At 71.1% G+C, this 114,937-nt stretch carries 96 protein-coding genes and 6 tRNA genes; 49 read left to right on the forward strand and 53 right to left on the reverse strand.

What is annotated here, in order from left to right:
* Positions 1-25 precede the first annotated feature (25 nt).
* The gene (locus JMF97_RS00005; RefSeq protein ID WP_203219664.1) at positions 26-1,081 is read right to left on the reverse strand and encodes an IS110 family RNA-guided transposase; all 1,056 of its coding nucleotides are present in this window, start codon (positions 1,079-1,081) and stop codon (positions 26-28) included.
* A gap of 1,280 nt (positions 1,082-2,361) precedes the next feature.
* On the opposite strand from JMF97_RS00005, the gene JMF97_RS00010 reads away from it, so the two are divergent.
* From JMF97_RS00010 to JMF97_RS00020, 3 genes are read left to right on the forward strand one after another with little or no spacing between them, the layout of a single operon-like run.
* Complete coding sequence (locus tag JMF97_RS00010) at positions 2,362-3,906, forward strand: replication initiator (RefSeq protein ID WP_307816710.1); 1,545 nt, start codon at positions 2,362-2,364, stop codon at positions 3,904-3,906.
* On the forward strand, positions 3,903-4,100 hold the full coding sequence (locus JMF97_RS00015) for an excisionase family DNA-binding protein (protein ID WP_203219665.1): 198 nt from the start codon (positions 3,903-3,905) through the stop codon (positions 4,098-4,100). Before JMF97_RS00010 ends, JMF97_RS00015 begins: the two co-directional genes overlap by 4 nt.
* Positions 4,100-5,326 carry a tyrosine-type recombinase/integrase gene (locus tag JMF97_RS00020; protein WP_203219666.1) on the forward strand — a complete coding sequence of 409 codons (1,227 nt, stop codon included), beginning with the start codon at positions 4,100-4,102 and terminating at the stop codon, positions 5,324-5,326. Before JMF97_RS00015 ends, JMF97_RS00020 begins: the two co-directional genes overlap by 1 nt.
* Before the next feature lie 75 nt (positions 5,327-5,401).
* Here the strand turns inward: JMF97_RS00020 and JMF97_RS00025 are convergent.
* Together JMF97_RS00025 and JMF97_RS32285 are read right to left on the reverse strand one after the other, a co-directional pair.
* A tRNA-Val gene (locus tag JMF97_RS00025) sits at positions 5,402-5,473 on the reverse strand.
* Between the two features lie 50 nt (positions 5,474-5,523).
* On the reverse strand, positions 5,524-6,198 hold the full coding sequence (locus tag JMF97_RS32285; protein WP_438803739.1) for a TIGR02611 family protein: 675 nt from the start codon (positions 6,196-6,198) through the stop codon (positions 5,524-5,526).
* Positions 6,199-6,498: 300 nt separating this feature from the next.
* On the opposite strand from JMF97_RS32285, the gene JMF97_RS00035 reads away from it, so the two are divergent.
* On the forward strand, positions 6,499-6,930 hold the full coding sequence (locus JMF97_RS00035; RefSeq protein ID WP_007457244.1) for an SsgA family sporulation/cell division regulator: 432 nt from the start codon (positions 6,499-6,501) through the stop codon (positions 6,928-6,930).
* A 123-nt stretch (positions 6,931-7,053) separates the two neighbouring features.
* Here JMF97_RS00035 and JMF97_RS00040 read toward each other — a convergent pair whose 3' ends face one another.
* Positions 7,054-7,830 carry a glucose 1-dehydrogenase gene (locus JMF97_RS00040; protein WP_203219668.1) on the reverse strand — a complete coding sequence of 259 codons (777 nt, stop codon included), beginning with the start codon at positions 7,828-7,830 and terminating at the stop codon, positions 7,054-7,056.
* Between the two features lie 190 nt (positions 7,831-8,020).
* On the opposite strand from JMF97_RS00040, the gene JMF97_RS00045 reads away from it, so the two are divergent.
* Both JMF97_RS00045 and JMF97_RS00050 read left to right on the forward strand, forming a co-directional pair.
* Entirely contained in the window at positions 8,021-8,911 is an 891-nt protein-coding gene (locus tag JMF97_RS00045; RefSeq protein WP_013732432.1) for a helix-turn-helix domain-containing protein, read from the forward strand.
* 61 nt (positions 8,912-8,972) lie between these two features.
* Positions 8,973-9,428, forward strand: a complete 456-nt coding sequence (locus tag JMF97_RS00050; protein WP_013732431.1) for an RrF2 family transcriptional regulator — start codon at positions 8,973-8,975, stop codon at positions 9,426-9,428.
* Between the two features lie 12 nt (positions 9,429-9,440).
* Here JMF97_RS00050 and JMF97_RS00055 read toward each other — a convergent pair whose 3' ends face one another.
* Positions 9,441-10,067, reverse strand: coding sequence for a flavin reductase family protein (locus JMF97_RS00055; RefSeq protein WP_203219669.1), 627 nt, complete (start codon positions 10,065-10,067; stop codon positions 9,441-9,443).
* A gap of 245 nt (positions 10,068-10,312) precedes the next feature.
* Between JMF97_RS00055 and JMF97_RS00060 the strand changes: the two genes are divergently transcribed.
* On the forward strand, positions 10,313-10,492 hold the full coding sequence (locus JMF97_RS00060; protein ID WP_013732429.1) for a DUF4236 domain-containing protein: 180 nt from the start codon (positions 10,313-10,315) through the stop codon (positions 10,490-10,492).
* Positions 10,493-10,613: 121 nt separating this feature from the next.
* Complete coding sequence (locus JMF97_RS00065) at positions 10,614-11,117, forward strand: potassium channel family protein (protein ID WP_203219670.1); 504 nt, start codon at positions 10,614-10,616, stop codon at positions 11,115-11,117.
* Here JMF97_RS00065 and JMF97_RS00070 read toward each other — a convergent pair.
* The gene (locus JMF97_RS00070; RefSeq protein WP_203219671.1) at positions 11,092-11,952 is read right to left on the reverse strand and encodes a hypothetical protein; all 861 of its coding nucleotides are present in this window, start codon (positions 11,950-11,952) and stop codon (positions 11,092-11,094) included. The two genes, JMF97_RS00065 and JMF97_RS00070, sit on opposite strands and share 26 nt — an antisense overlap.
* A gap of 64 nt (positions 11,953-12,016) precedes the next feature.
* Positions 12,017-12,538 carry a VOC family protein gene (locus tag JMF97_RS00075; protein WP_203219672.1) on the reverse strand — a complete coding sequence of 174 codons (522 nt, stop codon included), beginning with the start codon at positions 12,536-12,538 and terminating at the stop codon, positions 12,017-12,019.
* 49 nt (positions 12,539-12,587) lie between these two features.
* Here JMF97_RS00075 and JMF97_RS00080 point away from each other — a divergent pair, with 49 nt between their 5' ends.
* The 3 genes from JMF97_RS00080 to JMF97_RS00090 all read left to right on the forward strand — a co-directional run bounded on the left by JMF97_RS00080 (position 12,588) and on the right by JMF97_RS00090 (position 17,541).
* Positions 12,588-13,049 (forward strand): MarR family winged helix-turn-helix transcriptional regulator, encoded by a 462-nt coding sequence (locus tag JMF97_RS00080; RefSeq protein WP_043723507.1) that lies wholly within the window; start codon positions 12,588-12,590, stop codon positions 13,047-13,049.
* A gap of 68 nt (positions 13,050-13,117) precedes the next feature.
* Positions 13,118-15,097, forward strand: coding sequence for a tetratricopeptide repeat protein (locus JMF97_RS00085; RefSeq protein ID WP_203219673.1), 1,980 nt, complete (start codon positions 13,118-13,120; stop codon positions 15,095-15,097).
* 155 nt (positions 15,098-15,252) lie between these two features.
* Complete coding sequence (locus tag JMF97_RS00090; protein WP_498043303.1) at positions 15,253-17,541, forward strand: HelD family protein; 2,289 nt, start codon at positions 15,253-15,255, stop codon at positions 17,539-17,541.
* A gap of 125 nt (positions 17,542-17,666) precedes the next feature.
* Here JMF97_RS00090 and JMF97_RS00095 read toward each other — a convergent pair whose 3' ends face one another.
* The gene (locus tag JMF97_RS00095; protein ID WP_203219674.1) at positions 17,667-18,068 is read right to left on the reverse strand and encodes a hypothetical protein; all 402 of its coding nucleotides are present in this window, start codon (positions 18,066-18,068) and stop codon (positions 17,667-17,669) included.
* 670 nt (positions 18,069-18,738) lie between these two features.
* Here JMF97_RS00095 and JMF97_RS00100 point away from each other — a divergent pair.
* Positions 18,739-19,113 (forward strand): hypothetical protein, encoded by a 375-nt coding sequence (locus JMF97_RS00100; RefSeq protein ID WP_203219675.1) that lies wholly within the window; start codon positions 18,739-18,741, stop codon positions 19,111-19,113.
* A gap of 183 nt (positions 19,114-19,296) precedes the next feature.
* Here JMF97_RS00100 and JMF97_RS00105 read toward each other — a convergent pair whose 3' ends face one another.
* The 3 genes from JMF97_RS00105 to JMF97_RS00115 form a co-directional block, all read right to left on the reverse strand.
* Positions 19,297-20,523 carry a sporulation protein gene (locus tag JMF97_RS00105; protein WP_203219676.1) on the reverse strand — a complete coding sequence of 409 codons (1,227 nt, stop codon included), beginning with the start codon at positions 20,521-20,523 and terminating at the stop codon, positions 19,297-19,299.
* 126 nt (positions 20,524-20,649) lie between these two features.
* A complete protein-coding gene (locus JMF97_RS00110; protein ID WP_203219677.1) occupies positions 20,650-21,207 on the reverse strand; it encodes a P-loop nucleotide/nucleoside kinase family protein in 558 nt (185 codons plus the stop codon).
* Positions 21,208-21,314: 107 nt separating this feature from the next.
* Positions 21,315-22,688 carry a cellulase family glycosylhydrolase gene (locus JMF97_RS00115; protein WP_203219678.1) on the reverse strand — a complete coding sequence of 458 codons (1,374 nt, stop codon included), beginning with the start codon at positions 22,686-22,688 and terminating at the stop codon, positions 21,315-21,317.
* A gap of 359 nt (positions 22,689-23,047) precedes the next feature.
* Here JMF97_RS00115 and JMF97_RS00120 point away from each other — a divergent pair, with 359 nt between their 5' ends.
* Positions 23,048-24,010: a TIGR03557 family F420-dependent LLM class oxidoreductase gene (locus JMF97_RS00120; RefSeq protein ID WP_203219679.1), complete on the forward strand. Its 963-nt coding sequence runs from the start codon at positions 23,048-23,050 to the stop codon at positions 24,008-24,010.
* A complete protein-coding gene (locus JMF97_RS00125) occupies positions 24,007-24,864 on the forward strand; it encodes an alpha/beta fold hydrolase (protein WP_203219680.1) in 858 nt (285 codons plus the stop codon). The genes JMF97_RS00120 and JMF97_RS00125 overlap by 4 nt, the downstream gene beginning before the upstream one ends.
* 132 nt (positions 24,865-24,996) lie before the next feature.
* Here the strand turns inward: JMF97_RS00125 and JMF97_RS00130 are convergent, their stop codons facing one another.
* The 7 genes from JMF97_RS00130 to JMF97_RS00160 all read right to left on the reverse strand — a co-directional run bounded on the left by JMF97_RS00130 (position 24,997) and on the right by JMF97_RS00160 (position 31,292).
* Positions 24,997-25,761 (reverse strand): hypothetical protein, encoded by a 765-nt coding sequence (locus tag JMF97_RS00130; RefSeq protein ID WP_203219681.1) that lies wholly within the window; start codon positions 25,759-25,761, stop codon positions 24,997-24,999.
* A 141-nt stretch (positions 25,762-25,902) separates the two neighbouring features.
* Positions 25,903-26,691 (reverse strand): endonuclease/exonuclease/phosphatase family protein, encoded by a 789-nt coding sequence (locus JMF97_RS00135; protein ID WP_203219682.1) that lies wholly within the window; start codon positions 26,689-26,691, stop codon positions 25,903-25,905.
* Between the two features lie 6 nt (positions 26,692-26,697).
* Positions 26,698-28,188 (reverse strand): phosphatase PAP2 family protein, encoded by a 1,491-nt coding sequence (locus JMF97_RS00140; protein ID WP_203219683.1) that lies wholly within the window; start codon positions 28,186-28,188, stop codon positions 26,698-26,700.
* An 86-nt stretch (positions 28,189-28,274) separates the two neighbouring features.
* Positions 28,275-29,291 carry a YihY/virulence factor BrkB family protein gene (locus JMF97_RS00145; RefSeq protein ID WP_203219684.1) on the reverse strand — a complete coding sequence of 339 codons (1,017 nt, stop codon included), beginning with the start codon at positions 29,289-29,291 and terminating at the stop codon, positions 28,275-28,277.
* 95 nt (positions 29,292-29,386) lie between these two features.
* A complete protein-coding gene (locus JMF97_RS00150) occupies positions 29,387-30,403 on the reverse strand; it encodes a diacylglycerol/lipid kinase family protein (protein WP_203220262.1) in 1,017 nt (338 codons plus the stop codon).
* A gap of 74 nt (positions 30,404-30,477) precedes the next feature.
* Positions 30,478-31,056 (reverse strand): Clp protease N-terminal domain-containing protein, encoded by a 579-nt coding sequence (locus tag JMF97_RS31675; RefSeq protein WP_203219685.1) that lies wholly within the window; start codon positions 31,054-31,056, stop codon positions 30,478-30,480.
* Positions 31,056-31,292 carry an HTH domain-containing protein gene (locus JMF97_RS00160; protein WP_013732409.1) on the reverse strand — a complete coding sequence of 79 codons (237 nt, stop codon included), beginning with the start codon at positions 31,290-31,292 and terminating at the stop codon, positions 31,056-31,058. Before JMF97_RS00160 ends, JMF97_RS31675 begins: the two co-directional genes overlap by 1 nt.
* A gap of 130 nt (positions 31,293-31,422) precedes the next feature.
* On the opposite strand from JMF97_RS00160, the gene JMF97_RS00165 reads away from it, so the two are divergent.
* The 3 genes from JMF97_RS00165 to JMF97_RS00175 all read left to right on the forward strand — a co-directional run bounded on the left by JMF97_RS00165 (position 31,423) and on the right by JMF97_RS00175 (position 35,679).
* Positions 31,423-32,280 (forward strand): universal stress protein, encoded by an 858-nt coding sequence (locus JMF97_RS00165; RefSeq protein WP_203219686.1) that lies wholly within the window; start codon positions 31,423-31,425, stop codon positions 32,278-32,280.
* Between the two features lie 117 nt (positions 32,281-32,397).
* The gene (locus tag JMF97_RS00170; RefSeq protein WP_203219687.1) at positions 32,398-34,791 is read left to right on the forward strand and encodes a phosphoketolase family protein; all 2,394 of its coding nucleotides are present in this window, start codon (positions 32,398-32,400) and stop codon (positions 34,789-34,791) included.
* 12 nt (positions 34,792-34,803) lie between these two features.
* Entirely contained in the window at positions 34,804-35,679 is an 876-nt protein-coding gene (locus tag JMF97_RS00175; RefSeq protein WP_203219688.1) for a universal stress protein, read from the forward strand.
* A gap of 106 nt (positions 35,680-35,785) precedes the next feature.
* Here JMF97_RS00175 and JMF97_RS00180 read toward each other — a convergent pair whose 3' ends face one another.
* The gene (locus JMF97_RS00180) at positions 35,786-37,708 is read right to left on the reverse strand and encodes a heavy metal translocating P-type ATPase (protein ID WP_203219689.1); all 1,923 of its coding nucleotides are present in this window, start codon (positions 37,706-37,708) and stop codon (positions 35,786-35,788) included.
* Between the two features lie 232 nt (positions 37,709-37,940).
* Here JMF97_RS00180 and JMF97_RS00185 point away from each other — a divergent pair, with 232 nt between their 5' ends.
* Positions 37,941-38,939, forward strand: a complete 999-nt coding sequence (locus JMF97_RS00185; protein ID WP_203219690.1) for an Acg family FMN-binding oxidoreductase — start codon at positions 37,941-37,943, stop codon at positions 38,937-38,939.
* A gap of 142 nt (positions 38,940-39,081) precedes the next feature.
* Positions 39,082-40,710 (forward strand): sensor histidine kinase, encoded by a 1,629-nt coding sequence (locus JMF97_RS00190; protein WP_238358538.1) that lies wholly within the window; start codon positions 39,082-39,084, stop codon positions 40,708-40,710.
* Positions 40,711-40,792: 82 nt separating this feature from the next.
* On the opposite strand, the gene JMF97_RS00195 is transcribed toward JMF97_RS00190, so the two are convergent.
* Entirely contained in the window at positions 40,793-41,431 is a 639-nt protein-coding gene (locus tag JMF97_RS00195) for a response regulator (protein ID WP_013732401.1), read from the reverse strand.
* 256 nt (positions 41,432-41,687) lie between these two features.
* Between JMF97_RS00195 and JMF97_RS00200 the strand changes: the two genes are divergently transcribed.
* Positions 41,688-42,662, forward strand: coding sequence for an Acg family FMN-binding oxidoreductase (locus JMF97_RS00200; RefSeq protein ID WP_203219692.1), 975 nt, complete (start codon positions 41,688-41,690; stop codon positions 42,660-42,662).
* Positions 42,663-42,668: 6 nt separating this feature from the next.
* On the opposite strand, the gene JMF97_RS00205 is transcribed toward JMF97_RS00200, so the two are convergent.
* From JMF97_RS00205 to JMF97_RS00220, 4 genes are all read right to left on the reverse strand, one after another.
* The gene (locus JMF97_RS00205) at positions 42,669-43,682 is read right to left on the reverse strand and encodes an NAD-dependent epimerase/dehydratase family protein (RefSeq protein ID WP_203219693.1); all 1,014 of its coding nucleotides are present in this window, start codon (positions 43,680-43,682) and stop codon (positions 42,669-42,671) included.
* A gap of 252 nt (positions 43,683-43,934) precedes the next feature.
* Complete coding sequence (locus tag JMF97_RS00210; RefSeq protein ID WP_203219694.1) at positions 43,935-44,951, reverse strand: LacI family DNA-binding transcriptional regulator; 1,017 nt, start codon at positions 44,949-44,951, stop codon at positions 43,935-43,937.
* Between the two features lie 188 nt (positions 44,952-45,139).
* Entirely contained in the window at positions 45,140-46,159 is a 1,020-nt protein-coding gene (locus JMF97_RS00215) for a LacI family DNA-binding transcriptional regulator (protein ID WP_126712248.1), read from the reverse strand.
* 55 nt (positions 46,160-46,214) lie between these two features.
* Positions 46,215-47,507 carry an extracellular solute-binding protein gene (locus JMF97_RS00220; protein ID WP_203219695.1) on the reverse strand — a complete coding sequence of 431 codons (1,293 nt, stop codon included), beginning with the start codon at positions 47,505-47,507 and terminating at the stop codon, positions 46,215-46,217.
* 251 nt (positions 47,508-47,758) lie between these two features.
* Between JMF97_RS00220 and JMF97_RS00225 the strand changes: the two genes are divergently transcribed.
* Together JMF97_RS00225 and JMF97_RS00230 are read left to right on the forward strand one after the other, a co-directional pair.
* Complete coding sequence (locus JMF97_RS00225) at positions 47,759-49,384, forward strand: glycoside hydrolase family 43 protein (protein ID WP_203219696.1); 1,626 nt, start codon at positions 47,759-47,761, stop codon at positions 49,382-49,384.
* A gap of 3 nt (positions 49,385-49,387) precedes the next feature.
* Entirely contained in the window at positions 49,388-50,059 is a 672-nt protein-coding gene (locus tag JMF97_RS00230) for a polysaccharide deacetylase family protein (protein ID WP_238358474.1), read from the forward strand.
* A gap of 53 nt (positions 50,060-50,112) precedes the next feature.
* Here JMF97_RS00230 and JMF97_RS00235 read toward each other — a convergent pair whose 3' ends face one another.
* The gene (locus JMF97_RS00235) at positions 50,113-53,463 is read right to left on the reverse strand and encodes a helicase HerA domain-containing protein (protein ID WP_203219697.1); all 3,351 of its coding nucleotides are present in this window, start codon (positions 53,461-53,463) and stop codon (positions 50,113-50,115) included.
* Positions 53,460-54,119: a hypothetical protein gene (locus tag JMF97_RS00240; protein WP_203219698.1), complete on the reverse strand. Its 660-nt coding sequence runs from the start codon at positions 54,117-54,119 to the stop codon at positions 53,460-53,462. The genes JMF97_RS00235 and JMF97_RS00240 overlap by 4 nt, the downstream gene beginning before the upstream one ends.
* A 365-nt stretch (positions 54,120-54,484) precedes the next feature.
* On the opposite strand from JMF97_RS00240, the gene JMF97_RS00245 reads away from it, so the two are divergent.
* Positions 54,485-54,814, forward strand: a complete 330-nt coding sequence (locus JMF97_RS00245) for a CU044_2847 family protein (protein WP_203219699.1) — start codon at positions 54,485-54,487, stop codon at positions 54,812-54,814.
* A 15-nt stretch (positions 54,815-54,829) separates the two neighbouring features.
* Positions 54,830-58,897 carry a WD40 repeat domain-containing protein gene (locus JMF97_RS00250; RefSeq protein ID WP_203219700.1) on the forward strand — a complete coding sequence of 1,356 codons (4,068 nt, stop codon included), beginning with the start codon at positions 54,830-54,832 and terminating at the stop codon, positions 58,895-58,897.
* 18 nt (positions 58,898-58,915) lie between these two features.
* On the opposite strand, the gene JMF97_RS00255 is transcribed toward JMF97_RS00250, so the two are convergent.
* The 3 genes from JMF97_RS00255 to JMF97_RS00265 form a co-directional block, all read right to left on the reverse strand.
* The gene (locus JMF97_RS00255) at positions 58,916-60,223 is read right to left on the reverse strand and encodes an MFS transporter (protein ID WP_203219701.1); all 1,308 of its coding nucleotides are present in this window, start codon (positions 60,221-60,223) and stop codon (positions 58,916-58,918) included.
* Between the two features lie 87 nt (positions 60,224-60,310).
* A tRNA-Val gene (locus tag JMF97_RS00260) sits at positions 60,311-60,385 on the reverse strand.
* 40 nt (positions 60,386-60,425) lie between these two features.
* Positions 60,426-60,498: transfer RNA gene (locus tag JMF97_RS00265), tRNA-Gly, on the reverse strand.
* Positions 60,499-60,647: 149 nt separating this feature from the next.
* Between JMF97_RS00265 and JMF97_RS00270 the strand changes: the two genes are divergently transcribed.
* On the forward strand, positions 60,648-60,890 hold the full coding sequence (locus JMF97_RS00270) for a DUF6458 family protein (protein WP_013732390.1): 243 nt from the start codon (positions 60,648-60,650) through the stop codon (positions 60,888-60,890).
* 116 nt (positions 60,891-61,006) lie between these two features.
* Here the strand turns inward: JMF97_RS00270 and JMF97_RS00275 are convergent, their stop codons facing one another.
* The 5 genes from JMF97_RS00275 to JMF97_RS00295 all read right to left on the reverse strand — a co-directional run bounded on the left by JMF97_RS00275 (position 61,007) and on the right by JMF97_RS00295 (position 63,221).
* Positions 61,007-62,221, reverse strand: a complete 1,215-nt coding sequence (locus JMF97_RS00275) for an FAD-dependent monooxygenase (RefSeq protein ID WP_203219702.1) — start codon at positions 62,219-62,221, stop codon at positions 61,007-61,009.
* Complete coding sequence (locus JMF97_RS00280; protein WP_203219703.1) at positions 62,218-62,814, reverse strand: PadR family transcriptional regulator; 597 nt, start codon at positions 62,812-62,814, stop codon at positions 62,218-62,220. The genes JMF97_RS00275 and JMF97_RS00280 overlap by 4 nt, the downstream gene beginning before the upstream one ends.
* A 141-nt stretch (positions 62,815-62,955) precedes the next feature.
* A tRNA-Val gene (locus JMF97_RS00285) sits at positions 62,956-63,030 on the reverse strand.
* 13 nt (positions 63,031-63,043) lie between these two features.
* Positions 63,044-63,114 (reverse strand) — tRNA-Cys (locus JMF97_RS00290).
* 34 nt (positions 63,115-63,148) lie between these two features.
* Positions 63,149-63,221 (reverse strand) — tRNA-Gly (locus JMF97_RS00295).
* Between the two features lie 293 nt (positions 63,222-63,514).
* Here JMF97_RS00295 and JMF97_RS00300 point away from each other — a divergent pair.
* Positions 63,515-64,117, forward strand: coding sequence for a TetR/AcrR family transcriptional regulator (locus JMF97_RS00300; protein WP_043723486.1), 603 nt, complete (start codon positions 63,515-63,517; stop codon positions 64,115-64,117).
* Between the two features lie 48 nt (positions 64,118-64,165).
* Entirely contained in the window at positions 64,166-64,741 is a 576-nt protein-coding gene (locus JMF97_RS00305; protein WP_203219704.1) for a TIGR03086 family metal-binding protein, read from the forward strand.
* A 36-nt stretch (positions 64,742-64,777) separates the two neighbouring features.
* On the opposite strand, the gene JMF97_RS00310 is transcribed toward JMF97_RS00305, so the two are convergent.
* Positions 64,778-65,698 carry a hypothetical protein gene (locus JMF97_RS00310; RefSeq protein ID WP_203219705.1) on the reverse strand — a complete coding sequence of 307 codons (921 nt, stop codon included), beginning with the start codon at positions 65,696-65,698 and terminating at the stop codon, positions 64,778-64,780.
* A 176-nt stretch (positions 65,699-65,874) separates the two neighbouring features.
* Here JMF97_RS00310 and JMF97_RS00315 point away from each other — a divergent pair, with 176 nt between their 5' ends.
* Together JMF97_RS00315 and JMF97_RS00320 are read left to right on the forward strand one after the other, a co-directional pair.
* The gene (locus tag JMF97_RS00315) at positions 65,875-66,543 is read left to right on the forward strand and encodes a class I SAM-dependent methyltransferase (protein ID WP_203219706.1); all 669 of its coding nucleotides are present in this window, start codon (positions 65,875-65,877) and stop codon (positions 66,541-66,543) included.
* A 1-nt stretch (position 66,544) separates the two neighbouring features.
* Positions 66,545-67,729: a cytochrome P450 gene (locus JMF97_RS00320; protein ID WP_412101300.1), complete on the forward strand. Its 1,185-nt coding sequence runs from the start codon at positions 66,545-66,547 to the stop codon at positions 67,727-67,729.
* A gap of 12 nt (positions 67,730-67,741) precedes the next feature.
* Here the strand turns inward: JMF97_RS00320 and bioD are convergent, their stop codons facing one another.
* A complete protein-coding gene (gene bioD, locus JMF97_RS00325) occupies positions 67,742-68,479 on the reverse strand; it encodes a dethiobiotin synthase (protein ID WP_203219707.1) in 738 nt (245 codons plus the stop codon).
* Positions 68,467-69,603 carry an 8-amino-7-oxononanoate synthase gene (locus tag JMF97_RS00330; protein WP_203219708.1) on the reverse strand — a complete coding sequence of 379 codons (1,137 nt, stop codon included), beginning with the start codon at positions 69,601-69,603 and terminating at the stop codon, positions 68,467-68,469. Before JMF97_RS00330 ends, bioD begins: the two co-directional genes overlap by 13 nt.
* 161 nt (positions 69,604-69,764) lie before the next feature.
* Between JMF97_RS00330 and bioB the strand changes: the two genes are divergently transcribed.
* Genes bioB through JMF97_RS00345 form a run of 3 tightly spaced genes read left to right on the forward strand, consistent with a single transcriptional unit; the run spans position 69,765 to position 71,466 of the window.
* A complete protein-coding gene (gene bioB / locus JMF97_RS00335; protein WP_203219709.1) occupies positions 69,765-70,760 on the forward strand; it encodes a biotin synthase BioB in 996 nt (331 codons plus the stop codon).
* A gap of 5 nt (positions 70,761-70,765) precedes the next feature.
* Positions 70,766-70,954, forward strand: coding sequence for a biotin synthase auxiliary protein BsaP (bsaP, locus tag JMF97_RS00340; RefSeq protein ID WP_203219710.1), 189 nt, complete (start codon positions 70,766-70,768; stop codon positions 70,952-70,954).
* A 2-nt stretch (positions 70,955-70,956) separates the two neighbouring features.
* A complete protein-coding gene (locus tag JMF97_RS00345) occupies positions 70,957-71,466 on the forward strand; it encodes a GNAT family N-acetyltransferase (protein ID WP_438803734.1) in 510 nt (169 codons plus the stop codon).
* Between the two features lie 213 nt (positions 71,467-71,679).
* Here the strand turns inward: JMF97_RS00345 and JMF97_RS00350 are convergent, their stop codons facing one another.
* The 4 genes from JMF97_RS00350 to JMF97_RS00365 all read right to left on the reverse strand — a co-directional run bounded on the left by JMF97_RS00350 (position 71,680) and on the right by JMF97_RS00365 (position 77,877).
* Complete coding sequence (locus JMF97_RS00350; protein ID WP_203219711.1) at positions 71,680-72,495, reverse strand: inositol monophosphatase family protein; 816 nt, start codon at positions 72,493-72,495, stop codon at positions 71,680-71,682.
* 96 nt (positions 72,496-72,591) lie between these two features.
* Positions 72,592-75,510, reverse strand: a complete 2,919-nt coding sequence (locus tag JMF97_RS00355; RefSeq protein WP_203219712.1) for a glycoside hydrolase family 9 protein — start codon at positions 75,508-75,510, stop codon at positions 72,592-72,594.
* Positions 75,511-76,008: 498 nt separating this feature from the next.
* Positions 76,009-77,064, reverse strand: a complete 1,056-nt coding sequence (locus JMF97_RS00360; RefSeq protein ID WP_203219713.1) for a GNAT family N-acetyltransferase — start codon at positions 77,062-77,064, stop codon at positions 76,009-76,011.
* A gap of 111 nt (positions 77,065-77,175) precedes the next feature.
* On the reverse strand, positions 77,176-77,877 hold the full coding sequence (locus JMF97_RS00365) for an ACT domain-containing protein (RefSeq protein WP_126712349.1): 702 nt from the start codon (positions 77,875-77,877) through the stop codon (positions 77,176-77,178).
* A gap of 149 nt (positions 77,878-78,026) precedes the next feature.
* Here JMF97_RS00365 and JMF97_RS00370 point away from each other — a divergent pair, with 149 nt between their 5' ends.
* A complete protein-coding gene (locus JMF97_RS00370; protein WP_203219714.1) occupies positions 78,027-79,118 on the forward strand; it encodes a phosphotransferase family protein in 1,092 nt (363 codons plus the stop codon).
* The gene (locus JMF97_RS00375; RefSeq protein ID WP_203219715.1) at positions 79,118-80,332 is read left to right on the forward strand and encodes an acyl-CoA dehydrogenase family protein; all 1,215 of its coding nucleotides are present in this window, start codon (positions 79,118-79,120) and stop codon (positions 80,330-80,332) included. Before JMF97_RS00370 ends, JMF97_RS00375 begins: the two co-directional genes overlap by 1 nt.
* 151 nt (positions 80,333-80,483) lie before the next feature.
* Here JMF97_RS00375 and JMF97_RS00380 read toward each other — a convergent pair whose 3' ends face one another.
* From JMF97_RS00380 to JMF97_RS00405, 6 genes are all read right to left on the reverse strand, one after another.
* A complete protein-coding gene (locus JMF97_RS00380) occupies positions 80,484-81,530 on the reverse strand; it encodes a LacI family DNA-binding transcriptional regulator (protein WP_203219716.1) in 1,047 nt (348 codons plus the stop codon).
* An 82-nt stretch (positions 81,531-81,612) separates the two neighbouring features.
* Positions 81,613-83,046 carry a GH1 family beta-glucosidase gene (locus tag JMF97_RS00385; protein WP_013732370.1) on the reverse strand — a complete coding sequence of 478 codons (1,434 nt, stop codon included), beginning with the start codon at positions 83,044-83,046 and terminating at the stop codon, positions 81,613-81,615.
* The gene (locus JMF97_RS00390; RefSeq protein ID WP_050814713.1) at positions 83,043-83,825 is read right to left on the reverse strand and encodes a carbohydrate ABC transporter permease; all 783 of its coding nucleotides are present in this window, start codon (positions 83,823-83,825) and stop codon (positions 83,043-83,045) included. Before JMF97_RS00390 ends, JMF97_RS00385 begins: the two co-directional genes overlap by 4 nt.
* Positions 83,826-83,892: 67 nt before the next feature.
* Complete coding sequence (locus tag JMF97_RS00395) at positions 83,893-84,861, reverse strand: carbohydrate ABC transporter permease (protein WP_203219717.1); 969 nt, start codon at positions 84,859-84,861, stop codon at positions 83,893-83,895.
* A gap of 112 nt (positions 84,862-84,973) precedes the next feature.
* Positions 84,974-86,263 carry an ABC transporter substrate-binding protein gene (locus JMF97_RS00400; RefSeq protein ID WP_013732367.1) on the reverse strand — a complete coding sequence of 430 codons (1,290 nt, stop codon included), beginning with the start codon at positions 86,261-86,263 and terminating at the stop codon, positions 84,974-84,976.
* Positions 86,264-86,535: 272 nt separating this feature from the next.
* Complete coding sequence (locus JMF97_RS00405) at positions 86,536-87,099, reverse strand: plasmid pRiA4b ORF-3 family protein (RefSeq protein ID WP_203219718.1); 564 nt, start codon at positions 87,097-87,099, stop codon at positions 86,536-86,538.
* Positions 87,100-87,250: 151 nt separating this feature from the next.
* Between JMF97_RS00405 and JMF97_RS00410 the strand changes: the two genes are divergently transcribed.
* The 10 genes from JMF97_RS00410 (at position 87,251) to JMF97_RS00455 (ending at position 100,262) form a co-directional block, all read left to right on the forward strand.
* The gene (locus JMF97_RS00410) at positions 87,251-87,997 is read left to right on the forward strand and encodes a pyrimidine reductase family protein (RefSeq protein ID WP_203219719.1); all 747 of its coding nucleotides are present in this window, start codon (positions 87,251-87,253) and stop codon (positions 87,995-87,997) included.
* A gap of 101 nt (positions 87,998-88,098) precedes the next feature.
* On the forward strand, positions 88,099-90,402 hold the full coding sequence (locus JMF97_RS00415; RefSeq protein WP_203219720.1) for a hypothetical protein: 2,304 nt from the start codon (positions 88,099-88,101) through the stop codon (positions 90,400-90,402).
* A 202-nt stretch (positions 90,403-90,604) separates the two neighbouring features.
* Entirely contained in the window at positions 90,605-92,371 is a 1,767-nt protein-coding gene (locus JMF97_RS00420; RefSeq protein ID WP_203219721.1) for an ATP-binding protein, read from the forward strand.
* 15 nt (positions 92,372-92,386) lie between these two features.
* Positions 92,387-93,535 (forward strand): exonuclease SbcCD subunit D, encoded by a 1,149-nt coding sequence (locus JMF97_RS00425; RefSeq protein WP_203219722.1) that lies wholly within the window; start codon positions 92,387-92,389, stop codon positions 93,533-93,535.
* Entirely contained in the window at positions 93,535-96,009 is a 2,475-nt protein-coding gene (locus JMF97_RS00430) for an AAA family ATPase (protein ID WP_203219723.1), read from the forward strand. Before JMF97_RS00425 ends, JMF97_RS00430 begins: the two co-directional genes overlap by 1 nt.
* 7 nt (positions 96,010-96,016) lie before the next feature.
* On the forward strand, positions 96,017-96,970 hold the full coding sequence (locus JMF97_RS00435) for a hypothetical protein (RefSeq protein WP_203219724.1): 954 nt from the start codon (positions 96,017-96,019) through the stop codon (positions 96,968-96,970).
* The gene (locus tag JMF97_RS00440) at positions 96,970-97,827 is read left to right on the forward strand and encodes a spermidine synthase (RefSeq protein WP_203219725.1); all 858 of its coding nucleotides are present in this window, start codon (positions 96,970-96,972) and stop codon (positions 97,825-97,827) included. Before JMF97_RS00435 ends, JMF97_RS00440 begins: the two co-directional genes overlap by 1 nt.
* A gap of 83 nt (positions 97,828-97,910) precedes the next feature.
* Complete coding sequence (locus JMF97_RS00445) at positions 97,911-98,603, forward strand: sigma-70 family RNA polymerase sigma factor (RefSeq protein WP_013732358.1); 693 nt, start codon at positions 97,911-97,913, stop codon at positions 98,601-98,603.
* Positions 98,600-99,376, forward strand: a complete 777-nt coding sequence (locus JMF97_RS00450; protein WP_102658011.1) for an anti-sigma factor — start codon at positions 98,600-98,602, stop codon at positions 99,374-99,376. Before JMF97_RS00445 ends, JMF97_RS00450 begins: the two co-directional genes overlap by 4 nt.
* Before the next feature lie 199 nt (positions 99,377-99,575).
* Positions 99,576-100,262, forward strand: coding sequence for a COG4315 family predicted lipoprotein (locus tag JMF97_RS00455; protein WP_203219726.1), 687 nt, complete (start codon positions 99,576-99,578; stop codon positions 100,260-100,262).
* A gap of 61 nt (positions 100,263-100,323) precedes the next feature.
* Here JMF97_RS00455 and JMF97_RS00460 read toward each other — a convergent pair whose 3' ends face one another.
* From JMF97_RS00460 to JMF97_RS00470, 3 genes are all read right to left on the reverse strand, one after another.
* Entirely contained in the window at positions 100,324-102,090 is a 1,767-nt protein-coding gene (locus tag JMF97_RS00460; RefSeq protein WP_203219727.1) for a stealth family protein, read from the reverse strand.
* Positions 102,091-102,151: 61 nt separating this feature from the next.
* Positions 102,152-104,893 (reverse strand): bifunctional glycosyltransferase/CDP-glycerol:glycerophosphate glycerophosphotransferase, encoded by a 2,742-nt coding sequence (locus tag JMF97_RS31900; RefSeq protein WP_203219728.1) that lies wholly within the window; start codon positions 104,891-104,893, stop codon positions 102,152-102,154.
* Between the two features lie 51 nt (positions 104,894-104,944).
* Positions 104,945-106,762: a stealth family protein gene (locus JMF97_RS00470; protein ID WP_203219729.1), complete on the reverse strand. Its 1,818-nt coding sequence runs from the start codon at positions 106,760-106,762 to the stop codon at positions 104,945-104,947.
* 460 nt (positions 106,763-107,222) lie between these two features.
* On the opposite strand from JMF97_RS00470, the gene JMF97_RS00475 reads away from it, so the two are divergent.
* Positions 107,223-108,140: a DNA-3-methyladenine glycosylase family protein gene (locus JMF97_RS00475; protein WP_203219730.1), complete on the forward strand. Its 918-nt coding sequence runs from the start codon at positions 107,223-107,225 to the stop codon at positions 108,138-108,140.
* Between the two features lie 52 nt (positions 108,141-108,192).
* On the opposite strand, the gene JMF97_RS00480 is transcribed toward JMF97_RS00475, so the two are convergent.
* Positions 108,193-108,405 (reverse strand): hypothetical protein, encoded by a 213-nt coding sequence (locus tag JMF97_RS00480; protein WP_013732349.1) that lies wholly within the window; start codon positions 108,403-108,405, stop codon positions 108,193-108,195.
* Positions 108,406-108,540: 135 nt separating this feature from the next.
* Here JMF97_RS00480 and JMF97_RS00485 point away from each other — a divergent pair, with 135 nt between their 5' ends.
* A complete protein-coding gene (locus JMF97_RS00485; protein ID WP_203219731.1) occupies positions 108,541-109,653 on the forward strand; it encodes an ATP-dependent DNA ligase in 1,113 nt (370 codons plus the stop codon).
* A gap of 54 nt (positions 109,654-109,707) precedes the next feature.
* On the forward strand, positions 109,708-111,273 hold the full coding sequence (locus tag JMF97_RS00490; RefSeq protein ID WP_203220266.1) for an alpha/beta hydrolase: 1,566 nt from the start codon (positions 109,708-109,710) through the stop codon (positions 111,271-111,273).
* 132 nt (positions 111,274-111,405) lie between these two features.
* On the opposite strand, the gene JMF97_RS00495 is transcribed toward JMF97_RS00490, so the two are convergent.
* Entirely contained in the window at positions 111,406-112,113 is a 708-nt protein-coding gene (locus tag JMF97_RS00495; RefSeq protein WP_203219732.1) for a DUF899 family protein, read from the reverse strand.
* 136 nt (positions 112,114-112,249) lie between these two features.
* Here JMF97_RS00495 and JMF97_RS00500 point away from each other — a divergent pair, with 136 nt between their 5' ends.
* Positions 112,250-113,170, forward strand: a complete 921-nt coding sequence (locus JMF97_RS00500; protein ID WP_203219733.1) for an RNA polymerase subunit sigma-70 — start codon at positions 112,250-112,252, stop codon at positions 113,168-113,170.
* 69 nt (positions 113,171-113,239) lie between these two features.
* Here the strand turns inward: JMF97_RS00500 and JMF97_RS00505 are convergent, their stop codons facing one another.
* Positions 113,240-114,016: a winged helix-turn-helix transcriptional regulator gene (locus JMF97_RS00505; RefSeq protein WP_203219734.1), complete on the reverse strand. Its 777-nt coding sequence runs from the start codon at positions 114,014-114,016 to the stop codon at positions 113,240-113,242.
* 30 nt (positions 114,017-114,046) lie between these two features.
* Between JMF97_RS00505 and JMF97_RS00510 the strand changes: the two genes are divergently transcribed.
* A complete protein-coding gene (locus JMF97_RS00510) occupies positions 114,047-114,772 on the forward strand; it encodes a DUF899 family protein (RefSeq protein ID WP_203219735.1) in 726 nt (241 codons plus the stop codon).
* Positions 114,773-114,937: the final 165 nt, after the last annotated feature.

Below are 114,937 nucleotides of genomic sequence, written 5' to 3' on the forward strand. Positions count from 1 at the left end.
AGCCATCCCGATGCTCCTATGGAGGTCAAGGGGTGAGGGCGGCGAAGTCGGCCCGGAGGGCTGTGTAGACGTCGCGGACGATGTAGCGCTTGAGGCAGCGGAGGATCTCCTGCTTGCTGAGGCCTTGGGTGATGCGTCGTTGCTGGTAGGCGCGGGTGCGTGGGTCGTAGCGCAGGCGGCAGAGGGCGATGGTGTGTAGGGCGTGGTTGGCGCCGCGGTCGCCTCCTCGGTGGAGGCGGTGGCGGCGTACTCGTCCGGAGCTGGCGGGGATGGGTGCGGCTCCGCAGAGGTGGGCGAGTGCTGCTTCTGATCGGAGGCGGTCGGGGTTGTCGCCGGCGGTGGTGAGTAGTTGGGCGGCGACGTCGGTGCCGACGCCGAACAGGGCGCTGGTGTGGGGTGCGGCTTGGCGGACCAGTGGTGTCAGTTGCCGGTCGAGGGTGGTGATCTCATCGGCCAGGGCGGTGACCCGCCGGGCGAGTCCGGCGAGTGCGGCAGCGGTGGCCTGTTCAGGGTCGGCCAGCCGGGTCGGGTCGATGGTGAGCGCGGCGCATCGGTTGATCAGGACGGCGGTGCTGAGTTTGGTCAACTGTGCCCGCAGAGCTTCGGGGGCGGCGGCGACCAGGCCGCGCATCTGGTTGATCGCCGCCGTGCGGGCCTTGACTGCACCTTGGCGGGCCACTCGCAGGGCACGGATGGCCTCGACAGGTCCGGTGCGGGTCTTCGGCGTACCCATGGCGGTACCGGCGAGGGTCGCCCGGGCGGCGGCGACAGCGTCGATGGGGTCTGACTTGCCCTTGGATCGGCGGGTCCTGCGATCCGGGCGGTCGACCTCGACCACGGTGACCTTCTGGCCGGTCAGGTGGCGGGCCAGGCCAGCGCCGTAGCTGCCGGTTCCTTCGACGCCGATGGCCGTCAGGCGGCCGAACGAGCGCATCCAGGCCAGCAGGTCTGCATAGCCGGCGGCGGTTGCCGGGAATTCGGCGTCGTCCAGGAGGCCGCCGGTGTTGTCGATGATCGCTGCGTGGTGGGTGTCGCGGTGGGTGTCGACACCGCCGATGACCGATCTCTTCTTCGCTGCCATGCTGGTGAGGTCCGCCCTTTCTCGGTCTGCGTCGAGAATCTCGTGGACACGTCACCGGTCAGGCGATGCGGACAACACAGTGGTGGGTGCCTCTCGCACAGGCTCCTATCAAGTCACGACGCCTGACCGGTGACATGCAGTTGGCGGGGCCACCGAGCCGGCCGACGGATCGGGATGAGGACAGCAAGCGTCGGTCTGCCGGTGAGTCAGACCAACCCGGCGACCCACCCCACCATCCTCACTGTCTGCCGTCGACCCGCCCTCCTGGGGAGCGGGCCGCCGCCCGGCCCGCCACGTCAAGCGGACCTTGACGGCTCGTACGGGCGCTGGCGGGTCGGGCGGTGGTCTGCTCGGCTTGCCCGGGTCGATGGCAGGCGGGATGGCCTACCGCCACCGCCCACGGACCGTGACCCGCTGACGGAGCCCCGGCCATCCTGGAGCCGGAGCGCCCCCGCCGGAGGCGCAGTAACCGCAACCCCTCGACCGCCGCCAGCTCGCCAACGCGGCCGGCGTCCGCTTCCCTGCGCCGCGCGGACTCGTGGCCGCGCGGCCCGGCCGGCTGCCGGCCCACCCCTCACCGGTCAACGCCCCTGTCGTTCTGCGGCGGCCCACCGGGCTACCCGCCCTCCGCGCCAGCCGCCGGGCGTGTTGCGTGGCCGGAGTCGGAGCGCCAGCGGAGCGACGGACGCGCGCCCAGGCGGCGGCGCGTGCGGCCCGTTCAGGGCCGCCTTGATAGACGTACAGAAAGTCCTCCCACACCGGCCGGCAGCCGGCCGTCCCTCCTCGGGCCAGCGCGATTCACGACGGGTTGACGCGTCGGTACCCGGTGCTACTCTGGCGGTCGTCGAGCACGCCAGTGCGGCCTTCCTGCCGGATCGCTGGGCTCGACCACGGAGATGCTGAGCGGCCTTCCTGCCGCTGATGCGGGCCACGTCCCGCCGGTTCTCGATCACGCTGGCCGCGATGTCGGCCCGGAATCCGCTGAGTGGCCCAGCACGGCCTTCCCGCCGTCACGATGGCCCGGATTCGCTCTTCGACGGGTGGGGCTCGCCTGCGGCAACCCGCCGGATGCCGACCTTCAGGCACCCCACCCGTCCCGGCATGAACCAGCACGGCAACCGGACCGCGCCTCAACGGCGGTCGGCCACACCCGCCCTCCGGCGTCAGCCGCCCTCCACGGCGGTGCCAGGAGACACCACGAACACCACCGACGTACAGCGTTCCGACGACCGGTGGCGATTCGTCGCCCGTCCCTGCCACCCGCTCTGAGGAGAGAGACCGTGTCCACCCTGCACCGTCCCGGCGTCGCCGCCGGGCGTGACGCCCAGGCCCTGCACCGGGCCACCACCCCCGACTACTTCGGCTGGTTGGAGCACACCCGGACCGCCGGGGGCTGTGCCCGTCCGATCCGGCTGACTGGCACCATGACCGCCGTCGACCGGGGTACCGGCCGGGTCCTGGCCGAGCAGCACACCGACGAGCTGCCCGATCGGGTGCTCTACAAGGCGTGCGGCAATCGGCGTGCCGCCCAGTGCCCGGACTGCTCCTGGGTCTACGCCGGTGACGCCTTCCAGGTCGTCCGCTGCGGTCTGACCGGCGGCAAAACGGTCCCCGTCTCGGTGGCCCGGCACCCGGTCGTCTTCGCCACCTTCACCGCGCCGTCGTTCGGCCCGGTCCACCACCGGCACGTACCCCGGCACACCTGCGCCGACCGACGGCGCTGCGACTGCCGACCATCCCCCTGCCACGCCCGCCGTGATGCTGTCACCTGCCCGCACGGGCGGCCTGGGGTCTGCTTCGCCCGTCACGACTCGGCCGATCCGCAGCTCGGTCGGCCGCTCTGCCTGGACTGCTACGACCACGATCACCAGGTCGTCTGGAACGTCTTCGCCGGTGAGCTGTGGCGACGCACCAAGCAGGCCGTCGAACGCCAGCTTGCCGCCCTCTGCCGCCGACGCGGTATCCCGAGGGTGGAGGTCGTCACCGACTCCGGCCGGGTTCGGCGGGTGCCGCCGGTGCGGGTGTCGCATGGGAAGGTTGCCGAGATGCAGCGCCGGGGCGCGGTGCACTTCCACGTCCTGCTGCGCCTCGACGGGGTCGATCCCGGTGACCGGCACGCCCTGGTCCCGCCACCGGCCGGGATCACTGTGGACGATCTCGACGCCGCCGTGCACGCCGCTGCTGGGCAGATCACCTTCGCTACCCCGCCGCATCCCGACCGGCCGCAGGGTTGGTCGATCGCCTGGGGCGAGCAGGTCGACGTGCGCCGCATCGGCACCGGCGACGGGGACGTGACCGACGCCAGGGTGGCCGCCTACCTGGCCAAGTACGCCACCAAGGCCACCGAGGTCACGGGCCACTGCTCCACCCGGCTCACCCCGGACACCGTCGACGCCTACGCCGATCCGGAGGGCGACCACCTGGCCCGGCTCATCGACGCCTGCTGGCGACTCGGCCGTCCCACCCGGCACCGCACCAGCGACACCGCCGCCCAAGCCGAAAACCGTCAAGGCGACCTTGACACCACATCCCGTGCCTACGCCGGGCTGCGTCGGTGGGCGCACATGCTCGGCTACGGCGGTCACTTCCTCACCAAGGCCCGCCGGTACTCGGTCACCTTCGGGCTGCTCCGCGACACCCGCGCCACCTACCGCCGCGCCGATGACAGCTCCGTCACCGTCGGCACCCTGGCCTTCGTCGGCTCCGGGTGGCTGACCGACGGGGACGCCCTGCTCGCCAACACCGCCGCCGCCCAGCACCGGGAACGCAGCCGCGTCGGCCGGGAGGAACTCGCCCACGAGCTGTGGTCGGGGGTGGCGGCGTGACCCGATCCCTCACCCCGCGCTGGTACTCCCCCGCCGAGGTCGCCGTCCTGCTCGGCTTCGGCATCTCCAAGGTCAAGATGAAGATCGCCACCGGTGAACTGCGCTCCATCAAGGACGGCAAGTACCGCCGCATCCTCCCCGAATGGGTCGACGACTACATCCGCGACCAGATCGAACGGCAGGAGGCCGCCTGATGCCCGCCCGTGCCCGTGCCCGCGCCAACGGGGAAGGCTCGATCTTCCCGTACCGCAACGGCTTCGCCGCGTACGTCTGGGTCACCAAGCCGGACGGCAAGCGGACCCGCAAGTACGTCTATGGCAAGACCCGGGACGCCGTGCACGACAAGTGGATCAAACTGCACCAGCAGGCCAAGGCGGGACCGGTGGCGACAAGTGTGCCGACTGTGGGCAGCTTCCTCGCCTACTGGCTGACCGAGATCATCGAGCCGAACCGGGCGCCGCTGACCTTCGCCACCTACGAGACGTTCGTCCGTCGCTACCTCGTCCCCGGCCTCGGGGCCAAGCGGCTCGACCGGCTCCAGGCACGCGATGTGCAGACCTGGCTGAACCAGGTGGCCCGTACCTGCCAGTGCTGCGCCCAGGGCAAGGACGCCGCCCGCCGTAAGGACAAGCGGCGCTGCTGCGCGGTCGGCCGGTGCTGCCAGGCGGTCCCGTCGACGCGCACGGTCAGCGACATCCGCGCCGCACTTCGGGCCGCCCTCACCCACGCCCAGGCCGAAGACCTCATCACCAGGAATCCAGCCGTGCCGGTCACCCTGGCCACCGTCCGCCGTCGCCGCGGTAAGTCCTGGTCCAGCGACGAGGCACGCCGCTTCCTCGAATCGGCTCGCGCCGACGCCGATCCGCTCTATGCCGCGTACGCCCTGGTCCTCGTCACCGGCCTGCGCAAAGGCGAAGCCCTCGGTCTCACCTGGGCCGACGTCGACCTCGACGCCGGAGAGCTGACCATCGGCCGCCAGCTCCAACGCGTACGCGGGCAACTCCTGCACCGCGACACCAAGACCCAGGCGTCCGACGCCACCCTGCCCCTGCCGGACATCTGCCTGACCGCCCTCCGGCTGCGCAAGCACCAACGCGACGAGGCCCAAGCGACGGCCGGTAAGGCGTGGCACGAGAACGACCTCGTATTTACCACCCGCTACGGCACGCCCATCGAGCCGCGCAACTTCCAGCGCTCCTGGCGGACCCGATGCGACAAGGCGGCAGTCAAGCCGATCACCGTCCACGACGCGCGGCGGACCTGCGCCACCCTCCTGGCCGACCTCGACGTCCACCCGCGAGTCGCCATGCAGATCCTCCGGCACGCCCGCTTCTCGGTAACGATGGAGATCTACACGCAGGTGTCGTCGCAGGCGACCCGGGACGCGCTCAAGCGGCTCGGTGAGTCCCTGACGCGGTGACGAACTGCTGTACTTCGCTGCTGTACTGGCAGCAGAAAGGCCACCTCCCGGAGCCGGGAAGTGGCCTGAGCTGCGTGGGCGATACTGGGATCGAACCAGTGACCTCTTCGGTGTGAACGAAGCGCTCTCCCGCTGAGCTAATCGCCCTCAGCGCGGATGACTCTACCCGATCGTGCGACCGGATCGCGAACCCGGGGTCAGTGCGTCGCGAAGTAGCGCAGGACCTGGGCGATCACGTCGATGTCGAGGCTGAGTTTGATCGAGATCAGGGCCACCGCGCCGACGAAGACGATGCCGACCGCGCCGAGCACGAAGCGTACGGCCAGTGATTGTCGCTTCACCCAGTTGGCCCAGCCGTGGACGTGGCGGCGGGTGAAGGTGAGCAGTCGTTTGGCCCAGTGGAACTCGACGGCCCAGATGCCGAGGCCGGCGATCACGATCAGCCAGCCGGGGCCGGGTAGCGGGATGAGCAGGATGCCGACGGCGACGACGAGGGCGCCGAGCACCCCGATGATGACCCGCAGGGCGAGCCGGCCGGTGGGGTTGGATCGGATCAGTGCGAGGGTGGTGGACACCCGACGACGCCAGCGGGGTCGGTCACGTCGTTCCGGCATGGTGACACCCCTCCTCTCGCGCCGTGTGGCCTGGCCCGCCTGCACTCGCTCATCCTGCATGAGGGGGTGGTTACCCCGTCGGGCGGGAGCTTGCCCGTTGGCAGGGCGGCGTGAATTGCGGCGGTTGCGGTCGCCGCCTGTCGGTCGGCGTTCGGCTGTTGACCGGCCGCGCTGGCCCTCCTGCTTTTTCGGCACCCCGTACCCCCGCTGTTCGTCTCGCGGACCGCGACGATCGACGGATCCGCCATGCCGTGGGATCCACTCAGGATCACTCAGCGGCCATTTCACCACCTAGTGTGGCGCGGGCCCGTCACTGTAACGGCCGACTGGACGTTACCGGAGTAAGTCGACGACTGAACCACCCGATGCCGGGCGGGATCTACGCACTGGGCAGAACCGGAAATCCTAGATGAATTTTCACATTCTCGTGGCCTTTCCGACCCCCTTCCCACCACTGGGTGAAGTCAGCGTATGGCGGAGCGTAGCCAGGAGTAGCGGCTGAGTATGGGAAAAGCGGGACACGCGCGTTCCGCACGCGGTGCCGGGGGGAGAACGTCCATGAGTGTCATCCGACCGACGACCGTTGAGGTCGAGACGTCGCTAAGGCTAGTCGCGCCTGACGCCACCGCCTTGCCGGTGCGTGCCAGCCTGCGCTACGACCCTGCTGACCCGTATGCGGTCCATGTCCTGTTCCATGCCGAATCGGCCGGCGGCGAGGCGGTGAGTTGGTCGTTCGCCCGCGAGCTGTTGGTCACCGGGCTCGACGAACCGGCCGGCATCGGCGACGTCCGGGTCTGGCCATGGGCCACTCCGCGCGGCGACTTCGTCGCGCTGGCGCTGTCGTCGCCGGACGGCAACGCCCTGTTCGAGGTGCCGCGCAGCGTGCTGGTGCGGTTCCTGCGGCGCACCTACGTCGTCGTCCCGCGCGGTCGCGAGGCCGAGCACCTGGACGTCGACACGGCGGTCAACCGGCTGCTCGCCGGGCGCTGACCACGACCCGAGCCAGGGCCGCGCAGACCTTCGGGGTCCGCGCGGCCCCAGCATGTCCGACGGTACGCGGGCAGCCTCCCGCCATCGGCCACGCGACCCGGATCCCCCCGCCCGGTCGCCGGCTCAGCCGTGCGTGGTGATGCCTCCGTCGACCGGGATCACCGCACCGGTCAGGTAGGCGCCGGCCCGGGACGCCAGGTATATCGCGGTGCCCGCCATGTCCTCGGGTCGACCGATTCGTCCCAGTGGCACCTGCGACTCGATGGCGGCCCGCGACCCCGGGTCGTCAAGCGCGAACGCCATCATCCTGCTCTCGAACGGGCCGGGCGCGATCGCGTTGACGGTGATCCGCTCGCCGGCCAACTGGTGGGCCAGGCTGCGGGTCAGCATGTGCACCGCCGCCTTGGTCGCCGAGTAGGCGTACACCTCCATCGAGGGCACCCGTAGGCCGTCGACCGAGCCGATGTTGATCACGCGGGCCGGGTCGTCGTCGGTGGCGGCGGCCCGCAGCGCCGGCAGCAGCGCGGTGGTCAGCCGGAAGACGGCCTTGACGTTGATCGCCCAGAGCTTGTCGAACGCGCTCTCCGGGTACTCCTCCAGCGGTGCGCCCCAGGTCGCGCCGGCGTTGTTGACCAGCACGTCGAGGGTGTCGACCCGCTCGCGTACCGCCTCGGCGAGCGCCTGCGCGGCCTCGTCGCTGCTCAGGTCGGCGGGGATCGCCTCGCACCTGCCGTACGCGGACAGTTCCTCGGCCACCGCCGCGCAGGCCTCCGCCTTGCGGGACGAAATGATCACGTGTGCGCCGGCCTCGACGAAGCCTCGGGCGATCATCAGCCCGATCCCCCGCGTCCCGCCGGTGACCAGGACCGTCTTGCCGTGGACCGAGAACAGATCGGTCATGCCCATCCTCTCGCAGGCCGGCCTGCCGGCCGGGATCGGCGACCCGTGCCCGCGCGAGCAGCACCGCGGCCGGGGCGCTATCGATCGGAACCTAGTCGTCGTGTCCGGCCACGACAAGCCGGCACGGAGACGCGGACGCGCGGGCCGGAGAAGATGCATACCGCTGACTGTCGGGCTAACGTCGCTGGTGATGGTCGCTTCCGGTCACCTCTCCCCCGCCCGGCTCGATCCCACCGGCGAGATCGAAACGGTCACGCTCTGCAGCCTCGCGCCCGACCCACGGTGGCGCCGGCCGATGCTGCTCGACCGGGAGCTGATCGTGCTGGCCACCAGCGGTCACGGGTACGCCGAGGTCGATTTCCGCCCACTGCCGTGTCGGCCCGGCACGCTGTTGCGGGTACGGCCCGGCCAGGTGCTGCGCTGTGCCCTGCCCGACCTGGACGCCACGGTCATCCGCTGGCACCCGGAGGCGCTGCACGGGTTGGACGTCGCCGCCGACGACGGGCCGGCCTGGTTCCAGCTCGCCGGGGAGGACGAGGACGCGGTCATCAACGAGGTGAGCCAGTTGACCGTGGACGCCCGCCGGCACCGGGACACTCCGGCCGGTCGGAGCCTGCTGCGCCATCAGCTGAGCGTGCTGCTGCTGCGGTTGAGCATGCTGCCGAACGCCGACTGGCGGCCCTCGCGGCCGGAGGAGGTCACCTACCACCGCTTCCGGCGTGAGGTCGAGATCGGGTTCTCGCACAGCCGTCGGGTCGAGGATTACGCCGACCGGCTGGGCTGCTCGGTGCGTACGCTCACCCGGGCCTGCCTGGCGGTGACCGGGCGCAGCGCGAAACAGGTGCTCGACGAGCGGGTGGCGCTCCAGGCCGGTCGGCTGCTCGCCGCCACCGACGAGCCGATCGCGCAGATCGGTCGACAGCTCGGCTTCACCGAGCCGACCAACTTCGGTCGGTTCTTCACCCGTGAGGTCGGGGTCAGTCCGGGCTCGTTCCGCGCCGCCCGCGACCAACGCGGGCCGGGTCCGATGGTCCGTCCGCGTACCCCGGTCGACGCCCGGACCGACAGTCACCAGGGGTGACGAACGAATTCGACCGGGCCCGGCGGCGCTGCCGGCGGGACGGATTGGGCATGATGGCAGGGTGCAGATCTCCGCGCGTGGCGACTATGCGGTACGGGCGGCGCTGAGCCTGGCGGCCGCGTACCCGGCACTGCTGTCCACCCAGACCATCTCCGCGGAGCAGGACATGCCGCGCAAGTTCCTGGAGGCGGTGCTGGCCGACCTGCGTCGGGCCGGTGTCGTTCGCGCCCAGCGCGGGGCGGAGGGCGGCTACGCCCTGGCCCGGCCGCCCCGGGAGGTGACCGTCGGTGCGGTGCTGCGGGCGGTGGAGGGGCCACTGGCCGGCGTACGGGGTCTGCGTCCCGAGGAGACCAGCTACGAGGGTGTGGCGCAGCACCTGCCCGGCTTCTGGGTGGCGGTCCGCGCCTCGCTGCGGCGGGTGGTCGACGAGGTGAGCCTGGCCGACGTGCTCAGTGGGCGGTTGCCCGCCCACGTGCGACGGCTGACCACCCAACCCGATGCCTGGGAGCCTCGCTGATCCGCACCACTGTCACCTGACAGCCGGCGTCGCCGTGGCGTAGCCGCCGGGCTGATGCAGCAGCGGTTCTCCGTCGACGCCGACGGAGAGCGCCAGCGGCTCGGCGACGACGAGCGTGTGGTCGCCGACGGGAATCCGGTGCACCACCCGGCAGAGCAGTCGGCCCAGCACGCCGGTCAGCAGCGGCAGCCCGAACGGACCGGCCTCCCAGTAGGGGTATGCGGCGAACGGGTCGACGCCGGGGGTGGCGAAGACGGTCGCCGCTTCGGTCTGGTTGGCGGCGAGCAGATGTACGGCGACGTGCTCGGCCCGGTCCAGCACCGGCGCGGTGGACGCGGCGGTGTCGTGGCTGAACGACACCCGTGGCGGGTCCAGCGACACGGTGGTGAAGCTGGTCGTGGTGAAGCCGGCTCGTGGTGTCGCGCCGAGGCCGCCCAGGCAGGCGGACCGGTTGTTCCGGGCCACCGCGGTGACCACGGTGACCGTGCCGACCTGCTGCTGCCGCAGCCGGTCGAACAGGTCCCGGTCCACCGGTCGCAACTGGTCGACGCGGTCCCGCCCGGCGGTGGTCACGCCGGTGTCGGTGTCGCGGCGCGGCAGGATGGTGTTGCTGGCGCGCAGAGGTGCGGGGTGTTGCATGACGGGTCCTCTCCGGTGCGCGAGATCGAGCGAGCTCCCGGCACCATCACAACGTGAGACAGATGCCGCCAGCTCCCCACAACATCGATCCAAGCAGCATCTACTGCTCGGCAAAACCCATCTGATAAATGGGATATTCGGGTTGTGGTGAGGCGACGGCCTCCACTGGAGACCAGCGGAGTTTGCGGCGTGGGCGTTACGGGCATCTTCGAGCGCGCAGGGGACACGACGAAGGGAGGCCCGCAATGGGTCTGATGTTCCGCAAGCGCAAGAAGTTCGGGCCGCTGATCCTGAACTTCACCCAGAACGGCTTCTCGTCCTGGAGCATCAAGCTCGGACGATGGTCCTGGAACTCGCGGGCCAAGGCGCACAGGGTTGACCTACCCGGCCCGCTGTCCTGGAAACAGGACAAGTCCCAGGCGTGAGGTTCCGAGGTCGAGCGGGGCACCGGTCCGGTGCCCCGCTCTCCTGTGGGGACTCCGTGTCCCGGCAGGGGAAATGACCGATCGACCCGATGCCCGACAGGCCAAACCAGACAATGGAGAAATGAGGCAGAAACCGGACCATCCGCAGGAGTTTCGGCGTGCCGGGCTGGCCTGTGCCCTGCTGCTGGTGACCTACTTCGTCATACCGGTGGAGCCCGACCCCAACACCGCGCGGATCGGCGTACGCCTCGGCCTCACCCTGTCGATGGTGGGCGCGGTGGCCTGGCTGGTGACCAGCCAGGTACGTCGTCAACTCGTCGCCGGACCGGCCCGCGAGGCCCGGTCGCTGGCGCACCTGGCGATAGCCCTGGTCGCCGGGCTGCTCGCCTTCGCCCTCGCCGACTTCGTGGTGGCCCGGGCCGCCCCGGCACAGTTCGTCGACCTGGAGACCCGGATCGACGCGCTCTACTTCGCGCTGACCACGTTGACCACCGTCGGCTACGGCGACGTGCACGCCCAGGGTCAACTGGCCCGAGGGCTGGTCATCGTGCAGATGCTGTTCAGCATCGGGGTGATCGCCACCGGGGTGTCCCTGGTGGTCAGGCAGTTGACCGGACGGCCGTGACCAGCACGTCGCCACCGAGGCGGCCCTGCTCCGGATCGCGGCTCACCTGCCCCGCGTCGAGCAGTCCGGTCAACGCCCGCACCGCGTCCGTCGCCCGGTAGGCGGTGTCGGTGACGGTGTGCCGGCGCAGTTCGGTGACCGTACGCGGGCCGTGCCGGACCAGTTCGGCCAGCAGCACACCGGCCAGCGGCGCGACGTCCACCGGCAGGTCGGCCCGCAGCGGCAGACCGTCCGGGTCACGCAGCGCCGCCCCGGTCGCCCACACCGCCTCCTTGAGCGCCTCCAGGTTGCGGTCCGAGCCGGTGCCGAACCCGATCCGCCCCGCGGGGTCGGCCAACTCCACCTCGGTCACCAGCGGGAACCCGGCGTCGGCCAGGGCCGGCCGCAGCGACGTGCCCGCGCCGGAGAGCACCAGCACCTCGGCGGGCCGGCCGGTCGCGGCGGCGGAGAGCGTCGCCGGGTCCAGCGCCCCCTCGGTGCCCAGGTAGGACAGGACCGGGGCGCCGGCGGCACCGGCCGCCCGCAGCGCCACCGACAGTCGACCGGGAGCACCGGGCGCGCCCGGCATCAGGTGCACCGCCACCTGCGGCGGCAGTTGGGCCTCGACGGCACCGAGGCGGGCCGGCAGGTCTTCGGTGCCGTCGGCCAGCACCAGCACGGAGAGCCGGCAGCCGCCTAGCCGGTCGCCGTGCTCGCCGATCACCCGCAGCGCGATCTCGGCCGGGCGGGCGTCGTCACCGGCGTACACGATGGCGAGGGTGGCTCGCCGGGCCCGCTGGCACGCCCCGGTCAACCACCCACCCAGATACCGCTCCCAGACCCACAGACCCGCCACCCTCCCGTTCTACCCCACCGGCCCCGGCCGCGGCGGGTCAGGGCCACTGACGGGGTCGACGCGGTCAGACCGGGACCGAGATGCCGACGCCGCCGCGGGTGGCGCCGCCGTAGCGGGCGATCTCGGCGGGCAGGTCGAGCCGGCCGATGCGGGTGCGGGCGGCGAGCGCGGCGTCGTCGAGCCGGTCGGCCGGCACCAGCCAGACCACCTCGAACTCCAGCCCGTCGGGGTCGCGGCCGTAGAGGCTCTTGGTGGTGCCGTGGTCGGAGGCGCCGACGAGGGCGTCCGCTGCGGTCAACCGGCGGGCGGTCTCGGCCAGTTCGTCGAGGGTGTCCACCTCCCAGGCCAGGTGGTACAGCCCGACGGTGGTGCGGCCGGCGGTCGAGGGGCGGGCCTGCGCGCCGAGGGCGAACAGGCCGAGGTCGTGGTCGTTGGTGGAGCCGGGCGCCTGGAGGAAGGCGGCGCCGCGGAAGCCCTTCGGGGTCATCGGGACCAGTCGGAAGCCCAGCACGTCGCGGTAGAACGCGACGCTACGGTCAAGATCGCTCACGTAGAGCACGGCGTGGTTGAGGCGGTGAATTCCCATGTCACGACATTAGCGCGATTTGGTTGAGCGCTCAACTACCTTGACTATGATGGCGGTCATGACCCGCTGGCTTGATCCGGACGAGCAGCGCACCTGGCGAGCGTTCCTGGCCGCCTCCCGCGCGTTGATGGACACCCTCGACCGTGAGCTGCAACGCGACGCCGGGATGCCGCACGCCTACTACGAGATCCTGGTCCGGCTCTCCGAAGCGCCCGAGCGTCGGCTGCGGATGAGCGAACTGGCCGACGCCACCGGCTCCTCCCGCAGCCGGCTGTCCCACGCGGTGACCCGGCTCGAAGCGGCCGGCTGGGTGCGCCGCGAGGACTGCCCGACCGACCGACGGGGGCAGATCGCCCGGCTCACCGACGACGGTTTCGCCACCCTGGCCGCCGCCGCGCCCGGCCACGTCGAAGGCGTACGCCGACACCTGTTCGACGCACTCAGCCCAGCTCAGGTGGACCAACTGCGGCGCATCAGCGAGGCGCTGACCGATCACCTGAACCAGCCATGACCGGATCCTGACCGAACCGCTACGGCGCGGGACTTGTACATAACGTCGTCGGATGAGCACGATGGGGCGTGCCTTCCGGCTTCGGTGAACTGACTGATCAGGCTCACGACCTGGTCTCCGCCGGCGACCTCGCCGGCGCCCAACGGCTGCTCGCCGACGCGTTGACCGGCGCTGACCCGCGCCCGGCCCACGCGACACCCGAGCTGGCCGAAGCGGCGAGCCTGCATGCCCGCGTCCTGGTCGCGCTCGGCGAACCGCACTCGGCCCGAGGCTGGGCCGCCTTCGCGTACGCCGCCACCACCGGTCTGCACGGCCGCTCCGACCCGCGTACGGTCGCCGCCGCCGCGACCCTCGCCGCGGTGCTGCACCGGGTCGGCAGCTGGTCCCGGGCCGCCCGGCTCTACCAGGAAGTCATCATCGAGCTCACCGCCACCGACGGCCCCGAATCGCTGCGGGTACTGGCCGCACACGCCGACCTGGCCACCGTGGAGTACGCCCGCGGCCAGTGCCAGGTCGCCCGCGACCGCCTCCAGGACGCCTGGGAACTGCACCGCGAGGTGTACGGCGACGGCCACCCGAGCGGGATCAAGATGCTGGCCCGGCTCGGCTCCATGCAACGCGACTGCGGGCAGTTCAGCGAGGCACACGACAACCTCGCCCTCGCTCGCGAACTCAGCCGCCAGTACCTGGCCCCGGACGACCCGCTGACCGCGCAGGTGGCGGCCCTGGCCCGCGCCGCGGCCAACCCGGATCACGTCTGCGCCGACAATCCGCCGGTCAGCAGCGAGGACCCGGTCGTGCCGGCCGCCCGTACCCCACCGCCGGGCGACACCCCACCGGCACCACAGTGGCCGGTCGACCCACCGGAGACCCCCACCGCCTCACCCACTACCGCCTCACCCTCCACCGCCCCGCCCACCACCGTCTCGACTGCCGACGGCCCGGCCGCCAACGTCTCGCCCGCTGACGGTCCGGCCTGGTCCGCTGACGGTCCGGCCTGGCCCAGCGACGAGTCGGGGTGGCCGGCGGAGCCGGATCCGGCGACGGCGCACCCTTCCGCCGAGGAACAGCACCCGGTCGAGGGCTACCACCCCAGCCACGGCTACCACGGGAGCCCACCACCTGCCGGCGCGGCCTCGCCGGTCCCCACCCCACGCCAGCCCGCCGAAGGCCGGGCCGGGCCACCGGACGACTGGTGGACGCCACCGGCCACCGATCAGCACCCCGACCGGGACCGATACCCGGACGCCGACCGGGACACGTACGCCGATGCGTACGCGGACACCGACCGGGATCGGTACAGCGACCCGGATCCGTACAGCGACCGGGATCCCTATGCCGCGCCGGACCCGTACAGCACCGGCCGGGACGCGTATGGTGCGCCGGATCCGTATGGCGACGAGAGCGGGCGGACGGGGCCGGTCGACCCGTACGCCGATCGGAGCACCTCGGTCCCGCCGAGCGTGGTGGGTCTGACCGGGCCCGCGCCGCAGGCGCCCGGGGTCTACCGACTGCGTCGGGTCGACGAGCCGCCGCAGTCCGGGCCGCCGTCGCGGCTGCTCCCGGTGCCGGTACGCCGCGCCGCCCCGACCCCACGCCGGCCCAACCGGATGGTGCCGATCGTGGCCGCCGGGGTGGCCGTGGTGCTGCTCGGTACCGCCGCGGTCATCGCCGGCATGTCCCGGCTCGACAGCGGCGCCGACCCGGGTGCCCCCGCCACGAGCGGCGCCCCGGGCAGCGCGCCGGTCACCACGGCACCGCAGGCATCCGTCTCCCCCGGCGCCCCGCCCACCGGGCTCGCGTTGCGCGACAACCGGGACAGCGTGACGTTGAGCTGGGAGTACCCGGCCGGCAGTGAGGGACCGGTGATCGTCTCCGGTGGCCGGGCGGGGCAGCCACCCAGCCCGTTCGCCGATCTGCCCGCCGGCACCGACAGCTTCGTGGTGTACGGGTTGAACCGCAGCCTCGACTACTGCTTCACGGTGGCGGTCGCCTGGTCCACCGACGTGGTGGCCCGCTCGGAGCAGGTCTGCACCGACCGTAGCTGACGGTCACCGCCGTGGCCGCGCACGCGTTGATGTGACGGCCACCTGCCGACTGGTTTCATGGGTGCCCGGCGCGGTATCTTTATCCGTTCAGGCAACAAAAAAGAACGGCGATAAAAGCCGTTCCTATCTCGGAGACTAGCCAATTGGGAGACGGATTGTCAAGGCACTCCGACGGTTCGCCGTCCGACGACGAGATCGGCCGCGAGCAGGAGTACGTCTCGATGCTCTACCAGCGCCTGGACGGCCTGCGGGAGCAGGCGTCGCAGCGGCTGACCGAGGAACTGCGGGTGACCGGTGGCACATTGCAGGCCCGTTCCCAACGCGACAGCGCGGTACGGATGTACGCCGACCAGGTCGAGCAGTTCTCGGCGGTGGAGAACGGTCTGTGTTTCGGCCGGCTGGACACCGACGACGGCGCGCGCCACTACATCGGCCGGATCGGCATTTTCGACACCGACGGTGACTACGATCCGCTGCTGATGGACTGGCGCGCCCCGGCCGCCCGCGCCTTCTACCTCGCCACCGCCGCCAACCCGCAGGGCATCCGGCGGCGTCGACACCTGCGGACCCGGCAACGCAAGGTGATCGGCCTCAACGACGAGGTGCTCGACCTGAACACCGCCTCCCCCACCGCCCACGAGGAGTTGACCGGCGAGGCGTCGCTGCTGGCCGCGTTGAACGCGGGCCGTACCGGGCGGATGCGCGACATCGTCGAGACCATCCAGGCCGAGCAGGACCGCATCATCCGCGCCGACCTGCCGGGGGTGCTGGTGGTGCAGGGTGGCCCCGGCACCGGCAAGACGGCGGTGGCGCTGCACCGGGCGGCGTACCTGCTCTACACGTACCGGCGGGAGCTGTCGACCCGGGGCGTGCTGCTGGTCGGCCCGAACCTCACCTTCCTGCACTACATCTCGCAGGTGCTGCCCGCGCTGGCCGAGACGGGTGTGCTGCTGCGTACCCAGGCCGATCTGTTCCCCGGGGTGAACGCGCGGCGCGCGGAGCCGGCCACCACCGCGGCGGTGAAGGGTCGGCCGGTGATGGTCGAGGTCCTGACCAACGCGGTACGCGACCGGCAGCGGGTCCCCGACGAACCGCTGGAGATCGAACTGCCGCAGCGGGAGATCCTCGTGCTCGATCCGGCGACCGTGCAGGCGGCCCGCGACCAGGCCCGCCGCAGCGGTCGGCCGCACAACCTGGCCCGCGCCGTGTTCGACATCGAGATCATCCACGCGCTGGCCGACCAGGTCGCCGAACGCATCGGCGCCGACCCGCTCGGCGGGGCGAACCTGCTCGAGGAAGCAGACCTCGCCGAGATCCGCCGGGAACTGCGCGAAGAGCCCGAGGTACGCGCCACCCTCGACGAACTGTGGCCGGTGCTCACCCCGCAACGCCTGCTCGCCGACCTGTACGCCGACCCCGACCGGATCGCCACCGCCGCGCCGATGCTCACCGCCGACGAGCGGGCCGCGCTGCACCGCGAACCGGGCGGCTGGACCCCGGCCGACGTGCCGCTGCTGGACGAGGCGGCAGAGCTGCTCGGCGAGGACGACCGGGCCGCCGCCGCCCGCCGGGAACGCCTGCGCGCCCTGCAACGCGAGTACGCCGAGGGTGTGCTGGAGATCGCCCGGGGCTCGCGGTCGATCGACGTGGAGGACGAGGCCGACGGCGGCGAGATCCTCGGCGTGACCGACCTGCTCGACGCCGACCAGCTGCTCGAACGTCAGGAGGAGGCCGACCGGTTGACCACCGCGCAGCGGGCGGCGGCCGACCGGTCCTGGGCGTTCGGCCATGTAATCATCGACGAGGCGCAGGAGCTGAGCCCGATGGCCTGGCGGCTGCTGATGCGCCGCTGCCCGAGCCGGTCGATGACAATCGTCGGTGACGTGGCGCAGACCGGCGCGTTGGCCGGCACCCCGTCGTGGGCGCAGGCGTTGGCGCCCTATGTGGCCGACCGGTGGCGGCTGACGGAGTTGACCGTCAGCTACCGCACGCCCGCCGAGATCATGGCGGTCGCGGCGGAGGTGCTGGCCGAGATCGACCCGACCCTGCAACCACCCCGCGCCGTACGCTCCAGCGGCCGTACGCCTGTCGCTCGCCGCGCCCCGGCCGACCGGCTGGGGGCGGAGTTGGTCGAGATCGTTACGGCGGAGACCGCCGCACTCACCGACGGACGCCTCGGCGTGATCGTGCCGGCCGCCCGTGTCGACGACCTCGGCGCGACGGTGACCACGGCACTCCCCGAGGCCACCGTCGGCGAACAACCCGACCTGGAGAGCCGGGTGGTCATCCTGACCGTCGCCGAAGCCAAGGGCCTCGAATTCGACTCGGTCATCGTGGTCGACCCCGACCAGATCGTCGCCGAATCCCCCCGAGGCCGCAGCGACCTCTACGTAGCCCTAACCCGAGCCACCCAACACCTAACCACCCTCACCCCCACCCCCTAACCCACCACCCACCCCCACCTCGGTTGATCATGAGGTTGGCGGCAGTGGTCGATCTCCATGGCGCCGCCAACCTCATGATCAACGCTGTCGTGCAGGGTGGGTCGGTGGGTGGGTGGGTGGGTGGGTCAGTCGAAGTTGCCGATGTGGGTGGCGGGGGTGGACTGGTCGCTGGTGGAGCCGCCACGTGGGGTGCTCAGGCCGCCGGTGGTGGCGTCACCCGTGGTGGTCGGGGCCACCTTGCCTCGGTGACGCTCCGGCTGGCGGGCCACCCGACGTACGCTCGCCGGACCGGCCGTACCTCCGGTGGTGGTGATCGCGCCCTGTCCGCGGGTGGGACCGCCGTCACGCAGCACGTTGGGGTCGATCGGCACCTTCGCCGGATCGTCCGGGTCGTCGCGCTGGATGGCACTGTTCACATCGGTAGGCGGCACCGTCACCTCGTCCAGGGCACCCTCGCCGTACACGCCGGCGGTGAGCCGCTCCTCGGCCCGACGGGCAGCGTCCTGTCGCAGGTCGTCCTCACGCATGATCCATCACCTCGCTCACGTGTCGATCCCTGAAGCGTGCCCGGTGACCGCCCGAACAAACCCGGACCCGCTGACCAGCCAGCGTCCCGCCCATCCTTGGGCAGGTGATCGCGCTCGATCCGGGATTGAGTGGTGTCCCGGCAGCGAGGAAGCCACTCAATCCGGGATTGAGCCGTGTCCCGTGACGACGAAGCCACATGATCCGGGATTGAGTGGCTATGGGCGGCGGCGAGGCCCCCCGCTCTGAGCTTGAGTGGCTTCCCGGCGGCGGCGAAGGCACTCGATCTGGGATCTTGTGGTGTCCAGGCGGAGACGAAGCCACTCGATCCCACATCGGGGCCACTCGGGAAGAGGCACGTCGTCGGGCGGACACGGGCACGCTGCGCGGACAGGGAGAGGCGCGTCGTCGGGCGGGCGGAGGGTGCGCTGGGCGGGGGTGAATCGGACGGTGGGGACAGGGGACGCGAGGTGGGAACGGACATTCGGCGGAGCCGGCGCGGTGTGGGTTATAGGTGGACGCGGGACGGGTCTGGCCGGCGGATCCGGGGTTACTGCTGTCGGGGCACCGGGTAGACCCGTCGTGCCCCCGCCAGTACGCGAACCGTGCCGTGGCCGACACGCGGTAGCGGGGCGAGGGATCGCAGGACTCATCGCATCCTGAGGAGGACAGATGAGCACGCAGGCTGCATCCACCAGGCCGATGAACCGTCCCGCGCAGGACGTACAGCATCGTCAGGCCATGCAGGACATGCCCACCCGGCAGATGCCGGCGTACGACGGCCATCGGGAGCCGGCGCAGGCACCCGGTACGGAGACCAAGCAGTCGTTCCTGACGACGGAATTCTGGATCTACGCGGCGGCCGTGGCTGCTGTCGTGATCGCAGCGTTCTGGCGAGGCACGACCACGAACGGTCTGAACCTGAACAACCCGGGCCAGGCGTGGTTCTTCATCACCCTGCTGACCCTGGGTTACCTGGGTAGCCGTGGCCTGGCCAAGGCCGGCAGCCCCAAGCGTTCGGCCGAGGAGCGTCGACGGGGGCGTTGACCCGCGCGCATGACGCACGGTGGCCCTCCGGGATCCGTTCCCGGAGGGCCACCGTCTGTTCTGGTCCGACCGCCGCCTCAGGCTGCCCCGAGAGCACCGACCCTCGGCTGCTTGAGAGCACCGGCCCTCGGCTGTCCCGAGGGCGTCGGCCACGGGTCGCCCCGAAGGACGCCGGTTCCGGCTCTAGAACTCCTCGAAGCCGCCGAAGTCGCCGCCGAAGTCCTCGCCACCGAAGTCACCGGCGGCCTCGGCGATCTGCTCCTCGCCACCTTCCAGGGCGTTGCCGATCATGTGACCGGCGACCATGCCGCCCATGGCGCCGAGCGCCGCGCCCGCGACGATCCCGCCCATGCCGGGGCCGCTGCGGTGGTGCTGCTGCTGCTGCGGGTGGCCGTACTTGTTGGGCGGGCCGTATCCGGGCGGAGCACCGTAACCCTGCGGCGCGCCGTACCCCTGCTGCGGGTAGCCCTGGGCGGCGTGCGGCGCCGGGTAGCCCTGCGGCGGGTACCCCTGCGGTGGCACACCCTGCGGCGGGTAGCCCGGCGGGACGGCCTGCGGCGGGTAGCCGGGCGCGCCGCCGTAACCCTGCGGCGCGCCGTACCCGGGCGCAGCGAAGTGCTGGCCGCGCATGCTGCCGTACCGTCCGACCGTCTCACCCAGCCAGCCGTCGACGACCTGCACCCAGTCCGGACGGTCGGCCTCGGCGTGCGAGACCTGGTACCGGCCGAAGACGTCGTGACCCGGATTGAGGAAGCCGCCGCGCTTGTCGCACTCCAACACCACGTCCACGCCGTGCGGGTTGGTGACGAAGGTCAGCTCCAGCTCGTTGATGGTCTGCGCGTACTGCGGCGCGGCGAAGAACTCGATCTCCTGGTAGAACGGCAGCGTCTGCTGTACGCCGTGGATGCGTCCACGCTCCAGGTCGGCCGCCTTGAACCGGAAGCCGAGCTGGAGGAACGCCTCCAGGATGCGCTCGTGCACCGGCAGCGGGTGCACGCTGACCTGGTCGAGGTCGCCCTTGTCGACCGCACGCGCGATGGACAGCTCGGTGCGCAGCCCCATCGTCATGCCGCGCAGACGCTGGCCGTACACGTCGGTGATGGGGGTTTCCCAGGGCACCACCAGCTGGAACGGGATGGAGAGCTGCTGCTTGGGGGCGAGCTGGAACGCGCCGCTGATCGGGTGCCGGTGGAACTCCATGACCCCGGCGTACTCGCTGTCGCCGCTCTCGATCTCGACCCGGGTGACCAGCCCGACGGCGAGGTGCTCGATGTTCGCCGGGGCGTCTCCGCCGATCAGGTTGACCTGGCCGTCGAGGGTCTGCCCTGGCCGGGTATGCGGATTGGCCAGGACGGTGTCCACACTGGGACCGCCCACCCCGAGCGCGCTCAACATCTTCTTGAAGACCATCGGTACTCCCGCTGGGGTCTGGTGCCCGGTCTCCCTTGAGGAGCGGACGCTGACGCTGGCACCCTATCGACTGCCGCTGTGAGGTCGCTGAAAACCGACACGACCCACAGCAAAAGCGGTCGGTATTCAGCGTCCGGCGTCGACGAAGGCGACGATCTCATCGAGCCCGGGACGGTAGCCGTCGCCGGTTTCCACCTCGATCTGGGGTATGTCGAGCCGGACGGGCTGGAAGCCGTGGTGGCCGACGGCATGGGTCGCCTGGTCGTGGCCGAGGGACGCGTCGGCGTGGGCGCGTCGGATCGGATTCTCGTCCTGGCGTCGCCGGACACGGTCGAAGGCGGTCTGCGCGGCGACCCGGCAGTGCACCACCCGGACGTCGGCGATCCGCATCAACGGCTGCAGGTGAGGGCGCCAGAGACGGTCCTGGAAGGCTGCCTCGGCGACCGTGGTGACACCCGCGGTCAGCAGCACCTCAAGCACCGTGAAGAAGGTGGGCAGGGTCCGCAGGCTCAGCTCGTCGACCGGTGCCGCCGTGACATCGCCGGTGGCGTGGACCATGCCTTCCTTGATCTCGTCCCGGCAGATCGCGGGGCAGCCGATGCGCTGGGCGAGCAGGTGAGCCAGTGTCGTCTTACCGGCCCCAGGCGGTCCGCTGACGACGACGAGGGTCGGAGTTGTACCCATCATGTCGTTATAGCCCCACCGGCTGTGGCAGTCGGCCTGTTGTGGTGCGGTCTCGGAGAGCAACCCCTCCGGTGGCCGGGTCCGGGTGGACCCGGCCACCAGGGGCGTCAGCTCGCGGTGCAGGTCACCGTGGGTACGGAGTTGGTACCGGCCCAGCCTCCGATGAAGCCGAAGCTGGTGCTGGCACCGGCACCGAGCCGGCCGTTGTAGTCGACGTTACGGGCGGTCACCGTCGAGCCACTGGTGCTGACCGTGGCGTTCCACGACTGGGTCACCGACTGGCCGTTGGCGTACGTCCACCGCACCGTCCAGCCGTTGATGGCGCTGGTACCGGCGGTCACCCGTACGTCGCCCTGGAAGCCGCCCTGCCACTGGTTGGTGATCGCGTACGTGGCGGTGCAGCCGGAGCCCGGCGACGGCGGCGGCGTGGTCGGCGGGGGCGAGGTGGGCGGCGGCGGAGTGGTCGTGGGCGGGGGCGAGGTCGGCGGCGGGAGCGAGTCGTAGACGCTTGCCTGCCGCGAGGTCTGCCGGATGCCGTTGGTGCCGTTGAACAACCGCTGTCCCCAGCTGGTCAGCTGGTTCGGGTTGAAGTTCGTGGCCATGTCGAGGTATTCGACGCCACCACCGTTGCCGCTCCACGACCAGCCCAGCCAACCGATCCCGTTGGCCTGGGTGTACGACAGGATGGCGTCCTCGTCGGGGTCGCCGTCGGAGTGGTAGTGGCCGAATTCGCCGACCACGATCGGCAGCTGTCGACTGCGGAACCGCCCCAGGTAGTCGCTGATCTCGGCGGCGGTGTCGAAGACGCCGTACATGTGGATGGAGAAGACGATGTTGCGGGCCGGGTCGGCGTCGAACACCGCCGGCGCGTTGTCGCGCATGGTGAACGACCAGTCCTGACCCCAGTTCGGGCCGTCCACCATGATGGTGTGGGTCAGGCCCGCGTTGCGCAGCCGTCGGATCGCGTTGCTCGTGTCGGTGGCCCAGGACGAGTAGTTCTGGTTGCCGTACGGCTCGTTGCCGATGTTGACGATGACGAACCGTTCCTGGCCGTTGAGCGCGCTGGCGATGCTGAGCCAGTAGTCGACCGCGCGATCGAGGCTGACCGCGCCGCTCTGCTCGCCGTACCCGGTGGTGTCGTGCACCTCCAGCACGCAGATCAGCCGGTTTTCCTTGCACAGCCCGATCACGGTGCTCACGTCGTCGGCGCTGTTGCGGGTCCACCGGTCGCCGCTGGAGAGCACGACTCGTACGGTGTTCGCGCCGAGCGCCTTGATGTTGGCGAAGGAACTGGTCTGGTGGGTGTACCAGGTGTGCGCGTGGTTGACCCCGCGCATGATGAACTCGTTGCCGTTGGCGTCGTAGAGTTTGCCGCCGCTGACCGTGAAGCCGGAGGCCGCCTGCGCCGACGGGCCGAAGGCGAACACTGCGGCGACGGTCGCCAACAGGATGGCGCCGACGCCCGCGAATAGCTTTCTCATGGTCTTCCTCGCATGAGGTTTCTCCCCCGTGCCCAGGGGGTGATGAGTGACGGGTGGCGGCTGCAGCCCGACAGCCGCGGAAGCAAGGCCCGGCGAGGCAGACATCAGCGTAGGCCGATGGATCGGTGGAAAGCAACCGGTTCAGTACGCCTAGCGAACCGCGCCGCCCCCGTGACTGCGTACAGGACCGAGCTGTCACGGGGGCGGCCATCCCCACCACAGGGCACGCGGCAGGTCAGCACCTGAACCGGTTCAGGTCAACGGTAGGCAGGGGGCGGGTGGGCGTCAAGCATCGGCGAGGGTTGACACGTGTGGACCGGGGTATCCGGAACGGGCCACCCGGCCCGGAAGGAGACACCATGGTCAACATCGGCTACACCCTGATGTGTGAACAGGCAGGCCCGAAGGAACTGGTCGACTACGCGGTACGGGCCGAGGCGGCCGGTTTCGACCACATCATCACCTCCGACCACTACTACCCCTGGTTGGAGTCACAGGGCCACTCCCCGTACGCCTGGTCGGTGCTCGGCGCGGTCGCGCACGCCACCTCCCGCGCGGAACTGATGTCCTTCGTGACCTGCCCGATCCGCCGCTACCACCCGGCTGTCGTGGCGCAGAAGGCCGCCACCATCGGGGTGCTCTCCGACGGGCGGTTCACCCTCGGTCTGGGCGCCGGGGAAAACCTCAACGAGCACATCGTCGGCGCCTGGCCGCACGTGCAGCAGCGGCACGAGATGTTCGAGGAGGCGTTGCAGATCATCCGGCCGTTGCTCAACGGCGAGACGTTGACCTTCTCCGGCAACCACTACGACGTGCCGGACGCGTACATCTGGGACCGGCCCGACGCTCCGGTGCCGATGGCGGTGGCCGCCTCCGGCCGGCAGTCGGCCACCCTCGCCGCCGAGTACGGCGACGCCATGGTCGCCACCGACCCCGAGGCGCGCCTGGTCGAGGTGTACGAGCAGGCCGGAGGTGCCGGACGGCCCCGCTACGGGCAGGTGGCCATCTGCTACGGCCCGGACGAGGCGGAGTGCCGCAAGATCGCCCACGACCAGTTCCGCTGGTTCGGGCTGGGCTGGAAGGTCAACACCGACCTGCCCGACAACGACGCCTTCGAGGCGGCCACCCGCAGCGTCCGCGAGGAGGACGTGGCGGCCGGCATCTCCTGCGGGCCGGACGTGGACAAGCACGTCGAGGCGTTCAAGAAGTTCGTCGACGCCGGGTTCACGCACGTGGCGCTGGTCCAGGTCGGCGGCGACAGTCAGCCGATGTTCCTCGACTGGGCGCAGGAGCAGCTGCTGCCCCGCCTGCGCGACCTGTGAGCACCGGGTCAGCGGGTCGGGGCACGGCGAGCCGAGCCCTGCTGCGCCTCGCGCTCGCCGCACCGGCCGACGCGGCCGGGCTGACCAGTCAGTGGCGACACGTCGACGGGCTCCGTACCCACGTCCGGCGCAGCGTCGACGCACCGCCCGGCACGCCGGTCCTGCTGGTGCACGGGTTGGCGGTGTCGCACCGCTACCTGACCCCGCTGGCCGTGGCGCTGGCCGACCACCACCCGGTGTACGCGCCGGACCTGCCCGGCTTCGGGCTCAGCGCCCACCCCGCCGAGGCGTACGACGTACCTCGGCACGCCGACCACCTGGCCGCGCTGCTGGCCGCGTACCGGCTGCCACCGGTGTGCGTGTTCGGGCACTCGTTCGGCGCGGAGGTCGCCGCCGCCCTCGCCGTACGCCATCGGCACGCGGTACGCGCCCTGGTGCTCGCCGGACCGACAAGCGATCCGCGGGCCCGGTCCCGGACCGGCCAGCTCCGCCGCCTGCTGCTCGACCTGCCCCGGGAGTCGCTGTGGCAGGCCCCGGTCCTGGTACGTGACATCGCCGATGCCCGCCCATGGCGGGTGTGGGCCACCCTCTCGCACTCGGTCCGCAACCGGATCGAGGACGACCTGACCCGACTCACCGTCCCCACCCTGCTGCTGACCGGTGCCCGGGATCCGATCGCACCGCCGGCCTGGCGGGACCGGGCAGCTGCCCTGGTGCCCCAGGTCCGTACCGTCTCGGTGCCGGGCGCGGCACACAACGTCGCCAGCACCGCCCCCCGCCAGGTCGCCGACGCCGTCCGGGCTCTGCTCGACGACCGCGTCCTCGACCGACTCGACACGCTGACGAACAGGTGAACCCCATGCGTATCGGCAACACGGAGATCCGACCCGCCGGTGGCGGCCTCGGCTGCCTCCTGATGATCCTCGTTTCGATCGTCGCCTCGATCGTGCTGACCGTCCTGCTCAACCTGGTCCTCTGACCGTCGCTCAGCGGAGCAGGCCGAGGGCGTACAGCGTCTCGCGGATCTCCCGCCCGACCGGCTCCAGGACGCTGGTCCGCAGCCAGCGGGCCGGCGCTACGACGGTGAATCGCCAGACGGCGCGGATCGCCCGGCCCACCGGCACCACCATGTTCCGCCACAGCCAGCGGGTGGCCAGCCAGAGTGGACGCAGGGTCAGCGCCCAGCACCACCACAGGATCCGGCCGGACGCCCACCAGGCCCAGGACAGCGCCGCGCCCAGGTGCTCGCCCAGGACCACCAGCCACCGGCCCACCTGCTGCAAGACCGGGGTGAGCACCCGTACCAGCCAGGTCACCGGCACCCAGACCAGGTAGTACAACGGCACCCACACCAGGGTGTGGAACAGCCAGGCCAACCCAAGCCCGCACCAGCGCAGCGGCGGCCACAGGACGTGGTGCCACAACCAGACCAGGCCCTGCCACAGCCAGGTCAGCGGCAACCAGACCAGGGTCTGCCACAGCCACACCGCGGCGCGGCCCAGCCAGAGCAGCGGAATCCAGATCAGATGCTGCAGCAACCACCCGAGTGGACGCAGCAGCCACCGGTCCAGGAACCGGCCCGTCGGAGCCAGTACCCAGCGGTACAGTCCTCTGCCGACGGCCGCCAGCACCTCCCAGGCCAGCCGAAACGGCAGCACCACCACCAGCACCACGCCGCGCGCGAGGACCCCCACCACCGACGGGCCACTGTCGCCGTTGTCGCTACGCCGCACCGGCGACGATGAATCCATCACAGCCGGCCACCCTAACCCCCACCCACCACCCCCACCGACCCCTCACAAGCCCAGGTTGATCAAGAGGTTTTGGTCGCGACAGGTCGGTCAGGAGACCAAAACCTCTTGATCAACAAGGGCAGGGGGCGCGGGGTGGGGTCAGGTGGGGGTGGGGTCAGGTGGGGTTAGGGAGAGGGTGGTTTGGAGGGGGTGGTGGTCGGAGGCTTGGTGGGTGTGGGGGGTGCGGAGGACTTCGACCGTCAGCAGGCGGGTGGCCAGGGCGGGGGTGGCGAGGAGGTAGTCCAGGCGCATGTCGGAGAACTCGGCGCCGGCGTAGCCGGTGGGCACGGTGGGACCGGCGGTCGCGCCCAGGTCGACCAGGCCGGTGGCGAGCAGTCGGGCCACCGCCCGGGTGTCCGGGGTACGACCGTCGCGGCGCAGGTGACGGCGACGGTACGTCTCGGGCAGCCGGGCGATCTGTTCGGTGTGTTCGGCGTACGGGTCGAGGGTGTTCAGGTCACCGGCGAGCAGCGCCAGGCCGTCGCGGGCCCGGCGCAGCGCGGCGGCCGCCCAGCCGGCTTCGATCAGGCGGCGTCGACCGGAGTACGGGTAGAAGTGGGTGCTCAGCACGGTCAACGGGCCGGCGTCGGTGCCGATCGTCACCCGTTGGGCGCCATGGTGGAACGGGCGGCGGACCGGCGCGGCGGCCAGCACCGGCCAGGTGGGCCGGACCAGCACCGCGACCGGCTGCCCGAACCAGCTGCCCGCCACGTGGGGCCGCAGACCCAGCCGAGCCGCGAAGGCGGTCACGTCCAGCCCCCGCAGCTCCTGCAGGGCGAGCACGTCGGGGCGGGCCTGCGCGATCACCCGCAGCAGCGCGTCGCGTCGATCCGGGCCACCGGAGTCCCGGCCGCCGTTGCGGACGTTCCAGGTGAGCACCCGCAGCACGGCGGCTCAGTCCGCCCGACCGGCCTTGGCCAACTCGTCGTCGAGGGTGTCGACGTCCTCCGACTCGATGGTCGGCTGGTTGCCTTCGTGGACGTCCTCGTTGGGCCGCAGCACCCAGTAGAGCAGCCCGATCCACAGGCCGGTGAGCATGATGGCGCCCATGAAGTCGGTCGGGTGGTGCATGCCCCGGTACATCCGGGAGACCGCCACGCCGACCGGCATCACCACCGCCGACACCACGAACAGCCACCGCCACCACCGGTCGGTACGCGGGAAGACGATGACCGCGATGGCGACCCACAGGCACAGGGTGGCCGCTATGTGGCCGGACGGGAAGGACGAGGTCGGCATCGGCCCGTCCAGGTTCTCCACCGGTGGACGCGGGCGGTCCACCGCGGCGGCGGAGGCGAGGAAGAGGGTCAGCTCGCCGAACATGGTCAGTGCCACGAACAGCACCGGTCGCCAGCGCCGCCAGATGGCCAGCACCAGCGGGCAGAAGATCATCGAGACGAGCAGGATGGCGTGGGTGTCCCCGAACTTGCTCCACCACCAGCTCAGGTCGTTCAGCGCCGGGGTCTGCCGCGCAGCGAACCAGGTCGGCACCACCTCGTCCCAGGTGGCGAGGAAGGTGCCCTTGGCGTGGTAGCTGACGAACGTGCCGAAGGCGTACAGCGCGCCGAAGACCAGCACCCAACCGACGATGATCTCGGCGATGCCGGCGCGGGCGTGCGGCAGCAGCTTCTCCTCGTCCGGCGCGGGCGCCACCTCGTGTGCCGCCTCCGGTTCCAGCCCCTCGGTCAGCGGTGCGGCCGGGCGTCCCCGCTCCAACCGCCACAGCCGGAAGGCGTACGCGGTGACGCCGAGCCAGGCCGCGCCGAGCAGCCAGGCGCCGATCACGTCGGAGAGGAAGTGCACGCCGAGCGCGACCCGGGTGAAGCCGATCAGGAAGACCATCACACCGACCGCGACCATCGCCGGCTTCCGCCAGCGCGGCGCCATCGCCGGCAGGAAGACCAGCAGCAACGCACCGTAGGCCACCATCGACCCGAGCGCGTGGCCGCTGGGAAAGCTCTGACCGGCGTACGAGCCGATCGGCGTGGTCACCTCGGGCCGCAACCGGTCCACCAGGGTCTTCAGGGCCGGGTCGAGAATCAGCGCACCGGCACCGGTGACGATCACGAAGACGGCGAGCCGGCCCTGCCGCCGGATCAGCAACCCCACCACGGCGACGGTGACCAGCCAGACGATGACCGCTCGACCACCCAGGTCGGTGATCGCGTTGAGCACCGTGACCAGCGGGCCGATCGGCGAGACCCGATCGTTGAGCCACTGCGCCACACCGTGGTCGATGTCGTACAGCGGCGACCACTGCACGCGGACCAGCACCAGCACCAACCCGAAACCGACCCCGGCACCGAGTACGAGCGCCAGGCCGGCGAGCGTACGTTCGGTGAAGTGTCCCAGGGGTCGACGCAGTACGTCCTTGACCGCGCCCACGGCAGCCTCCTTCGCCTCTGGCGTGCCGCTGTACCCGGTCGATGTGTCGCGTACACCCGTCGCGTCGGCGGGTCGGCCCGTTCGGGCTACAGGGCAGTCATCTCGCCGGTGTCGAGCAGGTCGTCGCGTTGTGCCTCGGGCTGCCACAGGTCCGGCTGGGCGGGTTCCGGTACGCCGATACGTACCGCCTCCAACTGGGCCGCGAAAGCGAGACCACCGAACAGCGCCATGCCGGTGAGGTTGGCCCAGAGCAGCAGCGCCATGATCCCGGTGAGCGCACCGTAGGTCTGCCCGAAGTCCGCACTGAACCGGACGTACCCGGCGAGCAGCAGGCTGGCCAGCCACCACAGCACGGTGGCGATGCCGGCGCCGAAGAACAGCCAGGACAGGCCGGGTTGGTGGCGTCGGGGCGCGTGCCGGAACAACACCGCGACGGCGAGCACGGTCAGCCCGAGGCTCAGCGGCCAGCGGATGATGTCCCAGCCGGTGGCGGCCACGTCGCCCCAGGCGTAGTGCCGCTGCACCGAGTCACCCATCGGCCCACCGCCGACCAGGATCAGGAAGCCGGCCAGCGCCGGCAGACCGGCGGTCACGGCGAGCACGGCGGCCCGCACGTACTTGCGCAGCGCCGGCCGGTCCCGTTCCACGCCGTAGATCCGGTTGGCGCCGCGTTCGATCTGCGCCATGGTGCTGGTCAACGCCACCAGCCCGGTCATCAGACCCAGGGTCAGGGCCACCTCGCCGATGTCCTCGGCCCGTTCGGCACCGGCCCCCTCGCCGTCACCGAGCAGTTCGGCGACCACCTGCTCACTGGCACCCGGCGTCAACGCCAGGACGGTGTCGGCGACCACCTCGCCGCCCTCGGCCGCACCCAGCTCCGCGATCAGCCCGGTCAACGCGATCAGGAACGGCACCACGGCCAGGCAGAGCTGGAACGCGAAGGCCCGGGAGTGGCTGAACCCGTCGCCGTAGCGGAACCGGGTGAAGGCGTCCCGCAGCAGGTGCCAGCCGCCCTCCCGGCGCAGCGTCTGCCAGGCGTGGTCGGCGCAGAGCTGCTCGTCGGACATCAGCCGGGTCTCCGGCACCAACTTGGTACTACTCACCGGAGTCGCCTTTCGTTCGCGACTGCGGGGCTCGCAAGCTCACTCCTCGCGCTCACCGCAGCCGCCTTTCGTTCGCGACTGCGGGGCTCGCAAGCTCACTCCTCGCGCTCACCGGTGTGACTTCTCTCGACGAGCCGTTCACCCCGTTCGGCAGCGGCTTCGGCGTCGTCGGTGAGGTCGGGGGCCTGCTCGGGCCGGGGTACGCAGAGCCACAACGCGCGGCGGTGGATCTGCGCCTGCAGGGTGGTCCCCGGCTCGATCAGGTCACCGTCGAGTTCGCGGGGTTGAGCCCGGTTGCTGGTGATCTCGACCCGCCGGGCCCGGAACTCCTCCATCCGGGGCACCCGGTCGCGGCGGCGCAGCACCCCCCAGCCGAGGGCGAGCCAGTGCCGCAGCGTACGCGGGCTGAGCACGGCGATGTCGAAGTAGCCGTCGTCGGGCGTGGCCTCGGTGAGCAGGGTGACCCCACCCTGGAGCCGGCCGACGTTGGCGACCAGCACCGAACGGGCCCGACGGGTCAGCGGCGGCTGGTCGTCCAGCCGGATCGACACCCGCATCGGCCGGTCCCGCAGGTGTCGCGCCGCTCCCACCACGTACGCCGGCCAGCCGATCCGTCGTTTGGTGGTCTCGCTGGTGGCGGCGAGCATCTGCGCGTCGAAGCCCATGCCCGCCATCACCGCGAAGTGCTGCCCGTCCACCTCGCCGACGTCGAGCAGCCGCCGACCGCGTTCCACGGCGACCGCCAGCCCGGCGGCCAGGTCGGTGGAGAGTCCCAGGTTGGCGGCGAGCAGGTTGCCGGTGCCCTGCGGCAGCACGGCGAGCGCCACCTCGGTGCCGACCAGCGCGCTGACACAGGCCCGTACGGTGCCGTCTCCGCCGCAGGCGAAGACGACGTCGACACCGGCGGCGACGGCCTGCGCGGTCTGACCCCGGCCGGGGTCGTCGATGGTGGTCTCGTACCACAGGGGTGCCGGCCAGCCGGCGGTGGCGAGGGTGTCCTCCACGGTGTGGCGCAGCGCGTCGAGGTCGTCCACCTTGACCGGGTTGACCACCACCGCGCTGCGCAGCGACCGCGTCTGCCGTCCAGCTTCCACGGCGTCAGTGTGCGCCATGGTGCGGGCTTCGGCGACCTGGCGGCGAGTGGGCAGGTTCACCCGGCCGACACGTTTGGATCGCGCCGAGGAACTCAGGCGGCGGTACGCAGGGCGGCCTCCACCCGGCGACGGGTGTCGGCCAGGTCGACGCCGGCCTCGGCGAGGACCAGCGCACCCAGCCCACTGCCCTCGCGCAGCAGGCCGAGCAGGATGTGTTCGGTGCCGATGTGCCGGTGACGCAGCCGGATCGCCTCGCGCAACGACAACTCCAGCACCTTTTTCGCCCGGTGCGAGAACGGGCCGCCCGGCCGGTGGCGGCGGCCCCACCGGCGTCGTGGCGGCGGTACGGCTTCGCGCAGCGCGTCGGGGCCGAAGGACTCCTCGATCCGGGCCACGATGGCGGCCAGGTCGATGCCGATCTCGCGCAGCGCGGCGGCGTCGGCCTCGGCCAGCCCGGTGCTGCCGGTCTCGGTGTGTCGGCGGATGCGCGCGCGCAGGTCGTCGGCGGTGACGCCGGCGTCGCGCAGCACCCGGACGGCGAGGCTGTCGCCGTCGGCGAGCAGGGCGAGCAGCAGGTGCTCGGTGCCGACGGGTCGTTGCCCCTCGGCCCGGGCCTCGTCACGGGCCTGGCGCACCAGGGTGCGGGCCCGGTCGGTGAACCGTTCGAACATCACGCCTCCCAGGAGGATTCGACCGCCGGACGCCCGGCGTGCTTCTTGTGGACCGCCTGCCGGCTGACCTCGAGCGCGTCGGCGATCTCCTGCCAGGACCAGCCCTGCCGTCGGGCGTTGTCCACCTGGACCACCTCCAGTCGTTCGAGCAGCCGACGCAGTGCGCGGACCGCGCGCAGGCCGACCCGGGGATCGGTGCTGCCGGCCGCGGCGGCGAGTTCGGTAGCCTGACTCATGCTGTCAACTTACATTGACAACGCTCGGTCGTCAACCAATGTTGACACCCAGTCTTCCGATCGCGCCCCTGAGCAGCACCGCCACGACTAGCCTCGTACGCAGGTCAGGCGGGACAGGGGGTGAGGTCGGATGGCCTCAGCCAACGACGCGCCGGTGTTGGCCCACAACCGCGCCAGCGACGCGCCGGTGTTGGCCGGCATCGGTCCGGACGACGCCCTGCCGGTGGCCCGGGTGGCCGCGCGGGTGGCCGCCGGGCACGGCTGCGGCGTACACCTGCTGCACGCCTTCAACTGGGCGGCGATGGCGGCGCCGGCGGTCTCCGGTTCGCGGGCCGACGCCGAGCGGCTGATCGCCGAGGCCAGCGAGGCGGTCCGGCTCAGTCAGCCGAAGGTCCCGATCACCACCGAGATCGTCGAGGGTTCGGCGGTGGCGAACCTGGTACGCAAGTCCGAGTCGGCCTTCCTGGTGGCCGTCGGCGACGGCGGGATGGCCCACTGCGACCGGTGCATCCCGGCGGACAGCCCCGCGGTCCAGGTGGCCGCCCGGGCCGACTGCCCGGTGCTGGTCGTCCGGCGGGAACCACCGCCGCAGGGGCCGGTGCTCGTGGGCGTCGACGGGTCGGCCTCCGCGGAGACCGCGCTGGCCTGGGCCGTCGCCGCCGCCAAGGAACTGCAGGCCCGGCTGATGGCCGTATGGGTGGTCGACACCGACGACGCCATCGAGGCGGCCACCGGGCGCCTCGGCGACCTGGTGGCCCGGGTGAGCGCCGACGAGACGGCAGTCGAATGCCACGTCGTACGCGGTGATCCCGGCTCGGTGCTTGTCGACCAGTCCCGGTCGGCGCAGCTGACGGTGGTTGCCGCACGCGGCGACGAGCCGTGGCGCGGCATGCTCGGCGCGGTCAGTCAGGCGGTGCTCTACCACGCCCCGTCACCGGTGATCGTGGTGCGTGGGGTGACCGGCGGACCGGATGCCGACGGGTCGTGACACCCGGGCGGGCGGGACCAATGGCCCTGATTCATGGCTGCCGATGTCGCCAGACTCAAGGAGGAAACCACGTGTTGCGGATGCGAAATCCGCCGAACAGGGAGAGGCTCACCCAGTATGGACACCGCCCTGAATCCGAAGAGCACCCTGACCGATGAGGAGCTGCGCCGGCTGGACGCGTACTGGCGGGCGGCGAACTACCTGACCGTCGGCCAGATCTACCTGCTCGACAATCCCCTGCTGCGCGAGCCACTGGCCCCCGAACACGTCAAGCCCCGGCTGCTCGGCCACTGGGGCACCTCCCCCGGCCTGAACCTGATCTACGCCCACCTGAACCGGGTGATCGTGGCCCGGGACCTGTCCGCGATCTACATCACCGGCCCCGGACACGGTGGTCCGGCCCTGGTCGCGAACAGCTGGCTGGAAGGCACCTGGAGCGAGCGGTACCACGGCATCGACCGCGACGAGGCCGGCATGGCCCGACTGTTCCGCCAGTTCTCCTTCCCCGGCGGCATCCCCAGCCACGTGGCGGCGGAGGTGCCGGGTTCGATCCACGAGGGCGGCGAGCTGGGGTACGCGCTGAGCCACGCCTACGGTGCGGCCTTCGACAACCCGGATCTGCTTGTCGCCTGCGTCATCGGTGACGGCGAGGCCGAGACCGGCCCACTGTCGGGCAGCTGGCTGTCCAACGCGTTCCTCAACCCGGCCCGCGACGGCGCGGTGCTGCCCATCCTGCACCTCAACGGCTACAAGATCGCCAACCCGACCGTGCTGGACCGGATCCCCGAGTCCGACCTGCTCGACATGATGCGCGGCTACGGCTACCAGCCGTACGTGGTGGCCGGTGACGAGCCCGCCGCCGTGCACGAGCTGCTGGCCGCCACGTTCGACCGGGCGCTCGACGAGATCGCGGAGATCCAGCGGCAGGCCCGCTCCGGGGCGACCGTCACCCGTCCGCGCTGGCCGATGATCGTGCTGCGTACGCCGAAGGGCTGGACCGGGCCGAGTGAGGTCGACGGCAAGCAGGTCGAGGGGACGTACCGGGCCCACCAGGTTCCGCTGTCGCAGGTACGCACGAACCCGGCGCACCGGGCCGAGCTGGAGCGCTGGCTGCGCAGCTACCGGCCGGAGGAGCTGTTCGACGCCACCGGCGCACCGGTCGCCGAGCTGGCCGCGCTGCCGCCCACCGGTGACCGGCGGATGAGCGCCAACCCGGTCACCAACGGCGGGCAGGTGCTGCGCGACCTGACCCTGCCCGACTTCCGCGACTACGCGGTCGAGGTGCCCCGACCGGGTGCGACGGTCGCCGGGGCCACCGGTGAGCTGGGCAAGTGGATCCGCGACGTGATCGTCGCCAACCCGCAGACGTTCCGGCTGTTCGGCCCGGACGAGGTCGCCTCCAACCGGCTCCAGGCGGCCTTCGAGGTCACCGACCGCGCCTGGATGGCCCGCACGGTCCCCGGTGACGACCACCTCTCCCCCGACGGCCGGGTGATGGAGGTCCTCTCCGAGCACCTGTGCCAGGGCTGGCTGGAGGGTTACCTGCTCACCGGTCGGCACGGCATCTTCACCAGCTACGAGGCGTTCATCCACATCGTCGACTCGATGGTCAACCAGCACGCCAAGTGGTTGAAGGTGACCCGGGACATCCCGTGGCGGCTGCCGGTCGCCTCGCTGAACTACCTGCTCTCCAGCCACGTCTGGCGGCAGGACCACAACGGCTTCTCGCACCAGGACCCGGGCTTCATCGACCACGTGATGAACAAGAAGGCCGAGGTGGTCCGGGTCTACCTGCCGCCGGACGCCAACACCCTGCTCTCCACCATGGATCACTGCCTGCGTAGCCGGCACTACATCAACGTGGTGGTGGCCGGTAAGCAGTCCGCGCCGAACTGGCTGACCATGGCCGAGGCCGTCCAGCACTGCCGGCGCGGCCTGGGGATCTGGGACTGGGCCAGCACCGACGGCGACAGCGAGCCGGACGTGGTGCTCGCCTGCGCCGGCGACGTACCGACGCTGGAGACCCTGGCCGCGGCCGACCTACTGCGCCAGCACCTGCCCGAGCTCAAGGTGCGGGTGATCAACGTGGTGGACCTGATGCGGCTGCAACCGCCGAGCGAGCACCCGCACGGGCTGCCGGACAACGAGTTCGACACGCTGTTCACCCGGGACAAGCCGGTCATCTTCGCGTACCACGGCTACCCGTGGCTGATCCACCGGCTCACCTACCGGCGTACCAACCACGACAACCTGCACGTGCGCGGGTACAAGGAGGAGGGCACCACCACCACTCCGTTCGACATGGTGATGCTCAACGACCTGGACCGCTTCCACCTGGTGATCGACGTGATCGACCGGGTGCCCGGGTTGGCGGCCCGCGCCGCACACCTGCGCCAGGAGATGACCGACGCCCGGCAGTCCTGCCGCGACTACACCCGGCAGTACGGCGAGGACGACCCCCGGGTCGCCGAGTGGCGCTGGGTCCGCGAAACCGACCAGACCAACCCGTAGCGAGGTGACATCGTGAGCGACGAGCAGATTCTGGTGGGTTACGACGGCTCGCCGGACGCGGCGGCGGCCCTGGAATGGGCACTGGCGCAGGCCGGACGGGACGGTCGGCCGGTACGGCTGGCGTACATCTTCGAATGGCTCACCGTGGCCGGTTGGGTCGGGCCCGGCATGACGCCCGGGATGTGGCCGGACGAGCAGGCCCGGCAGCAGGTCGAGGAGTTGGTACGCAAAGCGGCAGCCGACGCCGCCGCCGCGCACCCCGACCTGACGGTCAGCGGCGAGGTGCTCGACGGGCCGCCCGCCCTGGTGCTGGAGGAGTGCTCCACCGAGGCCGGCCTGGTGGTGCTGGGCAGCCGGGGGCACGGCGGCTTCACCGGCCTGCTCGCCGGCTCCACCGCCGTCAGCGTCACCGCACACGCGCACTGCCCGGTGGTGGTCGTCCGCCGCGACACGGCCAGCACCGCCCGGGCCGGACACGTCGCGGTCGGTGTGGACGGCTCGGAGCAGTCCCTGCTGGCGCTCGGCTTCGCCATCGAGCAGGCGGCGTTGCGCCGGGTACCGCTGCACGTGCTGCGGGCCTGGCAGCCCGGCCGGGACCAGTGGAACCTGACCGGCGAGCAGGCCCGCGAGGCGGCGCTCGCCGCGCAGCGCGCCGAGCTGGACGAACCGCTGCGCCGCTGGCAGGCGTCCTTCCCCGACGTGGAGGTGAGCGTCGAGACGGCCGCCGCCGCACCCGCCGGGCTGCTGATCGACGCCAGCCGCAACGCGCAGCTGATCGTGGTCGGCACCCGGGGACGCGGCGGCCTACGCGGCATGCTGCTCGGCTCGGTCAGCCAGCAACTCATCCAGCACGCCCGCTGCCCGGTGGCGGTGGTCCGGGAACGCTGAGCGGCACGCCACCGGTTCCCCCTCGGTCGTCCGGGCCGGCGGGGAACCGGTGGCGTATCGACCGTCGGTCTCGCTCAGGTCGGCGTGGCGGGTCCCCGTCGGTCGCTCAGGTCGGCGTGGCGCGTAGACCGCCGTACAGGGCGCGTAGCGCGTTGAGGATAACCAGCACGTCGATGCCCTCCTGGAGGAAGGCACCGGCCACCGGTGGAAGCAGGCCGGCCGCCGCGAACCCCATCGCGCACACCGCCAGCCCCATTCCGACGGTGGCGCTCTGCACGGCGATCCGGCGGGCGTACCGGGCGATCTCGACCGCGTCGGCGAGCGGATCGAGCCGGTCGACGGTGAGCACCGCGTCGGCCACATCGGCGGAGGCGGTCGCCCCGGTGGCCCCCATCGCCACCCCCACGTGCGCCTCGGCCAGCGCCGGGGCGTCGTTCACCCCGTCGCCGACCATCACCGTGACGGCCCGGTCGGACTCGGCCCGTACCCGCGCCACCTTCTCCTGCGGTGTGCACCGGGCAATCACGTCGTCGACACCCACCGCCTCGGCGACCCGCCGGGCGGCGTCCGGCCGGTCGCCGGTGACCATCACGATCCGGCTCAGGCCAGCCGCGCGCAGCCGGTCGACGGCTCGGCGGGCGTCGGAGCGTACCGGATCCTCCAGCAGGATCGCGCCGATCGGCCCGGTGTCGTCGGCCACCCAGACCACCGAGTGGCCCGGTTCCTCGATCCGGGGCCGGGCCCAGGACGGCGGGTCACCGTCGAGTTGCCCGACCCGGATCCGCCGCCCGTCGACCCGGCCGTGCACCCCCCGGCCCGGCTCCTCGGTCACCTCGGTCGGCATGGTCAGCCGCAACCCCCGGTCGCGGGCGTGCTCGACCAGCGCCGCCGCCAGCACGTGCGGAGACAACTGCTCCACCGACGCGGCCAACCGCAACACCTCGTCGGGGTCACCGCCGGCCGCGACGACGGTGTCGGCGACCCGCGGGCGGCCCGCGGTGAGCGTGCCGGTCTTGTCCACCAGCAGGGTACGGACCCGGCCCAGCACCTCCAGCGAACCGCCGTCGCGTACCAGCACGCCCCGGCGGGCCACCCGCGACAGCCCGGAGACGATCGCGATCGGGGTGGCCAGCAGCAGCGGACACGGGGTCGCCACCACCAGCACCGCCACCGCGCGGACGACGTCGCCGGACAACAGCCAGCCCAGCCCGGCCAGCACCAGCGTGAACGGCACGAAGGCGGCGGCGTACCGGTCGGCCAGCCGTACCGTCGGCGCCTTGCGGGCGGTCGCCTCCTCGGCCAGCCGCACGATTCCCGCGTACGTGCTGCGGGCCGCGCTCTCGGTGGCCCGCAGCCCGAACCCGGCGCCGGCGTTGACCACGCCGCTGGCCACCGCCGCACCGACGGCCTTCTCGACGAGCTGGGACTCCCCGGTGACCACCGACTCGTCAAGCGTCGCCGGTTCCTCGGTGACCCCGTCGACGGCGACCACGTCACCCGGGCCGACCAGCAGCCGATCGCCCACCGCCACCTGGTCCACCGGCACCACCTCGATGCCGCCGTCGGCGGTGCGCCGTCGCGCGGTTCGCGGTGCCCGCTCCAGCAGGGCCCGCAGGTCCCGGGTCGCCCGCCGCTGCGCGTACGCCTCCAGCGTCCGACCGGTGGCCAGCATCACCGCGATCACCGCACCGGCCAGGTACTCCCGGACGACGAGCGCACCGACCAGCGCCAGGACCGCGATCACGTCCACGCCGAAGCGGCGCCGCCACAGATCACGCAGCACGGAGACGGCGGCGGGCGCCAGCGCGACCAGGGTGACCGCCGCCCACACCAGGTCGGCCGCGCCGGGCCGCCCGGACCACCGCAACGCCGCGCCGACCAGCACCAGCACCGTCAGCCCGGTCAGCGGCGCCCACAACCCCCACCGCTGGCGCAGCGGACCGCCGGACCGGCTGTGCTGCGCCGGACGCTCCGGCAGGCACTCGTTGCCGCCCTGCCCCGGCCCACTGGCCCCCGACTGCACCCCCACCAGCGGATCGTCCCAACCCGCGAGCCCCGACGTCCGCCACTTCCGGCACCCGGCCCGGGCGAGGTCGGCCGGTTGCGCACGCCGACGTACGCCCGGATCCGGGCCGGAGTGCCCCCGCCGGCGGGCCCAGCGGTCCGTGCGGACGGCCGACGTCTGCCCCAGGATGAACGGGACCCGCCCCACAGCCGTACCGAGGTACGGCACGATGGGGACATACGGAAAGGTCGTGACGATGAGCCACCAGACGCCCGCTACCCGCCGCCCGTTGACCACCGCCCTCGCGGAGGCCGCCGCGATGGCCGGTCACGCGCCGTCGGTGCACAACACCCAGCCCTGGCGTTGGCGGGTGCTTCCCGAAGCGTTGGAGCTGCGGCTGGTCTCCGACCGCCAGCCGACGGCCACCGACCCGACGGGCCAGTTGGTCATGCTCAGCTGCGGTGCCGCCCTGCACCACGCGCGCCTGGCGCTGGCCGCCGAAGGCTGGACGGCGACGGTGCACCGGATGCCCGATCCGGGCGAGCCGGAACTGCTCGCCCGGTTGACCGACCCGAAGGCCTCCGGCGTGGACCCGGACGCGATGCGCATGGTGCAGTGCATGCAGGTGCGGCACACCGACCGACGGCCGGTCAGCGAGGAACCGGTCAGCGAGGAGAACCTGACCGCGATCGCGTCGGCCGCCGCCGGGGAAGGCGCCCACCTGGAGATCCTCGACCGCGACCAGGTGCTGCAACTGGCCGCCGCGGCCTCGCACGCCGCCGAGGTCGAGTCGGAGGATTCCCAACTGCGTGCCGAGCTCGACTACTGGACCAGCCGCGCCGGTGGCAGTGGGCTCCCGCCGGAGGTGCTGCTTCAGCAGCCCGCGCAGACCACCGTGCCGGGCCGCGACTTCGGCCGTCCCGGCACCCTGTCCGGCGGTCCGGGGCACGACCGGGCGGCCTCGTACGGGGTGCTCTACGGCGACGAGGACGACCCGCGCGCCTGGCTGCGCGGCGGGGAGGCACTCTCCGCCGCCTGGCTGTTCGCCACCCGGCTGGGTGTGTCCGTGGTCCCGTTGAGCGGGGTGGTGGAGGTCGGCGGCACCCGTCAGATCCTGCGTCAGGTGCTGGCCGGGTTCGGTCACCCGTACCTCGTCCTGCGGCTGGGGATCGCCGACCCGGAACACGCCGGTCCGCCGCACACTCCGCGGCTGCCGCGCGAACAGGTGGTGGACACCACGGCCGTGGACCACTGACCGGTCGCGCGACGTTCTGTCCCGCCGGTGCGCCGGATAGCATCGCCGGGTGACTGACGGCGCATCGAACCCCCGCCACGAGCCCCCCTCGCTCGGGCTCAGTCCGTTGTCCCGGGTCCACCTCGACGAGCTGCTCCAGGAGATGCTGGACCGGGTCGGCGAGGTGGTGACCAGCCGGGAACGGCTGCGCGCGCTGCTCGACGCGGTCGTCGGCATCGGCACCGACCTGGATCTGCACAGCACCCTGCTACGGATCGTGCAGTCGGCCTGCGAGTTGGCCGGCGCCCGGTACGGCGCGCTCGGTGTGATCGGCACCGACCGGACCCTGCACGACTTCATCACGCACGGCATCTCCCCGGAGCTGCACGCCAAGATCGGTGACCTGCCGCACGGGCGGGGCGTGCTCGGTCTGCTGATCGACGATCCGAAGCCGCTGCGGATGCCGGACATCACCCAGCACCCCCACTCGTACGGCTTCCCGCCGAACCACCCGCCGATGCACACCTTCCTCGGGGTGCCGATCCGGATCCGGGACCAGGTCTTCGGCAACCTCTACCTGGCGGAGAAGCAGGGTGGCGCGCAGTTCACCGACGACGACGAGGAGATCGTCGTGGCGCTCGCCGCGGCGGCCGGCGTGGCGATCGAGAACGCCCGGCTGTACGCGCTGGCCAGCCGGCGGGAACGCTGGCTCGCCGCCACCGCCGAGATCACCTCGCTGCTGCTCGGTGAGGTACGCCGCACCGACGCGCTGACCCTGGTGGCGCGCCGCGCCCGCGAGGTCGCCGAGGCCGAGTTGGCCCTGGTGCTGCTCTACGACGACATGGCCGACCATTTCACCGTCGAGGTCGTCGACGGTTCCGGCACGCAGGCCCGCGCGCTGGTCGGCACGGTGCTGCCGGCCGACGACACGAGTTTCGCCGCTGCGGTCGCCGAGGGCCGGCACGCTTCGGTGGACGACCTCGCGCACGCCGCGCCCTGGCCGGCGGTGTTGCACACCGGGCCGGCGGTGATCTCACCGCTGGCCACCGCCGACACGCTGCACGGTGCCCTGGTGATCGCGCACCGCGTCGACCACGACGGCGCCACCGACGACGACGTGGTGCTGCTGGGCAGCTTCGCCGGGCAGGCCGCGCTGGCCATGGAGCGGGCCCGGGGGCAGGAGGAACGGGAGCAGTTGGTGGTCCTGGAGGACCGCGAACGCATCGCCCGGGACCTGCACGACGTGGTCATCCAGCGGTTGTTCGCCACCGGTCTGCAACTGCAGAGCGCGGTGCCGCTGGCCGGTCGTCCGGAGTTGGCGAAGCGGATCAACGCCGCGGTCGACGACCTGGACGCCACCATCAAGGACATCCGACGCACCATCTTCGAGCTGCGCAGCCCGGTGAGCGCGGCGTTGCGCACCGAGATCCGGGAGGCGATCGAGGTGGCCGCCGAGTCGCTGGGTTTCCGGCCCCGACTGGAGCTGATCGGGCCGATCGACAGCGCCGTGCCCGACCCGGTCCGCCCCGACCTCACCGCCGTGCTGCGCGAGGCCCTCTCCAACGCCGTACGCCACGCCGAGGCATCGGCGGTGTCGGTGACCGTCAGCGTCGAAGCCACCCGGGTCAGCGTCGTCGTCACCGACAACGGGGTGGGGTGCGACCCGGCCGCCGCCCGGGGCGGGCTGATCAACCTGCGCGAGCGCGCCGAACGCCACGGCGGGGTCTTCGAGGTGCACCCGACCGAGCCGCGCGGCACCCAGCTGCACTGGTCGATCCCGCTGCGGGACTGACCAGCGACGCCGTTCCCCTGCGGGCCGGTCGTCTCGGCGTACCGTGGCGCGGCCAGGCCCCGGTGGGCCTGGCCGCCGTTGGTCAGTGGCCCTTGCCGAGCAGCCGGGTGGCGAGGACGGCGGCCTGGGTACGCCGCTCCAGCCCCAGCTTGGCCAGCACGCTTGACACGTAGTTCTTGACGGTCTTCTCGGCCAGGAACATCTTGCCGGCGATCTCCCGGTTGGTCAGCCCTTCGGCCACGTACTCCAGGATGCGCCGTTCCTGCTCGGTGAGGGACTGCAACTCGCGCGGCTGCTCCACGCCGCTGCGGATGCGATCCAGCACCCGGGTGGTGATCGCCGGGTCGAGCAGCGACTGACCGGCCGCCACCCGGCGCACCGCGTCGACCAGGTCGGTGCCGCGGATCTGCTTGAGCACGTAGCCGGAGGCACCGGCCATGATCGCGGCGAACAGCGCCTCGTCGTCCTCGTACGAGGTCAGGATCAATCCCTTGATCGAGGAGTCCACCGCCCGGATGTCCCGGCAGACGTCGATGCCGTTGCCGTCGGGCAGCCGAGCATCGAGGATCGCCACGTCCGGACGCAGTGCGGGGATCCGCCGGGCCGCCTCCTGCGCGGAACCGGACTCACCGACCACCTCTATGTCGCCGCTGGCGTGCAGCAGATCGGCGAGACCACGACGGACGACCTCATGGTCGTCGAGCAAGAACACCCGGATCATCCCCCGTTTCTACCCCCTCCACCCCACCCCCCGCACGGGCCAAAGGTCCCAACCACCCCCACCTTCGCCCCACTCGTCTCTGTTGATCAAGAAGTTTGCGTCGTCATCGCGCCGGATCCAGACCAAAGACTCTTGATCAACACGGGCGAAGGGGGGTGGCGGGGGTCCTGGGGGGTTGGGACCAGTGGCCCTGCTGTCGGGGGGTGGTGGGAAGGCACCGTGGAGGGGTAACGGGAGAGTGTGAGGGGGTCCGACCATGGACATCGGCTACAGCGTCGAACAGTTGCGGGTTGCGGCCACCGATGCGGTACGCGCGCCGTCCCTGCACAACGTCCAGCCGTGGCGGTTCCGGCTGCGCGACGGCGGCATCGAGATCCTCGTCGACCCGGCCCGCCGGCTACCCGCCACCGACCCCAGCGGCTGGGGTGCCCGGGTCGCCGCCGGCGCGGCCCTGTTCAACCTGCGGCTGGCCCTCGCGGTGGCCGGCCACCCGGCGACGGTCCGGCTGCGACCGTACCCGTCGGAACCGGACGTGGTGGCCCGGCTGGTGCCGGACGTGCCACGCCGCCCCACCCCGACCGAACAGAGCCTGTATGCGGCCATTCCCCGCCGATTCAGCAACCGTGCCCCGTTCTGGCCGGATCCCGTACCCGCCGACGCCCGCTGGCGCCTCGGCGACGCGGCGCGCGCCGAACACTGCTGGCTGGAGCTGCTGATCGGGGTCAGCGCGGTCAACGCGTTCGCCGAGATCGCCAACGGCGCGAACCGGGTCCTGGAACGCGACCCGGCCTACCGGGCGGAACGGCAGGCCTGGATCCGCCGTGAGCACGCCCTCGACGGCGTACCCACCGCTGCCGGCGGCCCTCGGGCCGAGCCGCAGGACCTGCTGCCGGCGCGGGGCTTCGGCGACCGGTACCGCCCGCCCGGCCGCGACTTCGAACCCGAACCGCTGGTCGCGGTGCTCGGCTCGACCGGCAACACCGCCGTCGACCAGGTCGTCGCCGGTCAGGCGTTGCAGCGGGTGCTGCTCACCGCCACCGACTGCGGACTGTCGGTGTCGATGCTGTCCCAACCGGTGGAGGTGCCCTCGGCGCGGGAGCAGTTGCGCGTGTCGCTGGGACGCTTCGGCGCCCCTCAGATGGTGATGCGCATCGGGTACGGCCAACCCGGCTGGCCCACCCCGCGTCGGGACGTCGACGAGGTGCTGGACCTGCCGGTGCACCAGGTCTAGCGGCGGCTACCCGGTCCGGTCCGCAGTGAGCGTGGCGAGCAGGGCGGCCTCCCGCTGCGGGTCGAGACCGACCGGCGGCCGGGCCGGACGACCGGCCCGGGACGGCAGTTCGCCGACCCGACGCAACCACGACCAGGTGTCGGCCACCGTGTCGGCCAGTGGCCGACAGCGCAGTCCGTCGGCGTACGCGCGGGTGACGTCCTTCTCCTGGATCCACCGCCATTCGTGGCCCGGCGGGATCCAGATCGGCAGGTCGTTCCACGGCACCACCCCGGCGGCGAGGATGCGCTCCGGCTCGACCCAGCGCAGCCGGGCGTCGGCACCCGTGGCGGCACGACAGGCGTCGAGCAGTTCGCCGAAGGTGGCCGACCCCGGCCGACCGACCACGTTGACCGGCCCGGCGCGGTGTGCGCTGCCGGCGTCCAGCAGGAAGCCGGCCAGGTCCCGGACGTCGATGTACTGCACCGGCAGGTCCGCGGGTCCGGGTGCCAGCACGTCGCCGCCATGCGCGATGCGACTGAGCCACCACGGCAGCCGACCGATGTCCTCGCCGGGACCGAGGATCAGCCCGGCCCGGGCCAGCAGCACGCGCTCGCCGAACACCTCGCGCAGGGCCCGTTCGGCGCCGGCCTTCAACTGCGCGTAGTCGCCCTCGGTGGCATCCGGGTCGGCGTCCACCACTGGGCTCTGCTCGGTCACCCCGACCGGCACCGGCGGGGCGTAGACGGAGCCGCTGGAGACGTAGACGTAGTGGCCGATCCGACCGTCCAGCAGCCGCGCCACCGTCCGCGCCGCCCTGGGTGCGCCGTCCCAGGTGTCGACGACCAGGTCCCACTCGCCGTCGGCGAGGGCGGCCAGCCCGTCGGGAGCGAGACGATCACCCACCAGCCGTCGTACGCCCGCCGGCGCAGTCCCGTGCCGCCCCCGGTTGAACACCGTCACCGACCAGCCACGAGTCAACGCTTCCCGGACCGTGGCCCCGCCGACGAATCCCGTCCCACCCAGCATCAGCAGTCGCATAGCGCCACCCTGCCGTCGCTTGCGCACGGGCGGGAGACCGGTTCGCCGTGAGCGGATCTGCCGACGGCAGAACGAGGGTGCCCGCGCCGGCCGGACGATCAGTTGTCCGGTCGACGCGGGCCAGGTTCGGCGGTGCCGCGGGCACGGCGGGCGACCACCTGATCACTTCGTTACGAGAACGGGTGACCGACTCCATCGTCGACTGCGGCCGATACGTCGGTCAACAGCTTCCGGAAAATTATCGGTAGATTGCTATGCCGCCGGGGCGGCGCTGTCCCGGATGACGAGTTCAGTGGCCAACTCCACCCGAGGGCTCTCCACCTTCTCCCCCTTGGCCAGCCGCAGCACCGTACGCGCGGCCAGCATCCCCATCTCGCTCAGCGGTTGACGCACGGTGGTCAGCGGGGGCGAGCACCAGCGCACCTCGGGCAGGTCGTCGAAGCCGACCACGCTGATGTCGTCCGGAATGCGCAGCCCCCGCCGTCGTACGGCCTCGTAGACGCCCAACGCCATCTGGTCGCTCGACGCGAAGATCGCCGTCGGCGGATCCGCCAGCCCCAGCAGCCGCCCGCCACCGACGAAGCCCGCCTCGTGGTAGAAGTCGCCGGGGCAGATGAGTGCCTCGTCGAAGGCGATCCCGGCGGCCTCCAGGGCGGCCCGGTAACCGTCCATCCGGGCCCGGCTGCACATCAACTGCGGCGGCCCGGCGATGAACCCGATCCGCCGATGCCCCAGGCCGATCAGGTACTCGGTGGCGCGCAGGCCACCGGCCCAGTTGGCGGCACCGATCGTCGGCGCCTCCTGGGCCGGCAGCCCGTCCGCGTCGACGATCACCACGGGCACGTCGAGCCGACGCAACTCGGCCTGCAGCGGCGGCTCCACCATCGAGGTCACGAAGATGACCCCCTCGGTGCCACGCCGCCGCATGCCGTCGAGCCACTGTTCCGCGGAGGTGTTCTGGCGGTGGATGGCGGAGACCACCGTGCCCACCCCGGCGCCGTGCGCCACGTCCTCGACCCCGCGGATGATCTCCACCGCCCACGGACTGTCCAGGTCGTTGAAAACCAGATCCACCAACCCCGAACTCGCCCGCATACTCGGCGGCCGACGCCGATAGCCGTGCCGCGACAGCAACTCCTCCACCCGCTGACGCGTCTGCGGAGCCACATCCGAACGACCATTGATCACCCGCGACACCGTCGGCACCGACACCCCGGCCAGGTCGGCGATCACGGAGATGGTGACTTTGCGGGTCTCTCTGGCAGCCACAGCACTCCCAACCGGTACGGCGACAGCCCGCGCGGCGACGAGGAGCGGCCGGGACGGGCTGCCGGCTGCCTCCCCTACCCTAGTGCCGAGAAATTCCAGCCGCCTACCGGTAATTGGTGCAATTCACATCGGGCCAACGGCCATCGCACGGCAGCGGTCGGGCTGCTGCCGTGCCTCCCCCGGCAAGGTCAGACCTTGGGCGGTGCCGCACTGTCCCGGATCACGAGTTCGGTGGCCAGTTCCACCCGCGGGCTCTCCACCTTCTCCCCCTTGGCCAGCCGCAGCACCGTACGCGCGGCCAGCATCCCCATCTGGGCCAACGGTTGACGCACGGTGGTCAGCGGCGGCGAGCACCAGCGCACCTCGGGCAGGTCGTCGAAGCCGACCACGCTGATGTCGCCGGGCATCCGCAGCCCGCGTTGCCGTACCGCCTCGTAGACGCCCAACGCCATCTGGTCGCTCGACGCGAAGATCGCCGTCGGCGGATCCGCCAGCGCCAGCAACCGTGCCCCGCCCGCGAACCCGGCCTCGTGGTAGAAGTTGCCGGGCTGGATCAACCGGTCGTCGATCGGCAGTCCGGCGGCTTCCAGGGCGGCCCGGTAGCCGTCCATCCGGGCCCGACTGCACATCAGCTGCGGCAGTCCGGCGATGAACCCGATCCGCCGGTGCCCGAGACCGATCAGGTACTCGGTGGCGCGCAGGCTGCCCGCCCAGTTGGTGGCGCCGATGGTCGGCGCGTCCTGGGAGGGGACACCGGCCGGGTCGACGATCACCACGGGGATGTTGAGCCGACGCAACTCGGCCTGCTGCGGTGGCTCAAGGGTGGAGGTTACGAAGATGACCCCCTCGGTGGACCGGGTCCGGATGTTGTCCAGCCACTGCTTGGCAGACGACGTACGGCGGTGGATGGCGGAGACCACCGTGCCCACCCCCGCGGCGTGCGCCACGTCCTCGACCCCGCGGATGATCTCCACCGCCCACGGACTGTCCAGGTCGTTGAAAACCAGATCCACCAACCCCGAACTCGCCCGCATGCTCGGCGGCCGACGCCGATAGCCGTGCCGCGACAGCAACTCCTCCACCCGCTGACGCGTCTGCGGAGCCACATCCGAACGACCATTGATCACCCGCGACACCGTCGGCACCGACACCCCGGCCAGACGGGCGATCGCCGCGATGGTCACCGTGCGGTTGTCGTTGGCACCCACGCGGCCCTCCCTCTTGCTCACATTTTCCTTGCCGGCCGTCGGCCGACGGACACCACTACTGCTTCTGCGCTACTCGGGTGATGTCCTTGACGATCTGCTCCGGCTTCTTGGAACCGACGATCAGATCGGCGACGCTCTTGTTGATCTGCTCGCCGACAGCCGGCGGGAAAGCCTGGTCGAGATAGAGCTGGAACCCACTCGCGACGGCCAGATGCGCCGCGACCACCTGGTTGTTCGGGTCCTTGATCCGACCGACGGCCGCCAGGTTGGTGGGCAGCACCGCGCCGGTCTCCGCCGCCCAACGCTGGTTCTCCGACCGCAGCAGCGACCGCAGGAAATCCACTGTGGCCGGTGGTGCGTTGCGGCCAACCGCGAAGCCGTTGCCACCGCCGAAGGCGTCGGTGGCCTCACCCTTGCCACCCTCCACCGTCGGGAAGGTGAAAAAGCCGAGTTGCCCGCCGATGCCGAGCTTGCTGGTCGACGACGACGCCTGGATGGAGGGGGCCCACTGGCCCATCAACTCCATGGCCGCCTCGCCGTTGCCCATCGCCGCGGCCTGCCCGTCCGACGACCCGTACTCGGCGCGCCGGAAGCCCGGCTGGAACGGCTGCAGGTCGATCAGCTGGCGGAAGTGCTCGCCGGCCGCCACGAAGTCCGGGGTGTTGAAGTTGCCGTCCTCGGCCGCCTGCCGCAGCGCGCCCAGGCCACCGATCCGCATCGCCAGGTACGCCCAGTAGTAGTGCCCGGGCCACTTGTCCTTGCCGGCCAACGCGATGGGCACGATGCCTGCGGACTTGAGCTTCTGCACCGTGGTCAGCAACTGGGCCCAGGTGGTCGGCGGCGAGGTGATGCCGGCCTCGGCGAAGAGGTCACGGTTGTACCAGAAACCGATCATGCCGATGTCGAACGGAATGCCGTAGATCCGACCGTCGACCGTGTACGGCTGCAACGCGGCCGGCAGCAGTTGGCCGATCCACGGCGACACCTCCGAGGTGATGTCCTTGACCAACCCCGCCTCGGCCTGTTCGCGCAGCAGGCCACCACCCCAGGACTGGAACAGGTCCGGCGGCGAGCCCGCCTTGGTGACCTTGGCCAGCTCCGCCTTGAACACCTCGTTCTCCAGCGGCTTCACCTCGATGGTGATCTTGTCGTGCCGGGTCTGGTACAACCGCGCCATCTCGGCCCACACCGGCAGCATGGGATCGGTGTTCTGGATGTGCCACCAGTCGATCTGTTGTGGACTGGTCAGGCCGGTGGGCTCGTCGTCCGCACAACCGCCGAGCAGCACCGCGCCGACACCCGCACCAGCCAGGCCGAGCAGCGATCTGCGCGAAATGTGCGTTGTCATGCCTCATCCCTTCAACCATGTGACGTGCGCGCGCAACACCACAATCGGCGAGAGGCCAGTCGGCAACCCGAAAGTTTCAGCCTGATGCCGGTATTTTCGAGGTGATGGCCGGCACGTTACGACGCGTTGACACACGCGGTCAAGAGGGGTGTCGCAAGGAGACTCCAGCCGATACCGTGAGGGCAATCCTGGCGTGTCCAACGGCGAATTTTCCGGAAGTAGTCCGGGATCAGAGCCTGAAGGAGTCGAACATGTCGACCGAGACCGCAGACGTGACGACCACCCGGTCGATCCGCAATCCCGTGCTCCCCGGCTTTCATCCAGACCCGTCCATTCTGCGGGTCGGTGACGACTACTACCTGGCCACCTCGACCTTCGAGTGGTACCCGGGGGTACGCGTACACCACTCCAGAGACCTCGTCCACTGGCGGGCGCTGGGCGGCATCGTCACCGAACGCCGACTGCTCGACCTGCGCGGCTGCGGCGACTCCAACGGCATCTGGGCGCCCGACCTCACCTGGCACGACGGGCTGTTCCACCTCGTCTACAGCGACGTGGCCAGCTTCGCCAGCGGCTACTGGGACGCCCAGAACTTCCTCACCACCGCACCGGCCATCACCGGCCCCTGGTCGGATCCGGTCCGGCTGCACTCGCACGGCTTCGACGCCTCACTGTTCCACGACGACGACGGCACGGTGTGGCTGCTGGCCATGAGCGCCGACTGGCGTCCCGGCCGCAACCGCTTCGGCGGCATCGAGATCCAGCAGTACGATCCCGACCGCCGGCAACTGGTCGGCCCGACCCGACTCATCTTCACCGGCACCGAGGTCGGCCTGACCGAGGCACCGCACATCTACCGCCACGACGGGTGGTACTGGCTGGTCACCGCCGAGGGCGGGACCAGCTGGGAACACCAGGTCACGGTCGCGCGCTCGCGTGAGCTGTTCGGGCCGTACGAGGTCGACCCGGCCGGGCCGCTGCTCACCTCGGTGGGCCGACCGGACCTCACCCTGCAGAAGGCCGGCCATGGCAGCCTGGTCCGCACCCAGCACGGCGAGTGGTACCTCGCCCACCTGGTCGGCCGCCCCTACACCCCGCTGGGCAACTGCGTCCTCGGCCGGGAAACCGCCCTGCAGAAGGTCGAATGGTCCCCCGGCGGCTGGCCTCGGATCCCCGGCGGCATCCCGGCCGACGAGATCGCCGCCCCCGACCTGCCGGCCCATCCGTGGCCCGACGAACCGGCCACCGACCACTTCGACGCGCCGGACCTGGCCAGTTGGTGGTCGACCCTGCGCCGGCCCGCCACCGACGACTGGATCGACCTGCGGTCGCGCCCCTCGCATCTACGCGTCTACGGAGGTCAGTCGCCGGTCGGCAAGCAGACGCCGAGCCTGGTGGCGCGGCGGGTCGGTGCGCCACGCTGCTCGCTGGAGACGGTCGTCGAGTTCGACCCGGGAAACCACCGTCACCTGGCCGGCATCACCGGCTACTACAACACCCAGAACTGGCACTATCTGTATCTGACCCGGGCCGACGACGGGCGGACCGTGCTGGAGCTGCTCAGCTGCGACAGCGGACGACGCACCGCGTACCCCGAACTCACGATCGACACCGGCGGCGCCCGCCGGGTCGGGCTACGGGTGAGATTCGACGGCCCGGCGTTGCACTTCGCGTACGACCTCGGCGACGGCTGGCGAGAACTGCCCGTCACCCTCGACGCCACCATCCTCTCCGACGAGCACGCAGCCCAGATCGTCGACGGGGAACCCGCCGCCTGGGGCTTCACCGGCGCCCTACTCGGCCTCTGGGTGCAGGACATCGGCGGCGACGGCCACTACGCCGACTTCGACCACGCCACCTACCACCAAAAGGGCTGACCGATGTCCCCGCACACCGCACCCCCGATGACCGCGCGGCACAACAATTCCATGCCGGGCGTCCCGGCCTGCCCCGAAGCGACGATCGGCACCGACCGCGTCCTCTGTCTCACCTTCGACGACGGACCGCATCCGGTGCACACCCCACGCCTGCTCGACGTGCTCGCCGCCCACGGTGTGCCGGCGCTGTTCTTCCTGCAGGGCGATCAGGCCGCGAGCCACCCGGACCTGGTCCGTCGGATCGTCGCCGCCGGGCACGCGCTGGGCAACCACAGCATGCATCACGACGACATGAGCGACTGGACCCCCGGCCGGATCGCCTCAGACCTGCTGGAAACCAACGCGGTCATCCGCCGGGCCGTGCCGCAGGCGCCACTGCCCTACTTCCGGGCCCCGTACGGCGCCTGGGGTCAGAGCCCGACCGTGGCGACCGCGTTGGGGATGCGGCCGATGGGCTGGCAGTTGGCCGTGACCGACTGGGTGCCACCCGGCACCGACGAGTTGGCCCGCCGCCTCACCGAGGGCGTCACCCCCGGCGCGGTGGTGCTGCTGCACGACGGCGGCGGCGACCGCAGCCAGACCGTCGACGCCGTCGACCTCGTCATCCCACCACTACTGGCCGACGGCTGGCGGTTCGCCCTGCCCGCACCAGCCGGAGGCTCCACCAGCCGGTGAACCGCCGGCCGGAGCCCTCCGGCAGCCGGTGCACCACCAACCGCAGGGCCCGCCTACCGTACGGTCGGCGGGTTGGCTGCCCGGTGGACGACCTCCTCGGTGGTCAACGGACTACGCGGGTGGTGGCTCAGGCACATCGGAGCCTGCATCTTGACGAACCGGCCGCCCTCGACCGCGGCGTAGAACTGACCCGTACGCATCTTGCCGATGTCGGCGAGGTCGGCGCCCTTGGCCCTGGCCACGTCCCGGGCCGCCTCGATCTGCACCGGCACGGTCAGCAGGCCGTAGAACTGGGTGGCGGCGTTCCCCGGTATCTGGTTGTGCAGCGCCTTCGGTGCCTGGGTGGCAAAGACCAGTCCGAGCCCGTACTTGCGGGCCTGCGAGGTCAGGGCAAGCGTGCTCTGGGTGCACGCCGTGTTCGCACCGGAGGGCGCGAGGGTCTGGGCCTCGTCCATCACGAAGAGCCCGCCCAGCGGCCGATCACCGGCCGGATGGCGTTTGATCCAGGTGAACAGGGCGAGTTGCAGTTGGTTGACGAAGCTCTGCCGCTGATGTTCCTCGGGCAACCCGACGAAACTGATCACAGACACTCGGGCGCGTCGGCCCGGCGGCGCAGTCAGCAACTCACCGGGGTCGACCGGCGTACCGGCGCCGCCGAAGAGCGGGTCGTTGATCAGCGCGGCCTTGAGCAGTTGCGCCATGCCCGCCGCCAGCTTCGGGGCACCGTCGAGTTGGCTCACCCCGTCCGGCAGATCGTTGAGTACCTCGGTGAACTCACGTAGGTCATTGGCGCCGGTCCGGGCGTAACTGATCAACGCCTCACGCAGCACGGCCCGACCGAGCCGAGCCTTGTCGGTGCCCCCGTCGACCCGGGCGTGCGGGGCGAGCGTGGCCACCGCGGCGTTCACCGCCGCGGTGAACCCGTCCGGGTCGTCGAGCACGTCGGTGAACCTCGGCAGCGGCTGGAAAGCCAGTGGTCGACCCGCCTGCCGCCCCGGCGTCCAGATCACCACGTCCGTGCCGGACAGGTAGGCCGCAGCTCGGTCCGGGTCGTCCGGCCCCCAGCCGGACGGCGCTGCGGGCCATGCCTCGCCGAGCCGGGCCAGGTCGTTGTTCGGGTCGAGAACGATGGCGGACACACCGCGTAGGGCGCATTCCTCCACTATCCGGCGAATCAGTACGGTCTTGCCGGACCCGGAGCCAGCGAAGATCACCGTATGCCGGCGCAGTGATTCGAGTCCGACCCGTAGCGGGTCGGGTCGACCCGGCACGACACCGACGTCCACCTGCTCCGGATCCACGCCGGCCACGGGTTGATGACCACCTGCAGGCAGACCCGGTCCGGGCACCGATGGTGCCCGGACCCCGCTGGAGACGGCGCCCGATGGCGCCTTGACCGGCTGTTCCGCCATATCGGGCAACCCGGATGACAGCGACGCCGCACCGACAGCGTCGTCGGGCAGTGCCGCACCGACAGCGCCGTCCGGCGATGCCGCACCGACCGGGTCCCGGGTCGCGATGGCAGGCCCCATCGACGGGGGGTCTGCCGCCGTCACATCGGGGCCGCTGCCCAGCGCCTCGCGGAGACAGGTGATGTCGGCGGCCGGCCGGCGGTCGGCGAACCACGGTCGTAACGTCTCCAGCCCGAAGTGTTGGACGAGCTGTTCCAGGGCGATCAGACGGCGGACATCGTCGGCAGGGAAGGAGATCGTGCGGCCGCCGGCCCGAGCGAAGGCGTCCAGCACCTCACGGGTACGAGCGCCGCGCGACCACTCCTGGGTACGCAGCAGGAAGAGCTTGCGCTTGGCGACACCCTCGGTGAGCCCGGCGGCGGTGATCGCGTTGCGGATCCGGTTGAGCGCGGCGATGTGGTGCGGTGCGCAGACCGCCCGGAACGACCAGTGCTCCTCGTCCTCGCTCTCCTCGTCGAGGCTGTGTCGCAGCCGGGCGTGCAGGGCAGGTTTGCCGCCTACCGCAATGGGGTCGAGGCTGAAGGTGTCGACAGCGTTGCCCTGCCCGGCGATCCATGCGGTCAATCCGGCCTTGAGCAACCCCGGTACCCGCACGTCCTCGGCCTGCTGGGTCAAGGCGGATTCCGGGTCCGCCCCGGCGATCAGCTCCGCGTACCGCGAGTCGATTTTGACGAAATCGTCGGCCCCACGGGCGCCGACCGGCGACACCTCGGACACGGTGATCGCCCGAGCGGCCGTGTCGTGCAGCAGGTGCCGCAGTTCGCGTACCTCGCCGGTCGTCAGGCAGGCCCGCACGTGCGTGTCGATGCGCCGCAGTAGTTCCCGCGGCGTGAACCCGACGACCTCGGCGAACGCGTCGGGGTGCACCGGCCAGGTGGGGTACGGCGGCGAGAACGCCACCTCCTCGAAGAGCACCGCGAACCGTTTGGCGACCAACTCCCGACCGACCTCCACGGAGGGGATCTCCTTGAGCGGGGCGGCTTCGCGGAATCGATCCTGGACGGTGTCGGTGGCCTGTTCCTTGACGTCTCGCCAGGTCTGCGGCAGACAGGACACCACGGACAGCGAGCGTTTGGTGGTTTCGCGCAGCGCCATCAGACCGCTGGCCACCTGTTCGAGCAACAACGAGGTCTGCCAGTCGATGTCTCCGCGGACTTCCTGGTTTGTCGCCTTCACGGACTGGGCGACCATCAGGTCGATCTGGTCGACCGCGATCACCGTCGGCGCCACCATGGCCAGCAGCCGCGACGCGTCCCGTACCACCTCCTGCGGGGCACGCCGGTTACGCCGCAGGCCCCAGGCGGCCCGGGTGCCCGGCTCCTCCTCGTCGCTGGAGGAGAGGAAGTCGTAACCGAGATCTTCAAGATCCGACGACTCCGCGGCGTACAGCACCAACGCCCGCAGGGTGTCCTGGCACTCGGTGCCGACCGGGCGGTTCGCCTTGCGGATCAGGTCGACGAAGGCGTCGAGGGCGGGCCGACTGAGCTCGGTCTCCCCGGTGACCGCCCGGCGTACCGTCCGGGGGGCGTCGGTCCGGTCCGCCAGCCGGCGCAGGAACGTCCGCAACTGGGTCGTGCCGTCCGGCATCGGCCGAGCGAGGCCGGCCAGGATCGACATCGCGGTGCTGTGCCAGAACGCGCGCGCCTCCAACAGCTCGACCAGGAAGAAGAAGCCACCACGCTGCTGCACCTCCTGGCGCACCGTGCCGAGCAGGTGGGTCTTGCCAGTGCCGCGTTGGCCCAGAACGGCGACCCCCACCGGGCTGGAGTCGGCGCTGCGGTCCGCCTCGGCGAAGCTGTCCAGCACGGTCCGGAGCACGTCCTGGTGCAGCGCCTCCACATGGAACGGTGCCGGCTTCCAGACGTCGTCCGGGGTCGGGGCCCAGTTGAACCGCAGCGCGGTCAGCGCCCGCCGTTCCTGCTCGGTGGTCATGACGAGATGGCGATGAGGTGCTTGTCCTGGTTGCCGATGTTCACCGCGGCGGCCCGTTCCTGGGGTCGGAGCACCTTCTGGTTGGATTCCGGCACCAGGTGGACGGTGCGTTCCTGGTTGAGCTGGATCAGGGCGGCGTCGACCTCGGCCCGGGACAGGTCACCCAACGCGGCCCGCAGGTCGGCGAGCATGACGTAGTCGCCGGGCTGCCCGGCCAACCGGTGGTACGCCTGCCGCACCAGGGTGGCCGCGTCCGCCGCAACAGCAGCGGTGGCCGCTACCGGCGCCGGGGTGACCTCGTCTGCCTTGATCTGCAACCGGAACAGGTCGTCGGCGCGGACGTTCGAGTGGTCGATCAGCCGGCGGAGGAAGTCCAGTACGACGTAGAGCGTCCCGCCCGTCGTACCCGCCCTCGCCGGCGGCTCGGCGCCCAACTCCTGGGCAGCCCGCTCCCAGCCCTTGTCGGTCAACTCCAGGATGATCCTCGGCTTGGGCGTCACCTCGATGAGGTCGAGTGACTCCAACCGACGGCGGTGATCGGGTTTGATGCCGATTCCGGCGACGTTGGTGAGATAGGTCTGCGGCAGCGGAGTCGCTTTGATCATCAGCGTGATGAGAATGCACCGGTCAACGAGCGTCAGTTCCTTTTCCGACATGCGGATGCTCCTCTGAGGGACGAGCCTTCACCACGTTGACGGTGATGATCTAAAACTCGGGGGCGGATTGCACAGCGAGGCGGCCTCGCGTCCGGGCCGATTCTGCCGACGGTCCCCGGTAAGCGCAAGGTCACCAATCCGGCTGCCAATAACCGACAGCGCGGTTGAGTGGATCTTCAGTGGCCCAGCGTGGGCGGGGTGCCTCAAACACCTGTTCGGGGCGGCGGCAGCTACTCGGGCAGCCGACCGTTGCCAAACGGCAAGGACAGACGGCAGCATGGCTGGTCGGCGAGAGGCTGCCGGTAATCGGCCGGCAGCAGACCCTCTCCTGCCCGTTCCGCAAAAAACCGCCACGGAGGTGATCGGTGCAGTCTGAGGTGGTCCGCTACCAGGTCGATGACCAAACTGTCGCGTTGATCGAGGTCGACCCGCCGGCCGGTTTTCGACCCGCCGGTGTGGGTGATGTCGCCGGCTGGGTCCGAGAATCCGCAGCCCCGGCGATCGCCGCCGCGAAGGAACTGTTGGAACACGCGAAGACCGTCGCCCCGGATTCCGTCGAGGTGCGCTTCGGAATCAAGGCGACCGGCACGGCGAGCTGGGTGGTCGCCAAGGCCACCGGCGAGGCGAATTTCGAGGTCACCCTCGCCTGGTCCGCCGACAGCGCGTTGGAACGCGGCACCGGCCCGCGGCACTGACGGATCCGGTGGCCCGTGACAGCAGCCCCTGACGGCAGCCCGTGGGCGGTGGCCCTGTACCGGGAAGGCAACCCCCACACGCCGATCGGCACCGGCATCGTCATCGACAGCAACCTGGTTCTCACCTGCCACCACGTCGCATTCGCCGCCGACGGCACCCTCCACAACGACCTCTGGGTCGCCTTCCCGCTCGCCCCTAAGGTCGGATACTTCGATCGCCGCAAGGTCGGACAGTGCCTGCACGACGGCCAGCGGGCCGCTCACATCGACGTGGTCGTCCTGGAACTGGTCGAGCCGGTTCCCGCCACCGTCGCACCCGCACGGCTGCGGTGCCTGGACCCGAAGCCGCTGGTGGAGCGGCCCTTCTGGACGTACGGCTTTCCCACCGCCATAGCCGGCGGCACCCCGGCCATCGGCACCGTCACCAAAATCGGCGGCTGGGGACACATCATGATCGACAGTGGTGCGGATGGCGCGCTGACCAAGGGGTTCAGCGGTGGAGCGCTCTGGTCGCCGGAGTACCAGGCCGTGGTCGGCATCGTGGTCTCCGCCGACGGCCAGGGCAAGGGCCAGGCCGTGACCCTGTATCACGCCGACGAACAGCTACCCGAGATGAAGCTCGCCACGCTGTCCGCATGGCAGGTCGCCGACGCCGACGACGCCGCCCTCTCCGCCTGGGGTTGGGCGTTACGCACCGACGGCGAGGCAGGGCGGCACTGGTTGCCCCGCGCCCGCGGGGTGGCGGTCGACACCGAGGGCGGTGCCCGTTTCCGCGGCCGGACCACCGCGTTGCGACGTATCGTCGACTGGATCGACCAGCCAACTCCGGTCACCCGACCGCTGCTCGTCACCGGCTCACCCGGCGTGGGCAAGTCAGCTGCTCTGGGGCGCATCGTCACCACCGCCGACCAACAGATCCGGGCGAGCCTGCCGGAGGACGACGTCGCTGTGCGCGCCACCCTCGGGTCCGTCTCCTGCGCCGTGCACGCGAAGGGCAAGACCGCCATCGAGGTGGCGACCGAGATCGCCCGCGCCGCCGCCGTCGACCTGCCGGACACCCCTGCCGACCTGGTCTCGGCCGTACGCGACCGCCTGATGCGGCGGGGCAGCCGCTTCGCCCTGGTCATCGACGCACTCGACGAGGCCGCCGACCCCGGCCACGCCCGCCGGATCGTCGACGAGATCCTGCTGCCGCTGGCCCGTGACTGCGGCCCGTACGGATTCCGGGTGGTGGTCGGCACCCGACGCCGCGACGACCAGGGCGACCTGATCGCCTGCTTCGGCGAGAACACGGAACTGATCGATCTGGACACGCCCGAGTACTTCGCCGAGTCCGACCTGGTGAACTACGCCCAGGCGACCCTGCAACTGCTCGGCGCCGAGCGCGCGGCCAACCCGTACGCCGATGCGGGGGTGGCAGCCCCGCTCGCCCGACGCATCGCCGCCCTGGCCAAGGGCAATTTCCTCGTTGCCGGACTGGTCGCGCGGGCACACGCGCTGCGCGACACGTCGGCGGTCGATCCGGCCTCGGTGTCGTTCACCGCCACGGTGGCCCACGCGCTGGACGCCTACCTCGCCGGACTTCCGGCGGCCGGTTCGACCTCCGCCCGCCTGGCGCTGACAGCCCTGGCGTACGCCGAGGCGCCAGGGCTGCCGTTGCCGCTGTGGCAGGCGGCGGTAACGGCGCTGGGCGGTACGGCCACGGCTGAGCAGCTCGCCCTGTTCGCCCGCGGTTCTGCGGCGAACTTCCTGGTCGAGACCGGCGGCGGCACGCAGCCCGCGTACCGGCTGTTCCACCAGGCACTCAACGATGCGCTGCTGGCCGACCGGGACCAGCAGGGCGTCCGACGCGACGACCAGCGCCGCCTGGTGTCGGCCTGGCTCGACCTGGCCGCTGACACCGGCTGGGCGTCCGCGCCGGACTACCTCCTGCGTTCGCTGCCCCAGCACGCCGCTCGGGCCGGACTCGTCGAGCGGCTACTCGCCGACGGGGACTACCTGCTGCACGCGCATCTGGATCGGCTGCTCACCGTCGTCGACACCGCCCAGGCCCCGATGTCCCCGCGAGCGCAGTCCCGGGCGCGGTTGCTGCGACGTACGCCGTTGGCGGTGGCCGCGGAGCCCGCCGAGCGGGCCGCGCTCTTCTCGGTGGTCGACCGCCTCGACAGTCTCGACAGCGGCATCGGCGCCGACGGCGCGCCCTACCGGGCCCGGTGGGCGCACACCCCGCCCCGGCAGGAACGCAGCGTGCTCGACGGGCACTCGCAGGCCGTCTACGACGTCGCCGCCATCGAGGTCGACGGTCGGCGGCTGCTCGCCTCCGTCGGTGACGACGGCACCGTTCGGCTCTGGGATCCGCTGACCAACCAGGCCGAGTCGGTCTTCAACTGTCACGACGACACCGTCCGCGGCGTCTGCGCCGTTCGGACCAGCGCCGGCGAGACCCTGCTCGCCACGGCCAGCCATGACGGCACGGTGGGCCTGTGGGAGCCACGGACCGGCCAGCGCCGACACGAACTGCGCGGACACCACGACTGGGTACGCAACATCTGCACCATTCCGCTGCCCGGGGGCGACCTGCTCGCCTCGGCCGGCGACGACCGGACGGTACGAATCTGGGATCCCGCCAGCGGCATCCAGCGGTACGAGCTGACCGGGCACATCGGCTGGGCCACCGCCGTGACCTACGTCCCCGCCGACGGACGTCACCTGCTCGCCTCCACCGGCTTCGACGGAATGATCCGGATCTGGGAGCCGACCGCCGGTGTCGAGCCGACGCTGACCATCCCCGGACATGCCGGCTGGGCGACGACCCTCTACGCGGTGCGCGCGCCCGGCGGCACCCTGCTCGCCTCGGGCGGCTACGACGGCACCGTCCGCCTGTGGGATCCGTTCACCGGCCGGTGCGTCCAACTTCTGGAGACCGGTGGGCCGGTCACCGACCTGTGCACCATCGACGTCGACGATGGTTGCCTGCTGGTCTCCACCGGTGAGGACGGACTGATCCGGCTGTGGGAGGTGCCGACCTGGACGAGCCGGCCGAGCCTACGGGGACATGCGAGCTGGATCCGCGCGGTGTGCGAGCTGCGCACCGCGGAGCAGCGGATGCTGGCGACCGCCGGGGACGACGGCACCGTACGGTTGTGGGATCCGGCCGGCGGTCAGCCGGGCACCGTCGCCGACCAGGACAGGTTCGCCCCGGTGAGCGCGCTCTGCCAACTGCCCGGTGAACGGCCGCTGGTCGCCGCCGGTGGCACCGACGGCCTGGTGCGGTTCTGGGACGTGCACACCGGCGAACGCCTGCAGGAATTCAACACCCCGGGCGGCACCGTCAACGCCATGTGCGCGGTCGCCGACGAGGAGGAGCCGCTGCTGTTCACCGCCCAGGACGACTGTGCCGTCGTCGGATGGGACGTCCGCGACGGCGCGCAGGGGCTGGAGATGCGGGAACACTACGGCGAGGTGGCTGCGGTCTGCCCGATCGTCATCAACGGTGAGACCCTGATCGCCTCCGCCGGCGACGACCAGGCGGTCCGGCTGTGGCATCCACACACCGGTGCCGTACGCACGGTGCTGCTCGGCCATGTCACGCATGCCTGGGTGACCGCACTCGCCACGGTCAGCTGGCCCGGCATCGAGGCGCTCGCGTCGGCGGACAAGAGTGGCACGGTGATGTTGTGGGGCGGCGGGGACACTCCCGTCTGGGTTCAGCAGGGCCACCAGGACGCGGTGACCGCGTTGTGCGGCATCACGGTGGCCGGCCGGCGGATGTTGGTGTCGGGCAGCGCCGACCATGCCATCCGGATGTGGGACGCCGAGTGGGGGCAGCCGGTCCGTTGGTTCACCGGGCACAGCGCCGCGGTCACCGGGCTGAGCCTGATCCAGGTCGAGGGTCGGGACCTGCTGGCCTCGACCAGCCGCGACCGTACGGTGCGCATCTGGGATCCGATGACCGGCCGGACGGTCCGTACGATCCCCGTCTACCACCCGGCCCTGGCCTGCTGCACCGTCGGTGACACTCTGCTGGTCGGCCTGGATCAGGGCCTGCTCGCTCTCGCTGTCACCGGCCGGGACGACCGGTAGTCCTGGTGGCCCGGCCGGTCACGGCAGCAGCTCCGGGTCCAGCTGACGGCCGGCGAGGTCGGCTCGATCCTGCACGGCAGGGTCCTGCACGGCCCGGCCCTTGACGGCCCGCCAGATCGCGATCGCCGCGGCGATGACGCCGAAGGCCACCGTCAGCACCGCTGCGGCCAGGATGGTGAACTCGGCACCGATGCCGGTGATCAACGGCCCGGCGGTGATGGTGCCCAGCGGTACGGACAGCGTCGCAATCGCGGCGTACGCGGCGAGGACAGGTGCTCGGCCGGCACCGTCGGTGCTGCGTTGCAGCAACGCCATCGTGGCGGCCGGGTACGGTGCCCAGATCAGCCCGCCGATCGCGATGGCGACCAGGGCCACGCCTGTCGGTGCGCCGAGTCCCAGGGGCAGCAGTGCCGCACCCCAGCCGACGACGATGGCAATGATGGTCGGCCACAGCCGCCAACGGCGCAGGTAGCCGGCGGCGAATCCGCCGATCAGCGCCCCGGCGCCGAACGCCGTCCAGAACGCGGCCAGGGTGCCGGCGGAGTTGCCGAGCGACTCGGCGACGTGGATCGGCAACGCCACCTGCACGGGCCCGTAGAGGAAGAAGAACCCGAAGGTCAGCGTGGACAGTCCGAGCAGCGGCCGATCGCGCCAGATCGCGGCGAAGCCGGCGAGGCTCGATGCCTGCCGCTGCTCGATGGGGGCCCGGGCCGTCCTCGGCACGGCGATCAGGTAGCTGACCGCGAGGACGGCGTACGTGCCGGCGGCGACGGCGATGACGAGCACCGGCCCGGCGGCCGCGATGAGCAGTGCCGCCAGGGCCGGCCCGATCAGCGTCGACGCCTCGCTGAACAGTCCGATGAGCGCGTTGCCCGCCAGCCGGTGCTCGACCGGCAGCAGCTCGGCGATGAGGGTGAACCGGCCCGCCGACCCCCACGAGCGCAGCAGTGCGGAGCACCCGAGCAGCAGCGTGAACCACCTGATGTCGAGGGCCCCGGCGAGGTGGACGACGGGGATCGCCCCGAGCATCACCGCCCGGAGGACCGCGTCCCAAGCGGCAAGCTGAGCCCCGCTGCGCCCACTGAGCAGCCGGGCGAACAGCACGGTGCCGAGCGCACCCGGCAGCGTGTACGCGGCGACCGCGGCGGCCACCCAGACACCGGCGTTCGCCCGGGGCGCCAACTGGATGGCCAGCCAGCTGACCGCCAGCAGCGCCATCCCCTCCCCGAGGTACGACAGCGCGAATCCTGGCAGCAGTCGCCGCAGGATCCGGTGCCGGACCACCGGCCAGTAGGGTGACGAACGAACGAATGCCGGGGTGCCCATGCGGGAAGTCTGGCAGCCCGATCGATCATTTCGGCTCAGGCTTAGCGCCCGGCAGAATGCGAATCACTCGCGCCGGAGGTGGCGTGCTGGTGGGCGATACTGGGTTTGAACCAGTGACCTCTTCCGTGTCAAGGAAGCGCGCTCCCACTGCGCCAATCGCCCGTGGTGACCGCCACACCCGATCGGGTGTGGGCGAATCGCGAGCGGACGACGGGATTCGAACCCGCGACCCTCACCTTGGCAAGGTGATGCGCTACCAGCTGCGCTACGTCCGCCTGCCCCGGCACCGCCGGGGACGCGCCAACTGTACCCGATGACAAGATCGCCCGAGCGGGCACCCCACAGTGCGGGTGATTGCGCCGGTCACCGCCGGGGTACAGAGCCCTTCGACAGCACACCGCATCCCCGGAAAAAGGAGGCTGTCATGGGTATCGGCACCAGTATTTTTCTGCTCGCGGTGGGCGCCATCCTCACCTTCGCGCTCAACGCCAGCATCGGCGGTCTGGACCTGGACGTCGTCGGCTGGATTCTGATGGCAGCCGGTGTGGTCGGCCTGATCATGACCACGCTCGTCTGGGGACGCCGGCGTGAGGTGGTCGCCACGACCGAGGAGCCGGTGGAGTACCGCCGCGTCGAGGAGCGTCGGGACGTCGCACCGCCGCTGTGACCAGCGGCCAAGCAAGCTGACCGGCCGAGCAGGCTGGGCGGCCAGAACGACGGTGGCGGTCACCGAGGTCGGTGGCCGCCATCGTCGTGTCCGGGCGCGGACCGCAGCGCCGCCGGTCAGCGTTGCGCCAACTCCGCGCTGACCGGGGCGTCCCAGTCGATGCGGTACCGCTGTTCGGCGCCGAGGGACCGTTCCGGGTTGAGGAAGGTACGCAGCGCCAGCGGCATCATGATCCGCATCATCCGCTTCGCGACCGGTCCGGCCGTCTTGGTGGAGGTGGTCTGCCGACCACGGCGGACGACCTTCTCCACCCGTGGACGGCGCAGCCGCTCGTAGGCGGTCAACGCCGTCGGCAGATCGGAATGGTCGCGCAGGCAGCGCGCCAACTGCACGGCGCTCTCCACGGCCAGCGATGCGCCCTGACCGGAACTGGGTGACGGGGCGTGCACCGCGTCGCCGACCAGGACCATCCGGTCGCGGTACCAGTGCGGCACCGACGGCATGGTCTCGATCGACCCGATCGCCACCACGTCGGCGGGCTCGGTGTGCGCGAGCACCTGGTGGGCCGGCACGTCGTCGGCGTACACCTCGCGCAGCCGGTGCAGCCACTGCTCCGGCGGGGTCTGGTTGGCCTCGGCCCAGGTGGTCGGTCGCGGGTCGGGCACGTTGGCGAACCAGGCCGTCCGGCCGTCCGGCTCGACCCAGTAGCCGAAGAAACCCCGGGAGCCGAAGACCAGGTACATCGCCTCCGGGTCCGCGTCGGGGACCGCGTACCGGGCGGCGCCGCCGAGGTTGAGCAGCGGCAGCACCTGCGGGTCGGGGGCGGCCGGATCGATCAGGGTACGCACCCGGGAGCGGATGCCGTCGGCCCCGATCAGCAGGTCGGCGGTGGCGGTCGAGCCGTCACCGAACCGGGCCAGCACCCCGTCGGCTGTCGACTCGGCGTCGACGAGGCGCTTGCCGTACACGATGGGCACGCCCTGCGCCTCGGCCCGCTCGCGCAGGGCCCGTGCCAGGTCGTCGCGCCACAGACCGACGGTGACCGGCTCCACCGCGACGTGCGGAAGGGTGCCGATCAGCCCGCCACGGCCGTCGGTGATCACCGTCCGGCGCATCGGCAGGCCGACCTCCCGGACTGCTTGTTCGGCGTCGACGGCGCGCAGCGCGGCGAGCCCGTTGGGGGCCAGGGTCAGGGTGACGCCGAGGCCGTCGGCGGCCGACGGGCGGCCCTCGTACACCGTGGCTTCGATGCCGGCGCGGCGCAGGGCCATCGCGGTCACCGGTCCGGCGATGCCGCCGCCGACGACCAGGGCGGTACGGACAGCTGTCATGTTCGATCCCCCATGGTTTCCTGCCAGGACCTGGCGTAGTCCGGCTGCTTGAGTGACTCGATGAGGTCGGCGACGAACCGCCGCTCCGCCTCCAGCAGGGCGATGGTGTACTCCTCCTCGACCAGGTAGATCCAGGCGAGACCGTCGGCGCGGGCCTCGGCCACGGTGGTCCGGGTCTCCTCGATCTGTCCGGCCAGTGCCGCCGAACGGCGGCGCAGCACCTCGACGGCCTCGTCGGGCGGCAACAGGGACAGCAGGGACAGCGCGACGGCGAAGTGCGGGTACTCCTGGCGTGGCTGGGCGAGCAGCGTACGCAGCCAGTCGTGCACCTCGTGCCGGCCCTCGTCGGTGATCGCGTACACGGTCCGCTCGGGTCGGGCACTGTCCCGGACGGTTTCCTGTGGTGCGACGAAGCCCGCCCGGGTGAGCTGCTCCATCACCATGTACAGCGAGCTGCGGGTGTAGCGGATCTGCCGGTCCTGGCCGGACTGCTTGAGCCGCCGCCCCAACTCGTACGGATGCATGGGCTCCCAGAGCAGCCAGGCGAGCACGGCCAGGGCCAGCGGGTTGGGAACCTTGCGTCGGCGCTCCACGCCACCTCCTTTAGTCAGTACTGACTATGCAGGACTGACTAAAGGGCCGTCAACGACGAGCGGAGGAAAGAGTCGGCGGCTGCGCGAAAACGACGAAGCCCGTCACCGTTGTCCGGTGACGGGCTTCGTCGTCAAATCATCTGGTGGGCGATACTGGGTTTGAACCAGTGACCTCTTCCGTGTCAAGGAAGCGCGCTCCCACTGCGCCAATCGCCCTTGCTGTTGTCCGAGGTGGGGACGGGATTTGAACCCGCGTACACGGCTTTGCAGGCCGTTGCCTCGCCTCTCGGCCACCCCACCGAGGTTGCCCCCGTCAAGCGTGGCGGCAGCTCCGAGCGGACGACGGGATTCGAACCCGCGACCCTCACCTTGGCAAGGTGATGCGCTACCAGCTGCGCTACGTCCGCGTGCCCCCGGCGCGTTCTCCGGTGACGGATGAGAACTTTAGCCGAGCCATGGAACGGTTGCCAAATCGGGTACCGCCCTCCGGCGAGTCAGAAACGCTCCGCCCGTGTCGGAAACCTCCACCGCCGGGCTTCCTAGGAGGATGGGTAGGTGGGCTTGCCGCGCAGGTCGGGAAGGTGAATGCCGAACGAGAAAATTCCCCACGAACAATTGTCTGGTGTCCGACTGTCGCAAGATGGATCTACCGGGCTTTGGTGACAGGCCGTATCCGCTTCGATGGGCTACGGTGACGGACGTGACGAGACGTGCGGCTGAAATCCGCCTGGATGCCCTGCTACGCACCGCGTGTGACGTGATTGCGCAGCGCGGATTGGCGAACACCCGCACGGCGGACGTGGCGCAGGCCGCCGGGGTGAGTCAGGCACTGGTCTTCTACCACTTCGCCACCAAGGAACGCCTGCTCGCGCAGGCGTTCGCCTACGCCGTCGAGCAGGATCTGGCCCGGCTGGACGCGATCACCCGGTCCAACGCCCCGCCGCTGACCAAACTGCGGCGCATCCTGCGGCTCTACACCCCGACCGGGCGGCCCACCTCCTGGTCGATGTGGATCGACGGCTGGTCGGAGTCACTGCGTACCCCCGAACTGGAGAAGTTGTCCCGCCGCCTGGACCTGCGCTGGCGGCAGGACCTCGCCGCGGTCATCTCCGACGGCGTACGCGAGGGGGTCTTCGAGTGCGCGGACCCGGCCGGCGCGGCGTGGCGGATCAGCGCGGTGATGGACGGCCTGGCGGTGCAACTCGCGGTGCACGAGCGGGTGATCTCCCGCCGGCAGTTCGCCGAATGGGTACGCCTGGTGGCCGCCCGGGAACTCGGGCTCGACCCGACACAACTGGACTGAGCCCGCGAACCGGTCACCGGCGGCGCTCCTGGCCGCCACAATGACGCCATGGACCTGCTGGAAACGTACCGGCGCAGCGTGGCCGAGTTCGCCGACCGGGTGCCGCTTGTCGCCCCCGGACAATGGTCGGCGCCCACCCCGTGCGCCGACTGGGACGTCCGAACGCTGGTCAACCACGTGGTCGGCGAGGACCGCTGGAGCGTCGCCCTGCTCGCCGGGCGGACCATCGCCGAAGTCGGCGACCGGTACGACGGTGACCAACTCGGCGCGGACCCGGTCGAGGCCGCCCGCGACGCGGCGGCGCAGGCCGAGTTGGCCGCCACCCGCCCGGGAGCGCGGGACGCCACCGTGCACCTGTCGGCCGGCGACACCCCGGCCGAGGAGTACCTGCGTCAACTGATCGCCGAACACCTCGTACACGGCTGGGACCTCGCCGTGGCGATCGGCGCCGATCCGAAGCTGGACGCCGAGGCCGTCGCCGAGTGCGCCCGCTGGTTCGCCGGGGAGGTCGACACCTACCGGAGCAACGGCCTGGTCCGCGCCGAGGTGGGTGTTCCCACCGAGGCCGACGAACAGGACCGGCTCATCGCCGCCTTCGGCCGCGACCCCGACTGGGCCCCGTGACGGCCCGGTCGGCCACCGACACCACCGGACACCTGCTCAGCGGGGCACCGTCCGCCAGCGCCGTCGGTCCGGCGGCTGTTCCCACTCGCCGGGCGGCCGTTCCCACTCCCCGGCCCGTCCCGGGCCGACGGTGACGGTCGCGGGTTCGGTCACCTCCGGATCGCGGGTCAACTGCCGCAGCCGCATGAGCAGACCGACACCGAGGAAGAGCAAGAGTCCACCGAGCAGGAAGGCGGCCTCGGTCAGGCCGATCCCGGTGCCGGACTGCGAAACCTGGTTGCCGGCCGCGCCGGCCGCCGGCGGCTCGGCCGCAGCGCCCGCGTCCGCCTCGTCGGCGGCGTCGAAGTCCTCGTCGACCGGATCCACCGTCGGCACCTCGGTCGGCTCGTCGGTCGGGTCCACCGTCGGCACCGAACTCGGTGTCGGCGCCGCCGTGGTGGGTGGCGCCACCGCAGCCCGGCCGATCACCTCGCGCGTCGCCGTCTGGCGCGACAGCAGCCGCAGGTTGCGGTCGTACGCCTCGGCGGCCAGGCTCACCCGGCCCTGCGCCGCATCCGCGGCGAAGCTGATCCGGTACTGGGCGGTCACCGTACGCCCTTGGCAGAGCGTGCCCGGGTCCAGTTGCCGGTCGGTCAACCGGGCCACGTCACCGTCGATGCGCACCTGCACCGGGAACGAGCCGGTCTCCTCGATCCGGTCCACCCGCACCTGATCGAGGCGCAGCCCCTGCACCGCGAGCAGCAACGACCAGCGGACCTTCAGGCAGCCGCCGGGATCGTCGCGGGACACCACGGCGGACACCGTCGCCGCCTGCCCGCCCGCCGTGAACCGCTCCGGCAGACCGCTGAGCTCGGTGGCGAACGCCGCGTGCGCGGGTGCTGCCATGGCGACGTCCACCCCGGTGAGACAGGCCAGCACCACCCCGATCCGTAGCGTGCTGCGCCACAGCCTCTTCACGATCCGCCCTCCCGTTGGTCGTCTCCATCGGCAACGCTAGGAGCGCCGGAGGCCACCCGGTAGACGGGTGTGTTCGCACGGGTGGTGAAGCAAGATGCCCGTTTTCACGTACGGTATTGAACCGCTCACCGCCGACCCGCGACACGCCGGGAAACGTGCCGATGGACAATCACCGGATGTCCGCGCTCTCCACCGCCTTCGTCCGGCTGCACGCCCGGCTCGCGCCCGTCGCCTTCGTACCCGAGGTGCGGCTGCATCAGGCCGACGAGCCGATCGGGTTGTGGGAGTTGACCGAGGGCGAGTTCCGCAGCGACCAGCCGCCACCGTTCTGGGCCTTCGCCTGGGCCGGCGGGCAGGGCCTGGCCCGGTACGTCACCGACCATCCGCAGCTGTCCGCCGGCCGCCGGGTGCTCGACCTGGCGTCCGGCTCCGGGCTGGTGGCCATCGCCGCCGCCCGGGCCGGTGCCGCCGCCGTACGCGCGGTGGAGGTCGACCCCCTCGCGGTCGCGGCGATCACCCTCAACGCCGAGGCCAACGGGGTACGCGTCGACGCCGAACTCGCCGACATCCTCGACGGCGACGCCGGCGACGCCGAGGTGATCTTCGCCGGGGACGTCTTCTACAGCGCGGCCATGACCAACCGGGTGCTGCGCTTCCTGCTGCGCGCCGCGCGCGGCGGAGCACAGGTGCTCGTCGGTGACCCCGGCCGGGCCTTCCTGCCCCGGGACCGTTTCGACGAACTCGCCAGCTACGACGTACCGGTCAGCGAGGCGCTGGAGAGCGTACGGGTGAAGCGCACCACCGTGTGGCAGCTCCGCGCGGGACGGCCGGAGGCGACCGGCTAGCGTGGCGCGCGTGCTGTTCCGCAGCTGGGAGCAGGCCCCGGCGGCGCACGACGACGCCTGGGCCGGCAGCGGCGTGGCCCGCGTCGCCGATCACGTGGGAGTCGAGCATCTGCTGGTGACCCGGCACGCGCTGGTCCGACAGGTGCTCACCGACCCGCACACGTACCGGCCCGACAACGCCCTGGACGCGGTGACCCCGATGCCGGTGTCCGCGCTGCGGATCCTCGCCGCACACCGGTTCCGACTGCCGCCGACGCTTGCCAACAACGGCGACGCCAGCCATCCGGGCATCCGGGCCCTGGTCGCCGACGCCCTGCACCCGAAGCGGGTCGCCGAGCAGCAGGACTGGCTGACCGCGCTGGTCCGCCGACGGGTGGCCGGGCTGACCGCCGAGCTGGACGCGGGCCGGCCGGTCGACCTGTACGCCGGGCTCGCCGCCGACCTGCCGTTGCTGGTCCTGGCCCGGCTGGTCGAGCTGCCCGACGCCCCGGTCACGGCGGTGAAGAGCTTCGCCCGCGCGGCCCTGGAACTGTTCTGGGCCCCGCTGGACGCCGACCGGCAGCAGCAGCTCGCCGCCGAGGTAGGTCGCTTCCACCGGGTGCTGCGCGAGTTCGCGGCCACCGGCGGCGGGCTGGCCGGGGCACTGCGGGCCGCCGGGCACCCACCCGACGTGGTGGTCGGCGCGCTGTTCTTCCTGCTGGTCGCCGGTCAGGAGACCACGTCCCAGTTCCTCACCCTGCTGATGCACCGACTCGCCGGCGAGCCGGGGGTGCTCGCCGGGCTGCGGGACGGCTCGGTCGCGGTCGCCGACGTGGTCGAGGAAGGGCTGCGGCTGGAACCACCGATCGTGACCTGGCGTCGGGTCGCCGCCGTGGACACCACGCTGGGCGAGACGGCGGTTTCGGCGGGCACCAGTTTGGTGTTGTGGCTGGCCGGGGCCGGGCGTGATCCGGAGATCGTGGCGGCACCGGACGAGTTCCGGCCGGGGCAACGCGGCTCACGCCGGCACCTGGCCTTCGGGGCGGGCGCACACCGCTGCGTCGGCGACCAGTTGGCCCGGATGGAAGCCGCGACGGTGGTGGCGGAGGTGGCGCCGCTGCTGGCCGAGGTCCGCGTGCTCCGCGCACCCTGGTACCCGGACAACCTCACCTTCCGGATGCCGGACACCTTCCTGGTGACCCGCTGACCGGCACGCCGTTCAGTTGATCTCGTCGGCCCAGGCGCGCCAGTCGTCGAGGACGCCGTACAGCGCCGGGGTGAGCCAGCCCGGCGCGGACCGGCGGAACACTCCCGGGTCCATCGCGCCGGCACCGGCGGGCAGGGCGCCGAGCAGGTTCGGCAGCAGGTCGCTCAGGTTGGCCCAGTGCACCAGCTCCGGATCGGCCGGCCAGGCGCCGATCACCACCCCGGCCGGTACGGCCCGCCGGTCGAGCGCCTCCAGGGTGAGCGCGGTGTGGTTGAGGGTGCCGAGCCCGGCGCGGGCCACCACCACCGCCGGGGCACCCAGCGACACGGCCAGGTCGGCCACCGTCCACGGCTCGCCGGAGGGGCGCACCCCCATCGGTACGAGCAGCCCACCGGCCCCCTCGACCAGCACCAGGTCGTGTTTGTCGGCCTCGTCGCGGATCGCGTCGACCGCGTTGTACAGCTCCAGGGGCGGCAGTTCGGCCACCCGGGCGGCGGCCAGCGGGGCGAGCGGGTCGGGAAAGCTGGCCAGGGTGCGGCCGGTCATCGGGGCGGCCAGCCGGGTGACCGCCTCGACGTCACCGGGCTCGCCGGTGGCCGTACCGGTCTGACCGGGTTTGACCACCGCGACCCGCAGCCCGGCCGCCTGCGCGGCGGCGGTGATGGCCGCCGTCACCACGGTCTTGCCGACCTCGGTGTCGGTCCCGGTGACCAGCACCGGTCCCCGCCACTGATCCGTCATGGCGCACATTCCACGATGACCTCCAGGGCATGCTCGAAGTCCGCCTGCGGCACCCCCGCGCCGATCGTCAACCGCAGCCGGGAGCGGCTGTCCGGGGTGGAGGGCGGACGGAAACAGCCGACCGCCACGCCCCGGTCCCGGCAGGCGGCGGCCCACTCGGTGGCCGCCTGCGGGCCGGGGGCGGTGACCGACACGACGGCGGCGTCGGGGGTGGAGACGTCCAGGCCGGCGGCGCGCAGCCGACGCACCGCCGTCGCGGCCCGCTCGGTCAGGACGGCACGCCTGTCGTCACCGGTGCGGGCCACCTCGACGGCGGCGTGCACCCCGGCGGCCACGGCCGGCGGCAGGGCGGTGTCGTAGATGAAGGTGCGGGCGGTCTCCACCAGATGCCGGACGAACTCGGCCGGGCCGGCCACCACACCGCCCGCGCCACCGAGCGCCTTGGACAGGGTGGCGGTGACCACCACGTCCGGCTCGCCGGCCAGCCCGGCGGCGGCCACCGCACCGGCACCGGCCGGCCCGGTCACGCCGAGCCCGTGCGCGTCGTCGACCAGCAGCAACGCCCCGTGTTCGCGGGCGACCCGGTGCAGGTCCACCAGCGGGGCCAGGTCACCGTCGACGGAGAAGACCGACTCGGTGACCACCACCGCCGGCCGTCCGGGCGCCGCCGCGAGGGCCGCCGCGACGGCCGCCACGTCGGCGTGCGGGGTGACCACGGTCTGCGCACCGGAGATCCGGCACCCGTCGATCAGGCTGGCGTGGTTGTGCGCGTCGGAGACCAGCAGCGTACGGGGACGCACCAGCGCCCGGACGGCACCGACGTTGGCCAGGTAGCCGGAGGAGAAGACGAGTGCCCGGTCGGTGCCGAGCCAACCGGCGAGGGTGTCCTCCAACGCGTGGTGCGCCTCGGTGGAGCCACGGACCAGGCGGGAGCCGGTCGCCCCCAACCCGTACCGGGACAGCGCCTGCGTCGCGGCGGCGATCACCTGCGGGTGCGTGGACAGGCCCAGGTAGTCGTTGCCGGCGAGGTCGACCACGACGTCGGCGGCGGCGCGCGGATGCAGCCGGCGGGTCAGTCCGGCCTTCGCCCGCAAGTCGGCGCGGCGGGTCAGCGCCGCCAGCCAGTCCGCCACCGCCACGTCCCTCCCCCGGGTTCCCGCCGGGCGAAATTACCACCCGTACGGTCGGCCCCGGCGTGGCGCAGTACGGCTCGCCGGGCAGGCACCCGCCGTCCGTTCGTGCCGGCTCACCGCGCCCGTTTCCGCCCGTCTGGCGGCCTTGTAGGGTACGTGCCATGCCAGAGATCCTCGACCAGGCCCGTAACCAGGTGCTGGAGGGTGGCGTCGGCCTCGACCAGGCCGGCGTCCTCGCGGTGCTCAACCTGCCCGACGAGCACCTGACCGCCACGCTTCAACTCGCCCACGAGGTGCGGATGCGCTGGTGCGGCCCGGAGGTGGAGGTCGAGGGCATCGTCTCGCTGAAGACCGGCGGCTGCCCGGAGGACTGCCACTTCTGCTCCCAGTCCGGCCTGTTCACCTCCCCGGTGCGCTCGGTGTGGCTGGACATCCCGTCGCTGGTCAAGGCGGCCAAGCAGACCGCCGCCACCGGGGCGACCGAGTTCTGCATCGTGGCCGCCGTACGCGGCCCGGACGCCCGGCTGATGAAGCAGATGCGCGAGGGCGTGGCAGCGATCAAGGCCGAGGTCGACATCCAGGTCGCCGCCTCGCTGGGCATGCTCACCCAGGAGCAGGTCGACGAGCTGGTCGACATGGGTGTGCACCGCTACAACCACAACCTGGAGACCTGCCGCTCCTACTTCCCGAACGTGGTCACCACGCACTCCTGGGAGGAGCGCTGGGAGACCCTGCGGATGGTCCGCGAATCCGGCATGGAGGTCTGCTGCGGCGGCATCCTCGGCCTCGGCGAGACGGTGGAGCAGCGGGCCGAGTTCGCCGCCCAGCTGGCTGAGCTGGACCCGCACGAGGTGCCGTTGAACTTCCTCAACCCCCGCCCCGGCACGCCGCTCGGCGACCGGCCGGTGGTCGAGGGCAAGGACGCGCTGCGGGCCATCGCCGCGTTCCGGCTGGCCATGCCGCGCACCATCCTGCGGTACGCGGGCGGCCGGGAGATCACTCTGGGTGACCTGGGCACCCGCGACGGGCTGCTCGGTGGCATCAACGCGGTGATCGTCGGCAACTACCTGACCACCCTGGGTCGTCCCGCCACCGACGACCTGAAGCTGCTCGACGACCTGAAGATGCCGGTCAAGGCGCTGTCGGCGACGCTGTGATTCCGATGGGCGAGGCGGTGTGGTGTGACAGGTGCGGCGAGGCCGCGACGACCGGCACCCACCCGGGTTGCGCGGCGGCCCGCGCGCTGGAGCCGCCGCGCTACTGTGCGCACTGCCGGCGCCGGATGAAGGTGCAGGTGCTGCCGGTCGGCTGGTCGGCGGTCTGTGTCGAACACGGCGAGTTGCGAGGCTGAGCATGCTGCTGCGGGGACGATCGGTGGTGCTGCGTCCGGTGACCGCAGCGGACGTACCGGCTCTCGCGGCGATCCGCGCCGACCCGGAGGTGCGCCGCTGGTGGCGCGGCGACGACGACCTGGCCGCCGCCGTCGCCGCCGATCTCGCCGACCACGACCTGACCGTGTACGCCATCGAGCACGGCGGCCGGGTGGTCGGCGCGATCCAGTGGTACGCCGAGGACGACCGCGACTACCGGCACGCCAGCCTGGACATCTTCCTCGACCCGGCGGTACGCGGTGCCGGGCTCGGCGGCGACGCCATCCGCACCCTGGTCCGGCACCTGATCGACGAGCACGGCCATCACCGGTTCACCATCGACCCGGCCGCGGCGAACACCCCCGCGATCCGGGCGTACGCCAAGGTCGGTTTCCGCCCGGTCGGGGTGCTGCGCCGCTACGAGCGCGGTGCCGACGGCCGCTGGCACGACGGCCTGCTGATGGACCTGCTCGCCGACGAACTGGCCGACTGACGTCGCCTGGCCGACGCGCCCGCACGGTCGCGTCGGCCCGCTCGGCGCTCGGCTGGTGCGCACAGCAGGATGTAGAACACCAGGTCAAGGGTTACCGCGCAGGACTGCACCCTTGCCACCAAGATCACGCTCGATGTCGCATCGAGTGGTCACCGTGGCGTTCGGGGATCACTCGATGCCGGATCGAGTGGTTCCGTGACGCTCGGAGGCCACTCAATCCCAGATCGAGCGTGATCTTGCGCTTTGGTTTCGGATGAGAGTGAGCAGGGCTGCGTGCGTCTGCTCGTCGGCGGCGACGACGAGACCGCCGAGGCCGGTGTGGAGCGGCTTGCCGTCGATGCCGGTGACCACACACCCGGCCGCCTGGCACACCGCGATGCCGGCCGCGAAGTGCACGTTGTCGCGCAGTTGGCCGTCGGTGACGTAGCCGGCTCGGCGGCCGGCGGCGACCCAGGCCACGGCCAGGGTGGTGGAGACCACTCGCGGGCGGAAGATGTCGATGAAGCCCTGGTCGGCGAGCAACCGGGCAGCCGAGAAGGCGTCGATGTTGGGGAACGGCGGGTCGAGATTGACGTCGACGAGCCTGGACGCGGATGACGGGTCGAGTCGCTGGTCCGCGCCACCGCGACGCACGTACGCGCTGGCACCGTCGGTCCAGAACACCTCATGGCTGAACGGATCGGCAGAGGCGGCCACGGTGACCTGCTCCCCGATCCGCAACGCCACGTTCACCGCGACCAGCATGCTCCTGACCGCGTAGTTCAGGGTTCCGCACAACGGATCGACCAACCATACGCGACCGCTGACGCCGGGACCTGTGGGTCCGCTCTCCTCACCCACGAAGAGATCGTTGGGGCGCGCACTGCTCAGGACGTCGAGGATCGCCGTCTCCGCCTCGACGTCGGCGGTGGTGGCGAAGTCACCCGCGGACTTCGGGAAGTGCGTCAGCGCTGACCCGTAGTGCGAGCGGACGACCGCCGCCCCGGCTTCCGCCGCGGCAACGACCAGCTCCTCATCGCCGATCGGCATGCAGGCACCATACGCCCGGGGACCAGCCGGCAGATGTGGACGAGGGTGGGGCGGCTCGCTGGTAGGTGAGCCGCCCCGCCCTCTGTGAGGGGTCCGTCAGGCGATGGTGCAGGGGTTGCCGTTGAGGGTGAAGCTGGTCGGCCTCGGGTTGCTGCCGGTGTGGGTGCCGTTGAACCCGATGCTGGTCGAGGCGCCCGGCGCGATGGTGCCGTTGTACGACATGTTGGTCGCGGTCACCGAGGTGCCGGTCTGCTGGAAGGTGGCCGACCAGCTCTGGCCGACCCGCTGGCCGCTGTGCGGGAAGGTGAACGCCAGCGTCCAGCCGTTGATCGCCGTGGTGCCGGTGTTGGCGATGGTGATGTTGGCGGTGAAACCGGTGCCCCAGTCGTTGGTGCCGTAGGTGATCCGGCAGGGCGAGGTCGGCAGCGGTGCCGACGTCGTCACGGTCACCCGGTTCGAGGGCGGCGAGGCGTTGCCGGCCGCGTCGATCGCCATCACGTAGAAGTAGTACGTGATGTTCGGCTCCAGGCCGGTCACCTGGTACGTGGTGCCGGTGACCGTGGCGACCAGGACGTCACCGAGCGCCGGTCCCCGGTAGATCCGGTAGCCGGTCACGCCCACGTTGTCGGTGGACGGCGTCCAGTTCAGGGTCACCCCGTTCGTGGTGATCGCCGAAGCGGTCAACGAGCCGGGCGCGGTGGGTGGCACGGTGTCCCCGTCGTCGACGGCCGGTACGGTGACGGTCAGCATCGGCGACCTGGACGAGGTGTTGCCGGCCTTGTCCCGAGCCTGCACGGTGATCTCGTAGGTGCGTCCCGGCGACACGCTGAGCACCAGCGAGTTCGTGCTGGCGGGATACCAGCTGTAGGTGTCGCTGCCGACCACGTGGGTGTTGACGATGTAGCCGTCGACTCCGCTGCCGCTGTCCGTGGACGGCGCCCAGGTCAGGCTCACCGAACGGGAGGCGACCGAGGTTGCCACCGGCGTGCCGGGAACGGTCGGCGGGGTGGTGTCCACGCTGGTGGCAGGCTCCTCGCCCCACACCCGTACGCCGCCGGCGTAGAGCGGCACGTTGCGGTTCGGCCCGGCGGTGGCCTGGAACGACGGGTCGTTGGCGGTGTTCCAGGTGCCGCCCTCGGGCACCCCGACCTTGAACTGCACCTCCATCCGGTGCTGCGACTGTCCGGCCGGGGCGATGGTGTGCCCGGTGCAGTCGACCTCGACGTACCAGAGGTCACCGGCGGCCTGCCGGGCGGTCGACGGTGCCGGGCAGCCCTGGGTGTAGCCGGGGGTGACGGTGACCGGGCCGGTGCCGTCGGGGCGGAAGTAGTAGCGGAACTTGGCGTCGGTCAGGGCCCGTGCCGGGAAGGCCGACTTGTTGTAGATCATCACCTTGAGGCCGGTGGCCCGGGTCTCGTTCTGCATGACCGTGGTCTCCACGGTCAGCTCGTCGATGTCCGGCTGCTCGGGGACCGGGAAGTTGGCCAGCGGGGTGCCGCCGTACTCCTGGGTCAGTCGGGCCAGCGCGGAGGTGAAGCCGGCGTTGTAGTCGGTGGCGACCTCGTTCATCACGTAGTCCGACCGGTTGTCGGTGTACGCGTCGTTCGGCGAGGACGGGCCGCCGACCAGGGCGCCGTAGAGGGTGTGCCGGGTCTCGGTGGGTACGGTCATGCTGTCCCACCAGGAGCCGTGCGCGGTGCGGTGGTGCGGGTTCTTCGGCGAGTTGGCCCCGAAGCCGATCATGTAGCTGGAGTTGCGCGGGTTGTCGCCGAGCGCGTAGTTGATCTGCCGGACGGCGAAGTCCTTGTAGCGGGCCTTGCGCGTGGCGTCGGTGGTCTTGTCGCTGTAGACCAGGGCGGCGAACGCGGTGTTGGCCGCGTAGCGCAGCGCGCCCCAGGAGTCGAGCACCGCCATCCCGCCGGGCGAGTAGCGGATCCGCTCGCCGTTGACGCCGACCGTCCAGAAGTCCAGCCAGCGGTTCGCGTCGTCGATGTACTTCTGCTTGCCGGTCAGGTTGGCCAGCAGCACGTACGCCCCGAACTGCTTGTTGTCCCAGGCCACCGTCCACTTGTAGGAGCGGGTGGTGGTCTGCGGCTCGGTGCCGAGCTTGTCGTACTCGCTCTCGGCCTTGGCCAGGTAGGCGGCGTCGCCGGTGGCCCGGTACAGCCAGATCGCACCCCAGACCAGCTCGTCGGTGTAGCCGCTCCAGGAACGGTAGAAGCTGGTCGCGTCGGTGATGCACTCGTGGTAATTCTTCCGCACGGTGTCGGCGAAGGTGTAGAGCTGCCGGGCGTGGGTGAGCAGCTTGTCGGCGTACGCGGCGTCGGTGGGTCGGAACACCATCGACGACGCGGCCATCGCCGCCGCCGTCTCCCCGGCCAGGTCCGCGCCGCCACAGCTGGCATCGATCTTGTACGCCGGCCGCGCCATCGGCATCACCTCGGCCGGGCCCCACCACTTGTGGTCGTCGTCGCCCTTGCCCACCTGCCCGTAGAGCACGTTCGGCGACGGGTGCGCCTTGACGAAGTAGTCGTTGACGAACCGCAGGTTGTTCAGCAGGTGGGTGAGCTGACCGGAGGCGGCGTAGCCGGAGCGGTACTCGACCGCACCCCAGGCGAGCATGGTGGTGGTGAACGCCATCGGGAAACCGAACTTGACGTGGTCACCCGCGTCGTACCAGCCACCGGTCAGGTCGATCCCGACGTCGGAGCCGTCGCGCAGGCCGGAGTCACCGCGCCAGGAGACCCGATTCCAGTCCGGCAGCTTGCCGGACTGCTGCGCCTCGTAGAACAGCAGGGACTTCTGCAGCGCCTCGGCGTAGTTGAAGGCGGGCGCGGCGGCGCTGGTCGAGGCGTCGCCGGAGGTCGGCGCGGCGACACCGGCCGCCGGTACGCCGAGCACGAGCGCGAGCCCGGTGGCGAGGGCGGTGCCGGCGGTGCGAAGCCGGCGGGACCAGGGCTGGTGGTGACCGGGCTCGTCGCCGCGGGCGCGACGCGGCCGTCTGGTGTGGTGCATGCGGCTGCTCCTGTCGGTGCGGGGCAGGCAGCGCCGACGCGTGCCGCGTCGGGATGGACGGCTGCCGGCAAAGTGGCGGAGGATGGGATCCAGCAGGACCGGGAGCGCTCCCATGGATAGGTAGCAATGTAATCTGGCACCGACCACTTTGGGAAGGCCGACGCGGAGCCGCGAGCAGCGCCGAAAGAGCCTGACGTGTTACGTCGACACGCCGTCTTCAGCCCTCGAATCGTCTCCGTCGTACCGACAGGAGATCCTCCCGTCCGCCCAGGTCAAACCGTTCACCTGAGATCAACACAGGTGGTGGGCAGGCACACTTGTGTCATCCCCCGACCAGGTCGGGAAAGCTCGCTGCGAACCAACCACCAGAAAACGGCCGCCGGTGTCCCTCCGGCGGCCGTTTTCTCGTGCCACAGGCGAAGGGCAGGGCCTCCGCACCGGAAGTCCTGCCCTTCTCACCGTCCTCCGCATCGGAGGTCGGTCGTCTGATTCCCCCGGTCAGCCCGCGCTCTCCACCGGCACCTCGGCGACCAGGGGCATCGTCACGGTCAGCAGGCCACCGTCCTGCTCGATCGTGGTCGGTCGGTGCAGCCGGCGCAGCGTCCGCAGCAGCGGCGTGTTGTCGGCCTGGGTGTGCAGCACCGTGGCCGCGTACCCACTCGACTCGGCCTGCCGGACCAGCCGCCGCAGCAGCGTCGAACCCAGCCCGCGCCGCTGCCAGTCGTCGCGTACCAGCAGCGCCAACTCGGCCTCGTCGCCCTCGGCGAGCAGGTTCGCCATCGCCACCACCGACTCCGCCGACGGATCGGCGTCGCTGGTGACCGCGACGAGGGTCAGTCCACGGGTCGGCTCCAGCAGCCGCCGCAGCCGCGCCGGTGTCGGCAACGTCGCCCCACCCAGGTAGCGCCGTTGGCGGGTACGGGCCGAGCAGGCCTCGTGCAGCTCGACCACCGCGGTCAGGTCCTCCGCGACCGCCGGCCGTACGGTCAACTCGGCCCCGTCGGGCAGGACGACGGTGATCTGGTCAGCGCCCCGGCCCGCCGCGGTGGCGCCCAACTCCAGCAACGCCTGCGCTCGCGCGTACTCCGCCGGGGTGAAGCTCGGCGCGACCCGGCGCAGGTGATACGCGCCCCCGTTGGGGTCGGCCAGCAGCATCGTCAGGCCATCGATCCCACACCGGGCCGCCGCGGACGCCGGACGCCAGGTCACCTCGTCGGCACCGAGCAGAGCCCGCAGCACCTCCCCGGTCGCGTCCGGGTCACGCACCAACCGGGTCGCCAGAGCGAGCACCCGGGTCGGCTGGTCGACCAGGACACGCGCCTCGCTGCGCGCCACCCAACAGTCCCGCCCCCGACCCCGCTCGACAGCGGCGACGAGGTCCGTCTCGTCGAGGGTGTCCGGCGCGTCGACCAGGAAATCGTCGACAGCGCCGTGCTCGGTGGTGTGCACCTGCACGGTGAGGATGTTGACGCCGCGCAACGCGAGGCTCGCCGTGAGCACCGACAGGTAGCCCGGTCGGTCGTCGACGGTGGCCCGGATTCGCCAGAGGGTCATTGGTGCCTCCCTTCGCGTACCACCCTCGCGCCCGCCTGTTGCCGGCCGATTGCCCCGCCGTGTCGAGCCGCGTCCGGCCCTGCGGCGTACGTCACAGCTGGCCAGGGGCGGTCACGGCGTGGCACTGATCGGCGGGACGTCGACCAGGTCCAGCCGGTCGCCGAGGATCACCGCGCTGGCCCGGACCAGCTGCGCCAGCCGGTCCACCTCGGTGGAGTGGAACGTGGCCGGGGTCAGCGACTCGCTGTGTTCGCGGCAGACGACCATGACCAGCCCGGCCCGACCGAAGGGCGCGACCGCGAAGTGCCCGCCGTCGCGCATGGTCATCGACCGGGCCCGCAGCGGAGTCACCTCCGGCAGGCGCGGCGGCTCCGGCGTACGCCAGCTGGCGTGCGCGACCGTGGCCCCACCGCCGCCGGTGCGGCTGGCCCAGTCGACGGGCACCACCGCGGCGACCGCCCAGTCGGCGGCGAGCAGTCCGGGCACCGCGTCGACCAGGGTGGCCAGCCCGTCCGTCGGGTTGGCGGCGACCTGCGCCAACAGTTCGGCGTCCTGGCCGGTGGTGGTGGGCGCGCCGATCGCCCGCCACACCCCGTCCACCCGGACGCCGGGAATCGCCGCCAGGCCGGCGAGCAGCCGTTCGACCCGGGCGGCGCCGGGCCACACCACGGTGAAGTCGTCGACCGCGCGCCCGCCGAGCCGTTCCAGCACGACCACCTGGACGATGTCCGCGCCCGACACCCCGAGGGTGCGGGCCACCTGGCCGAGTGTGCCCGGGCGGTCCGGCAGGGTGACCCGTACGCGCAACAACATCTCGAACCCCTCCGCTCGGCGGGCCGGCACGAGGGCCGGCAGGCTGATCATCAGGCTGCCAGGTGACCATTTCGTCCCTGTTGCGGCGGCATGACCCGAGGGTCAAACCTGACCTTGACAAGCGGTCCGAGCTGCCCTGAACTGTCCGGATGACCGATCCGGCCACCCGCCACCCGACGCCGGAGCGGCACCGGGACACCGACGGCGGCTCCCCCGCCGGTCTGGATCTGGGTCGACTCGGCCGCTACCTGGCCGAACACCGACCGGACCTGGCCACCGACCCGCTGCGGGCCGAGCTGATCACCGGCGGCCGGTCCAACCTGACCTACCTGCTCCGGGCCGGCGGGCAGGAGCTGGTGCTGCGTCGTCCGCCGCTCGGGCACGTGCTGGCCACCGCGCACGACATGGCCCGGGAGTTCCGGGTGATCTCGGCGCTCGCCCCCACCGACGTACCGGTGCCGGACGCGGTGTTGCTCTGCTCGGACCCGGACGTGCTCGGCGCGCCCTTCTACCTGATGCGACGGGTGCCCGGCGAGGTGTTCCGCAGCCGGCAGCAGACCGACCGGCTCACCGCCGAGCAGCGGCACGGGCTGGCCATGGCGATGATGGACACCCTCGCGGCACTGCACACGGTCGAGCCGGAGGCCGTCGGCCTGGCCGACTTCGGCCGCCCCGAGGGTTACCTCGCCCGGCAGGTACGCCGCTGGGCCGGGCAGCTGGACCGCTCCCGCAGCCGGCCGCTGCCCGGCATCGACGAGCTGCGCGACCGGCTCGCCGCCACCGCACCCGAGGGCCGCAACGCCGGCCGCATCGTGCACGGCGACTACCGCCTGGACAACCTGCTCGCGACGGTTGATCCGGTGACCGTGGCGGGCGTGCTGGACTGGGAGATGGCCACCCTCGGCGACCCGCTGGCCGACCTCGGGCTGCTGTTGACGTACTGGGAGGTGCTCGGCGGCAGCGACATCGCCGACGGCAACCCGGTCGCCGACGGCCTCGGCCCACGGGCCGGCTTCCCCACCGGCGGCGAACTGATCGACCGGTACGCCGACCGCAGCGCCGTCGACGTCGGCCCGCTGCACTGGCACATCGCCCTCGGCTGCTTCAAGCTCGCCGTGATCTGCGAGGGCATCCACTACCGGTACACCCTCGGGCAGACCCTCGGCGAGGGCTTCGACAGCATCGGGGACATGGTGGCGCCGCTCGTCGCGCACGGACTGAACGCGGTAAGGGAGAGCTGATGGACTTCGGGTACGACGCCCGCACCGAGCAGTTGCGCGCGGAGCTGACGGACTTCCTCGACCAGCACGTCTACCCGGCCGAGGCGGTGCACGCCGCGCAGGTGGCCGCCGCCGGTGACCCGTGGGCCCGTCCGCCGGTGCTTGCCGAGTTGAAGGCCGAGGCCCGTCGGCGCGGCCTGTGGAACCTCTTCCTGCCCGACCCGCGCTACGGTGCCGGGCTGACCAACCTCCAGTACGCCCCGCTGGCCGAGCTGACCGGCCGCAGCCCGCATCTCGCCCCGGAGGCGCTCAACTGCGCGGCACCGGACACCGGCAACATGGAACTGCTCGCCGAGTTCGGCTCCCCCGCCCAGCGGGAACGCTGGCTGACCCCGCTGTTGGCCGGCGAGATCCGGTCCGCGTTCTGCATGACCGAGCCGGAGGTGGCCTCCTCCGACGCCACGAACATCGCCACCTCGATCCGCCGCGACGGCGACCACTACGTGATCGACGGGCGCAAGTGGTGGTCGTCCGGGGCGATGGATCCGGCCTGCGAGCTGTTCATCGTGATGGGCAAGACCGATCCGGGCGCCGAGCGGCACCGGCAGCAGAGCATGGTCCTGGTCCCCCGGGACACCCCGGGCGTCACGGTCCGCCGGGGCATGACGGTGTACGGCTACAGCGACGGCCCGCACGGCGGGCACGCCGAGATCGACTTCACCGGCGTACGGGTGCCGATGCAGAACCTGATCGGCACCGAGGGCACCGGTTTCGCCATCGCGCAGGCCCGCCTCGGCCCGGGGCGGATCCACCACTGCATGCGGCTGGTCGGGATGGCCGAACGGGCCCTGGAACTGCTCTGCCGGCGGGTGAGCGAGCGGGTCGCGTTCGGCCGACCGCTGGCCGAGCAGGGCGTGGTACGCGAGTGGATCGCCGAGTCCCGGGTCCGCATCGAGCAGGCCCGGCTGCTGGTGCTCAAGACCGCCTGGCTGATGGACACGGTCGGCAACAAGGGCGCACACACCGAGATCCAGGCAATCAAGATCGCCACCCCGGCGATGGCCGAGTGGGTGATCGACAAGGCCGTCCAGGCGCATGGCGCCGCCGGGGTCAGTCAGGACACCCCGCTGGCCGCGCTCTGGGCCCAGGCCCGCACGCTGCGGCTCGCCGACGGCCCGGACGAGGTGCACCGGGCCAGCCTCGCCAGACGCGAGCTGCGCCGCTGGGCTGACTGAGCCCGCCTGCCGCGCGCCGTTTCGCCGAAACGGCGGGGTACGCGGGGGCGGGAAACCGCCATTACGGCGCAACGGAGTCGATCACCCTCATCCGGGGGTCGGGCGCCGGTCAGGCGGGGTCGACCACGCGCTTCGGAGGGCCGGGCGCTGGTCAGGCGGAGGCGCGTTCCACCAGCTGCGTCTGGAGCACGATGTGCGGGGCGGGGATCTCGTCACCGCGGATCCGGGCGACCAGCAGCCGGGCCATCTGCCGTCCCATCTCCTCCACCGGCTGGAAGACCGAGGTCAGCGGTGGGACGGCCTGCCGGGCGATGGGCGCGTCGTCGAAGCCGATCACCGCCACGTCCTCGGGTATCCGGCGACCCGACTCGCGCAGCGTCCGCATCGCGCCGAAGGCCATCAGGTCGGCCGCGACGAAGACCGCGTCCAGGTCGGGGCAGCGCTCCAACAGGTGCCGCATGGCGGTCGCGCCGCTCTCCTCGCTGAAGTCGCCGTACGCGATCAGGTCGGGGTTGATGCCGAACCCGGCGGAGCGGACCGCGTCCCGGTAGCCGGAGAGGCGGGCCAGGCCGGCGCCCATGTCCTGCGGGCCGGCGATGGTGGCGATGCGCCGCCGACCGCGACCGGCCAGGTATTCCACGGCCTGGCGTGCCCCGCCGACGTTGTCCACGTCGACGAAGGAGGCGGGTTGGGCCTCCGGGTGCAGCATCCGCGCGGGCCGACCACCGAGCACCGTCGGCAGGCCGCGCTCCTCCAGCAGCGTGGGCAGCGGGTCGTCGTCGTGCAGCGACAGCAGCAGTACGCCGTCGACGTGCTGGTTGGTCAGGTGGTGCTCGACCCGCTCCCGCTCCAGCGGGGACTGCGCCATGGCCAGCCAGAGCTGAAGCGGGGTCTCCAGCAGGGTCGAGCTGATCCCCCGCACGATGCCGGCGAAAAACGGTTCGGCGAAGATCCGCTCACCGGACTCGCTGACCACCAGCGCCACCGAGTCGGTCCGCTGGGTGACCAGCGCCCGGGCGGCCCGGTTCGGCACGTACCCCAGTTCGGCGATGGCCTGTTGCACGGCGGCACGGGCCTCCGGGCTCACCTGGGGAGAGCCGTTGACCACGCGGGAGACAGTCCCACGGCCAACACCCGCACGCGCCGCGACCGCGTCCAGGGTCGGGCGCCCGAGTGACCGGGTGCGCTGCGTTGTCATCGTCTGCTCCTCCGACGTCAGGCGGCACCGGCACCTGGTTGAGCGTCGGTGCCGGGCCGCCCGTTACTGGCTGGCCGTCGCCTTATTGTGCGGCCAGACCGTTGCGTCGGATCACCTCTGCGTACCACCTGGCGCTGGACTTGGGGATGCGAGTCTGGCTGTCGTAGTCGACGTAGATCATGCCGAACCGCTTGGTGTAGCCCCAGGCCCACTCAAAATTATCCAACAGTGACCATGCGAAGTATCCCTGCAGGGGGACACCGGCGCTGATCGCCTCGTGCGCGGCGCGCAGGTGCGCGTCGAAGTACGCCAGGCGTTCGACATCGTCGACCTGGCCGTCGATCACCGCGTCGACGAACGCGGACCCGTTCTCCGTCACGTAGAGCGGAAGATCGGTGTACTCCTCGTGCACCCGGCGCAGCGTCTCCACCAGCCCGGGGGCGTCGATCTCCCAGTCCATGTCGGTGACCGGCACGCCCCGGGTGACGAACCGGACGTCCTCGCTGCCCGGCCAGTTGGTCGGCGCCCGCCAGTACCGCTCGGGCTGCTCACCGGGGACCGGCGCGGCGACCACGTGCCGGCTGTAGTAGTTCACCCCGACCAGATCCATCGGCGTGGAGATGACGGCCAGGTCCCCGTCGCGGACGTGCCCGAAGTCGGTCACCTTCGCCAGGTCGGCGACCAGATCGTCGGGGTACTGGCCACGCAGCATCGGGTCGAGGAAGAACCGGTTGGCCAACCCGTCGATGCGTCGGGCGGCGTCGACGTCGCCGGGCGCGTCGCTGGCCGGGGTGACCGGGTAGAGGTTCACGGTGACGCCGAGTTGCGCCTGGGGCAGCGTCGCGCGCAGCGCCTGCACGGCGAGCCCGTGCCCGAGCATCAGGTGGTGCCCGGCCTGGACCGAAGCCGCCCCGTCGGTACGGCCCGGGGCGTGCACCCCGGAGCCGTAGCCGAGGAAGGCCGAGCACCAGGGCTCGTTCAGCGTGGTCCAGTACTTCACCCGGTCGCCGAGGGCGTTCGCCATCAGCTGCGCGTACTCGGCGAACCGGGCGGCGGTGTCGCGGGCCGGCCAGCCCCCGGCGTCCTCCAGCTCCTGGGGCAGGTCCCAGTGGTAGAGGGTCAGCCAGGGCTCGATCCCGTTGGCCAGCAGGTCGTCGACCAGCCGCTGGTAGAAGTCGAGCCCTTCGGCGTTGACGGGACCGGACCCGCCAGGCTGTACCCGGGGCCAGGAGACCGAGAACCGGTACGACTTGAGCCCCAGCTCGGCCATCAGCCGTACGTCGTCGCCGACCCGGTGGTAGTGGTCGCAGGCCACGTCACCGGTGTGCCCGGCGACCGTGCGTCCCTCGGTGTGGCTGAAGGTGTCCCAGATCGACGGGGTACGTCCACCCTCGGCCGCGGCCCCCTCGATCTGGTACGCGGCGGTGGCCGCTCCCCAGAGGAAGCCCGGCGGGAAGGTCAGCGGCGCACGTTCGTCGAGGACGCCGACTGCGGGTGGGGTGGCGGGGTTGCTCACGACTTGACTGCACCTTCCATGATCCCGCCGATGATCTGGCGGCCGAACACGATGAAGACCAGGACCAGTGGCAGGGTGCCGACCGCCGTGGCGGCGAAGACCTGGGAGTAGTCCGTGTAGTAGGCGTACGAGAGGAAGGAGAGCGACACCTGAAGGGTCGGGTTCTCCGGGCTGAGGATCGCGTACGGCCAGAGGAACGAGTTCCAGGTTTCCATGAAGGTCAACAGGCCGAGCACGGCCGCTGCCGGCCGCAGCGCCGGCAGCACGATGTTCCAGTAGATCCGGAAGGTGCTCGCCCCGTCGACCCGGCCGGCCTCGATCAGCTCGTCCGAGATCGCCTGGCTGGCGTACTGCCGCATCATGAACACGCCGAAGGCACTGACCAGGAACGGCACGGTGACCGCGAGCAGGCTGTCGTACCAGCCGAACGACTGCATCATGCCCCAGAGCGGGATCAGGCCCATCTGGGTCGGGATCATCATGGTGACGATGATCGACAGCAGCAGGATGTTGCGGCCCCGGAAGCGCAGCTTCGCGAAGGCGAAACCGGCCAGGGAGCCGGTGAGCACCACCGACACGGTGACCACCGAGGAAACGATGACCGAGTTGACCAGACCGGTGACGAAGTTGGCCGCGTCGTTGTCGAGCACCCGGCCGAAGTTGTCCCCGAAGGAGCCGGCCGGGGTGAACGGTGGCGGCACGTCGTTGATCGCGTCCAGGCTGCGGGTGCCGATCACGATCATGTAGTAGAACGGGTAGATCGAGAGCAGGGCCGCCATGACGAGCGCCAGGTAGGTCAGCGGGCTGGTACGCCACAGGCGAGAAGCCGATTTCACTGGTCTCTCCTTACTTCGCCGTACGGCGGACGAGTACGAAGTTGATCAGCGACACCAGCACGATGATCATGAAGATCGCCCAGGCGACCGCGGCTCCGTAGCCGGCGGTGTTCAGGTTGACGATGCCCATCTCGTACATGTACATGGCCAGGGTCTGGAACTGCCGCTGGTCACCACCGATGATGTTGCCGTTGGCGAAGAGCAGCGGCTCGGTGAACAGCTGCATGCCGCCGATCGTGGAGAGGATGACCACGAAGATGAAGGTCGGCTTGAGCATCGGCAGGGTGATCTGCCAGAACTGCCGCCACTGACCGGCCCCGTCGATCGCGGCCGCCTCGTAGAGATCCTTCGGGATGGCCTGCATGCCGGCGAGCAGGATCAGGGTGTTGTAGCCGGTCCACCGCCAGTTGACCATGGTGGCGAGCGCCGTCCAGGAGCTCCACTTCTCGCCGTTCCAGTCGATGGCCTCGACACCGACGAAGCTGAGCAGCCAGTTGAACAGACCGAAGTCACGCTGGTACAGCATGCCGAAGACGATGGCGACCGCGGCCACCGAGACCACGTTCGGGATGAAGATGGCCATCCGGAAGAAGGTCTTGGCCCGCAGCAGGGTGCGGTTGAGCAGGTTGGCCAGGAAGAGCGCCAGCAGCAACTGCGGGATGGTCGACAGCGCGAAGATGCCGAACGTGTTGACCAGCGCGTTCCAGAAGTACTCGTCGGAGATCAACCGGGTGTAGTTGTCGAACCCGATGAACGAGTTCTCGCCGATCATGTCCCAGTCGTGCAGGGACATCCAGGCGGTCCGCAGCATCGGGTAGAACCCGAAGACCCCGAAGATCAGGAAGAACGGTGCGATGTAGAGGTACGGGGAGTACTTGAGATCCAGGCGATTGAGCAGATGCCCACGCCGGCGCCGGGGCTCGGCGTTCGGAGGCGGTGGTGCTGACGACGGCGGTGCCGTCGTGGCCGACAGACTCATCAGGTTTCCTTTCCGGGCGACGCCCCGGGGCCCGCACGCGGTGCCACGCGCAAGGGGGGACCGACCGGTGGCGTCCGGGCAGGAATCCCGAACGCCACCGGATGGGAATCACTCAGAAGGCGCCCTGAGTCTCAGCGTCCTTGGTGAACTGCTCCCAGGCCTGATCCTTGCTGGCCCGCCCGTTCTCGAAGGCCCGCATGGCCGGCTCGAACGCGTTCTCCTTGACAGCCTGGTGCTTCGGGCCCAGGTGGACCGGCTCGATCTTGGCGACGCTCTCACCGAAGATCTTGCCCGTCGGCGCACCGCTGAAGTACTCGTTGGTGTAGTTGAGGAACTCCTCGTTCTTCAACGCCTCGAGGTTGGTCGGCAGCGGGCCGGTGGCCTTGAAGGCCGCGACCTGGCTGGTGGCGTTGGTCAGGAACTCGGCCAGCTTGGCCGCCTCCTTCTGGTGCTGGCTCTGCTCCGGCACGGCCAGCCAGGAGCCGCCCCAGTTACCGCCGCCACCCGGAACGGCAGCCACGTCCCACTTGCCCTTGTTGCCCTCGCCGGAGTTCTCCTCGACGATGCCGAGCATCCAGGACGGGCAGAAGGTCGCCGCGAAGGTGCCCTGCTTGAAGCCCGCGTTCCACGCCGGCGACCAGGTCTCGGCCTTGGCGGAGATGTCCACCATCGAGGTGGCGGTGTCCCAGGCAGCCTTCACCGCGGGGCTGTCCTTGGCGATGACGTTGTTTTCCTTGTCGTAGAACAGGTCGCTGCCCTGCTGGAACAGCACACCGTTCGAGACCGCGGTGATCGAGTCGATGAAGCCCTTGCCAGTGGCCTGCTTGTACTTCTGGCCGGTCTGGTGGAAGCCGTTCCAGTCCGGCCACAGGGCCGAGACCTGGTCCCGCTCGGTGGGCAGGCCAGCCGCCTGGAACAGGTCCTTGCGGTAGCAGACGGCGAGGCTGCCGACGTCGGTGGGCAGACCGATCAGCCGCCCGTCCGGCGCCTTGCCCAGCTCCCACTTCCAGGGCAGGTACTCCTTGGAGTGGTCGTCGATCAGCGGAGCGAGGTCGGCCCAGTTGCGCGGGTTGGCCTTGAACTCGTTGAGGATGCCCTCTTCCAGGGCGGTCACGTCGGCCGCGCCCTTGCCGGTGGCCAGGTAACGGACCAGCTTGGGGCGGTACTCGCGCAGCTGCGCGGTCTTGCGCAGCTCGACCTTGATGCCGGTCTGCTGCTCGTACTGCTTGACGAGCTCGTCGTAGCCCATCTCGCCGAAGGTGTCGACGACCAGCTTGGCGGGCTTGCCGCCCTCTGCCGACGTGTTGTCGTCGTCGTTGCCGCAGGCCGCGAGGCCACCGACGGCGGTTACCGCCGCCAAGGTGGCCGCCGCCAGGCGGGCACGCCGCTTGGTGAGGTTCATCCTGACCCCTCTTTCAGTGGTGAGGCTGGTTTATGTGGTGGGGGGGTGCCGCAGCGTCTGCCGGCCGCCGGCTGGTCAGCCGAGCGTCGACGCCCCGGGCGCGCTGAGATGTGATCTACGCCCCTTGGGAACGCTCCCATGAGATTGCCGGGAGGTATCAGGAGTGTCAATAGGCCATTGGGAGCGTTCCCAGATCGTTACCACCGGGCCGGTTTGATCCCGCTTCGCGCCAGCCTCGACGACTGTCCGGTCAGGTGCCGGAACGTCCTTGATCAGCAGAAGCGCCGCAGCAGTGTGGTCACCCGGCCGGCGTCGAAGGCCTCCGGGTCGAAGCCGTCACCGACCCACGCCCGCATCGCCGCGTGCTCCGGGTGTCCCGGATCGGCGACCGCGGCGAGCAGCAGCAGGTAACCCTGCGCGCCGCCGACGTTCTCCGGCGGAGCGGCCCGCTCACCGTCGACACACCTCGGGTAGCGCTCATCGGCATCGGCGGTGACCACGTCCTCCACCAGCAGGTCGTGCTCCCACCAGTCACCGAAGTCGTACGTGTACTGCAACCGGCTGCCCTTGCCCGCCACCGCGTCCAGCCGCACGTCCAACTCGTCGTGCAGGGGCAACTCGTCGTCCAGCGCCAGGTCGCCGTCGGGGTCCGGCTCGCCGTACTGCACGCCGTCGATCTCGAACGAGTGCAGATGACAGTCGCGCCAACCCATCGCGTGCTGCACCACCCGGTGCAGGCGATCCAACGTGTAGCCACCGGGCACGAGCACCCGGCGCCAGATCGTGGGACGAACCCCGGACAGCGAGATCCTCAGCTGGAAGATCTGACGCGGCATGCGTGTCCCATCCTTCCTCGGCATAGGCTGCGGGCATGATCTGCCGAGCGTGCCGGGCGCGGCGGCACGACGACTGCCCGGGCCGGAACTGGTGCGACTGCCAGCACCGTACCCCTCGACCCACCCCTGTCGTCACCGGTCCGGCCAGCGAATGACCGCCGACGCGCCGATTTCCGCCCTCTGGCCGGATCCGTCACCCGCCCCGCTGGACGACGATGCGCTGACCGCGCTCTATCGCCGGGCCGACACGCCGCAGCTGCGGATGAACTTCGTGACAAGTGTCGACGGCGCGGTGAGCCTCGACGGCTATTCGGCCGGGTTGTCCGGCGAGCCCGACAAGCGGGTCTTCCGGCTGCTGCGCATGGTCTGCGACGCGCTGCTGGTGGCCGCCGGCACGTTGCGCCACGAGGGTTACCGGGCGCTGCGGCTCGACGAGCAGCGCCGCGCCTGGCGACGCCGGCACGGGCTGGCCGAGTACCCGACGCTCGTGGTGGTCTCCAACAGCCTCGACCTCGACCCGGCCCAGGCCGCCTTCGCCGACGCACCGGTACGCCCGATCGTGCTCACCCGTGACGGCGCGCCCGCGGCACCGGCCCTGGCCGCCGTGGCCGACCTGGTGCACTGCGGCGCCGACGAGGTCGACCTGGCCGTCGGCCTGGCCGAACTGCGGCGGCGCGGCCTCGACCAGGTGCTCTGCGAAGGCGGCCCGCACCTGTTCGGCGCGCTCACCGCCGCCGACCTGGTCGACGAGGTCTGCCTGTCGGTGGCTCCGCTGCTCGCCGGCGCCGGCGCCGGCCGGATCACCGCCGGTGCGCCGAGCCCGGCCCGGCAGCTGCCGCTGCGCCACGTGCTGCTCGCCGGCGACGGCACCCTGCTGCTGCGCCATGCCCGCCACTGACCGCCTGCCACTGACCGCCTGCCCGACAGCCGCCTGACCACCCGCCCGGCTGTCGGCGGAAATGGCCGAACCGCCACCGGCGACCAGGTCAGCTCAATACCGTGAACCGGGATCGGCAGCTGCCGGAGGACGGGACGTTGACGCACGAGGTGGTCGAACTACGGGTGCACGGCGTCTCGGGGACCACCGCCGAGACGCTGCTGGACCACCCGGTGGTGATCCGGGTCGCCGGTGACGACAACGCCGGCTTCTACCGCCCCCGGCCCGGGTTCGGCATCAGCGACCGGCCGGGCGGGCTGAAGGTCGAAGCGTACCGCTGGGGGGCGCTCACGGCCGGGGCCGCCGTGCGTACCCTCTCGCTGCTGTTCCTGTTGCCGTTCATGCTGGTCAACCTCGCCGTCTGGGCCCGGCCGGCGACCGGCGGGGCCGGCGGGTTGATCGGCCCGCTGTGCCGGCTGCTCGCCGCCACCCTGACCGCGGCGTTCGTGTTGTCCGTCGTGGGAGTGAGCATCGACCTGGTCGGCTGGCAGTGCGTCGGCTACCAACCCTGCCGGGCCGGCCGCGGCTACCTGGCCTGGCTCGGCAGCATCCCCCTCGGGCCACGCCTGGCGATCCTCGCGCTGCTGCCCATCGCCGCGCTGCGGCTGCTGTGGTGGCTCGGCGCACGTTCGTCCCGGGCCTTCGAGGCGTTTCCGGCCATGCCTGGGCAGGCACGCGACGCGCTCGGCGAGGACCGCATCGACGAACCCGGCTTCTGGAACGACGCGATCGTGGTGCGCCGGCTGCTGACCCTGCACGTCGCGGTCGGGCTCGGCATTCTCGACACGATCCTGCTCGGCGCGCAGATCCATCTCCGTCCCACGCCCGTGGTGTACGTGCTCTTCGGTACGGCCTGGTGCCTGCTCGCCATCGCCGCCGTCCTGCTCTGCCGACCGGCCCGCGCCATCGACGAGGGGCCGGGCCGGGGACCTGTCGACATGCGGGGCGTACGGCGGCTGCGCCAGGCCACCACGGTGGTCACCCTGCTGGCGCTCGCCTACACCGTGGTGCCGTTGGAACCGGAGCCACCGCACGGGCAACTCCCCGGATACGAGGGCGCGGTGGCCGCGTTGATCGCGGTCCAGGCCGGCCTGCTGATCGCGCTGACCGTCACCACCTGGAACCAGCGCCGGCGCAGCCGCGCGAGAACCCCGTTGTGGCTGGGTGGACTGGCCGGCCCGCTGCTCGCCACCGCGGCGGTCGCCGCCGCCTACGGATTCGCCGCCGCGCTGGTGTACCGGGTGGCCGACTTTCTGGACCGCAGCGACATCCCCAACCCGGCACGGCCGGATCGCCCCGGCGCACCACCGCTGGAGCCACCGGTCTCCTACCGTTGGGCGGCCCTGGCCGGGCTGGCGGCGATCATGGTCGTCGCGATCGCCGCACTCTGGCGGATCGTCGCGACAAGGCGACGACGACGTCGGATGGCCGAGCAGATCGTCCGGCGCGACTTCCCCGATCCCCCGCCGGAGGCGCTGCCCCAGCGCGCCGCCGTCCGGGAGGTCGTCGCCCGGGCGGCGTTCACCGAACAACTCGGGCCCATCTTCATCGTCTTCCTCGTCCTGTCCCTGCTCGGCGTGGCGATCGTCGCCCTGGACCTGATCGGCGTCGGGCCGTCGGAGCTGTCGCGGTACCTGGCCAGAACCGACGGCCAGGCGACCACAAACCTGTCGCTCGTGACCGATGTCGGGATCTACGTGATCGGGCTGGTTGCGGCCGGGATCGTCGTGCTCGGGCTGGCCTCCTACCGCTCGGAGGGCACCCGCCGCTCGGTCGCGGTGATCTGGGACCTGGGCACGTTCTGGCCACGTACGGTGCATCCGTTCGCGCCACCCTGCTACGCCGAACGGGCCGTTCCGGAACTCGCCAAGCGAATCGGCGCACTGGCCCGCAGAGGAGGGGTGATCCTCTCGGGGCACTCTCACGGTTCGGTGCTCGCCGCCGCCACCCTGCTCCAGTTGCCGCCCGAGGTGCTGCCCCGGGTAGCGCTGCTGACCCACGGCAGCCCGCTGCACCGGCTCTACTCCCGGCTCTGTCCGGCCTTCCTCGGTGACGACGTGCTGTACGAGATCGGCGACCGGATCGGCTGGCGATGGGTCAACCTGTGGCGCGACACCGACCCGATCGGCGGTCCCGTCTTCTCCGCGCACTGGCCGGGGCAGCCACCCCGGGTGCCGCCGCCGGCCGGCACCGTCGACCGTCGGTTGCGCGATCCGGTCGAGGTCACCGTGCCGCCGGACGACACCGTGCCGCCCCGCATCGACCAGCATTGGCCGTACCACACCGATCCGCAGTACGAGGCTGCCGTGCGGGAGTTGGCCGGGCGACTCGATCCGGACCTGCTCCACCTGAGCCGGGACCGGTAGGACACCCGCCGGTCGGCACGCGCGGTGGGGGTGTCGTCGCGCTGCGCGATCGACCCCGGAGTCTCGGCGTGGCCTCCGCCGCGTCGCGTGGCGGTGTGTCGTACTCCTCCGGCAGGATGCAGGGCGTGCGTGCCGACCGCGATGACCGCCCAGGACGCGATGACCACCCAGGACGCGATGACCACCCAGGAGGAGCCACCCGATGACTGACCCGGGGTTCGACGTCACGGGCGAGGGCGCGGGTGAAGGTGTCGGCCGGGTGCTCGGCACCGCCGACGCCACTCCCCTGCAGTTCTGGACGGCCGTCGCCCCCGGCAGCTATCTGCAGCTCGACGACGTGGTGGTGACCCGCCGGGAGCTGCCCGACCGGGAGCCGGTGACCATCGCCGGGGTGGTCACCCAGGTCCGGGCGCGGCACGAGGGCGCCCAGTTCGACTCCGACGTGTTCGCCATCGCCGACGGCACCCTGCCCGCCCAGGTGCAGGAGGCCGCCGAGATCACCACCACCCGGGTCGACCCGGAGTTCTACGTGCCGCCGCAGCCCGGCGCGGTGGTGCACCGGGCCGAGGGCGACGCCCGGGCGCGGGCGCTGCACTTCGACCGGATGGAGCGCCGCATCCCGATGGGCACCGGCCGCGACGGGGTGCCGGTCTACCTCAACGCCGACTTCCTGGACGGCACCCGGGGCGCCCACGTGTCGATCTCCGGCATCTCCGGGGTGGCCACCAAGACCAGCTTCGCCACCTTCCTGCTCTACTCGGTGTTCCGCTCCGGGCAGTTGGGCGGTGATGCGGTAAACGCCAAGGCGCTGATCTTCAACGTGAAGGGCGAGGACCTGCTCTTCCTCGACCACCCGAACAATCGGCTCGACGACGCCACCCGGGCCGCGTACGCCCGGCTCGGCCTGGTCGCCGACGCCTTCGGTGACGTACGGGTGTACGCCCCGCCGAGAGTCGGCGACTCCTCCGGCACACCCGACGTGAGCAGCCGGCTCACCGGGGTCGACAGCTTCTACTGGACGCTGTCGGAGTTCTGCGCCGACCGGCTCCTGCCGTACGTCTTCGCCGACGCCGACGACGAACGCCAGCAGTACACGATGGTGGTCCACTCGGTCGCCGCCCACCTGGCCCGCTACGCCCAGCCGGCCGACGGCGGGGTGAGCCTCGACGGGGTGCGCCTGGGCAGCTACGGCGACCTGGTCGACCACATCGTCGAGCAGCTCAGCGACGACGAGACCCGCGGTGACTGGGCCGGCAGCGCGGTCGGCCTGGGCACGGTCAACGCCTTCGCCCGGCGGTTGATCGGCAGCAAGAAGGACCTGTCCCGGCTGATCCGGGGCGACCTGGCCACCCGCCGCCCGCACTCGATCAACACTGCGGAGAGCGCCCAGGTGACCGTGGTCGACCTGCACAACCTGCCCGACCGCGCGCAGCGGTTCGTGGTGGGTGTGACGCTCAAGAGCGAGTTCGAGCGCAAGGAGAAGGCCGGCACCGCCAAGCCGCTGCTGTTCGTGGTACTCGACGAGCTGAACAAGTACGCCCCGCGGGAGGGCTCCTCCCCGATCAAGGAGGTGCTGCTCGACATCGCCGAGCGGGGCCGCTCGCTCGGAGTGATCCTGGTCGGCGCCCAGCAGACCGCCAGCGAGGTGGAACGCCGCATCGTCACCAACTCGGCGATCCGGGTGGTGGGCCGGCTCGACCCGGCCGAGGCGTCCCGCCCCGAGTACGGTTTCCTCCCTCCGGCCCAGCGGCAACGCGCGTTGTTGGCCAAGCCGGGCACGATGTTCGTCAACCAGCCGGACATCCCCGTCCCGCTCTGCCTGGAGTTCCCCTTCCCGGCCTGGGCGACCCGGGTCTCCGAGGCCGGGGCCGCGCCGTCGCAGACACTGCGCTCGATCACCCAGTCCGCCGACCCGTTCGCCGTGGTCGGCTCCGGCGGCGGCACCGTCGACGACGACATCCCCTTCTGAGAGAGCCTGACAGTGATGAAGATCCTGCACACCTCCGACTGGCACGTGGGCAAGGTCCTCAAGGGGCAGTCGCGGGCCGAGGAACACAAGAACGTGCTGGCCGGGGTCATCGACATCGCCCGGCAGGAGCGGCCGGACCTGGTCGTCATCGCCGGTGACCTCTACGACACCGCAGCGCCGACGGCGGAGGCGACCCGGCTGGTCACCCGGGCGTTGACCGCGCTGCGGCGTACCGGCGCGGACGTGGTGGCCATCGGCGGCAACCACGACAACGGCCCGGCGCTGGACGCGCTGCGTCCGTGGGCCGAGGCCGCCGGCATCACCCTGCGCGGCGCGGTCCGCGAGGATCCGGCCGAGCACGTCATCGACGGCACCACCGCCGGCGGGGAACGCTGGCGGCTGGCCGCCCTGCCGTTCCTGTCCCAGCGGTACGCGATCCGCGCGGTGGAGATGTACGAGCTGACCGCCGCGGAGACCACCCAGACCTACGCCGACCACCTGGGCCGCATCCTGGCCCGGCTGACCGAGGGCTTCACCGAGCCGGACCGCGTCCACCTGGTCACCGCCCACCTGACCGTGGTCGGGGCGGCCACCGGCGGCGGTGAACGCGACGCGCACACGGTGATGGGTTACGCGGTGCCCGCCACGGTCTTCCCCGGCACCGCGCACTACGTCGCGCTGGGGCATCTGCACCGCGCCCAGCGGGTGCAGGGGCCGTGCCCGGTCCGCTACAGCGGGGCGCCCCTCGCAGTGGACTTCGGCGAGCAGGAGAACGTCCCGTCGGTGACCCTGGTCGAGGTCAGCGCGACCACCGCGGCGCAGGTGCGGGAGGTGCCGGTGACGGCGGCGACGGCGCTGCACACCGTACGCGGCACGCTGGCGCAGCTCGCCGGCATCACCGCACCGGAGGGTTGGCTGCGGGTGTACGTGCGCGAGCAGCCCCGCGCCGGGCTGCGCGAGGAGGTGCAGGAGCTGTTCCCCCGCGCGCTGGAGATCCGCATCGACCCGGAGCTGGTGCCGGCGCCGGGCAGCGGCACCCGGGTCGCCCAGCGTTCCGGGCGTTCCCCCCGGCAACTGTTCGCCGACTACCTGGACAGTCGGGGGCACGCCGACGACGGCGTCCGAGACCTCTTCGACGAGCTGCTCGAGGAGGTCGAGCACTGATGCGGCCGATGCGACTGGACCTGGCCGGTTTCACCGTGTTCCGCGACGAGACCACCATCGACTTCACCGACGCGGACTTCTTCGCCCTGGTCGGGCCCACCGGTTCCGGCAAGTCGACGGTGCTCGACGCGATCTGCTTCGCCCTCTACGGCACGGTGCCCCGCTGGGGTGGTACGCGCGGGCTGGGTAACGCGCTGGCCCCGTCGGCGACGGAGGCCCGGGTGCGGCTGGTCTTCGAGTCGGCCGGGGCCCGGTACGTGGCGACCCGGGTGGTGCGCCGGGACGGCCGGGGCAACGTGAAGACCGCCAACGCCGGGTTGCAGTTGATGCCGGACGGCTTCGACGTCACCAAGCTGGACACCGGGCTCAGCCCGGAGGATCTCGGCGAGGTGGTCGCCGGCACTCCGGGCGAGATGGACGAGGCGGTGCTGGCGGCGGTCGGCCTGCCGTACGAGCAGTTCACCAGTTGCGTGGTGCTGCCGCAGGGGCAGTTCGCCGACTTCCTGCACGCCCGGCCGGCCACCCGGCAGCAGATCCTGGTCAACCTGCTCGGCCTCGGCGTCTACGAGCAGGTGCAGCAGCGGGCCACCGGGCGGGCGGCGCAGGCCGAGGCGAAGCTGGAGGCCGTCGACCAGTTGCTCGCCGGGCTCGCCGACATCGACGACGCCACCCTGGAACGGGCCACCGAGCAGGTCGCGCGGATGACCGAGCTGGCCACCGCGGTCACTGCCGCCGTACCGGAGCTGGAGACGGCGCGGGCGACGGCGCGTGAGGTGACGCAGGCGCTGGCCGCCCTCGATGCCGAGTTGTCCGTGCTGGACGCGGTCCGGGCGCCGGAGGGCACGGCCGAGCTGACGCAGGCGGTGGCCGCCGCCCGCGCGACGGCCGACGCCGCGGTCGACGCGGTGTCGCTGGCCGAGGAGCGCGAGGAGAAGCTGCGCGGCGAGTTGACCGCCCTCGGCGACGAGAGCACCCTGCGACTGCAGCTGCGGTCCTACGCCGATCGGGAGCAGTTGGCCGGTCAGGCCGAGGCGCTGCGCGCGGCGGTGCAGGCCGCCGGTGCCGAACACGACGCGGCCGTGGCAGCGCTGGCGCAGGCGACCGCGGCGGCCGAGCGGGCCGAGGCGGAGCTGGCGGCGGCGTTCCAGGCCCACGAGGAGGCGAAGACCGCCGACCAGGCGGCGGCGCTGCGGGCGCACCTGAGCGACGGGGACGCCTGCCCGGTGTGCGAGCAGGTGGTGGCCCGGGTGCCGGCGGTGCCGGTCGGGTCGGCGGTGGCCCGCGCGGTGGCCGCCGGCAAGTCGGCGCGGGCGGCCAGCGAGGCCGCGAAACGGCTGGTGGCCGAACGCGACGCGGCCGCGCGGGACCTGGACCGGGTGCTGGTGCGTACCCGCGCCGAACACGACGGGATACAGGCCCGACTCTCCGCACTGGACGAACTGCTCGCCGACGCGGCAAGTGCGCAGACGCTGCGTGAGCGACTCGACGAACACACCCGGCTGCGGGCGGCGCTGGACGAGGCGGCCACGGCGGTACGGGCCGGTCGGGACGCCGCGCGCCGGGCACGGGGCACGGTGGATGCCGCGCAGGAACGGCTGCGTACGGCGTGGCGGCACTTCGACGGCACCCGCGACGGGTTGGCCCGCTTCGGTCCGCCGGCCGCCGACCGGGACGACCTGGCCGCCGCCTGGGCCACCCTCGCCGAGTGGGCGCAGGAGCAGGCACGACAGCGCCGGTCGCAGCGCGACGGCCTGGCGACGTCGGTGGCCGACGCGCAGGCGGCGACCCGCGCGGTGGCCGCCCGCATCGACGGCATCTTCGCCGACGCCGGGTTGCCGGCCCCCGACGATCCGGTCCGCGCCGCCACGGTCGCGGTGGAGCGGGCCGAGGCCGAGCTGCGCCGGCTGGTCGAGCGCCGTGAGCAGGCCGCCGAGCTGCGTGAGCAGCGCGCCGAGCACGAGCGGCAGGCCCAGGTCGCCCGGGCGTTGGCCGGGCACCTGCGGGCCAACAACTTCGAGCGGTGGTTGCTGGCCGAGGCCCTGGACCTGCTTGTCGACGGGGCGTCGGGGATCCTGCGGGAGCTGTCCGGCGGCCAGTACGACCTGATCCACGACAAGGGTGAGTTCTTCGTCGTCGACCACCACGACGCCGGCCTGCGTCGCGGGGTGCGGACGTTGTCGGGCGGTGAGACGTTCCAGGCGTCGCTGGCGTTGGCGCTGGCGTTGTCCGAGCAGTTGGCCGGGCTCTCCACCACGGCGGCCAGCCTGGAGTCGATCGTGCTGGACGAGGGCTTCGGCACTCTCGACGCGGCCACCCTCGACACCGTCGCGGCCACCCTGGAGAACCTGGCCGCCCGGGGGGACCGGATGGTCGGGGTGGTCACCCACGTGCCGGCGCTGGCCGAGCGGATCCCGGTCCGCTTCGAGGTACGCAAGGACGCCCGCTCGGCCCGCGTCGAACGCACCGGCCGGTGAGGCCTTCATGACGCGGTTCTTCGTCGACAGTTGGGATCCGGCCTACGGGGCCTCGTTCGAGGCGTCGGCGGCGGGGCCGGCCGCGCCGAGCAGCGCCCAGGTCGACGCCGACGCCGAGTTGCCCGCGGTGGACTGGCGGGCCATCGGCCCCCGCCCGGGGGTGCGGGCCCCGGACGTGGTGCTGCTTGTCGACGGGGTACGCCGGATCGACGCCAGCGTCTGGACGGCCGAGGAGGATGGCACCTCCTTCCCCGGCCTGGCCGCCTCGTACGCCGCCGGGGTGGTGCGGTGTGATCTGGAGCGCGGGGCGGCGCACCTGGCCGGGGCCAAGGTGGGCCGGGGACTGTTCACGGCCAGCCCGTCGGCGGGCGACGTGGTGGCCGGCAGCGTCCGTTACCCGGTGCACCGGGTCAGCGGCACCGGCGAGTTGGCGAAGTTGCCGGCCGCGGTGCAGGGGCCGCTGACCGCGCTGGAGGTGGAGGTCTCCGACGCCGCGCGTACCGATGACGACCTGCTGGTGGTGGACGGGCCGTTGCGCAACCGGCGGCAGTTGCCGCGCACCCTCGGCTACATCAAGACCCAGCACAGCCAGTATCTCGACGCCCGGCTCACCGCCGTGGTCACCGGGCTGGCGCCGGGTCACCGGTCGCCGGTGTTCCGGCTCGGCACCGCCTGGGGTGGCTGGTCGTGGTATCTGCGGCTGCCGGTGTCCGCCGGGGCGCCGTGGGCCGGCATCGTCCGGATGGAGTGCTCCGCCGACCTGGAGATCACCGAGGCGGTACGGCTGGCGGATCTGTCACTCGTCACGTTGCCCCGGTTCGCCTCCAGCCCGTACAAGGATCCCCGGGCCCCACAGAACCTGGTGCCGATCGCCGGCCTGGAGCGGCTGCTGCGGTCCCGGTTGGGTGATGCTCGGCTGCTGCACCGTGCGCTGACCGCCGCCGCCCGGACCAACCGCTGATGGGCCGCCGCCGCGACACCGAGCGGGTCACCGAACAGGTCGACACCGGGCTCGCCGAGCTGACCCCGGATCCGGACCGCCCCGGCTCGTGGACGCTCATGCTGGACGGCGCACCACAGTCGCATGTGGACCTGAATGACCCGACCCACCTGGAGTTCGAGTACGTCCGGCGGTTGGCCGCCGCGTTCGACCTGATCGCGCCCGCCGGCGCCCCGTTGCGGGTGCTGCACCTGGGCGGCGGGGCGTTGACGCTGCCCCGCTACGTCGCCGCCACCCGGCCCGGCTCCGCCCAGCGGGTGGTCGAAGTGGACGCCGCCCTGGTCGACCTGGTCCGGCGGGCCCTGCCGTGGCGGGCCGATGCCCGCCTGAAGGTGCGGGTCGACGATGCCCGTGCGGCGCTGACCAGCACCCGCGACGACAGCTACGACGTGGTGGTCGCCGACGTGTTCGCCGGTGCCCGCACCCCGGCCCGACTGACCTCGGTCCAGTACGCCGCCGAGGTGGCCCGGGTGCTGCGGCCGGGCGGCTGGTACCTGGCCAATCTCGCCGACGGCCCGCCGCTGCGGTACGCCCGGGGGCAGGTCGCCACCGTCCGTACCGTGCTGCCTCGGGGCTGCCTGGTCGCCGACGCCGCGGTGCTGCGCGGTCGCCGTTACGGCAACCTGGTGCTGGTCGCCGGCCGGCAGGAGCCACCGGTGGCGGAGTTGACCCGGCGGGCCGCCGGTGACTGGTTCCCCGGCCGGGTCCTCGCCGGAGCCGACCTCGACCACTTCGTCGGGGGTGCTCCCGCGGTCCACGACGAGCAGGCCACCGACTCCACGCCGCCGCCGTCGGGAATTTTTTCCGTCCGACGTTGATCTGTTCGGCAGGGCCGTGCGTATCCATCGGCAGCCATGCCCGTGGGGGGACGGCTTTCTGTCCATGGACAACGGAGGTCTGCATGCACACACTGGCGGCCGGTTGGCACGGCGAGCGGGTGCGGGTGGACTGGATGTCGGCCCGGTCCCAGTCGCGGCCGACCACGACCACCAACGGGGTCGACTCGCGTGCGGTGTCTCGCCAGAATAGCCCGGTGACGCCGCGACCCGCCCCTGGCCGCCACCAGGCGACGACCACCGAGGCCGCCCACTCCGACCAGTTGATCCGCACCCTGTACGCGGAACACGCCGGTCCGTTGCTGATGTTCGTGATGCGGCTGACCGGCGGTGACCGGCAGCGGGCGGAGGACATCGTCCAGGAGACGCTGCTGCGTGCCTGGCGCAACGCCCACCGGCTGGGCACGCAGGGGCAGGGGTCGCTGCGCCCCTGGCTGGTGACGGTGGCCCGGCGCATCGCCATCGACGAGCACCGCAGTGAACAGGCCCGGCCGGCCGAGACGTACGACCGGGATCTGACCGCGTTCGCCGAGTCGGACAACACCGACCGGGTGCTGCGTTCGATGACGGTGGCCGATGCACTACGAACGTTGAGCCAGTCGCACCGGGAGATCCTGGTCGCGACCTACTTCCGAGGACGTACGGTGCCAGAGGCGGCCGAGGAACTTGGGCTGCCGCTGGGCACCGCCAAGTCACGGGTCTACTACGCGCTGCGCGCCCTGCGCACAGCCTTGCAGGAAAGGGGGGTGACGGAATGAGCCGGGTTGACCACATGGACGTCGCCGCGTACGCGCTCGGCGTGCTGGACGAACAGGACATGGAACGGTTCGAGGAACACCTCGCAACCTGCTGGGCGTGCGCCGCCGAGTTGGAGTCGATGGTGCCGGTGGTCGGGCTGCTCTCCGACATCGACGCGGAGTCGGTGACGGCGCTGGAGCAGACCCACACGAATCCGGTCCTGCTGGACCGGACGTTGGTGGCGATGCGTACGCACCGCCGCCGGGCACGGTTCCGGCAGATCCTCGCGACCGCCGCCGCGGTGGTGGTCTTCGGCGGGATCACCGGGGTGGTGTTCAGCAACCTGGCCGACAGCGGCACCGCGCCGCAGGTCGCCGGGCCGACCAGCGGGCCGGTGCAGGTGCCGAACACCGGCTCGGGTGACCCGGTTGGTCCGGGAGTCGGCGGTACCGAGCAGGAGGGTAGGCAGGTAAACGTCACCGACCCGACCACCGGGGTCACGGCGACGTTCTTCCTCGCCTCGAAGGACTTCGGCACCAACATCGCCTTCACGCTGGGTCGGCTGCCCGGTCCCCGCGAGTGCCGGCTGGTGGTGGTGCGCGAGGATGCCAGCACCGAGGTCATCTCCACCTGGTCGGTGCCGCAGGGCGGCTACGGCACCAACAGCAATCCGCAGAAGCTGAGCCTGGCCGCCGCCACCTCGTCGAAGTTGGACGCGGTGAAGCACTTCGAGGTGCAGGAGGTCGACGGCAAGGGTGCGGGCAAGCCGTTGGTGACGGTGCCTGCCAACTGACCACCACAGCGCAGCAAGGGCCCGCCTCGGTCGAGGCGGGCCCTTGCTCGTCTGCGCCGGGTTGAGGTACGCCCACACACGGACAGCTGTCGATTCCGGTTCAATCATCCGGGTGTGAAATGAGCCACCCTTCTGCTTTCAACCTTGACAGCCCCGATTCCCGTACTTCCCGGTGACTTGTCAAGTATGAGGAGGGCACGTGGCAAAGATGAAGCGCACCGTCGTTGTCGCGAGCGCCATGGTCGCACTTACGGCCTGCGCGCCCGCGGGCTACAACGGAGCAGACCCCGGCGTGGCGGAACCGGTCGCTGTCGCCGCGGCCGACTCCACGTCCACCCCGGACCCGGAGAGCAGCGCGGACCCCGAGGCCAGCGCCGAACCGGGTGCCTCGGCGTCGCCCGGAGCGGAGCCTGAAGCCGACGCCCCACTGCCCGACGGTGCCGAGTTGACCGAGAGCCTGACCGGCAAGAAGTTCCCCCGGATGGGCAGCGCGGTCGTCAACCAGGACGGCTTCCTGCTGTACCGCTTCGACCGCGACAGCAACGACCCGCCCGCCACCAACTGCGAGGACCAGTGCGCCGAGGTGTGGCCGCCGGCGCTGACCGACGGCAACCCGAAGCTCAAGGGCGTCTCCGACGACGCGGTCGGCACCATCACCCGCCCCGACGGCACCCGCCAGATCACCCTGGACGGCTGGCCGCTCTACACCTACATCGGTGACAAGAAGCCGGGCCAGTGGAAGGGCCAGGGCGTCGGTGGCACCTGGTTCGTGGTCAACCCCGACGGCAGCAAGAACCTGGAGTGCCTGCCCAAGGGCACCCCGAAGGCGGTCGAGCCGCCCTCGAAGACCAAGTCCGACAGTTCCGACTCGGACTACGACTACTGACCCTGTTCAGTCGGATGGCCGGCCGCAGCCCGTCGGGGGCGCGGCCGGCCATCGTCGTCTGTCAGGCCCGCTCCCAGGGGCTGGCCACCGGGAAGTAGGTGTCCAGGAAGGGGATGACGACCTTGAGCTGGTCGGCCAGATCCTCCTCCGTCGAGAACGCGTCGTTCAGGCAGAAGACGTGCCGGTCCCGCCGGGCCAACAGGTGCGCGAGCCGGCCAGGGGTGTCCGGACGGGACAGCTCGGCGATCGTGTAGTTCAGATTCCCCGGCACGGCACGCCCGGTGTGGAACGCGTAGTAGTGGTGCAACGACGAGGCGATCGATATATCCGTCATGCTCCGGAAGCGACTTCCGGCGGTCCGCCGGTGCGCGGCGGAAAAGGTCTCCTCGATCTCGGCCAGAACGCTGCGCCGCAACGCGTGCGGCATGTGCTTCATCTTCTGCGTCAGTACGGTCCCGAATCGTTCGGCGATCAGGGCACGATTGTTCTTCCCCGCCGCCGATGCCGGGATGTCCTCTGCGTTCGCCGGGCCGGGCGGCACCAGGGCGGGTGAGGGGAAGAACCGGGAGATGCCGTTGGCCAGGAAGAAGTCCGAGGGCAGCACCTCGGTGCCGAGGAACACGTCGTCGTTGAAGTAGAGAAAGTGCTCGGAGAGTCCGTCGATGTGGTGCAGCTGGCTCTCAATGGCGTGCGAGTTGTAGGTGGGTAGCGCCGACGGGTCGGCGAAGATCTCGCGGTGATCGACCACCCGGATCCCGGGTGTCGACGGATCCAACCAGGCCGGCACTTGGTTGTCGGTCACCAGATAGACGTTGCGTACCCAGGGCGCGTACAGGTGCAGCGAACGCAGCGAGTAACGCAGTTCGTCACGGCTGAGGAACCGAGCCGCGCTCGCCGCCTCGTGGTGGTAGGGCACTCCTGTCACCGCGGCCCGACGCCGCAGCCAGTCCGGGTCGGTCCCGTCGACCCAGGTGTAGACCACGTCGATCGGAAAGGTCACGTCGTCGGGGCGCCGTCCGGCAAACGGTGGCCTGGTGGGGGTGGTCGGGGAGGCCGTCGCCGGCACCAGCGCCGTGAACAGCGATTCGGACACGAACACCGACGACTCGTCCGCGTCGACCTCCGCGGTCACCGCATTCCGGCGCGGCGCGACCAGGCTCTCCCCCTGACGCGACCAGAACTCCACCTCACACCCGTACGTCTGGCCCAGCACGAGACGCTGCCGAGGGTCCGTCCAGTACCAGGTCAGCCGCAGCACCGCAGCGTCCGACACGCGCCGCCAGGTTTTCGACTCGAATCCCGCCAGCGGCGTCTGCTCGCCACCGGCCCGGAGCACGGTGACGTAGCCCGGTACCTGCTCACAGGCGGCCGCGAGGGCCGCGAGGACCCGGTCACGGTCCGCCGCGTCGACCGCGACCACCGACGACCGATCAGACATTCCGCGTACGCGGAAGTAAGCCACCCCGGCGTCGTCGAGCGCCGCCGTCACCGCCGCCAGGTTCTCGGTACGGGCCCGCAGGGGCGTGATGGTCGCTGCCACTCGGGCGATCCGGGGTGCCCGGTCGGCGACGACCACCGCACGGTCTCCCCCGGCCAGCAGTTCCGGCTGCCGTCGGGCCAACCGTTCGCCCCGCCGGCTGGCGAGCTGGTTGTCCCCCGCAGCCCGGGCGACCCACTGCTTGAGCTGATGACGGGCGCGCGGGCTGACCTTCTTCGCGATGGCGCGACGGGTCTGCGGGCTCAGCACCCGCCGATAGACGTCCACGAACCCCGACGGCTCTGCGAGGGCCCGCGGTACCTGTGACGGCGTCGGTTCTCCGTCGATCATCTACTTCCTTCCGCTTCGGTGGGTCCCTCCGTCACGGGGCAGACCTCGACCCGTGACCCAGTCACCGCTGCGGTCCCGGCAGTGCGGCGATCGCCGCGACCACTCGTTGGCTGTTCTGCTGATCCTGCACGGCGAAGAAGTCGGCCGCCCGGCGGGTGTACTCCTCCTCGCGGGCACAGCCGGTTTCCAGGTATCCGACGATCGCCCGCACCGTTTCCGCCGCCGTTTCGCAGACCGGGCCGAAGCCGTGTTCGCGGTGGTCGAAGTACCCCCTGCGGTAGCCCCCGATCGAGAAGTACTCCTCACTGTCGAAGTGGGCGTAGATCAACGGGGTGCCCAGGTACGCGACGTCGAAGGCGGTGGACGAGTAGTCGGTGATGAAGAGATCACACTGTCGAAGTGCATCCTGCACGCTGCGCTGCGTCTGATCCACCACCGCGAAGCAGCCATCAGCCGGCACCATGTTCGTCGACACCGTCCGCATCTCGTAGTGCGGAAGGAACTCAAGGGTGTACCCGTGATGCTGGAGGCTCTTCTTCAACTCTTCGCTGGCGAACAGTTCCTGAAGGAACTGCGCGTAGCGGGACGACTCAAATGGAAATCGCGGGCGCAGCGAAGGGTTGTAGGAGGGGCTGACCAGATAGCTACGCCAGGTGGGCATGAGCAGGATCCGTCGGCCACCCCGCTCCGGAACCAGCGCGTCGAAGCGCGGGAAGCCGAGCCGCTGGGCAGCAGCTCCGTAGTCGAAGTGCTCCGCGACGTACTCGGCCTCCTTGCCGGCTGCGGCAACGAAGAGGTCGACGCCGGTCTTGGCCCGGTGCAGACCGCCACTAACGTCCTTGTCCGTGACTCCGTGCTGAAGAAAGACACGATCGGAGCCGATCCGCCAGTTCAGATGCTTGAGGAACGCCCCACGATTCCATCGCGACGGCAGCATGTACGAGTCGATGTCGTATGAGTTGATCAGCTTGGTCGCGTGCAGCATCAGGAACTTGTGCCGGAACGAGTCGTACGCCACGACGTTGCCCAGCCCACGAAGCCGCTCCCGGTCCGGGCTGTCCTTGGAGATCAGGTAGTAGGCGTTCCGTTTGCGCTCGGCGTTGCGAAGGTAGCGGAACAGATGCCAGGAGTTGTCCTGGGCCGTGTCCTTGCGCTCGCCGATCAGCCATATGTCGCGGCCCCGCATGAATGGTTCGGTGAGCATCCGCAGCAGGCGCTGCTTCCAGAACGGCTGGCGCGAGAGAACGTGCCGCAGGTCCTTACGCAGCAGCAGTCGCCGCCACCGACGTTGACCCGCGGCCCCTGCACCCTTGAGGACCTGCAGGGTGGCGTTCTCCGGCCTCGTGAAGCCCGGCAGGATGCGGGTGTCGCCAGCCAGCTTCATCGGGGCGTCCCGCAAGTAGGCCGCCGTGATCATCGCCTGGCGGGAAGCCTGCCCGGTGTCGGTCATGAAGACCAGCCGTAGACTGTGGTTTCCGTTGCGAAGCTGGGAGACCGGCACCTCGGCCGCGAAGCCGGCCCACTCGCGGCTGTCGTCGGCAGACTTCAGGTCGGCGCGGCGCTCCAGGGTGGCCGGCACGGTCAGCCCACTGCCCCGCACCCGCAGTCCGAGCGGGGTACGGATCGGGCGGTGCATGGGTAGACCGTTGATCTGAATCTGCCCGGACACCCTGAGCGTCTCCCCAGCCCCGGTCAGCCGTACCTGCTCAAGACGTACGGCCACCGCGCTGACCCTGGTCAGCGGAAGCAGCGCGGGCTCAATCGGATAGTCGAGGAACAGCTCACCCCCGCAGGCCACCACACTTTGAATCCGTTCCCAGGGGCGTGCGAACAGGTCGAAGTCGTAGGATTTGAAGGCCAGGTAGGGCACTCGGTGCCGGGTGTCGGCGGTCCAGCGGGCAATGAAGGCTGGGTCGATGTCCTGGTAGATCCGGCTGCATCGCTCGAAGATCCGCCACAAGTCCGCGTCCTTGAACAGGGTGTGCGCTCGCATGGCGAAGCCCTGGTAGCTACGGACGAGGAACCGCTCAAGCACTTCGCGACGGAACACGTCCAGCTCAGGACGAAGTTCCGCGAGGGTTTCGCAGAGATCCAAGTGGTCCCAGTAGTTCTGCTCGCGGACGAACAGGTTGTCCATGATGGAGTTGCCGATGTCCCGGCGACGATACTGGTAGACCACCTCATCGACCAGGGCGATCCGCTCCGCCTTGAGCAACATCGGAATGGCCAGGAACGCGTCCTCGAAATGGACCCCCTCCCGGAACCGGAAGCCGTACTCCCGGATCTGCGCCAGATCGTAGATCTTGTGGCAGGGGCCGGCATCGAAGACCAACTCAGGGGCGTCGACGACGCTTTCCAGGAGCCGGTCCCCCTTCCCGAACGGCTTCTTCCAGAGGAAGGCGGTGGGCTTCGGGAAGGTGTCCATGTCACCGATCGCGATGCTGGCCTTGTGCGTCACGATCGCCTTGAGCAGCACCTCAATGGCGCGCGGCGGCAGGATGTCGTCGGAGTCGACGAACGTGACATACGGCGTCTCCGCCATGTCGAGCGCGCGGTTCCGGGCAGCCCCCGGACCACTGTTGACCTGCCGAACTGCGGTCACGTTCTGGTGTTCCGCAGCGAACTGCTTGGCAATCAGGTCGGAGCCGTCGCTACTTCCGTCGTCAACCAGGATCACATGGCACTGGGCGAACGCCGTCTGTGCCGCAATCGACGCGAGCGTCTCAGGCAGATAGTCCTCGACGTTGTAGACCGGGACAATGATCGTGACCTGGGGTGCAGGGCCTACCACACTGGACTCCACTGGGGATGGTTTATAGGAAACGCGCTGGCCGGCACGGATTGGCGGGCCTCGTCAGCCATCTGGCCGCAGCAGGACCGTCTTGGCGTCGATGACCGGCTTGAGCCTGCTGTTCGGCAGGGTCGGGGCGTCGACCTGAGGACCTCGCCGGGCACCAGGCACGGGCCGCTGCGAGGTGCGCCACAGGGCGCTGGCACCGAGTTTGCGGCGCTCGGCCACCTCGTCGTCGGGCAGCTCGAACGGTGCGGGGAACGGCAGGTAGCGGGGCAGGAAGTCGGCAAGCATCCGCTCCTGCTCCTCGAAGGCGCGCGGATCCGAGTCGGTGTCGTTGAGGCAGAACACGTCGCGGTTGCGGTGGGCCAGCAGCTCGGCCAGGCGCGCGGGCGTCGACGGGTGGCCGAGGTCGGTGTACTCGTACTCGATGTGCCCCGGGACCGCCTGTGCGGTCAGATAAGCCCAGTACTGGTGCAACGACGACGGGATCGACAGGTCTTCGTGGTGGCGGAACCGGTGCCGGGCCGTGGCGAGCACGTCCGCCGGCAGCATCGCCTCGATCTGGTGCATGATGCTGCGCCGCAGGGCGAACGGAGTGTGCTTCATCTTCTGCGTGATGGTCACGCCGAACTGGCGCTGGATGTGCCGGCGGTTGTTCTTCCCGGCGGCGTTGACCGGCGGGTCGCTGGGTCTCGCCTCGCCGAGCCCGAACTGTGCCGGGGAGAGGAAGAACTTCGCGATGCCGTTGGCGTGGAAGAAGTGCGTCGGGAGCAGCGGCCGGCCCAGGAAGACGTCGTCGTTGAGGTAGAGGAAGTGCTCGGCCAGGCCCTCGATGCGGTGCAGTCGGGACTCGATGGCGTGCGAGTTGAACGACGACAGGCCACCGATGTCGGCGAACAGTTCGGCGTGCGAAACGACGGTGATCATCGGGTGGGTCGGGTCGAGCCAACTCGGCAACTGGCTGTCGGTGACCACGAAGATCTTCCTCAGCCAGGGCGCGAAGCTGTGCAGCGAACGCATCGAGTACCGCAGCTCGTCCCGGTTGTGGTAGCGCGAGGTGTTGGCGGCGATCGCGTGCAGCGGACCGCCGGGCGTCCCCATCGCCGCCTGCTTGCGTTCGCGCCATTCCGGGTCCGAACCGTCGACCCAGGTGTAGACCGCGTCGATCGGGAAGCCCACCCGGTCCGGTGCGCGTACGGCCAGGTCACGACGGGTGCCGTAGGTGTGGTCGTCGGCCTCGGGTACGAAGTGGCTGAGCAGTGCGGCGGCGACCCGTACCGGTTCGGCGCGGGCCGGCGCCTCGTCGATCACCGCGTTGTGCCGGGGTGCCCGGACCACGTCGCCGGCCCGGGTCCACAGCTCGATCTCGCAGGCGAACTGCGCGCCCAGCACCACGCCCGCGCGGGCGTCCGTCACCGGGAACCACACCTGGATCACCTCGGTCGGTGCCCGGTCCGGCTGGTGACGCTCGGGCCGTACCTCGACGATCCGCACGTGTGCGCCCGACAACTCGGGCGCGGAGCGGACCAGCCGCCGTAGCGCGTCACGCTTGTCGTCCAGGACCGCCACCGTGCTCCGCAGGTAGTCGTCGTTGCGTACGCAGTGGTATTCGATGCCTGCGGACTCCAGGCTGGAGGTGACGGCGGTCAGGTTGCGGTGCCACATCTGCAGCGGCGTGGCCGCCGCGACGACCTCGGCCTCGGTGCGGACCCCGTCGTCGGAAACGGTCACCCGGGCGCCGACAGGGTGCACCGTCTCCCCGCCGCGAGGGCGGGTGAGGGTACGCACCATGGCGAGCCGCTGATGCTCGGGGAGCAACCGGAGCAGGTGGCGCCGGACAGCAGGCGGAAGAAGGCGGTAGACGCGCAGCGCAATCATCAGATCGTCGAGGTCCGACGGGTCACCTTTCGGCGACCACGTCAGTGCTGAGGCTCGTGCGGCGAAGCGACGGCCGTGGGCCGTCCTGGTTGAACAACCGCTACGGCAGTCATTCCGTTACCTCCTGCGCAAGTCCCCGTGGTGCGCGGTCCGGCCCCTGTCGGATGACCGACCGTCCGTCACCGGGCCATGCACCGGCGTCGTTGCAGGCCGGACGGTCACCGCGCAGGTCGGACCATAACAGCGCAGTTGGCTAACGAGATAGTGATCAAACCTTGCCATTACCGTCGTGTCGGATTGTGACGCCAGCTACATCTGCATATACGCGCATTTGACCGAAGAATCCTGGCCGATCAGGTGGCCAGGAGGTGAACGTACGGCTCATCGGCACCGTCCGTGGACCCGAAACGTGCCTGGCCCCGCACTGCTCAGGCGCCCACCGAGGTGGCACAGTGGGGTCGTGACCGGGACCGCGCCCACCGCGAGCCGGACGCTGCGCCCGCCACCCGACTACCGGCTGGTCGCATCGATCCGGCCACTCACCTTCAGCCCGTACGATCCCTGCGCACGGATCACCAGCGACACCCTCTGGTGGGCCGCTCGTACGCCGATCGGACCCGCCACCCTGGCCCTGCAGAGCAGCGGCGGCGAACTGCGCGCCGACGGGTACGGGCCAGGTGCCGGCTGGATGGTCGAGCACGCCGACGCGATCGCCGGGCTGCGCGACGACCTCACCGGCTTCGCCGACCTGGCCCGGTCACATCCGGTGGTGGCCCGACTCGCGGCCCAGCACGCCGGCTTGCGGCTGCCCGCCACCGGGCTGATCTTCCCCCGGGTGCTCCGGGCCGTCTTCGAACAGAAGGTCACCGGCAAGGAGGCATACCGGGCGTACGCGGCCACCGTCCGCCACTTCGCCGAGCCGGCGCCGGGCCCGGTGTCGCTGCTGCTGCCCCCCGAGCCGGCAGCCGTGGCAGCCGCCCCCTACTGGGTTTTCCATCCGTTCGGCGTGGAGCAGCGCCGCGCCGAGACACTGCGCCGCGCCGCCGCGGTCGCGGACCGGCTCGAACGCAGTGCGGACTCGTCGACGGCCACCCGCGCCCTGTTGACGATCAACGGGATCGGTCCGTGGACGGCCGCCGAGGTCGTCCGGGTGGCGTACGGGGACGCGGACGCGGTGAGCGTCGGCGACTACCACGTACCGAACACGGTGGCCTGGGCCCTGGCCGGCGAGGCACGCGCCGACGACGCCCGGATGCTGGAGTTGCTGGAACCGTTCCGGGGGCATCGGGGCCGGGTCTGTCGGCTGCTGGAAGCCGCCGGCATCCATGCGCCGCGATTCGGCCCGCGGATGCCGATCCGCTCCTTCGCCCGCTACTGACCTGCGGTCCTGCTGACCTTCGGGCACTGCCGAGCGGCCGCCCGACAGGGTGTCACGCGGCCTCGTGCAGGTCAGCAAGATCCACCGGGCTCCACCGGCGCAACAGCGCCGCCAACTCCGCCACCGTGGCCACCTCGCCGAGCACGTTGTCGCCGCCGCCGAAGCGGCGGGGATAGCGGTGGACCAGCCGGTAGACGTGCCGGCCCCGGATCAGCTCGACGCTGACCCGCCACCGTCCGCAGCACCCGCACACCCACTCCGACACCCCGCGAAATTAGCTCTGACCTGCGGTTATGCGAATCTCCCAGGCGAGTGGTGACGACCCACCGGCGGACACGCCGCCCACCGACCGGCCGTGATCTGCCTCACCGTTGTCGGTGGGGTCTGGTTGACTGTCGCCGTGGACCTGCCGATCAACCCGCCGGTGGAGCCGATGCTCGCCCGCAGCGTCGCGTCGATCCCCACCGGGCCGGGCATGACCTACGAGCCCAAGTGGGACGGTTTCCGCTGCATCATCTTCCACGACGGCGACGAGGTGGAGCTGGCCAGCCGGGGCGGCAAGCTGATGACCCGCTACTTCCCCGAGGTGGTCGAGCAGGCCCGCCGACAGTTGCCGGCGCGCTGCGCGGTCGACGGCGAGCTGATCGTGATCCGCCGCGACGGCCCGAAGGCCGCGCCCCGGCTCGACTTCGAGCTGCTGGCCCAACGCATTCACCCGGCCGCCTCCCGGGTGAAGCTGCTCGCCGAGACCACGCCCGCCGACTTCGTCGCCTTCGACCTGCTCGCCCTCGACGGCGAGAGCCTGCTCGACGTGCCCTACCCGACCCGGCGGGCCCGGCTGGAGCAGGCCCTGGCAAAGGTGCGCCCGCCGGTGCACGTCACCCAGATCACCACCGACACTGAGACCGCCCACCGCTGGTTCGACGTGTTCGAGGGCGCCGGGCTGGACGGGCTGATCGCCAAACCCGCCGACCTGCCCTACGAGCCGGGCAAGCGGCTCATGTTCAAAGTCAAGCACGCCCGTACCGCGGACGTGGTGGTCGCCGGGTTCCGCTGGCACAAGTCCGGCCCGGTGGTCGGCTCACTGCTGCTCGGCCTCTACGACGACGCGCAGGTGCTGCACCACATCGGGGTCAGCGCCTCGTTCACCATGGCCCGCCGGGCCGAGTTGCTGGAGGAGCTGGCCCCCTACCGCGAGGTCGGAGCCGAACACCCGTGGGTGCACGGCGACCACGAGCGCGGCCAACGCATCCCGGGCGGGGTCAGCCGGTGGACCGGCACCAAGAACCTGGAATGGGAGCCGCTGCGCCCGGAGCTGGTGGTCGAGGTGGCCTACGACGCGATGGAGGGTGACCGGTTCCGGCACACCGCCCGGTTCGTCCGCTGGCGGCCCGACCGCGACCCGCTCTCCTGCCGGTACGACCAGTTGGACCGGCCGGTCCGGTTCGACGTGGACCAGGTCCTGCGCGGCGATCCGACGGTGACGGTCGGGTCCGGCACCGGCTCCGCGTAGCCTGACGATCGCACCGATCACGGAGGCTCGCTCGTGACCCGTACTACCGACCCGATCCGCCGCCGCCGACGGCTGACCATCGCCGGCCTGGTGTCCGCTGCGGTGCTCGCCGCCGGATGCACCCTGCCGGCACTCGCGCCGCGCAGCGACGTCGAGAGCGAGGCCGCCCCACCGGGCACGACACCGACCTGGCAGGCCTGCCCGGAGGTGGCCGACGAGGTGGTCGGGCGGGGCGCGCCCGGCATCCGGTACGAATGCACCCGCATCCAGGTCCCCCGCGACTGGGCCGGCGGCAGTGCCGCCACGACCGGCCCCGGCGCCGGCGAGACCTTCGAGATCGCCCTGATCCGGGCCCGCTCCGACAAGCAACGCGACCGCATCGGCTCCCTGCTGGTCAACCCCGGTGGTCCCGGCGGCTCGGGCGTGGACACCGCCGTCTACCTCTCCTTCGGCGAACAGTACGGCGGCCTGCCCGACCGCATCATGGAACGCTTCGACATCGTCGGCTTCGACCCACGCGGGGTGGCCCGGTCCAGCCCGGTGGAGTGCATTCCCGACGCCGACCTCGACGCCGTCTTCGGCTCCGACCCCGACCCGCAGAACCAGCAGTCCTTCGACGACCTCGTGGCGCTGGCCAACCGCATCGGCCGGGGCTGCGGCGACAAGTACGGCGACCAACTCCCGCTGTACGGCACCGAGCAGGCCGCCCGGGACATGGACGCGATCCGCGCGGCGGTCGGCGACGACAAACTCACCTACCTCGGCTACTCCTACGGCACGCTGCTCGGTGCCACGTACGCCCAGCTGTTCCCCTCCCGGGTGCGGGCGCTGGTGCTCGACGGCGCGATCGACCCCCGACAGGGCCTGATCGAGGGATCGGAGAGCCAGGCCAAGGGCTTCGAGCGGGCCTTCGACAACTTCCACCGGTGGTGCGCGGCCAACGCCGCCCGCTGCCCGATCGCGCCCGACGCCCGCGCCGCCGTCATCTCCGCCATCGACAAGGCCCGGGTGTCACCGGCCCGTTCCGCCGACGGCCGGGAAGCCACCGCCGGCTGGGTCTTCTACGCGGTCATCTCCTCGCTCTACACCGAGAGCGGCTGGCAGGAGCTGGCCCGCGCCATCGACCAACTGGAGGGCGGCAACCCGCAGGGCGTGTTCCGCCTCGCCGACAGCTACGCCGACCGCGACGACAAGGGCCACTACACCAACCTCTTCGACGCCAACACGGCGATCAACTGCGCCGACGAGGAGGAACGGCCCAACCTCGACCGCATCCGCCAACTGCAGTCCCAGTGGCGCACGCAGTACCCGCTGTTCGGCCCGGCGCTGGCCACCGGCCTGATCTCCTGCACCGAATGGCCCGGCGGCAGCGACCCCTACCCCACCGGCCGCGCCGACGGCGCCCCACCGATCCTGGTCGTCGGCACCACCGGCGACCCGGCAACGCCGTACGAGCAGACTCCGGCGCTGGCCGAGATGCTCGGCGTCGGCCGGGTGCTCACCTGGGAAGGTGAGGGTCACACCGCGTACCCGCAGACCGCCTGCATCACCCAGGCCGTCGACGCGTACCTGATCGACCTCACCGTCCCCGCCGAAGGGAAACGCTGCCCCGCCCGCTGACTTCCGGCCTCACTTCCCCTGCCGGCACCCGCAGGCATTCGGGCTCTGCGGGAAGCGCCCGCCCGCGGCACGACGTGGCAGCAGGCTGGCACCGCGGCCGACCCGAGCATGATCACCTCGATCATCAGGACGTCATCGCGGTGCGACGCCGGGGCGTGACCATTGCGCGGTGGGGCGGCCGTTGAGACGCCACGGGTGCCCGGTGACCCGTGGCCAGCCTTCAGGCGAGTTTTCCCAGTTCTCCTGCCGGCCGTACACCGTGAGGTCCAGGGCGTGGTAGGTGGTCGTCAACGCCTCCACGCCCCGCCCGGTGGTCCAGTAGGTCTCATAGACCTTGTCGCCGTCGCGCAGGTAGCACGCGATGAACCCGGAGCCGCGACCGTCGGCCAGAGCTGGGTCGGAGTCTCTCGCCGAATACCAGGGGAACCTGTAGCCCATGAACTCCGCGAACGGGGCACTTTCGTTGTAGGGACCCTCGCAGAACACGGCGTAGGTGACGTCCCGAGCGTGCAGGTAGTCCAGCATCTGCATGTGACAGGTCGAGAAGGTGCACCCCTCACACTGCTGCTCGTACGGCTTGCCGTCGTGCCACATGTGGAAGTAGGCGATGAGCATCCGGCGGCCCTCGAACACCTCCACCAGCGGGGTGTCCCCGCCAGGGCCCCGCACCGTCACCGTCGGCATCAAGGTCATCGGCAGCTGGCGACGAGCGGCTGCGATCGCGTCTCCTTCGCGGGTATGGGCCTTCTCCCGGACCAGCAGTTCGTCGCGCTCGCGCAGCCAGGTCTCCCGGTCGACGACCGGGGGCGCGGCGGCGCTGGACGCGGGGGTTGCCGTCATGGCTGTCTCCTTCGTGCAGTGGGGATCGGTCACAGGTACAGACGACCGAGTCGACGGTCGTCATCGGTGACCGATGACGGATGGGTCCTCAGTCGTCAGTACGGTGGTGAGGACCACTCAGCCCCCGGGAAGTCACATGTCCGAATCGCCTGATGAGCCGGCGGTCTGGCTTCAGCGCGCCTTCGACGAGCACCGGCGTGAGCTACACGTCCACTGCTACCGCCTCACCGGGAACGTCACCGACGCGGACGACCTGGTGCAGGAGACCTTCCTGCGGGCCTGGCGGGCTCGCGACCGCTTCGAGGGTCGGGCGTCGGCGCGCACCTGGTTGTACCGGATCGCCACGAACGTCTTCCTCGACAGCCGCAAGGCGGCCGGTCACCGGACGGTACCGTACGGTGATCCGCTGGAGTGGTCCACCGAGCTCGGCCCCTATCCCGACGCCCTGCTGGCCGACGATCCGCAGACCGGTCTCGCCGCCCAGGAGACCGTCGAGCTGGCCGTGATCGCAGCGCTCAGGTACCTGCCGCCGCGGCAGCGGGCGGCCTTCGTGCTGCGCGACGTCTACGGCTGGACGCCGCAGGAGATCGCCGCCGCGCTCGACACCGCCGTAGCGGCCGTCAACAGCCTCCTCCAGCGGGCCCGCCACACTCTTCGGCGGCACGCTCCGTCGGACCCGAAGGACTGGCGCCGCCCGCAGCTCACCAGTGAGGACGAAGAGATCCTGCGCCGCTACGCCAACGCGAAGGACCCGGAGACGATCCGGGCACTGCTCGCCGAGGACGTACGGATCACGATGCCGCCCGAGCCGCCGGTCGTCGGGATCGACGCGGCCGCGGAGTTCCTCGGCCGACCGCTCGACTGGCGTACGTTCCCCACCTCGGCCAACGGGCGCCCGGCGCTGATCAACTATCTCCGCCGGCCCGGCAGCCCGCACTACGAGGCGTTGGTCGTCGACGTACTCCGGATCGAGAACGGGAAGATCGTAGAGAGCAACGCCTTCATCGGTGCCCGTCACGTCGCCGCCTTCGGCATGCCCGCCACGCTCGAGCCCTAGACGAGTAAGTCTCAAGCTAGGTGGTTGCCTGAGCCCCCAGCCGGGGTGTACTCCCCTTCGCTCATCAGCTCATCCTGTCGTCACCGGGATGCCGAGATTGCCATGCCCGTTCGTCGGGCGCTGCCCGGTGCGGTAGAGCCCGACCACGCGCACGACCGCGTCACGGTCGCCGGTGACGTGCACGTCACCGGCGCGTTCGGCGTCGGCGAGCGGCAGGCCCTCGAACAGGATGCCGCCCCACACTGTCGAGTCGGCGGTCACCGTCGCCACCGGCTCCTCGGCGAACCCGACCTGGATCGTGAGAGTCCGGTCCACGGCGGTCAGGTGGTACCGGTGTACCGGTGGGTCGGGCCGGCGGGCGTCGTACAGGTGAAGGGCGATCGGCGGCAGGGCGGCGAGCAGGGGCGGCGCCATCGTGCGCATGGCGAGGACCGTCGCGTCGGGAGTCATGCCACCGCAGGTGTCCGGGGCCGGGCCGGTCGCGTACCACTGTCCCAGCGCCGCGAGGACCGTCTCCAGGCCCTGGCCCCACGTGGTGGCGGCGTACGCCTGGGTGTGGGGTTGATCGGTGAGCGTGACCTGCTCGACGATGCCGGCCTGCTGCAGCGACCGAAGTCGGTCGCTGAGGACGGCCGGGGTGATGCCGCGAGCCGCCTCCGCCAGGTCCGAGAAACGTTTCGGTCCGAGAATCAGTTCGCGTACGACGATAAGCGTCCATCGGTCGCCCACCAGGTCGAGCGCGTTCGCCGCCCGGCAGGCGTCACCGAGTTCGGCGTAGGTCCGCTTGATAGGCAACCAGATCAGCCGTCCCTTCTGCCCGGAGACACAGTGCCGGGATGGCTCCACACCCGCACCGACTATGTTTAAGGTACCGGCATGGAGAATATCGACAGCAGTCCGCTTCCTCCCATCGTCGACCGGGAGACCTGGCTGCGGGAGCGGGATGCTCTCCTGCCCCGCGAGAAGGCCCATACCCGCGAGGGTGACGCGATCGCCGCTGCTCGGCGCCGCCTGCCGATGACCGAGATCCAGCCCGTCGAACTCATCGGCGAGCGGGGCCTGACCTCGCTGCCCGACATCTTCGAGGGCCGCGACCAACTCGTCGTCTACAAGCACATGTGGCACCTCGGCAAGCCGTTCGAGGGGCAGTGTGAGGGCTGCACCCTCAGCATCTGGGACTTCCAGAACGCGGTCTACCTTGAGGAGTGCGGCATCACCTTCGCCGTCTTCTGCGAAGGGCCGTACGAGGAGATCGCGCCGTTCCGGGAGTTCATGGGCTACACCCACCCGTGGTATTCGACGTACGGTGTCGACGAGCCGGCCTTCGCCGACAACGGTGCCATCGCCTGCTACCTCCGTCAGGACGACCGGGTCTTCCTCACCTACGAGACGACCAGCCGGGGCGTCGAGGCGATCATGGGCTCACTCAAGCTGCTCGACATGACCGTCTACGGCCGCCAGGAGGAGTGGGAGGACTCCCCCGAGGGCTGGCCGCAGCGTCCGCCGTACAGCTTCTGGCGCAGGGACGGCCGGCCGACCGCGCAGTGGACCCGCCCGCAGGTCATACCGGCCCAGCCCGCCGACGTAGCCCACTGCCACTGACCGACGCGCCGCGAGGCTGGGCGCTACGGCCCTGCAATACGGTCTCGTCAGGCATGCTCCCCTGGAGTCCGGCCCGCGCAGCCTGCGAGGTTTGTCCGTTCCAATCAGGGGGATCTGACCGGTTCGTGCCGGGGTGGGCGTGTGCCGGGTCACCGTGGCGGCGGA

The organism is Micromonospora fiedleri (assembly GCF_016774385.1).
Classification (GTDB): Bacteria; Actinomycetota; Actinomycetes; order Mycobacteriales; family Micromonosporaceae; genus Micromonospora; species Micromonospora gifhornensis.

Excerpts from the sequence above, each read along its gene's own strand:
- JMF97_RS00005 (WP_203219664.1), bottom strand. The coding sequence starts at position 1,081 with ATGGCAGCGAAGAAGAGATCGGTCATCGGCGGTGTCGACACCCACCGC.
- JMF97_RS00020 (WP_203219666.1), top strand. The coding sequence starts at position 4,100 with ATGCCCGCCCGTGCCCGTGCCCGCGCCAACGGGGAAGGCTCGATCTTC.
- JMF97_RS00035 (WP_007457244.1), top strand. The coding sequence starts at position 6,499 with ATGAGTGTCATCCGACCGACGACCGTTGAGGTCGAGACGTCGCTAAGG.
- JMF97_RS00040 (WP_203219668.1), bottom strand. The coding sequence starts at position 7,830 with ATGACCGATCTGTTCTCGGTCCACGGCAAGACGGTCCTGGTCACCGGC.
- JMF97_RS00045 (WP_013732432.1), top strand. The coding sequence starts at position 8,021 with ATGGTCGCTTCCGGTCACCTCTCCCCCGCCCGGCTCGATCCCACCGGC.
- JMF97_RS00055 (WP_203219669.1), bottom strand. The coding sequence starts at position 10,067 with ATGCAACACCCCGCACCTCTGCGCGCCAGCAACACCATCCTGCCGCGC.
- JMF97_RS00060 (WP_013732429.1), top strand. The coding sequence starts at position 10,313 with ATGGGTCTGATGTTCCGCAAGCGCAAGAAGTTCGGGCCGCTGATCCTG.
- JMF97_RS00065 (WP_203219670.1), top strand. The coding sequence starts at position 10,614 with ATGAGGCAGAAACCGGACCATCCGCAGGAGTTTCGGCGTGCCGGGCTG.
- JMF97_RS00075 (WP_203219672.1), bottom strand. The coding sequence starts at position 12,538 with ATGGGAATTCACCGCCTCAACCACGCCGTGCTCTACGTGAGCGATCTT.
- JMF97_RS00080 (WP_043723507.1), top strand. The coding sequence starts at position 12,588 with ATGGCGGTCATGACCCGCTGGCTTGATCCGGACGAGCAGCGCACCTGG.
- JMF97_RS00095 (WP_203219674.1), bottom strand. The coding sequence starts at position 18,068 with ATGCGTGAGGACGACCTGCGACAGGACGCTGCCCGTCGGGCCGAGGAG.
- JMF97_RS00100 (WP_203219675.1), top strand. The coding sequence starts at position 18,739 with ATGAGCACGCAGGCTGCATCCACCAGGCCGATGAACCGTCCCGCGCAG.
- JMF97_RS00105 (WP_203219676.1), bottom strand. The coding sequence starts at position 20,523 with ATGGTCTTCAAGAAGATGTTGAGCGCGCTCGGGGTGGGCGGTCCCAGT.
- JMF97_RS00110 (WP_203219677.1), bottom strand. The coding sequence starts at position 21,207 with ATGGGTACAACTCCGACCCTCGTCGTCGTCAGCGGACCGCCTGGGGCC.
- JMF97_RS00115 (WP_203219678.1), bottom strand. The coding sequence starts at position 22,688 with ATGAGAAAGCTATTCGCGGGCGTCGGCGCCATCCTGTTGGCGACCGTC.
- JMF97_RS00120 (WP_203219679.1), top strand. The coding sequence starts at position 23,048 with ATGGTCAACATCGGCTACACCCTGATGTGTGAACAGGCAGGCCCGAAG.
- JMF97_RS00130 (WP_203219681.1), bottom strand. The coding sequence starts at position 25,761 with ATGGATTCATCGTCGCCGGTGCGGCGTAGCGACAACGGCGACAGTGGC.
- JMF97_RS00150 (WP_203220262.1), bottom strand. The coding sequence starts at position 30,403 with ATGGCGCACACTGACGCCGTGGAAGCTGGACGGCAGACGCGGTCGCTG.
- JMF97_RS31675 (WP_203219685.1), bottom strand. The coding sequence starts at position 31,056 with ATGTTCGAACGGTTCACCGACCGGGCCCGCACCCTGGTGCGCCAGGCC.
- JMF97_RS00160 (WP_013732409.1), bottom strand. The coding sequence starts at position 31,292 with ATGAGTCAGGCTACCGAACTCGCCGCCGCGGCCGGCAGCACCGATCCC.
- JMF97_RS00165 (WP_203219686.1), top strand. The coding sequence starts at position 31,423 with ATGGCCTCAGCCAACGACGCGCCGGTGTTGGCCCACAACCGCGCCAGC.
- JMF97_RS00170 (WP_203219687.1), top strand. The coding sequence starts at position 32,398 with ATGGACACCGCCCTGAATCCGAAGAGCACCCTGACCGATGAGGAGCTG.
- JMF97_RS00185 (WP_203219690.1), top strand. The coding sequence starts at position 37,941 with ATGAGCCACCAGACGCCCGCTACCCGCCGCCCGTTGACCACCGCCCTC.
- JMF97_RS00190 (WP_238358538.1), top strand. The coding sequence starts at position 39,082 with ATGCTGGACCGGGTCGGCGAGGTGGTGACCAGCCGGGAACGGCTGCGC.
- JMF97_RS00195 (WP_013732401.1), bottom strand. The coding sequence starts at position 41,431 with ATGATCCGGGTGTTCTTGCTCGACGACCATGAGGTCGTCCGTCGTGGT.
- JMF97_RS00200 (WP_203219692.1), top strand. The coding sequence starts at position 41,688 with ATGGACATCGGCTACAGCGTCGAACAGTTGCGGGTTGCGGCCACCGAT.
- JMF97_RS00205 (WP_203219693.1), bottom strand. The coding sequence starts at position 43,682 with ATGCGACTGCTGATGCTGGGTGGGACGGGATTCGTCGGCGGGGCCACG.
- JMF97_RS00220 (WP_203219695.1), bottom strand. The coding sequence starts at position 47,507 with ATGACAACGCACATTTCGCGCAGATCGCTGCTCGGCCTGGCTGGTGCG.
- JMF97_RS00225 (WP_203219696.1), top strand. The coding sequence starts at position 47,759 with ATGTCGACCGAGACCGCAGACGTGACGACCACCCGGTCGATCCGCAAT.
- JMF97_RS00230 (WP_238358474.1), top strand. The coding sequence starts at position 49,388 with ATGTCCCCGCACACCGCACCCCCGATGACCGCGCGGCACAACAATTCC.
- JMF97_RS00235 (WP_203219697.1), bottom strand. The coding sequence starts at position 53,463 with ATGACCACCGAGCAGGAACGGCGGGCGCTGACCGCGCTGCGGTTCAAC.
- JMF97_RS00240 (WP_203219698.1), bottom strand. The coding sequence starts at position 54,119 with ATGTCGGAAAAGGAACTGACGCTCGTTGACCGGTGCATTCTCATCACG.
- JMF97_RS00255 (WP_203219701.1), bottom strand. The coding sequence starts at position 60,223 with ATGGGCACCCCGGCATTCGTTCGTTCGTCACCCTACTGGCCGGTGGTC.
- JMF97_RS00270 (WP_013732390.1), top strand. The coding sequence starts at position 60,648 with ATGGGTATCGGCACCAGTATTTTTCTGCTCGCGGTGGGCGCCATCCTC.
- JMF97_RS00275 (WP_203219702.1), bottom strand. The coding sequence starts at position 62,221 with ATGACAGCTGTCCGTACCGCCCTGGTCGTCGGCGGCGGCATCGCCGGA.
- JMF97_RS00305 (WP_203219704.1), top strand. The coding sequence starts at position 64,166 with ATGGACCTGCTGGAAACGTACCGGCGCAGCGTGGCCGAGTTCGCCGAC.
- JMF97_RS00315 (WP_203219706.1), top strand. The coding sequence starts at position 65,875 with ATGTCCGCGCTCTCCACCGCCTTCGTCCGGCTGCACGCCCGGCTCGCG.
- bioD (WP_203219707.1), bottom strand. The coding sequence starts at position 68,479 with ATGTGCGCCATGACGGATCAGTGGCGGGGACCGGTGCTGGTCACCGGG.
- bioB (WP_203219709.1), top strand. The coding sequence starts at position 69,765 with ATGCCAGAGATCCTCGACCAGGCCCGTAACCAGGTGCTGGAGGGTGGC.
- bsaP (WP_203219710.1), top strand. The coding sequence starts at position 70,766 with ATGGGCGAGGCGGTGTGGTGTGACAGGTGCGGCGAGGCCGCGACGACC.
- JMF97_RS00345 (WP_438803734.1), top strand. The coding sequence starts at position 70,957 with ATGCTGCTGCGGGGACGATCGGTGGTGCTGCGTCCGGTGACCGCAGCG.
- JMF97_RS00350 (WP_203219711.1), bottom strand. The coding sequence starts at position 72,495 with ATGCCGATCGGCGATGAGGAGCTGGTCGTTGCCGCGGCGGAAGCCGGG.
- JMF97_RS00355 (WP_203219712.1), bottom strand. The coding sequence starts at position 75,510 with ATGCACCACACCAGACGGCCGCGTCGCGCCCGCGGCGACGAGCCCGGT.
- JMF97_RS00360 (WP_203219713.1), bottom strand. The coding sequence starts at position 77,064 with ATGACCCTCTGGCGAATCCGGGCCACCGTCGACGACCGACCGGGCTAC.
- JMF97_RS00365 (WP_126712349.1), bottom strand. The coding sequence starts at position 77,877 with ATGTTGTTGCGCGTACGGGTCACCCTGCCGGACCGCCCGGGCACACTC.
- JMF97_RS00370 (WP_203219714.1), top strand. The coding sequence starts at position 78,027 with ATGACCGATCCGGCCACCCGCCACCCGACGCCGGAGCGGCACCGGGAC.
- JMF97_RS00375 (WP_203219715.1), top strand. The coding sequence starts at position 79,118 with ATGGACTTCGGGTACGACGCCCGCACCGAGCAGTTGCGCGCGGAGCTG.
- JMF97_RS00380 (WP_203219716.1), bottom strand. The coding sequence starts at position 81,530 with ATGACAACGCAGCGCACCCGGTCACTCGGGCGCCCGACCCTGGACGCG.
- JMF97_RS00390 (WP_050814713.1), bottom strand. The coding sequence starts at position 83,825 with ATGGCGGCCCTGCTCTCGATCTACCCGTTCTACTACATGATCGTGATC.
- JMF97_RS00395 (WP_203219717.1), bottom strand. The coding sequence starts at position 84,861 with ATGAGTCTGTCGGCCACGACGGCACCGCCGTCGTCAGCACCACCGCCT.
- JMF97_RS00400 (WP_013732367.1), bottom strand. The coding sequence starts at position 86,263 with ATGAACCTCACCAAGCGGCGTGCCCGCCTGGCGGCGGCCACCTTGGCG.
- JMF97_RS00405 (WP_203219718.1), bottom strand. The coding sequence starts at position 87,099 with ATGCCGCGTCAGATCTTCCAGCTGAGGATCTCGCTGTCCGGGGTTCGT.
- JMF97_RS00410 (WP_203219719.1), top strand. The coding sequence starts at position 87,251 with ATGACCGCCGACGCGCCGATTTCCGCCCTCTGGCCGGATCCGTCACCC.
- JMF97_RS00420 (WP_203219721.1), top strand. The coding sequence starts at position 90,605 with ATGACTGACCCGGGGTTCGACGTCACGGGCGAGGGCGCGGGTGAAGGT.
- JMF97_RS00425 (WP_203219722.1), top strand. The coding sequence starts at position 92,387 with ATGAAGATCCTGCACACCTCCGACTGGCACGTGGGCAAGGTCCTCAAG.
- JMF97_RS00430 (WP_203219723.1), top strand. The coding sequence starts at position 93,535 with ATGCGGCCGATGCGACTGGACCTGGCCGGTTTCACCGTGTTCCGCGAC.
- JMF97_RS00435 (WP_203219724.1), top strand. The coding sequence starts at position 96,017 with ATGACGCGGTTCTTCGTCGACAGTTGGGATCCGGCCTACGGGGCCTCG.
- JMF97_RS00440 (WP_203219725.1), top strand. The coding sequence starts at position 96,970 with ATGGGCCGCCGCCGCGACACCGAGCGGGTCACCGAACAGGTCGACACC.
- JMF97_RS00445 (WP_013732358.1), top strand. The coding sequence starts at position 97,911 with ATGCACACACTGGCGGCCGGTTGGCACGGCGAGCGGGTGCGGGTGGAC.
- JMF97_RS00450 (WP_102658011.1), top strand. The coding sequence starts at position 98,600 with ATGAGCCGGGTTGACCACATGGACGTCGCCGCGTACGCGCTCGGCGTG.
- JMF97_RS00460 (WP_203219727.1), bottom strand. The coding sequence starts at position 102,090 with ATGATCGACGGAGAACCGACGCCGTCACAGGTACCGCGGGCCCTCGCA.
- JMF97_RS00470 (WP_203219729.1), bottom strand. The coding sequence starts at position 106,762 with ATGATTGCGCTGCGCGTCTACCGCCTTCTTCCGCCTGCTGTCCGGCGC.
- JMF97_RS00495 (WP_203219732.1), bottom strand. The coding sequence starts at position 112,113 with ATGACGGCAACCCCCGCGTCCAGCGCCGCCGCGCCCCCGGTCGTCGAC.
- JMF97_RS00500 (WP_203219733.1), top strand. The coding sequence starts at position 112,250 with ATGTCCGAATCGCCTGATGAGCCGGCGGTCTGGCTTCAGCGCGCCTTC.
- JMF97_RS00510 (WP_203219735.1), top strand. The coding sequence starts at position 114,047 with ATGGAGAATATCGACAGCAGTCCGCTTCCTCCCATCGTCGACCGGGAG.